Raw genomic sequence first — 115,023 nt, 5'->3', positions numbered from 1 at the left:
TGGGGGCCATAGACGGGGGGACCCTCCGGCCCCTCCAGGCGAGGCTCCGGCTGGCGGTGGCGGTGGGGGCCGGCATGGACGAGGAGGAGATCAGGGAGTACATGCTCTCCTGAGGGGCCAGCCCCCGGGGCTACGCCTTGGCTATCTCCCCCACCAGGGCCTGGGTGTAGTCCCTAAGGTCCCCGGGGGACACGGGAAAGAACGAGTGGTCGTCCCCGGCGGCGGCCCAGACCACGTCGTACTGGAACAGGTCCTGATCCATGGCGGCGGGGGGCTGGACCGGGTAGCCCAGGGGGGGCACTCCGCCGGGCTTAAAGGGGGTCATGGACACCACCTCGTCGAAGGTGGCCATCCTGAGACGCTTGACCCCCATGAGGCGGGCCATCTTCTTGAGGTCCAACCTGTTGGGGCCGCACATGAGGGCCAGCTTCAGCTCCCCCTGGTCCATCACCAGTATGCTCTTCAATATCCGCCGGGGTTCAACACCAACGGTCCGGGCGGCATCGTCCACCGTGTGGATCGTGTCCTGGGACCTCAAGATCCTCCCCTGGTAGCGAAGCTCTCTGAGACGCCCCTCCACCAGGGCCACCGGATCCAAATCTGCGGTCATAGCCCTTCCCTCCTTACGGCCATGGGGCTCTGATATACTCTTCAGGACCAAAGTTTAACATCGAATCCTGAGGGATCAACCGGGAGGTGAGTGCGCCATGGCTGAGGATCCCATGGGGGTGCGCTGGCTGGCCAGATCGCTCGGGGCCCTGGCCGCCTGGGCGGCCACCACGGAGGTGCTGGTGGCGCCGAAGCCTGGCCTGGTGGACCCCCTGGACCGGGGGGCCCATCTGGATATGGACTGGGTTACGTTCCTCCACAGCTCCTCCGCCCTGGCCCCCCTGTGGGAGGAACAGGCCATGGCGGGGCTCCTTGGTCTCCAGGGGGAGGAGGCCCTGAAGGCCATGAGGCCCGTGGGGCTCCGGATGGAGGAGGCCATGTTCAAAGCCACCGGAGGGGTCAACACCCACAAGGGGCTCATCTTCGCCCTGTCCCTATGGCTCTACGGGGCAGGTAGGTGCGCCCGGGAGGGAAGGCCTCCGGAACCTAAGGAGGTGGCATTTAGAGCCGCCGAGCCGGTGATGGGCGCGGTGGATAGGGAGCTCCGCCCCTTGAAGGAGGGGAGGCTTCCAGGGAGGGAGCTTACCCACGGGGAGAGGCTCTACCTGGAGCACGGGGTCACCGGCATAAGGGGCGAGGCGGAGGGGGGCTTCCCCACGGTGGTGAGACACATCTGCCCCACCATCAGCGGGTGGCTCTCGAGGGGGGCCACGCTGAACGACGCGTCCATCGCGGGGCTCCTGGCCGCCATGGGGACCTGCCAGGACAGCAACGTGATCCACCGGGGGGGTTACCAGCTCTGGAGGGGCCCCTACCGGGAGGCGGCCCTGCGGGCCCTCGGGGAGTTCGATCCCCTGGCGGGGGACTACTCCCCCATCCTCCGGCTGGACTTGCGGCTAAAGGAGCTGCGGGTGAGCCCCGGGGGGGCGGCGGACCTGCTGGCCTGCGGCCTCTTCGCCCTGGGGCTTAGGCGCCACCTTGTTGATAACCCAAAGATTGTGAACTATAATTTTGACTTACATAGAATTGACAGGCGGGGGGTGATGAGTTGAGCTTAGGGATGAGGGTCAAGGTGCTGCGGCGGGCCAAGGGGCTGACCCAGCAGGGGCTGGCGGACACGGTGAACGTCAGCCGGGTCTACATTCAGTCCATCGAGAGCAACCGTCGGAGGCCCTCCATGGACCTGCTGGAGAGGCTGGCGGAGGCGCTGGACGTCACGGTGGCGGACCTGGTGAAGGACTCCCCCGGGGACGGTAAGCGAATGCAGCTGGAGGAGGTGCTTGCCTCCGGCCAGGTGGAGGTGTGGTACAGGAGCAGGAAGCTCTCCCCCAGGGAGGTAAAGAGGATAAACCGGCTGGTGGAGACCATCCTAGAGGAGTGGGATGAGGAAGACCAGGAGTAGCGGGGGGTTGAGGTTCAGCTACCCCTCCCCCCCGGAGGAGATACCTCGCTGGGCCCGGGAGGAGGCCCGGCGTTGGGTTGGGAAGGACCAGTTCGACGTGCTGGTGATGGCGGAGGAGCTGAGCGGCAGGTCCCTAGAGGTCCGCTACGTGGACCTGCCGGAGGACGTGTTCGGCTTTCACGTCTGCCGGGGCTCCAGGGGAGCCATACTCATAAACGCGGGGCTTCCCCCCTTCTGGCGCCGGTTCACCCTCTTTCACGAGATCTACCACATAGTGAAACACCCCAAGGGGAAGGCCTTCTGGGAGCGGACCTTCCAGCCCCTGAGCCGGTTCGAGCGGGAGGCGGACCACTTCGCCTGGGCCGCCGTGTGGCCCGAGTGGTCCCGGGGGGACTACTCCCAGTGGGACTGCCCTTGACGCTCCCCGGGCCCTTAACGGATAGATCATGGTTTTTGATACTTAAGTTCCAGCCCCGGACATAAAGAATGAAAAAATTTAGAACCTTCAAACCCATCCAGTTGACACCCCCCATTGGCAAGTTTAAACTTATCGCCAGATGGTAACTTTATACCAAAGGTTTGCCCAGAAAATCACATAAAAAAGGTTGGGCGTCACGTGTATGCAGTGACCTTGTGAAACTCTACTCGACTTGACAAGCGGTCCCAGGGTGTTAAGTATCCTTCCATTGCCCGATAAGGCGGCGGTTGCCGCGGGGGGTCATAAAAGAGACGAAGGAGTGGGTGTCATGTCATTTGAAGACAGGCTGTCAGAGGTGGGGCTCAACCTGCGTTCCTCCATCATAAGGGAGCTCCTGAAGTTCGCCGCCTCGCCGGAGGCCATATCCTTCGGCGGCGGGGTGCCGGATCCCAACACCTTCCCCAGGCATCAGCTGGCGGAGATAGCCAAGGAGGTGGTGGAACAGGACTACTCCTACACCCTCCAGTACGGCACCACCGAGGGGGATGACCTCCTGGCCGTCCAGATAATCAAGCTCCTTAACCGCATCTACGGCATCGCGGACGTCCAGCGGGACCAGCTCCTGTTCACCACCGGATCCCAGCAGGCCCTGGACCTGATGGCCCGGATCTTCCTGGACAAGGACAGCATCTGCTTCCTGGAGTTCCCCGCCTACCTGGGGGCGGTCAGCGCCTTCAGGATGTCCTTCCCCCGCTTCGAGACCGTCCCCCTGGAGGACGACGGCATGGACGTGGGCTACCTGGAGAACCGCCTCCGGGAGCTGGACGCCAAGGGGGAGATAAAGAAGGTCAAGTTCCTCTACACGGTCCCCAACTTCCACAACCCCGCCAGCGTCACCATGAGCCTGGAGAAGCGCAAGAAGCTCATCGAGATATGCGACCGGTACGACATCCTCATCCTGGAGGACGATCCCTACGGGATGCTCCGCTTCAGCGGCGAGCGCCTGCCCTCCCTCTACAAGCTGGCGGGTCCCGACCGGGTGGTGCTCCTCAACTCCTTCAGCAAGGTGCTCACCCCCGGGCTCCGCATAGGGATGATGGTGGGCCACAGCTCCATCATAAGGCGGGCCACCATGGCCAAGCAGGCCATGGACCTCTGCTGCCCCACCCTGACCCAGCGGATAGCCGCCCGGTACCTGGAGAGGCACGACCTGGTGGAGCAGCTGAAGCCCGGCATAGAGCTCTATCGGGGCAAGAAGGATACCATGATAAGGGCCCTGAACGAGCACTTCTCGGAGATAAAGGGCGCCAAGTGGGTGGACCCCGAGGGGGGCCTCTTCGTGTGGGTCACCCTGCCCCAGGGCTTCGACACCATAGGCATGTTCGACGTGGCCAAGGCCAAGAACGTCTACTACATACCCGGCGAGGCCTTCTCCATAGAGAAGACCCCGTCCACCTCCATGAGGCTCTCCTTCTGCCTGCCGCCGGAGGAGAGGATCGTGGAGGGGGTAAGGCGCCTAAAGGACGTGATCGCCCAGTACGGTCGGGAGAAGGGGCTGATGTAACATGAAGATACTGGTCATAAACCCCGGATCCAGCAGCACCAAGGTGGCCCTCTTCGAGGACAGGGATAGGATATCCCAGGAGAACCTGTCCCACCCGGCGGAGGAGCTGGACCGGTACGAGACCCTTATGGACCAGCGGGAGCTCCGGGAGAGGGCCATAATGGACTTCCTGGCGACGAACCGGGTGTCGCTGGATCAGCTGGACGCCATAGCCGCCCGGGGGGGGATACTGCCACCACTGGAGAGCGGCACCTACCTGGCCAACCAGGCCATGGAGGACTTCCTGCTCCACCACGCCAGGGTGCAACACGCGTCCAACCTGGCGGCGGTGATAGGGCTGGACATGGCCCGGAAGGCCTCCAAGCCCATCCCGGTCTACGTTACCGATCCGGTCAGCGTGGACGAGATGGATCCGGTGGCCCGCATATCGGGCATAAAGGACCTGGAGCGCAAGTGCCTGTCCCACATATCCAACATGCGGGTGGTGGGCATCAAGGTGGCGGAGGAGGAGCTCAAGCGCCCCTTCAACGAGACCAACATGGTGATAGCCCATCTGGGGGGCGGCATCTCCGTGGCCCCCTTCGAGAGGGGACGCATGTTCGACGTGAACAACGCCAACGACGAGGGCCCCTTCAGCGTGGAGAGGTCCGGGGAGCTCCCGGTGGGCGACGTGGTCAAGGTGGCCTACTCGGGACAGTACACCAAGGACCAGCTCAAGAAGACCTTCGTGGGCAAAGGGGGGCTGGTGGCCTACCTGGGGACCAATGACCTCCGGGAGGCCTTCAAGATGGCCCAGGAGGACCCCAAGGCGTTGGAGGTCATAGAGGCCATGGCCTACCAGATAGCCCAGGAGATAGGGGCCATGTGCGTGGCCCTCAAGGGCAGGGTGGACTGCATCGTCATCACCGGCGGGATGGCCCACAGCGATCGGTTCGTCCAGATGATCCAGTCCCGGGTGGGGCGCTTCGCCCGGGTGTTCACCGTGCCGGGAGAGATGGAGATGGAGGCCCTGGCGTACGGGGCCCTGCGGGTGATGACCGGCCAGGAGGCGGCGAAGGAGTTCACCTTCTCCGCCGGGGGTTCAAACTAAGCCACTAAAAGGGCGGTGCTACGACGATGAAGATACTGGTCATAAATCCCGGTTCCACCAGCACCAAGGTGGCGGTCTTCGAGGACGATGAGCTCCTGGCCTCCAAGACCCTGAGGCACTCCTCCGAGGAGCTGGCCCCCTTCAAGCGGCTTACGGATCAGTTCGCCTTCAGGACCAAGATAATCGAGGCCTTCCTCCAGGAGGCGGGGGTACCTCCCGAGGAGCTGTCCGCCGTGGTGGGTCGCGGAGGCCTGCTGGATCCCATATCCTCCGGGGGCACCTACAAGGTCACCGATGACATGTTGGAGGACCTGATGTCCGGCAAGAACGGGGAGCACGCCTCCAACCTGGGGGCCCTCATCGCATACCAGTTCACCCGGGAGTTCGGAATCCCCTCGTTCATCGTGGACTCGGTGGTGGTGGACGAGCTGGAGCCCCTGGCCCGCTACTCCGGGCACCCCATGTTCAAGCGCAGGTCCATATTCCACGCCCTGAACCAGAAGGCCACCGCCAGGGCGGCCGCCAAGGAGCTGGGCAAGGCCTACGAGGACGTGAACCTAATCGTGGTCCACATGGGGGGTGGCATATCCGTTGGGGCCCACAAGAGGGGCCGGGTGGTCAACGTCAACAACGCCCTGGACGGGGACGGGCCCTTCACCCCCGAGAGGAGCGGCACCCTTCCCCTGACCCAGCTGATCGACCTCTGCTACAGCGGCAGGTACACCCTGGACCAGATGAAGAAGAAGATCAAGGGACAGGGAGGCATGGTGGACTACCTGGGGACCAACGACGGAATGGAGGTCTCCAAGCGGATAGACCAGGGGGACCAGGAGGCCCTGTTGGTCTACCGGGCCATGGCATACCAGACCGCCAAGTGGATCGGCAAGATGGCGGCGGTGCTCAGCGGAGAGGTGGACGGCATCGTCCTAACCGGGGGCCTGGCCTACGACAAGGACCGGATGGTGCCCTGGATAAGGGAGATGGTGGAGTTCATAGCCCCGGTCCTCGTCTTCCCCGGCGGCGACGAGGAGAGGGCCCTGGCCATGGGGGGGCTGAGGGTCCTTAGGGGAGAGGAGACCCCCAAGATCTACTCCGAGATGAGGATCAGTTAGGAGGCCCAGCGTGACCCAACTGAGGAAGAACTACGCTTTCATCGGCCTGTTCGGAAGCGGCAAGACCGAGATGGCCATAAACTGGGCCCTGTACCTCCGGAGCCAGCACCCCCAGGTGGCCATAGTGGACGGGGACATAATCTCCCCCTACTTCAGGAGCCGGGACGTGGCGGAGGAGCTGGAGGAGATGGGGCTCACCCCCGTGTACCCAAAGGGGGCGTTGAGAAATGGGGACCTTCCGGTCATCACCGGCGCCGCCAGGGGCTACCTGGAGCGACAGGAGTATAAGACGGTGATGGACGTGGGGGGCGAGGAGGGGGGCGTGGTGGTGCTCGGTTATCTGAAGCCCCACCTGGGGGACTGCGAGATATCCATGGTGGTCAACGTGGCCCGTCCCTTCTCCTCCACTGTGGCGGGGATCGAGAGGGCCCTCAATGACCTCTCCCGGGTGGCGGACCTCAAGGTGGACTACCTGATAAACAACCCCAACCTCTCCAGGGAGACCACCCCGGACCTGATCCGTCGGGGGGAGGAGGTCCTGGCGGAGGCGTCGGAGAGGTTGTCCATACCGGTGAAGTACACGGTGGTGCCGGACTTCCTGGACGTCCAGGGCCTTCGGTTCCCGGTCTTCAAGATACGCCGGTTCATGCGGATGGAAATATAGACCCTTTACGGAGGTGTGAGCGGGATGGCAAAGGCCAAGGGAAAGATCGAAATCGATCAGGAGAGGTGCAAGGGCTGCGGGCTCTGCGTGAGCGTGTGTCCCATGAAGGTCATCGAGTTCGGGGACAACTTCAACAACAAGGGCTACCACCCGGCGGAGGCGAAGCACGTGGACAAGTGCATCGGTTGCGGGTTCTGCTACAACATATGCCCCGACGTCTGCATAACCGTCTACAAGGAAGTGGAGAACGCTTAAGAGAGCTGGGTCCAAACCAAGATTGGGAGGGGAACGTAGATGGCCGAGAGAGTTTTGGTAAAGGGAACTGAAGCCATGGGAGAGGCGGCCGTTAGGGCGGGCTGCAGGCTGTTCTTCGGCTACCCCATAACGCCTCAGAACGAGCTCCCGGAGTACATGTCCAAACGGATGCCGGAGGTGAACGGCACCTTCCTCCAGACCGAGAGCGAGGTGGCCACCATAAACATGGTCTACGGGGCCGCCTGCACGGGCACCCGGGTCATGACCTCCACCTCCTCGCCGGGTTACAGCCTCATGCAGGAAGGGGTCTCCTACATGGCCTGCGCGGAGCTGCCGGCGGTGCTGGTCAACGTGGTGCGCGGAGGACCGGGGCTGGGGGACATCCAGCCCTCCCAGGGGGACTACTGGCAGGCCACCAAGGGGGGCGGACACGGGGACTACAAGCTGATAGTCCTGGCCCCCTCCACCGTCCAGGAGGCGGTGGACCTGACGGTGCTGGCCTTCGACCTGGCGGACAAGTACCGGAACCCCACCCTCATCGTGGCGGACGGGGTCATCGGCCAGATCATGGAGCCCGTTACCTTCCCGGACTTCGTTGACCTGTCCCAGCTACCCACCCACGACACCTGGGCCCTCAAGGGCAACAAGGGCCGCCAGAAGAGGGTCGTGGCCCCCTTCGACCTGGATCCCTACCGGCTGGAGCAGATGAACCTGGCGCTGGTGGCCAAGTACGAGGAGATGGAGCGGAACGAGACCCGGTGGGAGGAGTACCGGCTCGAGGACGCGGAGGTGGTTATCACCGCCTTCGGCACCGTGGCCCGGATAGCCAAGAGCGTGGTGGACCAGGCCAGGGAACAGGGCATAAAGGCGGGGCTCTTCAGGCCCATCACCATCTGGCCCTTCCCCTACAAGCGCCTGGAGGAGCTCTCCAAGGGCAAGAAGCTGATCTTCGACGCGGAGATGAACATGGGGCAGATGCTGGAGGACGTGAAGCTGGCGGTGAAGGACAACGCCCCCATAGAGTTCTTCAAGCGGATGGGCGGGGTTGTCCCCACCCCCGACGAGATCCTCGGGGCCCTAAACTCTAAGCTGGGGAGGTAAGCCGGATATGACTTTCCAGGTTGTTATGAAGAGGCCCGAGAGCCTCACCATGAGGGAGTTCACCTACTGCCCCGGTTGCACCCACGGGGTTATCCACCGGCTGGTGGCGGAGGTGCTGGACGAGCTTGACATGAGGGAGAACACCATCACCGTGGCCCCCATCGGCTGCTCGGTGTTCGCCTACGAGTTCTTCGACACCGACGGCACCATCGCCGCCCACGGCAGGGCCCCGGCGGTGGCCACGGGCATAAAGAGGGCCAGGCCGGACCTGTACGTCTTCACCTACCAGGGGGACGGGGACCTGGGCGCCATCGGCACCGCCGAGATAGTCCACGCCGCCAACCGGGGTGAGAAGATAACCACCATCTTCGTCAACAACGCCATCTACGGCATGACCGGCGGCCAGATGGCCCCCACCACCCTGCTGGGGATGAAGAGCACCACCACCCCCTACGGCAGGAAGGCGGAGAACGACGGGTACCCCCTTAGGGTCTCGGAGATCATCAAGGAGACCCGGGGCGTGGCCTACCTGGCCCGGACCAAGGTCAACACCCCCCAGGACGTCAGGAAGACCAAGGAGGCCATCCGGAAGGCCTTCCTGGCCCAGGTGAGGGGCATCGGGTTCGGAATGGTGGAGGTGCTATCCACCTGCCCCACCAACTGGGGAATGGACCCGGTCAAGTCCCTCAAGTGGCTGGAGGAGAACATGGTTCCCGAGTATCCCTTGGGAGTATTCGTGGACAAGGTGGGTGAGTAGACCATGAACACTCGTATGATCTTCGCCGGCTTCGGCGGCCAGGGCGTCATGCTCATGGGACAGATAATCTCCTATGCGGGCATGCTGGAGGGCAAGCACGTCACCTGGATGCCCTCCTACGGCCCGGAGATGAGGGGTGGAACCGCCAACTGCACGGTGGTCATAAGCGACCAGGAGGTGGCCTCCCCGGTCACCAACGACGCGGAGGTGGTGGTGGCCATGAACATCCCCTCCCTGGTCAAGTTCGAGCCCGCGGTGACCCCCAACGGGTGTCTGCTTATAAACCAGTCCGTCATAGACCGGGAGCCCCAACGAACCGACCTGGTCTCCGTCAAGGTCCCCTGCAACGAGATCGCCGAGAAGCTGGGCAACCTCAAGGTGGCCAACATGGTCATGCTGGGCGCCGTGGCGGGGGCCACCGGGGTGGTCTCCAAGGAGAGCATCGTAAAGGCCCTGGAGAAGAAGCTCTCCGCGGGCGGCAAGGCGGCCCTCATAGAGGTGAACAAGAACGCCATCGAGCGGGGCTTCGAGACCGCCAAGGCGGCGGTTGCCTCAAAGTAGTACCCCTCCAGCAACCGGGGAGGGTCCTAGAGGACCCTCCCCACTACCCCATCACCTCAACCTTGTCACCATGGAACATGTAATCCATACGGAAAATCAGTTTCTTTTTACCCCTTCAGGTACTATAATGTACATGGGATCTTGAACATGTGTCTCCAATGGGTTTAGCTGAGCTCCCTCTGTGCCCCATAAAACCCGGTAGGTCCCCCCAATTGATGACCAAAAATGAACGCAATTCCCCGGTTGGGATAATTTAATTATAAACAAAAGTTCTCGGAAGGGGTGGCATTATGGACAGTGCCCAGCTTCAGGCGCTGATGATGGACAGGATAGACAGCATGCCCAACAAGGCAAGGCGGGTGGTGGAGTACCTGCTGTCCAACATGAGGGAGGCGGCCTTCAGGTCCATAGGGGACGTGGCGGAGGACCTGAAGGTCTCCAAGGCCCAGCTGGTCCGGGTGGCCCGGATGCTGGGCTTCGAGGGCTACTCGGAGCTCAAGGACGCCCTCCAGAGGGCAATCCTGGAACAGGTGAACCCCGCCGCCATGCTGGCCAAGGTGTCCAACTCGGAGGACAGCCTGCCGGACACCATCTACAAGATGGAACACGCCAACCTGGACGACACCTGGACCCAGATGTCCGCCGCCAGCTCCGCCTCCTTCTGCCAGATGGTCACCGAGGCCAACAACATATACTGCCTCGGATGGGGCATCTCCTCCATGGTGGCGGAGTCCCTCCAGGTGCGACTTAGGGTCATGAACCTAAACTCCTTCCTCCTCAAGCGGGGCACCCTAACCCTGCACGAACAGGTCCGGGTGGCCCGGGAGGGGGACCTGCTGGTGGTGTGCGAGTTGCCCAGCTACGTGGTGGAGGTCACCGAGTCGGTGGAGATCGCCCACTCCAACGGCTGCCGAATAATATCCATCACCGACAGCCCCGCCGCACCGGTCTGCCGGTTCGCGGACCTGTCCCTCTTCGTCTCCGCCTCCTCCCCCACCTTCGGGAGCAGCATCATAGGCCCCCTCTTCCTGGTCCACGTGCTCACCTCCATCCTGGCCATAAGGATGGGGGACAGGGCAAAGAAGGCCCTGGAGGAACAGGCCCGGTTCCTCCACGACGAGCGGATCTTCCACCCGGTGTTCGGCCTCAAGTACTGACCTAGACCCAAATTAAAACCAGGGGACCGACTTGAGGCCCGTCCCCTGGTCTGCATCCCTCCCCGAACCTACAGCTCCATCTCCTCCCCGGGCTTGAGCGCCCTAACCTCCGCCAGGTCCCCCACCAGCTGGGCGAACCTACGAGGGTCCGCCTTTATGGGGGGGAACGTGTCGTAGTGCATGGGCACCACCCGCTTGGGCCTTATCATCCCCACCGCCCGGGCGGCGTCCTCGCAATCCATCACGTAGAAGCCCCCTATGGGCAGAAGGGCCAGGTCTATCCCATCCTGAGCCAGGAGAGCCATGTCGGAGGTAAGCCCCGTGTCCCCCGCGTGATAGACCTTCACGCCACAGGCCTCTATCACGAACCCGCACGCCAGCCCTCCGTAGAGCACCCGGTCCCCCTCCACCACCCCGGAGCCGTGAAGGGCCTTCACCATCCTCACGGTCCCGAAGGGCATCTGGGTCCTGCCGGCGAAGTACATCCCCATGGTGTTGACCCCCTGCCTACCCAGGATCAGGGAGAGCTCGTAGTTGCACACCACCGTGGCCCCGGTCCTCTTGGCGATGGACACCGTGTCACCCAGGTGATCCCCATGGCCGTGGGTGACGAATATCCACTGGGGCTCTATCCCCTCCGCCCCGGCACATGCGGGGTTGCCACTCAAGAACGGATCCACCAGGGCGCTGAACCCGTCCCCCTCCAAGTGAAAAGCCGCGTGTCCAAGGAACCTCACCTTAAGCACCGTAAGACACCTCCCTAATGGGGTTTAAGGGTCGTACCTACTGGGCCTCCTCCGCGGTGCTGGCTATGAAGAGCTCGTCCAGCTGGGACCTGTCCACCTGGGACGGGGCCCCGGACAGTAGGCACTGGGCCCTCTGGGTCTTGGGGAACGCCATTACCTCCCTTATGGACCTGGCGCCGCAGAGCATCATGGTGAGCCGGTCGAAGCCAAGGGCAAGCCCCCCGTGAGGCGGGGTACCGTAGGATAGGGCATCCAACAGGAAGCCGAACCGGTCCCTCAGCTGCTCCTCCTCGAAGCCAAGGGCCTTGAAGACCCGCTCCTGAACCACCGGGTGGTGGATCCTTATGGACCCTCCCCCCACCTCGCTTCCGTTGAGCACCAGGTCGTAGGCCCTGGACCGGACCGATCCGGGGTCCCTCTCCATCAGATCAAGGTCCTCCTCCTTGGGGGAAGTGAAGGGGTGGTGCACCGACACGTACCGGCCCTCCTCCTGGTCCCACTCGAAAAGGGGGAAGTCCACCACCCAGAGGAAGCGCCAGCCCTCCTCCACCAGCCCCATGGACCGGAAGACCTCGAGCCTCAATGCCCCAAGGACCTCGCAGGCGGTCCTCCAGGACCGGTCAGCCAGGATGAGGACCGCGTCCCCGTCACCCAGGTTCGACGCCTCAATTAGCCTGGCCCTGGCGGCCTCGTCCATGATCTTCACGAAGGGACCCTTTAGGGCCTCCCCGTTGCGCTGGATCACCGCCAGGCCCCGAGCCCCCAGCTCAACCGCCCTGGCCTCCAGGTTGGAGACCTCCTTCCGGGATAGCTTGGCCCCGCCGGGCAGCCTAAGCCCCTTGACCACCCCGCCGGACTCCTTGACCTCCTGGAGGGGAGACCCCTCGAAGCCCATGACCTCCGTCAGGTCCACCATGGCCTCCGGGATCCGAAGGTCCGGCTTGTCGCTACCGTAGAGGTCCATGGCCTCCCGCCAGGTGATCCTGCGGAATGGGGTGGGTATCTCCTCCCCCAGGATCTCCTTGAAGAGGCCCCTCATGTAGCCCTCCAGCAGGGAGAACACGTCCTCCTCGGTGATGAAGCTCATCTCCAGGTCCACCTGGGTAAACTCCGGCTGCCTGTCCGCCCTCAGGTCCTCGTCCCGGAAACACTTGACTATCTGGAAGTAGCGGTCACAGCCGGAGACCATCAGTATCTGCTTGAATATCTGGGGCGACTGGGGCAAGGCGAAGAACTTGCCCGGGTTCACCCGGCTGGGCACCAGGAAGTCCCTGGCCCCCTCGGGGGTGGACTTGGTGAGCATGGGAGTCTCCACCTCAAGGAACCCGTTCTGGACCAGGTAGTTCCGGGTGAACTGGGCGGCGGCGCTCCTAACCCTCAGGTTATGCTGCATCCTCTCCCGCCTCAGGTCCAGGAACCGGTATCGGAGCCGGAGGTTCTCGTCCACCCGATCCGCCTCCCCTATCTCGAAGGGCAACGGCTTGGACGGGGAGAGCACCAGTATGTCCTGGGCCACCACCTCCACCTGGCCGGTGGGCATGTCCGGGTTCTCGGTCCCCTGGGGCCTCCGCTGAACGGAGCCGCGAATGGCCATCACGTACTCGCTCCGGACCTCCTTGGCCCTGTCGTGAGCCTCCGGGGCCACCTCGGGGTTTATAACCACCTGGACGGCACCGGTGTGATCCCAGAGCTCCAGGAATATGATCCCCCCCAGGTCCCTGCGGCGGCGAAGCCATCCGTTCAGGACCACCTGGCTGCCCGCCATAGAGAGGTCCACCAGGCCGCACTTGACCGACCTCTTCCAACGCTCAGAGAAGAACTGGCTGGAAACCTCCATATCTAAACTACCCCCTAACCCGCTTGGCTATCTCCGCCGAATCCCCCAGGGGCACCTGGGTCTGCTCACCGGAGCCCATATCCTTAAGGGTGACCACCGACCTCAAGAGCTCCTCATCCCCGATTATGCAGACCCAGGGGGCGTTCCTCTGGGAGGCCAGCTTCATCTGGGCCTTGAAGGACTTGCCCGAGTAGTCCATGTCCGACCGGACCCCCAGGGCCCTCAGCCCCTTGAGGAGCGCCGAGGCGGCGAGCCGCACGTTCATCTCCGGCGAGGCGGTCACCACGAAGGCGTCGATGGAGGGCTCCTGGCCGAAGGAGCACCCCTGGCTCTCCATGGTTATCACGATCCGCTCCACCCCGGAGGCGAAGCCCACCCCGGGGACGAAGGGCCCCCCTATGGCCTCCGCCAGGTGGTCGTACCGGCCCCCGCCACATACTGCGTTCTGGGCCCCCAGGTCGCCGGAGAGGATCTCGTAGGCGGTCTTGGTGTAGTAGTCCAACCCCCTAACCAGCCGCTTGTCCAGCTTTACCACCGCCCCCGCCGCGTCCAGCCCCTTGAGCAACGCGTGGAAGTGATCCCGGCACTCGTCGCACAGGTGGTCCGTCATGGCGGGGGCATCCTCGGTGAGGGCCTTGCAGTCCGGGTTCTTGCAGTCCAGGATCCTCAAGGGGTTCCGGTGAAACCTGCCCCGGCAGGTCTCACAGAGCCCGTCCAGCTTGGCCCCCAGGAAGTCAGTCAGGGCCTTCCTGTGCACCGGCCTGCACTTGGGACAACCCACGGAGTTGAGCACCACCTCCAGGTTGGAGAGCCCCAGCCTCCGGTAGAGCTCCAGGGAGAAGCCTATGACCTCCAGGTCCACCATGGGATCCTGGGAACCCAAGGCCTCCACGTCCACCTGCCAGAACTGGCGGTAGCGCCCCTTCTGAGGACGCTCGTAGCGAAACATGGGACCCACGCTCCAGAGCTTCACCGGCTGCTGCTGGTTCCTAAGGTCGTGCTCCAGGTAGGCCCTCACCATCGACGCGGTGAGCTCCGGCCTTAAGGTTATGCTCCTACCCCCTCGGTCAGTGAAGGTGTACATCTCCTTCTCCACCACGTCGGTGGTGTCCCCTATGCCCCGACAGAAAAGCTCCGTGTGCTCGAAGATGGGAAGGTGAACCTCCCGGTAGCCGAAGTCATCCGCCACCCCCCGGAAGACGGACATGACGTACGCCCACTTCCAAGACTCGTCGGGCATCACGTCCTTGGTGCCCCTGGGAGCCCTTATGGGTTCCATCGCAATCCCCCCAAATATTTGAAAAATTATAATAAAAATGGGGCACACAGCGCCCCATCCACACAGGCTTATCCTGGTATATTACTAAAATCCTGGGCCCTATTGCAACCGCTCTAGGGGCCAATCGGGTCCGTGGCCAGCCTCCGGTCCCTTAAGGGGAAGTGGCTCGTAAGATACGCATTTAAGCCAACCCTTCCGGGGTAGATTTTACCAATTACACCCCGGGGCCAGCCATATATAATCGGCAACGGGATGAAAACTTAGGGGGTGATGAGCATGAGAGGGGGAAAACGATTTCTCCGCCTGGCATTGGCCCTGGCGCTACTGGTGGCCGTTACGGCCCCGTTGGGGGGAACCCGCGCCGCCCTGGGGGCCGAGAACCTCTTGGTCTGCAAGGCGTGTGACAAGTCCTTCTACGATATCGCCGTAAGGGTGGTGGAGGAGATGAACCTGACCCACAGCGTCACCGTCAGGAGAAGCTCCTGCCTCGGGGCCTGTTCCCAACCGCCGGTGGTGGAGTTCCGAGGTAAGGTGTACGCCTCCATGACCCCGGAGAAGCTGAGGTCCATCCTTCGCGAGGCCTATCCGTGAGGGCCGCGGGGCAAACCGGTCAAGAGAAAACCCCGAAAAGACGAAGGGAGCCCCCTGGGGGGCTCCCTATCTTTCCGGATGGCTTACGCCCAGGGCCAAGACCACGGGTCAGCGGGATTCCAGGAGGAACTTTATGGCGGTCCTCTCCTCGTCGTCGATCTCTATCCTTGCGAAGGCGGGAATGCAGATCAGGTCGATCCCGTTGGGGGCCACGTACCCCCTGGCTATGGCGATGGACTTGACCGCCTGGTTGACCGCCCCGGCCCCAACCGCCTGGACCTCCACGGAACCCGACTCCCGAAGGACCGCCGCTATGGCGCCAGCCACCGCCTTAGGCTGGGAGTTGCCGGAGACCTTAAGAACTTCCATGTGCTTCCCCTCCCTTGAGTTGATGGATATGACGACGCGCGCCGCCAGCCGAGACCAATCCAGCGATCGCAACACCCAACTGGCCGGGATGCCCCGGCCCCCATTATGCTACTATAAGCCAAAAAGGGGAAAGATGCTATAATTCTCAGCCAAACGCTCAGGTGGAAGGGAGGGCCCAATTTGAAGAGGATCGTCCTGCTGGTGTTGGCGCTCACCGTGGCCCTGTGGTCCACCCCGTCCCTGGGGGCCTCCATCCCCTTCACGCCGGAGAAGGACGAGTACTGGATCAAGATAGACAAGTCGAAGCTTAGGCTCTACCTGATGAAGGGGGAGGAGCAGGTGAAGTCCTTCCCGGTGGCCATAGGCCGTGGCAAGGGGGACGTGAAGAAGGACCGGCTGGACCTCATAACCCCCGAGGGGGTCTTCAAGGTTCGCCGGATCGTCCAGGATGCCAGGAACATGGTCTTCGACCCCTCCTGGTTCAACGAGCCCGGGGAGCCCCAGAAGGGGGTCTACGGCAGCAAGCTGATCTCCTTCTACAACCCTTGGCAGATTGCCATCCACGGCACCAACAGCCCATCCTCCATCGGGAAGAGGGTCACCCACGGTTGCATACGGATGAGGAACCGGGACATCGAGACCCTGGTGACCTACATAGGGAAGGGGACCAGGATATGGATAACCAAGGGCGATGGATCACCCTCCAAGCCCAAGGCGTCCGACGGGGACAGGGCCTCCGCCCCCTCCAAGCCATCGGTGGCGGGTCCGTCCAACCGGGCGAACGATAAGGGCGGGGCCCCGGAGGATTCGCCCCCAGCGGCCCCGCAGGTTCCCAAGGACGATTCGGTGGAGAGGGACTACCTCTAGGTGCTCCCTACTCCAGCGCACCCAGGCGGCGTAGCTCCTCCTGGGTGCGCTCTATGTCCTCCCGGGTCTGCTCTATCCACCTCTCCCTCGTCTTGGGGTCTATCTCCTCCGCCTTTGGGTCGGAGGTGAGGAACGCCAGCTTCTTCCGCTGGATCCTAAGCCACTCGGAACGCTTCTTGACGTAGGCCTCGTCGTACCTCTGGTTCAGAAGGTCCTCGTCCTCTTCCCTAACGAAGGCTCGGCTCATGGCTCACACACCCTCCCACTGGCTGATTGTCCCGGCCCCGGGGGCCTCGATTCAATAAATATACCACTCGGTGGGATTGCCCATCGGGGGATATACCATTAAACTTCATCAGTGCCCAACCGGCAAGGCACATAAAAAAGGGGAGGAGAGAGGGAAATTTGAGGACACCCATCTACGCTTTCGACCTTGACAGGTATTTCCATCCGGACAGGTTCGAGAGGATCAAGGCCTTCGCAAGCCAGAAGGAGACCCCGTGTCTCGTGATGGACATGTCAAAGGTCATCGAACGGTACCAGGAGATAGACCGTGAGATGGGCTTCGCAAAGTGCTACTACGCCGTGAAGGCAAACCCTCACGACGAGATCATCCGGGAGCTGTCCAAACGGGGCAGTTGCTTCGACGTGGCGTCCATATACGAGCTTGACCAGCTACTCCGGCTGGGTGTGGAGCCGGAGCGGATAAGCTACGGCAACACCATAAAGAAGGCCCGGGACGTGGCATACGCCTACTCCAAGGGGGTCCGGGTCTTCGCCACCGACTGCGAGTCGGACCTGCGGAAGATAGCGGAGAACGCCCCGGGATCCAAGGTCTTCTACCGGATACTCTCGGACTGTAGCGGCGCCGATTGGCCCCTGTCCAGGAAGTTCGGCACCCACCCGGACTCCATATACAGGCTCATAGGCCTCTCCACCCGGCTACCGGTGGAGCCCTACGGGCTCTCCTTCCACGTGGGGTCCCAGCAGAGGGACATCGGCCAGTGGGGGTTCCTGATCTCCACCTGCAAGTACCTGTTCGACTCCGCCAGGGAGTTCAACGTGGATCTCAAGATGATAAACCTGGGGGGGGGACTCCCCGCCCAGTACCTGGAGCCCACCGCCCCCCTTTCGCTCTACGCCTCGGAGATACTTCGCTTCCTAAAGGAGGACTTCGGGGAGAAACTGCCGGAGATATGGATCGAGCCCGGCAGGGGCATGGTGGGGGACGCGGGGGTCCTGGTCTCCGAGGTGGTCATGATCTCCAAGAAGTCCCAGACCAACCCATACAGCTGGGTCTACCTTGATGCGGGCAAGTTCGGGGGGCTCATAGAGACCTTGGACGAGGCCATAAAGTACCCCATATACGTGGACCGCCGGGGGCCGAGCCAGAAGACCATCCTGGCGGGTCCCACCTGCGACAGCGTGGACATCCTGTACGAGCACTTCAAGTACGAGCTGCCGGTGAGCCTCTCCGAGGGTGACCGGGTCTACTTCCTCTCCGCCGGGGCCTACACCGCCAGCTACTGCTCGGTCAACTTCAACGGGTTCCCCCCCATCAAGACCTACATATTCGAGGGCTAGCGGGAGATGAATCAGAAGGCTCAGCCCCTGGTGATGGTGGAGAACCTCTGCAAGGGATTCGAGGACGGTGAGGTCCTCAGGAACGTTAGCCTCACCATAAGGGAGGGGGACCTGGTGTCCATCATAGGTCCCTCGGGTTGCGGCAAGTCCACGCTCCTTCGGTGCCTGAACTGCCTGGAGATCATGGACAGCGGCCGCCTCACCGTCTGCGGCCACACCCTGGAGAGGGACGGGACCGAGAAGGGGTACGGGAAGGAGACCCTGGCCAAGGCCCACGAGATCCGCAAAGAGGTGGGCATGGTCTTCCAGTCCTTCACCCTGTTCCCCCACAAGACGGTGCTGGAGAACGTTATGCTGGCCCCCATGGTGGTGAAGAAGGAGCCCCGGGAGGCCGCCGAGGCCCGAGCGGTGGAGCTCCTACGCAAGGTGGGCCTGGGGGACCGGATCAACCGGTACCCCTCCACCCTATCGGGAGGGCAGACCCAGCGGGCCGCCATCGCCCGGGCGCTGGCCATGAGCCCCCGGGTGATGCTCTACGACGAGCCCACATCAGCCCTGGACCCGGAGCTGGTGGGGGAGGTCCTTCAGGTCATGAAGGACCTGGACGCGGAGGGGATGACCCAGATCATAGTCACCCACGAGATGCGCTTCGCCCGGGAGGCGTCGGACTACGTGGTTTTCATGGACAAGGGAGAGATCGTGGAGATAGACGATGGGGAGGTCCTCTTCACGAACCCCAGGAACGACCGCACCAGGGAGTTCCTGAGACACCTGGTGGGAGAGGGGGTCTAGCCATGCGGAAGCTCATCCTCACCATAGCCCTGCTCCTCTCCCTCGCATCCCTGGCCTTCGGGGAGGAGAGGGTGCTCCGCTGGGCGGGCGACTCCGAGGGGGGGGTCCCCTTCATGTTCAACGACCCAAATAACGTGGACCGGCTCATAGGCTTCGAGGTGGACATAATCGAGGCGGTGGCCCGAGAGATGGGCCGCAAACCGGTCTTCGTCAACAACAGCTGGGACAACCTGATACCGGGGCTCAACCGGCGGCTCTACGACGTGGCCATAAACGGCCTGGAGGTTACGCCGGAACACGAACAGGAGGTGGCCTTCTCCATCCCCTACTACCACACCTACCTGCAGATAGCGGTCCGGAGGGAGAACCGGGAAATAAGGTCCTTTGAGGACCTGAAGGACAAGACGGTGGGGACCCTAAAGCAGTCCTACGCCTACTTCATGCTCAAGGATCTGGGCTGCAGGGACATAAGGACATACATAGTGGAGCCCAACGCCTACGACGACCTGATGAACGGGCGACTGGACGCCACCCTCTTCGACGCCCCCATAGCCATGTACTCCGCCGGGTTCAACCCGGGGGTCAAGTTCGTGGGCGAGCCGGTGGGGTCCATGACCTACGCCATAGCGGTCCGGAAGGAGGACAGGGAGCTCCTCAAGGAGATAAACGCCGCCCTCATGAAGCTCCGGGACTCGGGGGAGCTGCGGCGCATATACGACAAGTGGAACCTATGGAACCCGGTGATGGCCAAGGAGTGGAACGATTTCTCCCCTCCCAAGTCGCCCCCCTACGCCTACAACGACTGGGCGGAGGCCCACAAGCCCCGGCTGTCCTTGGCGGACCGGGTGAGGCGCTACGTGAGCTTCCTCCCCACCTTCGGCCAGGCGGCGACGGTGACCCTGAAGGTGTCCATATGCGCCATGTTGCTGGCCATGGCGTTCGGGTTCGTGCTGGCCATCATGAGGGTCTTCGGCCCCCGGTGGGCCTCCACCCTGGCGCTGGGATACATCGAGGCCATCCGGGGGACCCCGGTGCTGATCCAGCTCTTCTTCATCTTCTACGGGCTACCCAACGTGGGGATCAAGCTCTCCCCCTTCATGGCGGGGGTCATCGGGCTGGGGATGAACTACGCCGCCTACGAGGCGGAGAACTACAGGGCGGGGCTCCTGGCGGTGCCAAGGGGACAGATGGAGGCGGCCCTGGCCCTCTCCATGACCCGCTGGCAGGCATTGAGGCACGTGGTGGTCCCCCAGGCGTTCCGGGTGGTGATCCCCCCGGTCACCAACGACTTTATATCCCTGCTCAAGGACTCCTCCCTGGTCTCCATAATAACCATGGTGGACCTCACCAAGGCCTACGGACAGATCGCCGCCACCTACTACGACTACTTCGGAACCGGGATCATGGTGGCCATCATATACCTGCTCCTGGGGCTCCCATTCGTGAGGCTGTCCAAGTGGGCGGAGAGGAAGTTCTCCATCCAGGATCGGGAGAAGCAACGTCACCACGAACAGATGATGAGAGGATGGAGATGACTCGAGGGGGGCCTAAGGCCCCCCTCGTCCGCTACCGCAAGGCATGATCATCTGGCCCCCCGGGACCTCACCTTCCTCCAAAGCGCTCCCACACCCTCTTCTCGAGCAAATCGGTGCTCACCACCACCCGCTCCTGAAGTCCGGTGGCAACCGGGCCGTGGGGATCGTCCGCCTTCATGGAGAGGACCACCCGATTACCCTCCACCCGGTCCACCGTCACCGTGAAGGTCACATCGTCCCCCAGCACCGCGGGAGCCAAGTTATGAACCTCGGACCTCACCCCCACGGAAACAAACCCCTCCGGGAGCTTGTGATCCAGGATCTCCACCGCCAGCTGGGTCATGGTCTCCAGAAAGGCGGCGGTGGACATGAACTCCTCCAAGGCCTTGGACCTGTTGGTCACCGTGTCGGACACGGAGACCTTCTTCACCATCCGCCTGTAAGTCCCCACCGGGAACAGCTCGTTGAAGTCCATTTTATGTCACCCCCTTGTTGTTTATTCCGATATTTTATCACATGAGATCACCAGAGGACGGTCAACCGGGCTATCCTATCACACACCTCGTCCAGGTCCACGGTGAGTAGCCTACCCTGGGATACCACCTTCCTGCCCCCCACGAAGACGTCCTCCACCGCCCCGTCCCTCAGGACCTTCACGTCACCGAAGGCCCCCACCTCCGATGAACCCACCACCCCGGAGGGAAGGCAGAAGGGGATGGGCTCCACCTCGCATTCGAACTCCTCCCGGAGGAATCGCCTCTCCTCCTCCACGCTCAGGCCGTAGTTGCTGGCCTCTCCGTCGGTGCCCAGGTAGACCGGTATGCCCCTATCGATGATGCCTCGGAAGTCAGCGGTTCCGACCCCCATCCTCCGGTTCATCCTTGGGTTGAAGACCACCGAGGCCCCCATCTCCCTCAACATCTCCTTCTCCGCCCGGTCCAGCCATATGGCGTCAGACAGCAACAGCCGCACCGGGCCCGCCCTCTCCATGAGCCTAGCCAGGACGAAGACCGGTCGCTCCCCGTAAAGGTCCAGGCATATGTCCACGTCCTGGGGATCCTCCGAGAGATGGAACTGAAGGGGGGCGGACATCTCCGCCGCCAGCTCCATCCCCTTGGCGATCCCCTCCAGGGTGTTGGCGTGGAAGCTGTGAAGGGACGGGACTACGTCAACCCCCTCAAATCCCCGGAACTCCTCCATCAGGGAGATGAGGTGTCCCTCATAGGCGGTCCCCTCGTTGTAGGACTCCTGGGAGGCCCTCTTCTCCGGGTAGGCATCGGGGGAGACCACGTCGTAGTTCATCCGGCCGAACATGATCCTGATCCCCGCGTCCAGGGCGGCCCTTATGACCTCCCGGTCCAGGCCGTTGCCCATCCGGTTGTGGCAGTAGAACGAGACCGCTACGGAGGTGATCCCGTTGAGCAGCATCCTCCCGAAGGCCCTGAGGCACCCGAGGTAGATGAGCTCCGGCGTCATGTGGACGCTGTGGGCGTATATGGTCCTCCTGCACCAGGTACCCAGGTCCCACCCCTCCTCCACCAGGTTCACGTACAGGGACTGCTCCGGGTGGGCATGCCCGTTGAAGTCCCCGGGGAGGGCCACGTAGGGTCCCAGGTACCTCTCCTCCCTACTCCCCGGTCCGGGGGATCCCACTACCCTTCCGCCCCCAAGGGCCCAAACCAGCTCATCGTTCACGAAGATGCACACCTGCTCGCTCATGAGTAAACACCTCCGGGCCGCCACCAGGGGCGCCTAAAACTTGGCTCCATTTTATGATAAACTTCAGCGGACGAAATTAAGGGGGAAGACGATCATGGACCTTTGGGACTTCAGCGGCACCCTGTGGAGGACCTTTGAAGTCATGGGGACCCTTGCCTTCGCCGCCTCCGGGGCGTTCACCGGGGTAAGGAAGGGGTTCGACATCTTCGGCGTGGTGGTGCTGGGGCTCATCACCGCCGTTGGCGGGGGGATAACCCGGGACGTGCTCTCCGGGAACCTTCCCCCCCTGGCGATCCGATACCCGGGGTACTGCGTCCTGGCCATAGTGACCTCCCTGGCGGTCTTCGGCCGCCCCATCCCGGTTCTCAAGGCGGACAGGACGGTGGCGGTGCTGGACGCCATAGGGCTCGGGGCCTTCGCCGCCGGGGGATCCATGATGGCGGTGAGCATGGGGTTCCAGAGCACCTTCACAGTGGTGGCCCTGGGGGTGATAACCGCTGTGGGGGGCGGCATACTGAGGGACGTGCTGTCCGGCACCCCCCCATTGATCTTCCGACGGGAGGTCTACGCCTCCGCCGCCATCCTGGGGAGCCTGGTCTTCATCCCCGCCAGGTCCATCATGGGGGATCACTGGGCCATGTACGTCTGCATGGGGGTTACCACCCTATGCCGCCTAATGGGCATCTTCATGGACCTGCACCTTCCATCCGGGAGGCCCAAGAGGTCATGAGGTGCGCACCGGACTGCAGGGGCTGCAGGTACATCCACCTGACCTACCAGGAGGGCCTGAGGCTGAAGGAGGAATGGCTCGGAAGGGCCCTGCCCGGGAGGACGGGGCTCATATCCCCCATAAGGACCCCGGGGCCAGACCGCCTTTGGGGGTACCGGGAGAGGGTCCGGCTCCACGCGGCGGTGGTGGATCGCCGCTGGAGGTTCGGCATGATGCGGCAGGACCGGCTGATACCCCTGGAGGACTGCCCGGTGCAGTCCCAACGGGTGAACCGGACGCTGAGGCTACTGTCGGAGTCGCTACCCCCGGAGCTTCCCTTGGCCTTCGTGGCGGTAACCTTCGCCCAGGTGGCCCTGGTCTTCAAGTCAAGGGGGGTGCCCCACCTGGATATCGAGTGGAGCAAGGTGGCCCAGGCGGGGTGCCGGGGCATATGGGGACACGCAAACCCGGTGGCGGGCAGGAGGATATTCTCCCGGGGGGAGTGGCGGCTACTTTGGGGGGAGGAGAGGTCCCTGGGGGACCTGGGTACCTTCTACGGCCCCTGGTCGTTCACCCAGCAGATCCCGGAGCTCCACCGGGACTCCATCGACGAGGCGGTGAGGTTCCTATCCCCCGGGGTGGGATTAGGGGCGGCGGACCTCTACTGCGGAGACGGGGTGTCCCTGAGGGCCCTTTCCTCCGCCGGGGCCGAGACCCTTGGGGTGGAGATATCCGGCCTGGCGCTTCGCATGGCTAAGCTCAATAGCCCATCATCGAAGCTCCTCCAGGGGACCTGTGCCCAGCGGACCCCCCAGATAGGCCTGTTCATGTCCCGCTTCCAGGAGAACCAGCGGCTGGCCTACGTCAACCCCCCAAGGTCCGGCCTGGAGGCGGAGGTGGTGGACCTGCTGGGGACCACCAAGGTCCGCCGGCTGGCGTACCTGTCCTGCTCCGCGGGGACATTAAATAGGGACCTGGACATGCTGGAGGCCCGGGGGTACCGGTGCAGGAAGATCATCCCCTACGACTTCTTCCCCTGGACGGACCACGTGGAGTGCCTGGCCCTTCTGGATGGCTGAGGGCCAGGCACCATCGTCCGCTTAAGGGGGGCGGATCAGTTCTCCAGGTAGTACTGGACGGTGGTAACCACCCGCACCCGCTTGTAGTCCGGGGAGCCCTTGTCCCTGTCCTCGATGCTGAAGTAACCCTGCTCCGCCCGCCTTATCCCCCCAAGCCGGCTCTGGGAGTCGCTGGCGAACTGCTCCGCCGCGCGCCGGGCGCTAACCGTGGCCTCCGCCACCATCTTGGGCTTTATGGAGTCCAGCTTGGTGAAGATGAACTCCGGCATCACCCCATACTCCTGGGAGAGCACCACCCCCTTGCTGACCAGATCCCCAGCCCTCTCCATGGCCACCTTGACCTTGTCCACCTGGCCGGTCCTCAAGGTCACGTAGCTCTGGGACACGTAGCGCTCCTCTATCCTCATCCCCTGATCCACCGCGAACTGGGTCTTCAGGTCCGTTATCTGGGGGGGCGCCTCGGATATCTCCTGGGGCGAGAAGCCCATGGAGGTCAGAAAGGCCTTTATCTCCCCCTTGGCCCTATCGTTGAGCCGCTGCAGGGTGCCCAGGTCGTTGGCGGACACCTTGAACATTATGGGCCACACCGCCAGGTCCGCCCGGACTTCCATCTCCGAGAACCCCTTGACCGTAACGTACCTCTCGCTGCCCTTGATCCGGTCCGCCGCCATCCCCAACACGAAGGCGGACACCACCAGGCACACCCCTAGGACCGCGGAGGCCAGCACCTTTGACCTGTCCAGCCCATCCATCTGAGACAAAGCGCACCACCCCTCTCTCAAGTGAAAAATTTCTAAGGTTAGTTTAATTGACTCCCCTGGGGTTTTCAACCGAGTCCCGGACCTCCGCCTGCCCTCTAACCGTCTCCGCCAGCTCCACCGCCTTGGCGGAGGCGGCAAAGACCGCCCGCATGAAGGCGGTCCTGACCCGGCCCTCCTCCAGCTCGTAGAGGCCCTCTATGGTGACCCCGCCGGGGGTTATCACCTGGTCCCGCAGTTCCGCCGGGTGGTCCCCCGAGTCCAGAAGGAGGCAGGAGGCCCCTATGGCGGTGTGAGCCGCCGCCTTGAGGGCTATGTCCCTGGGGAGCCCCACCTTCAGGGCCCCCAGGATCATGGCCTCCAGCACGGTGTATATGTAGGCGGGACCGCTCCCCGCCATAGCGGTCAGGACGTCCAGGTGCTGCTCGTCCACCCGGTCGAAGCTCCCCATGGACCTGAACACGTCCCGGGCCAGGTCCTCCTCCGCCTGGGAGACCCCCCTGCCGTTGGCGTAGACCGTGTAGCCCCGCCTTATCCGACAGGCGGTGTTGGTCATGGCCCTTATCACCGGAATGTGACATATCCTCTCGAGTATCCAGGTGGGCATGGCGGCCGCCAGGGAGATCAGAAGCCTGGGTCCCTCCACGGAAGATATCTCCTCCAGCACCGGCATCACCTGCTTGGGCTTCACCGACAGGATCACCAGGTCCGCCCACCCGGCCGCCTCCCGATTGGAGGGGGCCTCCTCCACACCCGCCTCGATCAGCCCGGGGGCTATGGAGCCCCTCCTCCGGGTGGCGCAGACGTCAAAGTGGGGGGACAAGGCCATGGCCACCGCCCCGCCTATGGTGCCCGCCCCAAGTATGGCCACCTTCAACCTTCTCCTGTCCATTCGAAAACCCCTCCCCAGTGAAAAAATATGAGGGGCCGCCCCGGCGGACGACCCCTCCATGCTCCACTCAACTGAGAACCGGTTTCAAGGCTGGGCTGAGGGCGCAAAGGGGAACCTGTCCGGGGGGCAAAGGACCCCCGGGCTAGGGAGCGGGTTAACGAAGCTCGCCATCCCAATGCGACTCAACATCTCACCTCCCGGCCGATATGGGCCGAAGTGTACACCAGAAGCGTCAAGGTGTCAAAGCGGTCCAGCGCACCACTCATCATCACTGATGACCTTTATTTTTATCCCCGCCGGTTTATTGACATATCCCCCCCTTGGAAGCAAAATCCTTAGGGTTAAACGCCCATAAGGAGGAGTGCGAAGTGAGAGAAGGCATACTGGCCCACGTGGGCAACACCCCGCTGGTCTTGTTGAGGAACTCGTCCACCAACCCGAAGGTCAAGATATGGGCCAAGCTGGAGATGTTGAATCCCAGCGGCTCACTGAAGGACCGGGTGGCCCTGTCCATGGTGGAGGGGGCCGAGGCCAGGGGGGAGCTCAAGCCCGGGATGACCCTGGTGGAGGCCACCAGCGGCAACACCGGCATAGCCCTCGGGATGGTGGCGGCGGTGAAGGGATACAAGCTCAAGATCTTCATGTCCGAGGCCAAGACCATCGAGCGGAGGAAGATCCTCAAGTACTGGGGGGCGGACCTGGTGCTGACCACCAAGGACGACCCGGACAGCCACATCCTGTCCGCCATGGCCTACGCCAAGGAGCATCCGGACTGCTTCTACGTTAACCAGAACGAGAACCGGGACAACGTGGAGGCCCATCGGAGGGGCACCGGGATAGAGATCATAGAGCAGCTCCACCAGCATGGGGAGAAGGTGGACGCCTTCGTGGCGGGCTTCGGCACCGGCGGCTGCCTCATGGGGGTGGCCAAGGCCTTCGTGGACAAGGGGGTATCCGCCAAGGTGTACGGGGTGGAACCCATGCCCAACACAGGGGGCATCGACGGGCTCAAGCACCGTTCCGAGGCCTACCAGCCCCTCATCGCGGACAGGAGCCTGCTGGCGGGGATCATCGACGTGAGCCGGGACGACGCCATCGCCGGCGCCAGGTCCATATCCGCCAAGGAGGGCATCATGGCGGGCATGTCCTCCGGGGCAACCCTCCACGCCGCCCAGGAGCTGGCCAAGACCATGGAGTCGGGCAACATCGTGGTCATCTTCGGCGATCGGGGGGAGAGGTACTTCAGCACCCCCATCTTCGACTACCAGGGATGAGGCCCATGAGCACAGTTGCAATCTAAGGTTAACTCAAACTGTGCCGTTCCAGAAATCTTAGGTTCCCCCCCGGTCATGGTCATGGGCCACCGGGGGGGAACGTTGTATCCTCCCAGGGACAAGTTCAAAGGGGGGATCTTCCCATGTTTAAGGGTGATGATTGGAAGCTGAAGGACGGCCTGGCCAGGATGCTGGTGGGGGGCGTCATAATGGACGTCACCACCGCAGAGCAGGCTCGGATCGCCCAGGAGGCGGGGGCCTGCGCGGTAATGGCCCTGGAGAGGGTGCCGGCGGAGATCCGCCAACAGGGTGGGGTGGCCAGGATGGCGGACCCCAGCAAGGTCAGGGAGATCCAGGAGGCGGTGTCCATCCCGGTGATGGCCAAGGCCCGGATAGGCCACTTCGCCGAGGCCCGGATTCTGGAGGCCCTTAAGGTGGACTTCATCGACGAGAGCGAGGTGCTCACCCCGGCGGACCACGAGGCCCACATAGACAAGCACCAGTTCAAGGTCCCCTTCGTGTGCGGCGCCCGGGACCTGGGGGAGGCGCTCCGGAGGATCCGGGAGGGAGCCGCCATGATAAGGACCAAGGGGGAGGCGGGCACCGGGGACGTGTCCGAGGCGGTGAGGCACGTGAAGACCGTGAACCGGGAGATAGAGGCCCTCAAGGGCATGTCGGGGCACGAACTGGACCAGCTGGCCCAGCGTCACCGGGTGCCCCGGGAGCTACTGGAGATCTGCGCGGAGATGGGACACCTCTCGGTGGTGAACTTCGCCGCCGGAGGGATAGCCACCCCCGCCGACGCGGCGCTCATGATGAACCTGGGGTGCGACGGGGTCTTCGTGGGAAGCGGCATATTCAAGAGCGAGAACCCCTTCGATAGGGCCAGGGCCATCGTCCAGGCGGTGGCCCACCACCAGGACTGGGACCTGGTGGCCCGGGTCTCCGAGGGGCTGGGGGAGGCCATGCGGGGCATATGCGTTAGCTCCATGGACCAGGGGAGCCTGCTTCAGACCCGGGGTTGGTGAGCCATGAGGGTAGGGGTGCTGGCCTTTCAGGGGGCCTTCAGGGAGCACATGGAGGCCCTAGGGAAGCTGGGAGCCGAGGCGGTGCCGGTCAGGGGCAAAGCGGACATGGAGGGGCTGTCCGGGGTGGTGATCCCCGGCGGGGAGAGCACCGTAATCGGCCGATTCCTGGTCCAGACCGGCCTTGTGGATCCCATAAGGGATAGGATCATGGCGGGCGAACTGGCCCTCATGGGCACCTGCGCGGGGGCCATCCTGGCCTGCCAGAGGGTCACCAACGATCCACCGGAGGGGCTCCTCGGGGTCTTCCCCGCTGAGGCGGAGCGGAATCACTACGGCGCCCAGGTGGACAGCTTCTGCCAACCGGTGACCCTGTGGGACGGACGCCAGATACCGGGGGTATTCATCCGGGCTCCAAGGCTGAGCCCCCAGGAGGGGGCTTCGGTGCTGGGGGTGAGCTCAGGACAACCGGTGCTGATGAGCTGGGGCAGGTGCCTCATCTGCTCCTTCCACCCGGAGCTGACCCAAAACCAGGAGGTCCACCGACTCTTCCTGGACATGGCGTCCAGGTAAACGAAGGGGCCCGGGGTCGGATACCCGGGCCCCTTCGGATCGATCTGGATCACGAGTAGCGCCTGAGACAATCCTCCAGCAGGTCCCAGAAGCGGTCCAGGTCAAGGGTTGTGGCCACCTCCGCGTTGGGCTCCCGCTTGGTGACCCCGAAGTAGTCGCAGCATGTCCTCCCGTAGGTGTGATCACCCCTCAGCTCCACGTCCACCCTCATCGGCTTGGTTACGAAGATGGAGGGGTCTATCACGTAGGCCACGGTGGTGGGATCGTGAAGGGGGGGCGCATCCCACCCGAAGACCTCCTCCTGGGTCTTGGAGAAGAACTCCATGAGATCCACGAAGAGCTTGGAGACCCGGTTGCCGATGGCCCCCATGCGGTCTATAACCTGCCGGGTGCACCGGACCTGTCGGGTGAGATCCAGTCCCATCATCACTATCGGCACCCCGGAGGAGAACACCACGTGGGCCGCCTCGGGGTCCGCGTAGATGTTGAACTCCGCCGCGGGGGTCACGTTGCCCAGCTGGTAGGATCCCCCCATCAGCACGATTCGCTTTATCTTGGACACTATCCTGGGGTCCTTGCGCATGGCCATGGCCACGTTGGTGAGCGGCCCGGTGGGCAGGATGCTCACGTCCCCGTCGGAGGCCAGTAGGGTCTCGATGATGAGGTCCACCCCGTGCCTTGGATCCCGCTGGAGATCGTGCTCCTCGAAGACCGGACCGTCCAGTCCGGTCTCCCCGTGGATGTCGTCCGCTATCACCTGCTCCCTCACCATGGGGCGGGACATGCCCGCCGCGATGGGTACCCCCTTCAGGTTCAGCACCGACGCCACGTTGAGGGCGTTCCTAACCGTCTTCTCCAGGGTCTGGTTCCCTGCCACCACCGTTATGGCCTTGATCTCCAGGGACGGGTGCGACGCGGCCATCATCATGGCCACCGCGTCGTCGTGCCCCGGGTCCATATCCAAGATCACCTTCTCCTTTGCCAAATCCATCACTCCTTTTGGGGCTCCGCTACGGCACTCATGGCGACCCGCTCCCTCTTGAGCTTCCTGTACATGGCCAGGCTCAGGATGGATGCGGTGGCTATGTAGGGTATCATGAGAATGAACTGAGAGGGGAAGCCGAAGGTCTGGAGCCGGGCCCCGATGGAGTCCGCCAGGCCGAAGATGAAGCAGCCCAGCATGCTCTTGATGGGGTCACCGCCACCGAAGAGCATGGCGGCCACCCCCATGAAGCCCCGGCCGTTGGTCATGTTCTCCGCGAAGACCCTGCTGTAGCCCAGGGAAAGGTAGGCCCCCGCCACCCCACCGATGATCCCCGAGTAGATCATCACCTCGAACTTCCGAAGGTCCACCCTTATGCCCGCGGTCTCCGCCGCCTTCGGGTTCATGCCCACGCAGCGGAGCCTCAAACCCCATATGGTGCGGTAGAGCAGGTACTGAAGGACCAACACCAGGACGAAGCCCAGGGGCTCCATTATCGAATAGTTGTTGAAGAGGCTGTTGAGCACGTCGTTGGAGGCCAGGACGGGGACGTCTATCCTCGGCATTGGGACTATGTCGGGGCTCATGAAGGACCCGGACTCGTTGAGCATCTTGTTGAGCAGTAGCTTGGTTATGGCCAGGGCGAACATGTTTATCCCCATGCCGGCCACGAAGATGTCGGACTTGTACTTTATGTGGGCCACCGCCATGAAGGCCGCCAACAGGATCCCCACCAGGACCGAGGCGCCAAGCGCCAGGAGCCAGCTTCCGGAGAAGTAGCTGACCGCCACGGCAGCAAAGGCCCCGCAGAGCATGATCCCCTCCACCCCTATGTTGAGGATGTCCGCCTGCTGGGTGATGACGCACGCCATGGCGGCGTAGATTATGGGCATGGAGGATCTTATGGTGGACCGGATCAGCGTGTAGTCCACCACCAGGGATAGGTTATCCATCAGGTCCCCCAGAGATTCGATCATGGTTCTCAACCCCTCCTAGCGGGCCTGGAGCCCATCTTGAACTTGAAGAGCCCCTCCATGGAGGCCAAAAGGATGAAGAGGGCTATGACGGTGTCAACCAGGGCCTTGGGAACCCCGGTGAACCTCTCCATGCCCAGGGCCCCCGCCTTGAGGGCCGCCAGGAAGAAGGAGAGTATGGGTATGAGCCTTATGTCGTTCCGGGCTATAAGGGACGCCAGCATGCCGTCGAAGGCGAGTCCGGGGGAGAAGTTGTCCACGAAGCAGCCGAAGACCCCCAGGACCTGGATGGCCCCCGCTATGCCCCCGAAGGCCCCGCTGGCCACCATAGCCCATAGCATGGTGGCCTTGGCGTCTATCCCCACGTGCTCCGCGTAGTGCCGGTTCTCCCCCACCGCCCGGAGCCGGTACCCCAGGGTGCTCTTGTGGACCACCCAGTAGGTGCCCACCAGGATGGCGAGGGCTATGAAGAGGCCGCTGTTGGCCATGCTGGGGGGCATAATCCGGCTAAGCATCAGGTGATCCGGCACCGGTGTGGTCTGGGGCGCCCCCAGGCCAGAGGACAGGGGGTAGTTCACCAGGTAGGAGGTGAAGAATATGGCCACGTAGTTGGCCAGGATGGTGACGCAGACCTCGTTGACCCCGTAGTGGGCCTTGAGGGCCCCGGGTATGGCGGCCCAAAGCCCCCCGGCCAGGATGGCGGCGCCGAAGCAGAGGAGCAGGTGGATCGGGGCCGGGACGGACTTCACGCTCAGCGCCACCCAGGCGGCCGCCATGGCCCCCAGGTAGAGCTCCCCCTCGACGCCCACGTTGAACACCGAAGCCTTGGAGGCAACCGCAAAGGCCAGGGCGGTCAGGAGTAGGGGAACGAACTTCTCCAGGGTCCCTCCCAGGTTGAACTTGCCCACGAAGGCCCCCTTCAGGAGCTCCACGTAGGCCTCCACCGGGCTCTGCCCCATCAGGGCTATGGCCGCCGCCCCGATCCCCAAGGCAAGGGCGGCGGTGAGCAGACCGTTCAAGTACCTACCCATTGACGGCACCTCCAGTCATGAGGAGCCCAAGCCGCTCCTCGTCCGCCTCGTCCGCGTCGATTATGCCGGTTATGCGTCCCTCGTACATGACCGCTATCCTGTCCGACAGGGACAAGATCTCCTCCAGGTCCGCGGATATGAGGACTATGGCGGTGCCCCTGTCCCTCACCTTAACCAGCTCCTTGCGGATGTTCTCTATGGAGCCTATGTCCACCCCCCGGGTGGGCTGGCAGGCCAGAAGCACCTTGGGGTTGGAGTCCACCTCCCGGGCCACCACTATCTTCTGGGCGTTGCCCCCCGAGAAGCCCGTGACCGGGGCGTCCGCCAGTGGGGGCCTCACGTCGAAGGCGGATATGAGTCTCTCGGCGAACTCCTTGAGGGCCCCCTCCACTATGGCCAGCCCCTTGGATATGGGGGGCTTGCGGAACGCCAGCCCCGCCAGGTTCTCCTTCACCGTCATGGTCCTGTTGAGCCCCCGGGTGTTCCGGTCCTCCGGGATGTGGGCAAGCCCCGCCTGGCGGACCTGGAGAGGGGTAAGGTTCTGAACCTGGACCCCGTCTATGATCACCTGGCCCCGCTCCACGGGCCTCAGGCCCGCTATAGCCTCCGCCAGCTCGCTCTGACCGTTCCCGTCCACCCCGGCGATGCCCAGGATCTCGGACCTCCTCACCTGGAAGGATACCCCCCGGATCTTGGAGTGCTCGGTGCTACTTGGAACGTATATGTCCCTTACCTCCAACGCCACATCCCCCGCCTTGGCGGATCCGGACCGCTGGACCCCAAGGAACACGTCCCGTCCCACCATCAGGCGGGCCAGCTCCGGGATCGAAGTGGCGGACTTTTCAACGGTTCCTATGTGGCGGCCCTGGCGCATCACCGTAACCCGGGACGCCACCTCCATTACCTCGTTCAGCTTGTGGGATATGAATATCACCGACTTGCCAAGGCTGGTGAGGGACCTTATCACCTGGAACAGCCCCTCCGCCTCCTGAGGGGTGAGCACCGCTGTGGGCTCGTCCAGGATGAGCACCTCCGCCCCCCGGTAGAGGGCCTTCACTATCTCCACCCGCTGGGCCTCCCCCACCGATATGTCGTTGACCTTCTTCCTCAGGTCCACCTTGAGGCCGTAGCCGTCCATTATGGCGGAGATCCTCTCCTCCGCCGCCTTGAAGTCTATCTTGCCCATGCCCACCCGGGGCTCGAAGCCGAGGATCACGTTCTCCAGGACGGTGAGCTGCTGAACGAGCATGAACTCCTGGTGAACCATACCTATCCCCCGGGATATGGCCTCGCCGGGGCTCTGGTGGGGAAACGTCTCCCCCTTCACGGTAATGACCCCCGAGTCGGGCTGGTAAACCCCGTAGAGGATCTTCATCAACGTGGACTTCCCCGCCCCGTTCTCCCCTATGAGGGCGTGGGCCTCCCCGGGCATCAGGTCGAAGAAGCCCCCGTCAACCGCCCTCACGCCCGGGAAGTCCTTGACTATGTCCTTCATCAGAACTATGGGTTCCATCGGACTTTGAGACACCCCTTAAGCCCCATGGGGGCAAGATTAAAAGGGGCGGACTTCAGCCCGCCCCTCCGCAGCGGGAGGTTAGATGCCCCGCTGGAAGCCCTTGTACTGCTCCACCTTTATCTTGCCGGACCTGATGTCCGCGGTGAGCTGCTTGATCTTGACCAGGATGTCGTTGGGGAACTTGTTGCCCAGGGCCTTCTTCATGACCGACATGTCGGTGAGGCCCACCCCGCCGTCCGCCACGCCCATCTCGATTACCGTGTTGCCCTTGAACTTGTTCTCCTTCACGTCCTTGACCAGCTTGTAGGTGGCCACGTCAACCCGCTTGATCATGGAGGTCAGGATGTGGCCCGGGTATATGCCGTCCTGGTCCATGTCGACCCCGATGGCGTAGCGCCCCTTCTCCTTGGCGGCCTCCAGGATGCCGTTGCCGGTGGTGGAGGCCACGTTCATGACGATGTCCGCCCCCTGCTCGAACTGGGCCATGGCCAGCTCCTTGCCCTTGAGGGGATCGCTGAAGCTACCCGCGAAGGAGACCAGCACCTTGACGGAGGGGTCGATGTACTTGGCCCCCTGCTTGTAGCCGGTGAGGAAGTCCTGAAGGACCGGGATGTCCATGCCGCCCACCCAGCCGATGATCTTCTTGTCGTTGACGCCGGGGATGTTGGTCTTGGTGGTGAACATGGCGGCGGCGGCGCCGGCCAGGAAGGAGCCCTCGTTCTGGGCGAAGATTATGGACATGACGTTGGGAGCCTTGACCGCCCCGTCTATGACGCCAAACTTGACATCCGGGAAGGAGGCGGCATGCTTCTTGATGAGCTCCGCTATCTGGGTGCTGGAGCCTACGATCAGATCGTACTTGGCGGAGGCCATGGAGAGCAGGTTGGCCTCCCAGTCGGCGGGGTTCTTGGACTCCAAGACCTTGAGGTCTATGCCGAAGTCCTTCTTAGCCCGCAGCAATCCCTGATGGGCCGAGTCGTTGAAGGACTTGTCCCCCAGGAACCCGGAGAGGATCAGGGCCACCTTCATGGGCTTGTTGGCCGCCATGGCGGGCAGCGCCATGACCAGCGCCAGACACGCCACCATCAGAGCGCAGATGAGTTTCCTCTTCAAACTCAACATCTCCCTTCTCTAGTCACTCAGAGCTAACCCAACACCTTCAGAACCGGACCCGGCCTACCCCAGCCGGCCACGCGCTGAGATCCTCGAGGATACCACCCCCATTCTAGAACGTCTCTCTATCCGCCGCACCCCAGCGGGGCCGAGGACCCCCTCTGGATCAGGGAACAAGGAAGGATCCGGGCCATTATCTCACCTTCCACATCCCCCATCATCCTGTCCACGATCCTGTCCACCGCCCCGTGCCCCATGGACGCTATGGGTTGGGCCACGGTGGTGAGCGATGGGACGAAGAAGCGCCCCATTGATATGCCGTCGAAGCCCACCACCGAGAGGTCCGATGGCACCGAGAGCCCCGCATCCCTTGCGGCCCCCATAACCCCCAGGGCCATCAGGTCGTTCATGGCGAATATGGCGGTGGGCCTGTCCGGCCGGGACAGCATCCCCCTGGCAGCCCGATATCCGGACTCGCAGCCGAAATCCCCATGGATCACGGACACCCATGACCGGTCCACCCGGGCCTCTTCGATCTCCTCCATGAAACCCCTTAGCCTGTCCTCGCTGGGACCCAACCCCATGGGACCGGTCACGCACCCAATCCTCCGGTGCCCCAGGTCCAGCAGGTGCCGGGCCGCCATCCGCCCCCCTCCAACGTTGTCGGACTGGATCGAGTCCACCGGGAGGTCACCTATCTTGCGATCCACCATCACCACCGGGATCTCCAGCCCCGACAGGATCCGGGCCTGCTCCTCCGGGAAGCCCAGCCCGACCATGATGATGCCCCCAACCCGGTGAAGCCCCATGGCCTCCACCGCCCGGGCCTCCCGCTCGGGGATCCCACCGGAGCTGGCCACCATGAGGGAGAACCCCCTCTCGTAGCACCGGTCCTCCACCGCCCGGGCCACCTCGGCGAAGTAGGGGTTGGTGGCGTCGGGCACCACCAGCCCAAGGAGGAATATCCCCTTGCGCCTGAGCCCCCGGGCCATCATGTTGGGTCGGTAGCCCAGGGCGTCCACCGCCCTCATCACCCGGTCCCTGGTCTCGGGGGCCACGTTCCTGGTGCCGTTGAGAACGTGGGACACGGTGGACACCGAAACGCCCGCCAGAAGCGCCACGTCCTTCATGGTCACCATGATACCAAGCCCCCCAGCCTATGGCCAAATCTTAGCGCAAAGGATTGCGCAACCCTTTGCGGGCATGTTACTTTCTCCCCGGAGGGCTTGTCAACAAACTTCTGCAACTTCATGATGTCATCCTTTATTAAGGAAGTGATCCCCATGGCTAGAATCACGGTGGTAGGGTCGTTGAACTTGGACATGGTGATGAGGGCGGAGAGGCTCCCCATGAGGGGGGAGACCCTGACCGGGGGGGTATTCTCCACCGCCGAGGGGGGCAAGGGGGGCAACCAGGCGGTGGCCTGCGCCAGGATGGGGGCCTCGGTCAGGATGGTGGGGAAGGTGGGCAACGATCCCTTCGGTGACCGGCTGGTGGAGAGCCTCCTGAGGGAGGGCATCCACGCCATGGTGGGAAGGTCCGGGGGCCACACAGGGGTTGCCCAGGTGACGGTCTTCGGGGATGACAACGCCATAATAGTGGCCCCCGGGGCGAACCTGGACCTGAAGCCCTGGGACCTCCAGGAGGACCACTTCAAGGACGCCACCTCCGCGGTGTTCCAGCTGGAGATACCGGTTGATACCGTATCCCGGGGCCTCCGCATGGCCAGGGACATGGGTTGCCTCACGTTCCTCAACCCCTCCCCCCTCAAGCCCCTGCCGGATGAGGTCATAGGCTTAGTGGACTATCTGGTGCTAAACCAGGTGGAGCTGACCCAGCTCGGGGGGACGGACGATCCGGACCTGTCCATGGGGCGTCTTCTGGGCTTGGGCGTCAAGGGGGTGGTGCTCACCATGGGCTCCCGGGGGGCAAGGTTCCTCTCCGTCGAGTCCAGCGGCTCGGTTGAGGCCTCCAGGGTGGAGGTGGTGGACTCCACCGGAGCGGGGGACGCCTTCATGGGGGCCTTTGCGGTGATGATCTCCGAGGGGCACTCCATGGAGGAGGCGGTCCGGTTCGGGGTCACCGCCGGCTCCCTGGCGTGTCTCAAGGCGGGGGCCCAGCCCTCCATGCCCACCCGGGAAGAGGTGGAGGGGGCCATGGGAAGGCTCTAACAACCCCATTCCCCACCGCATCAAGACAAGATAGGTAATTTAGCTTAAGGGCCCGTTGGGGGTTTGACCCTGTTCGCCCCCCTTCAAGGTAATATCATAGCCTCATAAAACGTATGGGGGGATGGACATGAGAGAAGGCAAATTGGGCAGGTACTTGAGGTACGCATCCCTTGCGGGGTTCCTCGGATTCATGACCTACGTGGCTTACCGGCATCAGGTGGTGGGGGGTGGCCCATCGGGGGTCCCGCCGGTGGATGCCCTGTGCCCCTTCGGGGGGCTGGAGAGCCTGTACTCATACCTCAAGCACGGGACGTTCCTCCGGCGGGTGGCCATGAGCTCCCTCTTGCTCTTCGGCACCGTGGCGGCGTCCACGCTGCTCCTGGGGAGGACCTTCTGCGGCTGGATATGTCCCTTGGGGGCCCTTGGGGAGGCAGCGGGGGCCCTGGGCAGGAGGCTTGGGTTCAAGGTGGATCAGAGGCGCATCCCCCACACGGCCAGGCACGTGAAGCTTCTGATCTTGGGGGTGGTGCTGGCGGGATCCTGGGCCACGGGCACCCTGGTGTTCAGGCCCTACGACCCATGGGTCGCCTGGGCCCACCTTGGTGGCGGCCTGGACGAGATCGCCGCCAACCCGTGGGGCTTCGCGGTCCTGGCCCTCTTGGTGATCCTGGCGGGCATGGGAATATCCCGGTTCTTCTGCCGCTACCTGTGCCCCCTTGGGGGCGGGCTTTGGATCCTGCAGAAGCTGAGCCTGACCCGGGTGGAGAGACACCCGGACAGGTGTGTGAACTGCGGAGCCTGCGACAGAGCGTGTCCCATGGGGATAACGGTGTCCACCGCCGGCAGGCTGTCCAATGGGGACTGCATATCCTGCGGTGAATGCGTGGAGTCCTGCCCCGCGAAGGGGGCGCTGGACTTCAGGGCCCTTGGGAGGAAGCTGTCCCCCCTTGCGGTGGGCATCATTGGCCTTGGGCTGTTCCTGGGGGCCTACGGGGTGGCCAAGGTATCCGGCGGCTGGCGGACCTTCTCCCCCACATCCCTGGAGGCCAAGGCGGACCCGGCGGAGGGGATATTCGGCTGGATGACCGTAGAGGAGGCGGCCTCCAAGGTGGCCCTCCCGGTGGAGGAGTTCATGAACGCCGCAGGGATCAGCCCCGACTCCCCCAGGGACGTGCCCCTCAAGAGGATGGAGGGGGTGGATGACGAGGCGGTGAAGGCCAAGGTGGGAGCTTACCTAAAGGCTCGTGAGACATCTCGTGACGCCAAGGCGCCTAACCCGGAGGAGATAAAGGGGAGCCAGACTCTGGCGGAGGTGGCGGAGATCTACCGTCTCAAGCCGGAGGAGATCCTCGAGACCGCGGGCTGGCCCGTGGAGATGGCCAAGGAGGCTGAAAATCCGCTGAAGGAGATGGCCGCCCGGGTGGGCAGCGAGGTGTCCGCCATCCGGGCAGCGGTAAGGAAGCTGAAAAGCCGCTAGACTAAATGGGGCCCCGGACAGCACCATGACGGGGCCCCTTCCGCCCAAAGGTTCGCATTCGATGGACCGAATCCCAGTTCCCAACCTAACGCCCCCAGCCTTAACGCTGAAATCCACGGGAGTTTAACCACATAAGTGGGCCGGATTTGGGTATATAATTCTGGCCGCAGTCATCTTACCGTACCGGGAGGCGTGGATATGAGGGACTTGTCGATAGCCAAGAAGCTGACGTTGCTTGGGATTGGGGTCACAGTCCTGTTGGGGCTCATGGTGGCCATGGTGGCCCTCCAGAGCCACTCCATCCTGAACGACCAGGTTAACACCCTGGGGATGGAGATGATCGCCAACAACGCCAACCAGGTGGACCAGTACTTCAGCCAGCTAAAGACGCTGACGCTGGGCATCGCCAGCGGCACCGCGGAGCTGTTGGAGACCGGACAGGCGGTCACCGACGACGACCTGGAGTCCGTCATGGCCCGGTACTTCAAAGCTTCGGCGAAGGAACTGAACGTCCTTGAGATGTACGTGGGCCTTGAGTCCACCGGCAAGGTGGGGACCGGCGGCGACTGGGTGGAGAAACCGGACTACGACGCAAGGAAGCGCCCCTGGTACATCCAGGCGGTGCAGGAGGATAAGGTCATACTTACCGCCCCATACGTGGACGCCAACACCGGCGGGCTAGTCATCACCGTGGCCACCCCGGTGAAGTCCACCTCGGGCAAGCTCCTGGGCGTGGCGGGGATCGACGTGGACCTCAAGACCCTATCCGACATGATCACCTCCTACAAGGTCTTCGGCAAGGGCTACGGCTTCCTCCTGGACCGGGAGGGCAACATGATATGTCATCCAAAGTCGGAGATGATCATGAAGGAGAACATCACCAAGCCCAGCGGCCTAATCACCCCCGAGCTGGCGGAGGCGGGGCGGAAGATGATCTCCGGCTCCCCGGGCTTCGTGGACTACTCCTTCCAGGGTGAGCTCAGGAGGACCTTCTTCTCCCCCACCAGGTCCGGCTTCGTCCTGGGCGTGGTCTTCCCCGCCTCGGACCTCAACGCCATGGTAAGGAGCCTGGCCATCCGACAGCTGCTCCTGGGGCTCGTGACCCTCATCCTGGTGGGCGCCATGCTCTACGGCCTCTCCAGGAGCGTGGTGGCCCCCGTCAAGAGGATCACCGACTCCCTCAAGAAGCTGGGACAGCTGGACCTCACCCAGGACCAGAACGACCAGTGGCTGAGGGAGGTGGGGCACCACCGCACCGAGATCGGCCTCATGGCCCAGAGCGCCCTGGTCCTCAAGGAGACCCTGAGACAGGCCATATCCGACATAGCCTCCCAGTCGGACAGGACCGCCGCCGCGGCGGAGAACCTGGCGGCCCTCTCGGAGGAGTCCGTGGCCTCCGTGGAGGAGATAAAGGCCTCGGTGGACCAGGTGGCGTCCCTCATGGAGTCCAACTCCGCCTCCCTGCAGGAGACCAACGCGGGGATCGAGGAGGTCTCCAGCGGAGCCCAGCAGGCGGCCAACTCCGCCACCGACGGGGCCGAGGCGGCCTCCAAGATGTCCCACCTGTCGGAGCAGACGGTCAGGCAGGTGGAGGAGGTGGTGAAGGCCATAACCCACGTGGGGGACGAGTCCAAGCGGACCTTCGAGAGGATCCAGAAGGTGGCGGACTCGGTGGCGTCCATATCGGGCTTCGTGGCCACCATAAGGTCCATAGCGGACCAGACGAACCTGCTGGCGCTGAACGCCGCCATCGAGGCCGCCCGGGCGGGCGAGGCGGGCCGGGGCTTCGCGGTTGTTGCGGAGGAGGTCCGGAAGCTGGCGGAGGAGTCCGCCCAGGCGGCCAAGGAGGTGGAGGACCTGATAGCCCCCCTGCAGGCCAACACGGAGGAGTCCTTGAGGGCCACGGAGCAGTCCCAGAGGTCCATGGACGACACGGTGCGCCGGGCCCACGAGGCCCAGGGGAAGCTGGCGGAGGTGCTGGGCCAGATCCGGGTCATAAACGACGCCATGCAGAACATAGCCGCCACGTCGGAGGAGCAGGCGGCGGCGGCGCAGGAGATAGCCCAGGGGATAGACAACGCCACCCAGGGTACCATAAACGTGGTGAACTCGGTGGAGATGATCCGTCACTCCAGCGAGGAGACCGCCAAGGCCAGCGAGGCGGTGGCCCAGGAGGCCCAGGCGCTGAGCCACACGGCGGAGCAGCTCAAGGCCCTGATCGCCAAGTTCAGGTACCAGTCCTCCCAGCTGCACCTGAAAGACGGTAGGTAGGGTAGAGTCAGATGACCGAGGGGGCCCCCGTAAGATCCGGGGGCCCCTGCTAGACGCCATTAACAGGTCGTACCCGGCGGACACGTTTAGCAGGTTCGTCTCCCGATCGGGGGATGCACCAGTGTAGAGCAGGCCGCCCAACTTCAGCCCCTTCCACTCTCCCCTTACTATAACGTCAACCTGCCAACGAAATTCGAACCAACTATCTGGACAGGAGGTGGATCCTGTGGTATTTATATCCTCGTTTCAGCGCCGGGGTGGCGGAATGGCAGACGCAGCGGACTCAAAATCCGCCGTGGGCGACCACGTGGGGGTTCGAGTCCCCCCCCCGGCACCAGTTTAACCAGGGGCCTCCGCGGAGCACAGGGGGTCCCTTTTTTTCTCCCAGGAAGGTTCCCCGCCGGCACGAAACAAGCCAAACTCGCACCCACGATGTTCTGCTCTCCAGAAGGTTTCATGCGGAGACCATTGAGTCCTCTCGAATAAGTCCCCTCGAACCGGATGCGTGCTTCCCATCCCATCCAGGAAGTCGAAGGCGACATCCTCTCCTCGGGCCCCGCCATGAATCGGATCCCCTACTGCCCCCACCTAAAGCCCCGGGGGAAGCATCACCAGGCTACCGACCCAAATGGGGGCCCGTTGCGCCAGATAAGCAGGAGTGGATCTTAGTCGGCCTTGCCCCCCAGGAGGCAAGTGCTCTATCCGCTTAGTTATTTCGATCACGTTAGAGTTGATTCCCGGCAGGAGCGTACAATTAGGATCCGCCAGGACACGGGCGGGATCGGAGGACCGGATCCGCAAGGGTTCCTTCGGGGTTCGAGCGGTCATAAAGGGGCGAATACCGCGATCTCTAACCCGCTGTTGTAGAATGAGATCCGTAGGCTCGATCAACCCCTCGGGAGACTCCCGGGAAGACTTCGGAGGTGCTCAAATGTTGCCCTTGACGTTGGCCCTGGCGGTGGCCATGGATCTGGCTGTAGGCGATCCCCAGTGGAGGTTCCATCCCGTGCGGCTGGTGGGCATGTTGGCCGAGAGGGTGGAGTCCGCATGCCGCTCCCTCCCGGTGAACCCCAAGGTCCAGGGGGGCATCTTCCTGGCCGTCACCCTCTTGGCCGCCGTGCTTCCCCTGATGGTGTTCCTGGAGATCCTCCAGGTGCTCCGGCTCGGCTGGCTCGGCGGGGCCATCACCATCTACTTCTGCCTGGGGGGCAAGAGCCTGGCAACGGAGGTGACCCGGGTGCTGTCCCATCTCAGGTCTCGTGATCTAGACGGTGCTGCGGAGGGACTTAAATTCATCGTGAGCCGGGACGTGGAGGGGATGGACCAGGGCTACCTGGTCCGGTCCGCCATCGAGACCCTGGCGGAGAACTTCTCCGACGCGGTGACGTCCACCCTCCTCTACGGCGCCCTGGGAGGTCCGGTGCTGGCCTGGATCCACCGGGTGGTCAACACCCTGGACGCCATGGTGGGCTACCGGGACGAGAGGTACTCGGACTTCGGAAGTGCCTCCGCCAGGCTGGACGACCTGCTCAACTTCCTCCCCTCCAGGATGTCCGCCCTTGTGGTGGCCGCTGCGGGGCAGATAATGGGGGGTAACTTCAAGGACGCCTGGGAGGGGGCCAAGGAGGATGCCCCCAAGGACGAGAGCCCCAACTCAGGATGGCCCATCAGCGCCTTCGCCCACGCACTGGGGGTAACCCTGGGGGGGCAGACCAGCTACTCCGGCCAGTGGTCCCTCAACCCTATCATGGGCAAGGGCCCATCCCCTGAGGTGGAGCACCTGGAGCGGGCGATCTCCATATACTGGGTCTCGTACATGATATCTGCCCTTGTCTCCCTGGGGATCGGAGGGCTGATGTCCCTTTGATCCACGGAGGCCTGGTCCGATGGCTCCACCTGGACCCCAAGGAAGTGCTGGATTTCTCCAGCAACGTCAACCCTTTCGGCCCCCCTAAGGGGGCAGTGAAGGCCGCTAGGGAGGCCCTGTCCTACACCCATATATACCCTGACAGGGAGCAGGCTAGGCTTCGCAGGGCCTTCGCCCGATGGCTCGGAATCGACGAATCCGCGGTCTGCTTCGGCAACGGGGCCAGCGACGTGATGGGGGCGGCCATCATGGCCTTTAGGCCCGGAAGGATCGTCACCTTCTCCCCCACCTTCGGCGAGTACCGGCAGTGGGGGGAGAGGTTGCGTGTCCCAACCCGGGAGATCCCCCTGGTGGCCCCCAACTTCGCTCCCTCCCTGGGGGACCTAGAGAGCACCTTGTCCCATGGGGACCTGCTGGTTATCTGCCAGCCCAACAACCCCACCGGAAGGGTCTGGACCCAGGAGGAGATGGAGCAGGTCCTGGAGCTCTGTTCCCGCCAAGGCGCCATCCTCATGGTGGACGAGTGCTTCGTCAACCTAACCTGGCCCCCGGCCCCCTCGGCGATCGAACACCTGCCCAGGGGCAACCTGCTGATCCTCAGGGCCTTCACCAAGGACTTCTCCGCCCCGGGACTCCGGATAGGGGCCGCACTGGGGCACCCGGACGCGGTGGCCCGGATCAGGCATTGCCTTCAGCCCTGGCCCATCAACTGCGCGGGAGAGGCCTTCGCCACCTGGTGCTGCGAGAACCCGGAACCGTTCATATCCGATTCCAGACACAGGCTGGCCAAGGAGAGGAAGTACATGATGAGGAACCTCCGGCGACTCGGCTTCCAGCCGGTGGAGGGAGACTCCAACTTCATCCTCACCAGGTGCCCGGTGCCCGCCTGGGCCCTGGCGAAGGAGCTCCTCAAAAGACGCATCCTTATCCGCACCTGCAGGTCCTTCGGCCTTGGGGATGATCACGCCAGGCTGGCGGTTAAGGACAGGAGGAGCAACAGGGCCCTGTTCAACGCCCTGGAGGATGCCCTGCGGGCCCTCATGGACAAGGACCTTGAGTATGGGATATAAACACTTAAAAATCCTAAACGGGGGGATGGGCATGGCAAGCATAGTGGTGGCCCACTACGGTATCGGCGACGGAGACTGCGGATGTTTCAAGAGGACCCGGGAGAACCTGCTCCACGTGCTGGAGCGGATGGCCCCCAAGTTCGCCGCCCTGGGAATCGAGATATCCGCCGAGCACCGGGAGATGGAGGACTCCACCGAGAACCGAACGATGCACAACCTAATCACCCTGGAGTCCCCGGGGGAGATGGACGAGACGTCCCTGGAGTCCCTGCTGGGGCTAGAGGTGGAGATGCTCCCCTGCGATGACGGGGGAAGCTGCAGGGCCATAGTGATGGAAGGGGCCAAGGAAGGGGCCAAGTTTCAGGAGGTCCCCACGGGGCTCATAATGGACGGGCTGATCCGGGCCTCCATGAAGCTCCTGGGGGGACACCACCAGTGCGGCTCCTGCGGTTGTTGCCACTAGGGGACACCCCATGCCGGACCTGATAATAACCACCAAGGGCGGGGACAGGGGTGAGACCTCCCTCTGCAACGGCCAGCGGGTGCCCAAGGATCACCCCCTGGTGGAGCTGTACGGCACCGTGGACGAGTGCCAGGCCCACGTGGGCATGGCCAGGGCCACCTGCCCCTTCGACGAGGTGGCCCAGTGGCTCTTAAAGCTTGAGGAGAACATGTCCTACGCCATGGGTAGCCTCGCCAAGTGCGATGACCTGCCGGAGCCGGACACGGCCCTCCTGGAGGAGATAGTGGACAAGGTCACCTCGGAACACCGGGGCCCCTTCCGGTTCGTCCGACCCGGCGACTCGGTGAGCGGCGCGGCCCTTCACGTGGCCCGAACGGTGGCCCGCCGGGCCGAGCGGGTGGCGGTGGGGCTCTACCGCCGGGGAGAGATCACCGAAGCCCAGTACGTGTACCTGAACAGGCTGTCGGACGCCATCTACGCCCTATCGCTATGGGTGGACGGGCTCTGCAGGGAGAGGTGCTAACTTGAGTTGAAACGGTTGAGATGTCCGGCATCCTCGTAATAAAATAATGTATAAAGGATTCGTCATTCTGAAGGAGAGCCATCGCTAAGGAGGCGGGCCAATGAAGGATCATCCCCTTTCCCCCGCTAGGAACCGGGATCTCAGGCAGATAGTCTACGACAAGATAAAGGACGCCATAGTCAACGGTCTCATACCACCCGGCGAGAAGCTGTCGGAGTTCGACTTGTCTCAGCAGCTGGAGGTATCCAGGACCCCCATAAGGGAGGCTATCCGGCAACTGGCCCAAACCGGTCTGGTCAAACTGGTACCCCGCAAGGGGGCCTTTGTGGCCCTGCCCACCCCAAAGGAGGCGGAGGACCTTTACGAGATCCGGGTCGCCCTGGAGGGGCTTGCGCTTGAGAAGATCTGTCCCTCCCCCCCAAGGGAGGAGCTGCTCCGCTACAGGGACATGTTCCTGTCCGTGGGACCCGGGTGGACTAGCCAGCAGTACCTGGAGAGGGACCGGGAGTTTCACTCCTTCATAAGCGTCCAATCGGGGAACGGCTTCCTGGAGACGGTGCTCCACAACGTCAACGACCTGATCCAGCTCTGCAGGCACTACTCGGTGGAGGGGGTCCCCCTCAAGCGCTCATCGGAAGAGCACGTGGCCCTCATAGATGCCATCCTGGAGGGCAACGTGGAGATGGCCAAGGAGAGGCTCAGGAGGCACCTCAAGAACGCGGTGGCATCCCTAACGGGATACATCATGTCGAAGGGATAGGCCATGGGGACCCTGGTCGGCATGGGACTTGCGCTCAGCGCCGCCGCCGTGTGGGCCATGGCGCCGGTGCTCTACCGGAGGGGCATCGAGAAGGTGTCCTACACGGGACTTGGGGCGCTGAGGTGCCTGGGCTACATAGTCAGCGCCGCCCTCTACGCCCTGCTGACCGGCGGTACCTCGGTCCTCACCCCCCCAAGCCTGAGCCTCTTGGGGGTCATCTGGTCCTCCTCCATCGCATGGTTGGTGGTGGGAGACCTGTGTTACTTCGGAGCACTACACAAGCTGGGGGTCTCCATAGGGGTGCCGGTCACATCCTCCTTCCCCATCGTGGCCCTGGTGATGTCCCACGTCTTCATCGGAGAGCCCCTGGGACCCTCGATCGTCCTGTCGGTCCTCCTGACGCTGGGGGGGCTGTTCCTGCTCAACAAGGCCCAGGGGACCGACTCCCCCAGGGAGCTTAGGATGGGGCTACTGCTGGCCCTGGCCACCATGGTGTGCTGGAGCGTCGGGGTGGTCACCAACAAGGTCCTCATCGGAAGGATGGACGTGGCCAAGCTGGAGCTGTGGCGATCCATAGGGGTGACCCTGGGGTCAGTGGCGGTCTTCCTCCTCAAGAATCCCCGGGAGGTCTTGGACCTTCGGGAATTGAGCTACAGGGACGTGCTGGAAATGGCGGTGGCAGGCGCCATGGGGCTCACCATAGGCAACCTGCTCTTCTCCTACAGCCTCCGTCACATATCGGTGGCGCTGGCCACCTGCCTGGCGTGTGCCAGACCGTTCCTGGCGGCCCTCTTCGCCACCGTGGTCCTGCGGGAGCCCCTGACGCTACGCAAGACCCTAGGCATAGCCCTGGTGGTGGGGGGAGTCACGGTGATGTCCCTCTAATCCCAAAAGACAGGCAGGTGTTCGACCCCATTGTCCACCCTGTTCTTCCTCTATAAGCTGGCGGGGGCGCTGGCGGTGCCCCCTGGCATCTTCGTCCTGGCGTGCCTCCTGATGGCCCTTTGCTGCCTCAGGCAGCCCCGACGATGGGGCCTCCTCCTGGCCTGTCTGGCCACCGGGATCGCCATCTACTCCGCCTCCTGCGACTGGTCCGCCCGGCTCATCACCGGCCCCCTGGAGGACATGTACGAATCCCACCCGCTTCCCACCGACGACGGGGTCATCGTCCTCTTAGGCGGCGGGGTCCGGTACGACCGAGACCTCAAACCCTACCAGCTGGGCAACTACACCTCCGTCCGGGTGCTGAAAGCCCTCCAGCTACATAGGGACACCGGCTGGCCCATAGTCTGCTGCGGAGGCAACCCAAGGTTAGACCCGGACCCGGAGGCGTCGGAGGCCAACCTCATGGCCCAGACACTCATGGACATGGGGGCCACCCAGGTCTACCGGGAAGGCCGCTCTCGCACCACCTGGGAGAACCTGGTGAACGCCCTGCCCATACTGAGGCGGCTGAACAGGCGGAATGTGGTGATCGTCACCAGCTCCTTCCACATGCCCCGGGCCATCATGACCGCCCGGGCGGTGCTGAAGGGCTTCGATGTATACCCCCATCAGGCGGGGAGGCTGACCGACAGGTCCCCCATGGACCCCATTTCCTTCCTTCCCCTATCCATGAGCGAGACCTGCCTTGGCCTCCGGGAGTGGGTGGGCATGGGGGCCTACCGGGTCATGAGCCTGCTTCGAAGGTCCGACGCCAGGTAGTCCCGGTGACGGGAGAGGTCCGCCCCGGTCCTGATGTCCCCCTCCAGCTGCCCCATCATCTGAGAGAGCTCCATGAAGCCCCCGAGGGCCGAGTCCCCCTTGATCCGGTGGGCCAGCTTGGCCGCCTCCTCCAGATCCCCCCGGTCGATGGCACCCACCAGCAGGGACGCCAGCTGGTCCACCTCCTCCAGGAAGTCCTCCCGGGCCCTGGCGGTGATCTGGTCATCCCCCCGCCCCTCCGGGTTCCAACCGGTCCACTGGGATATCACGTCCATCAGCAGGTTGGCCGAGATGGGCTTGAAGAGGGTCTCGTCCATGCCCGCCTCTAAGGCCCCCACCAGGTCCGACTCGCCGCCGGCGGTAAGGGCCAGTATGGGCTTGCCAAATCCCATCTCCCGTAGCTTCGACGCCGCCTCCACCCCCCCCATCCTGGGCATCAGCAGGTCCATGAAGACCAGGTCCGGGTCCTCCCTCATGGCCACCTCCAAGGCCTCCAGCCCGTCGGCGGCGCTGAAGACCTGGACGCCCATCTTTTCCAGCATCATGGACAGGGACTTGCGGCTCACCAGGGAGTCGTCCACCACCAGCACCTTGGGGGGCCGATCCAGGGTACTGATCCCCGGGGACCTGACGGGCTGGACCTTTATGGACATCTCAACCCCCTCAGCGCCCACGGAGGAGAAGAACTTAACCCCCTCCAGGTACCTCTCCGCCAGGTATTCCACCACCCGGCGGAGGGAGTCGGTGGCCCCCTGGGATAGGGACCAGGCCTCCACCATGACCATGGCGGATCCCTCCTCGATGGCGAGTCCCACGCTCACCTTACGGGCCATCCGGTCCACGTAGTACATGTTGAGAGCCCCCATAAGGGCCTGAAGGGCCCCGTACTTGATGAGGTACCTCCCCGGGTCATCCCCCTGGACCTCCAGCTCGAACTCCCGCCCCTCCATCCGGTTCCACCCCTGACCAAGGGATCCCAGGGACTCCAGGGCCTCGCTCAAGGGGATCATGGAGCCGAAGCGCTGGGACTCCAGCTCTATCTCGCAGAGGAACGTGTCTATCTGGGAGGCCAGCACCCGGGCGGCACCGAACGCCAGGGAGGCGCTCTGGGGGGAGTAGCTCTCCTTGAGGTCCTCCAGGGCCAGACTCATGGTCCAAAGGGGGGTCCTCAGGTAGTGGCCCCACTGCTCTATCTCCCCAAGGCGGCTCCGCCCCTTCAATACCTCCATGGAAAGGGAGAAGACGTCCCCCAGGAGCCACATGGCCATTAGATCCGAGGAGGTGTAGTTGTCATCCCGGCCAAAAACCCCTAGCCAACCGGACAGATCCCTGCCCCTGAAGGGGGCCAGCGCACCCCGGTCGAGGCAGCTCCAGCCGGGGAAGCACAGGGGGTTGCTTCCGTCCCTCACCGCCGGGGCATCGCTGGGGGACTCTATGGACTTGAGGTAAAGCCAGAGCCGGTGGGCCTCATCGGACCCGAAGTCTCTCAGGGACTTGACGACTCCATCGTTGAAGAAGAAGGCCTGGTCCTCCCCGTCGTTGAACCATACGGCGGAGGCGGTACTGCCCATTATCTCGCACATGCCCTCCAGGAAGGCCCTTATGAGGTCCCTCTCGGAGATGGCGGTCTTAACGCTGTGCATGAGGGACTTGAGCATGGAGTTGTCCAAAGACGTCACCCCCCTTATCAGCCTTCGCTGAAGCGCCGCCAAAGGCGCCTCAGCCGATCCCTTATTTTGAGCTCGCCTCCCCTGTCGGAGGGACGATAGAACCGCCGGGGCTCCGGAAGGTAAGAGGACGGAACCCACCCGGAGGGGGAGTCATGGGGATAGCGGTAGTTGGGGCTCCCGGGCAACAGGTGCTCCGGCACCTCCAGCACGTCCCCCTTGGCCACCGCCTCCCGGGCGTCCCTTATGGCCCGGTAGACCCGGTTGCTCTTGGGGGCGGCGGCTATGTACAGCGCCGCCTCCGCCAGGATCATGTCCCCCTCAGGCAGGCCAACCCGGTCGAAGGCGGACGCCGCCGCCTGGGCCACCACCAGCGCCATGGGGTCCGCCAGGCCCACCTCCTCGGCGGCAAGGATGCATATCCGCCGGGCTATGAACCGGGGATCTTCCCCGGACTCCAACATCCTGGCGAGCCAGTACACCGCCGCGTCCGGGTCGGAACCCCTGACGCTCTTTATGAAGGCGGATATGACCCCGTAATGCTGGTCCGCTTTTCTATCATATCTCTTAAACGCCCTTCCCGCAAAGGCGGCCACCTGTTCCTCCCCCATGACCCGCCCACCGGAGGCGGCCACCGCGGAGGCCACGGTCTCCAGCCTCACCAGGGCCTGTCTCAGGTCCCCCTGGGACGAGGCCGCCAGGGCGGCCAGGGCATCATCGGTGACGGACAGCCCAAGCCGCCCAAGCCCCCGGTCGAAATCCTCCAGAGCCCTTACCAGCACCTGGATCACGTGCCGGTCCTCCAGGGGCTTCAGCTCGTATACCAGCATCCGGGAGAGCAGGGTCTTGTTCACCTCAAACCAGGGGTTCTCGGTGGTGGTGCCCACCAGGACCATCTGGCCGGACTCGACGAAGGGCAACAGCACGTTCTGCTGCTGGGAGTTGAAGTGGTAGATCTCATCCACGAACGCTATGGGGGGCTCGAACCCCATGGAGGTGAGGGAGGCGGCCCTGTCCGCCAGGGCCCTGAGGTCCGACAGCTTGGAGGTGACCGCGTTGATCTCCAGGAGCTCCCGGCCGGTGGTGGTGGCCATGAGCCTCACCAAGGTGGTCTTCCCCACCCCCGGAGGCCCGTAGAGGATGCAGCTCCTCAGTGAGTTGGAGGAGATGAGCAGCCTCAACGGCCCCCCCTCCCCCAGGAGGTGCTCCTGCCCCACGTACTCATCCAGGCTTCTGGGTCTCATGCGCTCCGGCAGGGGGGTCATCAGGCTGGGTCTATCCTCCATGGGTCCACCTCACCAGGAGATCCGTCACGGGGACCGGGTCAGGCCAGTCATCCAGGACCCGCACCAACGGAAAGGTCTCCCGAAGGGCTGCCCCCAACACCTCCCCCAGCGGTCTCCCCAGGGCCCCAACCGGCATCGATGGGGACAGGGCCCACATGGAGGCATCCACCTCCAGGTCCAAGGTAACGAACCCGCCGCACCCCAGAGAGGCGGCTAGGAAGGCGTCCTCCCAGAAGCCGGGACGAGCCTCCACCAGGGCCACGGTGACGAATCGGCGTTTGAGCTCCTCCTCGCCTACGGACCTGGCGAGGGAAGAGTACTCCCAGGGCACCAGCGGGGTGGGATCTCCCAGGACCGCTAGGAGGTCCCTAAGGGTTGGAAGGGACAGATCTGCCAGGGGAAGCCACTTCTCCTCCAGCCGGTTCACCAGGATCGACCTCATGCGTGCCCTGCGGCCCCCCAGGAGATCGTATACGAAGTCGCCAACGAAGGCACACTCGTGGGGCTGGGTGCCAAGCAATCTAGCCGCATGAAGCAAGGGGGCCGGATCGGGCTTCGGGGGGTGGAAATCGTCCCTGGACAGGGTGACCTCCGGCAACGGGACCCGGGCGGCCAGGGACGCCGCCTCCATGGCCCTTCGGCAGTTTCGGGAGACCACCGCCCAGGGGATTCCCCGGGACTCCAGGTGGGCTATCAGGTCCAACGCCCCGTCCACGGGAACGCAGGAGGATGCCCCGGAGACCTCCAGGTCCTCCAGATCAGCGAGGAAGCGGCTTCGGAGCGGCTCCTCCATCCTCTCCGCCTCCTCCAGGAGCATTACCCTGCGGCCCCCGAAGTACCTATCCCTCAGGGGGGAGAAGTCCAGGGGCCCATCCACCAGGACCCCATCCCAGTCGAATATGAAGGCGGAACAATGGGCGGGATGCCAGAAGGGGGGATCTATCATCAAGGCCACACACCCCCTGTTCTACGGGACGTCCGGGCGGGAACGCAGAAAAAGGTTAACCCCGCAATGCCGTGAGGGGAAGGCCTTGACCCGCTTCCTAAAATCTTGGGGCCCCCCAAACCTTGGAATCAGACTGCCAACGAGGGCTGTCATCACCGGAACGGAGAAGGCCCCGGCGGGTGTACAAAGTGTTGGCTCAAGACACTACACCCCTTCCACGAACACCACAGGGCTACCTTGAGTAATATTTTATTTTGAAGGCGCCGGACGCGCAAGGGCGGGGGATCAGATCAGCCCCCCGAGCACCTCCTCAACCCCCTGGCGGACCGTGTCCCGGACCCAAAGACACACGTCCGGGGTCTTGAAGAGCTCCGGGTCCTCCAGCACCTCCAGCACCTCCCGAGAGTCGAAGGTGAAGATCCTGCCGTCCACATCCACCTCTAGGCGCCAGCGGACCTCCGGGTGCCCCGACAGGAGGACCATCATGGTGCTCCCCAGGTCCCCTATGGGGGGCCTGTCTATGTGGCTTAGCCGGAAGGAGGCCTCGGTGAGGGTCCCCTCCCCCACCTTGGAGTCTATACGGAAGGCCCCATCGCACAGCTCCGCCGACTGCTTCAGGAACGGGAGCCCCAGCCCCACCCTCCGGGTGGTCCTGGTGGTATAGAAGGGGTCAACCGCCCTACTGACCACCTCGGGGGACATGCCCCTTCCGTCGTCCCGCACCCTAATCCTCAGAACGTCCAAACCGCTGTCCGCGTGAAGCCCCAGCTCCACCGTCCGGGCCCCGGCGTTTACCCCGTTCTCCGCGATGTCCAGAAAGTGGTGGGAAAGGTCGTCCAGCAATCGTATCACCCCTAGGAATAGACTTTTGAATCTTTCAGCGTCCCTGCAGACCAGGAAAGGGAACCAGGTTATAATGTAGCTGCAAGGAGGGGAGGTGGAAACACCATTGAGAGGAATCTGCGTCCACGCCCACTTCTATCAACCCCCCAGGGAGGACCCTTGGCTCGAGGAGGTCCTGCTGGATCCCACTGCAGCCCCGTCCCATGATTGGAACAGCCGGATAACCGACGAGTGCTACCGGCCCAACAGGGCAGCCAGGCTGGTGGACCCCTCGGGGAAGATAGTGCACGTGGTGAACAACTACCTCCACATGAGCTTCAACATAGGCCCCACCCTTCATCGCTGGATCTTCAGGAAGGATCCCATCCTGGAATACCACATCTGCGAGGCGGACCGGACATCCGAGCGGTCCCTGGGGTGCGGGAACGCCATGGCCCAGTGCTACAACCACATGATAATGCCCCTGGCCAACCACCGGGACCGGAGGACCCAGGTCATATGGGGGATCCAGGACTTCAAGGCCCGGTTCGGGAGGGCACCGCTGGGGATGTGGCTCCCCGAGACGGCGGTGAACCTTGCCACGTTGGAGGAGTTGGCCAGGAACGGGATCCAGTTCACCATCCTGGCGCCCCACCAGTGCGCCGCGGTGCGCCCCATGGGGGACGGGGCCTGGATGGGCACCCCCGGGGGGATCGGATTGGACGTTACCAGGCCCTACAGGCAGCACCTGCCATCCGGCAGGCACCTGGACGTGATCTTCTACCACGGGGGCACCTCCCAGGCCATCGCCTTCGGAGGCCTCCTGGACAACGGGGACCGGTTCGCCCACCACCTGATGGACCTTCTGCCCCGGGACGACGAGCCCAGGCTCATCGCCATAGCCACCGATGGGGAGACCTACGGCCACCACCACCGGTTCGGCGAGATGGCCCTGGCCAGGGCCTTCCAGCTGATATCCGAGAGGCGGGAGGTCTTCATAACCAACCCCGCCGCCTTCCTTAGGGCCCACCCTCCCACCTGGGAGTGTCAGGTGGCGGAGAACACCTCCTGGTCCTGCGCCCACGGGATAGAGAGGTGGCGGAGCGACTGCGGATGCCACACCGGCGGCCAGGTGGGGTGGCACCAGAGGTGGAGGGGCCCATTAAGGGAGGCGCTGGACCACTTACGGGACCGAATCGACCAGGTCTACGAGGACCGGATCCGGGACCTGATGGACCCCTGGGAGCTGAGGGACCTCTTCGCAAAGGCCCTGCTGGACGTCCGGGACGAGCGGCACTCCCCCCTGAGGAAGCGGCAGGAGTTCCTCCGGGAGGTCCTGCCGGGGCTGAGCCCCGAACGGGGCGTGGAGGTGCTGTCCCTTCTGGAGGCCCAGAGGATGAGGATGTTCATGTACACCTCCTGCGGCTGGTTCTTCAACGACGTGGCGGGAATAGAGACCCGACAGATCCTATCCTACGCGGAGAGGGCCCTGGAGCTGACCCGGGAGGCCACCGGGGTGGACCCCTCCGGGGACTTCTACTCGATCCTGAAGACCGCGGAGGGGAACCAACGGGACCTGCCAAACGCCCTGGAGGTGCTCGAGAAGACCGTGTTCCCCAGGAGGCGAAGCCTCAAGGACATGGCCGCCTCATCCCTCCTGGCGAAAAGGTCCGGCTCCTTCTACTCCACCTTCTGCTCCACCCGCCTCCGGCAGGAGTCCTCGGGGGGCATCACCCTGAAGGTGGGGGAGGTGACCGTCACGGACCAGCGGACCGGGACCACCTGGTCCGGATCGGGGGCGGTGATCTCCACCGGCGGCCTGGATGACCGATGCTGGCTCAGCCCCTCCCAGGTGGACCAGGCAAAGTTAATAAAAGATTTTATAAGGCAGGATATAATAGCCTTCAGCGACACCCTGCGGCGTCAGTTCCCCATAGGTCCCCTGGGACCGGAGGTGTTGCCCGAGGACGAGAGGGCGGAGCTGGGGGTTATGAGGGCCCGGGAGGTGGAGGACGGCTACTTCGAAACCGCCCGGGACATACTGGAAGACAACCGGCGGCTCATATCCCAGCTGGGGGATCTGGGGCTGCCGCTTCCGCCCCTCATATCCGCCTCCGCGGACCTGGTGATGCGTCGTCAAATCGAGGAACTTTCCAAAGGGGCGGATCCCATTATGCTGGTGGGACCATCCTCCCCGCTGGGACGGATCCTCGAGGAGGCGTCGGACATGGGGCTCAAGCCCAGGCTAGATATACTTGCCCCATCGGTGGCGTCCGCCCTTCACGACCTGGTAAGGTCCGTGAGGACCGGCAACTCGGAAGAGGACAGGTTACGGGACGTCATCGAGGCCTTGAGGCGCTGCCGGGAGCTGAAGATCCCCATCAACCCCTGGCGTCTGCAGAACGAGGTCTGGCGGAAGCTGGAATCCTCAGAGGAGAGGCCAGGCCCGGGCTGGATAGAGCTAGCTAGGGAGCTGGGGTTCGCCATGCCGGGTGACTAGCAGAGTAACCCACACCACAACGGGAGGTGCGATGGAATGACCATAATGACCTACGGGGACAACATAGGCAACTCGATGCTCAAGACATTGGAGCACGACCCGGTCTTCAGGTCCGTGGCCTATTTCTCCATGGAGATAGCCATAAGGCCCGAGATACCCACATACTCCGGCGGCCTTGGGGTCCTGGCGGGGGACATAATAAAGAGCGCCGCGGACCTGGGGGTGCCCATGGCGGCGGTGACCCTGCTCTATCGCAAGGGCTACTTCATCCAACACGTGGATCAGGAGGGATATCAGCGGGAGAGCCCGGTGGAGTGGAAGCCTGAGGAGTACCTGACCCTCCTGCCCAACGAGATATCCGTCATGCTGGAGGGGAGACCCGTCAAAGTCAGGGCCTGGGTCTACGACTACGTAGGGCAGTCGGGCTACCCGCTCCCCATATACTTCCTTGACACGGACTTCGAGAGCAACGCCCCGGCGGACAGGAACCTCACCTGGCACCTCTACGGGGGGGACCAGCGATACAGGCTCTGCCAGGAGCTGATCCTGGGGGTTGGAGGGCTTCGCATGCTCCGGGACCTGGGCTACAGGAACATAAAGACCTTCCACCTCAACGAGGGACATGCGGGCTTCATAACCCTGGAGCTCCTGAGGGAGCAGGGCTACGAGGACTACGACAAGATCCGGGACAAGGTGATCTTCACTACCCACACGCCGGTCCCCGCCGGGCACGACCATTTCTCGTATGAGCTGATCGACAAGGTGATGGACCCGGTGTTCGTCCACCACATAAAGCGCATGATGGGCCCCGAGGGGGTATCCATGACCGAGCTGGGGCTCAGGTACAGCCGGTACACCAACGCGGTGTCCATAAAGCACGCGGAGGTCAGCCGCAACATGTTCAACTCCGCCAACATAGACGCGGTCACCAACGGGGTACACTCCACCACCTGGACCTGTCCGGGCTTCGCGAAGCTCTACGACCGGTACATAGCCGGCTGGAGGAACGACCCGAGCCGCCTGATCCAGGCCCTGCAGCTACCCGACGAGGAGGTCTGGAAGGCCCACCAGGCGGCCAAGATGAAGCTGCTCGCCCGGGTCCTGGAGGAGACCGGCCGGGAGCTGGATGCGGACGTGCTCACCATCGGCTTCGCCCGGCGGGCCGCAGCCTACAAGAGGGCGGACCTGCTGTTCTCGGACGTGAAGCGGCTAATCGACGTATGCTCCGGCCAGGTGCAGTTCATATTCGCCGGCAAGGCCCACCCCCACGACGAGCCCGGCAAGGCCATGATCAAGAGGATCCACCAGATGGCCAAGGAGATCGGCTCCGCGGTCCCCATAGTCTTCCTGGAGAACTACGACATGTCCCTGGCGAGCCTGCTAACCTCCGGGGTGGACCTGTGGCTCAACAACCCCCGGCGACCCAGGGAGGCCTCGGGCACCAGCGGAATGAAGTGCACCCACAACGGGGTCATGAACTTCTCCGTCCTGGACGGATGGTGGATCGAGGGCTGGGTGGAGGACGTGACCGGCTGGTCCATCGGCCCCGACCCGGAGGAGGCGGAGCTGGTGGAGTACGACGAGATGCAGGACGCGATGGACCTGTACAACAAGCTGGAGGACAAGGTAATACCCACCTACTACCAGCACAGGGAGAAGTGGATATGGATGATGAAGCACGCCATCGCCCTCAACGCCAGCTACTTCAACACCCACCGGGTGGTTAAGGAGTACTGCGAGAAGGCCTACGGCGTGGTGTTCCGGGGACTCTAAAATGGCGGAGGCTATTAAGAAACCCCGGATCCTTCACGTAACCCCCGAGATGTCCCCCCTGGTGAAGATGGGGGGCCTGGGGGACGTGGTGGGGTCCCTGCCCAGGGCGCTCAACGAATTGGGGTGCGACTGCCGAGTCCTCATCCCCAACTTCAAGGGCCTCATGGACCGGGCCAACCAGATGGGCCTCAAGGTGACCCGCTGCAAGGCCCGGATCCACGTGGCCCTCAATTGGCGAGTCTACTCCGCCGGGCTCTTGAGGACCGAGGTGGGAGGGGTCAAGACCTACATCCTGGACCAGCCGGAGCTCTTCGGGGACCTGGAGGTGTACCCCAAGGCACTCACCTGCGAGACCGCCATGCCCTTCGTGTTCCTGGGTGCCGCGGGGCTCGAGATCGGGGACGCCACCGGCTGGAGGCCCCAGGTGCTCCACCTGCACGACTGGCCCGCCTCCACCGCCGCCTCGCTGCTCAAATGGCACAGGCACTACCACCGGTGCAGCGGAAGCTACGAGACGGTGCTCACCATCCACAACCTGGCCCACCAGGGGATCGTCTCCCCCGCGGGCATGGACGGCTGGGGCTTCAACAAGAACAGCTTCTCCATCGACGGCATGGAGTTCTACGGTCACGTGAACCTCCTCAAGGGGGCCATCATGGCCAGCGACTACGTGACCACCGTGAGCCCCCGCTACTCCTGGGACATCCAGACAAAGGAGGGGGGGATGGGGCTTGATGGGGTCCTGTACGCCCACCGGGACAAGCTCAAGGGGATACTAAACGGGGTGGACTACTCGGTGTGGAATCCCGCCACCGACCGGGTCATAGCGGCCAACTACACCGTCCAGGACATCTCCGGCAAGTGGACCTGCCGGGAGGACCTGTTCAAGATGGCCGGGTGGGAGGACCGGGGAGAGGTGCTGGTCTGCTTCGTGGGCCGGCTGGTGGAGCAGAAGGGGATAGACCTCATCCTGGGGGCCATGGACAGGCTCATGCTGGAACCGGTCAAGCTGCTGATCTTGGGATCCGGACACCCCCTCTTCCAGGAGCGGGTCCTGTCCGAGGCCCGTAAGCACCCGGACAGGATATGGGCCTCCACCGCCTTCGACGAGGAGCTCTCCCACCGGATCTACGCGGGATCCGACCTGTTGCTCATGCCGTCCCTCTTCGAGCCCTGCGGACTATCCCAGCTGATCGCCATGGCCTACGGCACCATCCCGGTGGCCAGGGCCACCGGCGGCATCGCCGACACGGTGATCGACGCGGACGGGGCCCAGGACGGCACCGGGTTCCTTTTCATCGACTACTCGCCGGAGGAGATGATGAGGGCCCTACGGCGGGCCATCGGGGCCGTTACGGACATCAACAGACGGCTAAACATCATGAGGAACTGCATGACGTCCGACTTCTCCTGGAAAAGCTCCGCATCCTCCTATAGGGAGATATACATGGACCTGATGGGACGGCTAGCCTAGCCGTGGATTACTATCAAAACCGATTCTGATCGGGGGGATGGGCTTTGATATTTGGCAAATACGGCCGGGTGTTAGGGATAGTTCTGGCGGGGGGAAAGGGAGAGAGACTTATGCCCCTTACCCGCTACAGGGCGAAGCCAGCGGTACCCTTCGCAGCCAAGTACCGGATAATCGACTTCGCCCTTTCCAACATGGTCAACAGCGGGCTCTTCTCCATCTACTGCCTGGTCCAGTTCAAAAGCCAATCCCTCAACGAGCACATCGAACAGGGCTGGCAGTTCGGCAATGCACTCAGAGGCCGGGACTACTTCATAACCGCGGTCCCAGCCCAGATGTGGACCGGCGAGAGGTGGTACCAGGGAACCGCCGATGCGGTCTACCAGAACCTGCACCTCATCACCCTCTTCGACGCGGACAGGGTGTGCATCTTCGCCGCGGACCACATCTACAAGATGGACATAGAGCAGATGCTCCAGTTCCACGTGGACACCAAGGCGGACGTCACCATAGCGGCCAACACAGTCCCATCCTCGGAAGCCCACGCCTTCGGATGCATGGACACGGACCCCTCGGGCAGGGTAGTAAGCTTCGTGGAGAAGCCCAAGAATCCCCCGGAGATCCCCGGCAAGCCGGGCTTCAGCTACGTCTCCATGGGGAACTACATCTTCGAACGTCACGTGCTGGAGGAGGCCATAATCGAGGACAGCTCCATGGAGTCCAGCTCCCACGACTTTGGCAAGGACATCCTCCCCAGGATATACTCCCGCTGCCGGGTCATGGCCTACGACTTCAAGAGCAACGTGCTCCCCGGGATAGACCGCCCCTACTGGAAGGACGTGGGCACCATAAAGGCCTACCACGAGGCCCACATGGACCTGCTCCAGCACCCTTCGGACCTCACCCTCTACAACCCCCTATGGCCCATAAGGACCGTCTCCTACTCGGACCCCCCGGGCTTCACCTACCCGGACAAGGGACAGGGCTGCTCGGTGGTGGGGACCCTGAGGGCCGAGGGCAGCCGGGTACTGGGGGCCATAGTCCACCGGTCGGTGCTATCCCGGAACTGCGTGATAAACGCCGGGGCGGTTCTCGAGGAGTGCATCGTCGGACAGGGGGTGGTCATAGGGGAGAACTGCAAGCTCCGACGGGTCATCCTGGACGCTTACAACGTGATCCCTCCGAACACCGTCATAGGCTACAACCACGACGTGGACCGGGAAAGGTACCACGTGGACCCCGAATCGGGGGTGGTGGTGCTGGGCATGCCCAAGATACAGCTCCGGCGCACCCTTGGGCTCCCCCAGGACGGGGACGATCCCTTGAGCGCCCTGTGAGCCGCAACATGAATAAAATCAGGGGGGAATTCGATTGAGATCCACCAAGCCTAGATCGACGATAAAACTGCTCCTTGCGGCGATAATATGCCTCATGGCCATCACCCTGCCTTGCCAGTCCTGGGCCTCCACCGAGGGGCGCATCAGGGACTGCGCCAGGGCCGTCCGGGAGATGAGCCGGGAGAGGGACTCGGACACCATGAGGGACCTGCTGAGGTCCAGCCACGGGGTGGCCATATTCCCCTCGGTGGTGAAGGCGGGACTCGGCATCGGGGGCAAGTACGGGGAGGGGATCCTCCTCCGCCACGACCCCCACACGGACCGCTGGTACGGCCCCAGCTTCGTAAACGTGGCGGGGCTCTCCTGGGGCCTCCAGATAGGGGTCCAGTCCACTGCCCTGGTGCTGGTGATCAACAACCGCCCGGGCATAGAGGCCTTCGAGGGGGACAAGATAACCCTGGGGGCCGACGTGGCGGTGGCGGCGGGACCGGTGGGACGCAGGGCCGAGGCGGGCACCGACTCCAGCCTCAAGGCCTCCATCTACAGCTACTCCATGTCAAAGGGCCTCTTCGCCGGCCTATCCCTGGAGGGGGCGGTGATATCCACCGAGCACGACACCAACCGGGCCTACTGGGGAAGGAAGATGTCGGTGCAGGAGATCCTGTCCCATCGGGCCTCGGGCTCCAAGATGGCCCCACTTCTGAAGGTCCTGCGGGAGGTATCGAGACCCCGCTAGATCCTCCCCGACCGAAGGGGGCCCAAGGCCCCCTTCGGTCCCCTATCGCCTTATGACCCCTCCCCACTCAGCCGCCTCCGCGGGGCACACCACCTCCGTGGCGTCCACAAGACACGCCACGTCCAGGTCGGCCCCGAAGCCCAGCTCCACCAGGTACCTGGCGTGGCTGGAGCCCTCCAGGATGGCCCCCCTGACGTCCCCCGCCACGCTACGATATAGCTCCAACGCCCCCCGGGCCCTATCCGACAGCTCCACCAGGGGATCCAGCCGGATCACCCGGTCCAACAGCCCCCCGGCGCAGACCAGGTCCTCGTAGGAAGATTCCCCCTCGTGACCGGCACACACCACCGCCACGGAACCTCGATGGGACAGGACCCTGAGGGCCGCGGCGGACAGGTTCCTCATGCAGAAGGGGTATGCCCTGGCCCCCACCTCCAGGGCCCTGACCAACGCCCCGGTGCCGTTGGTGGTGCACATAACCACCCTCAATGGCGCCTCCCCGGCGGATAGGACCTCCCAGGGGGAGTTGCCCCCGTCGAACCCCTCCGGCGGCACCCCTCCCCTCTCCCCCAAAAGGGCCCAAGTATCCCCGAGGGCCCCCCTCAAGGCCCTTGCATCCTCCACCCGGGACACCAGCCGGATCTCCCGGCACCCCATCTCCAGCAGCACCGATATCTGGGTGGTGGCCCTCAACATGTCCACCACGAAGCAACCTTCAAAGATACCCTCCACACGGGAGGGCACGGGGAAGAGCTCCACCCTCAAGGACACTGGACATCACTCCAATGTGATAAAATGCGATCAAGGGACATGGACTTCACGGAAGGGGTGATCAACATGCCGAAGAAGATGCTGGTGGCAGTGGACCTTAGCAAGCTGGGTGAATCGGTGGTGCGATACGGCGTCTCGCTCTCCAAGAGGCTGGACATCGAGGCCACGTTCCTCCACGTGATCCCCTACATCTGGCGGGGCTACGAGCCCTGGCTCCCTCCGGAGATCAACCAGGAGGTCCAGGAGATCGCTCAGAAGAAGCTGAGCTACTACCTCAAGAAGGCCCAAGAGCAGGGGGGTTACCAGGAGTTGCCTCCCCACAAGGTGGAGATCCTGTTCGGCGAGCCGGGGGAGCAGATCATCGAGTACGCCAAGAAGGAGAGCATGGACCTCATCGTCCTGGGCTACAAGGGGCACAGCGCCCTGGAGAACATCATCGTGGGGAGCACCGCCAGCAAGGTGGCCCGGTACGCTCCCTGCTCTGTCCTGATCTACCGGCCGGGGCACGAGCCCATATAGGCCCCGCATGAAGGCCCCTGGGGCCCATGGGAATCCCTCCCCTGGGCCCCAGACCTGGCCTATATGATCAGCTTCCCGCCCCCCTTGGGGCCCCCCATCTTGTCCAGCTGCTGGAGCACGTTCGAGGAGGCCACCGCTATGCTGGGCTTCTTGGCCTCCTGGGCGGCGTACTCCTGGAGCTTGCGCTCGTACTCCTTGAGGCTCCTCTTGAGGGCCTCCACGTCCCCCTTGACCCACTGGAGGATCCCCTCCGCCATGGCCTTCACCATGTCCTCCGGCGGGTCCCCGTTGATTAGACCCAGCTCCTTGAGCATCCGGTGCTCCTCCCTCACCGAGTCCAGGATGTCCTGGTCGGTGACGATCCCCTTCTTGTAGAGGACCCGGAGGACTATGTTGAACTTGGTCTTGTTGTTCTCATCGTTTATGGCCAGGGAGTCAACCCGGGCCAGCAACATGGAGAGAACCTCCTCAAGGCTTATCTGCATCGGCATGGCCATACCTAAACACCCTCCTCCGTTCTTTGACGCTGGGACCAATTTTACCACCATCGGCCACCCACCGTTCCATACTAGTATAATTTAGGGTGACGCCCGGATCCATCGCTCAAATCGATTCCAATGGGGGTGAAACCATGAGCAACGTGAAATGGCAGGGCCTTAGGCTGACCGCGGTGATTAAGCAGGAGCTGAGGGCCATCGGCACCATAACCATAGGCTGCATCATAATAACCCTGGGCATAATGGGGCTCACGGTGCCCTATAAGTTGCCAGACTCGGGGCTCACCGGCCTGGCGGTGCTGGGCAAGTACGCCTTCGGCCTCTCTCCCGCCTGGGTGGTGGGGCTGGGCAACGTGGCGCTGCTCATCTGGAGCTGGAGGGAGCTGTCCCCAAGGTTCGTGATACTCACCACCTACGGGGTGGCACTGCTGACGGTGCTTCTAAAGCTGGCGGAGAGCCTGCCCCATCCGGTCATCGATGACACCATGCTGGTGGCCATACTGGCGGGGGTCATAAAGGGCATAGGGGGCGGCATCGTCTTCCGGTGCGGCGCCTCCCTGGGGGGCACCGACATCATCGTCATGGTGCTCCGGAAGAGGCTGGGGGTCGAGGTGGGCAAGTACTCCTTCTACATCAACCTGGTGATCCTCGCCCTATCCGCCCTGGTGGTGGGCATAGAGGGAGCCCTGTTCGGCCTGGTGAGCGTCTACGCCAACGGGGTGGTGACCGACAACGTGCTCAGCAGCTTCGACCGGCGTAGGCTGGTCTTTGTAGTCTCCAGGGAGCACAAGACCATAAGCCGGTTCATCATCGAGGAGATGAACCGGGGCGTCACGGAGCTCCTGGGCAAGGGGGGCTACTCGGGGGAGGATCGGCCCACCCTGATGTGCCTGCTGACCCCCAAGCAGGCCATGGACCTGAAGCGCTTCGTGGCCCAGGTGGACCCCAAGGCCTTCATGGTCATATCCGAGGCCTCGGAGGTCCTAGGCAGGGGCTTCAAGGCCTGGAAGAGCCTCTGATTCAGCCCAACGCCGCCGCGCCGATCAGGGGGGCCAGGTCCCCCAGCTGGGATATGAGCACCCTCACGCTCCCCCGGAAGGGCTCCGCAAGGTACGCCCCCATCCGGGGGAGCAGCTCCTCGAGTAGCCCCTCCGCCCGAGATGCGCCGCCGCCCAGCACCACCGCCTGGGGGTCCAGCAGATGAAAAACCGACGCCATCCCCCGGGCCAGGCCGTCCAGGAAGGACTCCACCTCGGTACGGCTAACCCCAGCCCTGAACTCCTCCCAAAGGGACCTGAAGTCCCCGCCCCCCAGGGCCTCCACCGCCCCGGTGCCGGAATGGGCCTCCAGGTGCCCCACGCCGCCGCATCCGCAACGCCCACCGTCCCGGACCACCAGATGCCCCGCCTCCCCCGCCATGCCACGGCTACCGATCAGGAGCCTGCCGCCCAGGATGATCCCGCACCCAATGCCGGTCCCCAGCGTAAAGAGGACCAGGTCCCCCATCCCCCGGGCCACCCCCCTGGCCCACTCCCCCAGGGCGTAGCAGTTGGCGTCGTTCTCCCAGAGCACCCGGACTGGGCCGCCCATCTCCCCCTCCAAGGCGGAGCGCACCTGCCGAAGCCAGACCCCGTCCAGCCCCGGCACGTTGGGGGCCTTGAGGATCCGGTCCCTCTCCCGGGACAGCATCCCCGGCACCGCCATGCGCACCTGGTCCGGAATCGATACCCCCGCATCCCCGCAGAGCCTCGAAGCCTCCCGGCGGATCAACCGCGCCAACGGGGCCACACTACCCCCCTCCGGTGTGGGATGGCTCACGTGGCCCAGAACCTGGAAGGACCCGGCATCCACCAACCCAACGGTCACCGTGTGGCCCCCAACGTCAACCGCGATGCGAAGCGAGCACTCCAAGAGGTCACCCCCCGATCAACGACAGGGCGGTGGCCACGAACCGCCTCATCTCGAAGGGGTCCTGGGCGGTGAAGGACACGTCCATCGGACCGGTCCTCCGGCTCGAGGGTATCAGGCTCACCGCATCCGCCAGGGACGGGCTGGACAGGCTTATCCTGACCAGCACATCCCCCTCCAGCCCCCCGACGGAGGGGAGCGTCCCATCGGCCACCCCCAGGAGGGACATCTTGGCCCCGTCCATAAGGGCCCCGGCACCGCCCGCCAGGGCTACGAAGGAGTCCGCCCCGAGGGAGGACTTGATCTCGCAAGTCACCGGCCTAGGCCCTTCGAATAGGGCCTCCGCCTCGTGGCACAGGAAGTCGTCCCCCGCCACCATCATGACCGGCACCCCCAGGAACGAGCACGACATGGCATCCAGCCCCAGGGGGCCCACCCTCCTGCCGTTGACCCACAGGGCGCTCACCTTACCCATCCCCTCCCTGGGGAGGGCCCCCTTCTCGGCCCCCCACATGGCGGGGTACCCCAACAGCATGGCCCCATCGCACTGGGCCAACACGTGGAGGAGGGATATCAAGGGGACCCGGCTCCTCACCACGGAACAGCGGCCCAACAGGGATCGATCGTCAATCAGATCGAAGGGGTCATGAACCATCACCTGGTGATCACCATAGGACAGCATCTCGCACAGGGGCTCCACGTAGGACCCCACCACCAGATCCGGTGATCTCACGTCCCATACCGGAAACCCCTCGGGCCTCACGGAGACGAGCAACCTCATGATCCCACCACCCACCCGGCCAGGGAGGACGGATCCGAAAGAAGCGGACGGGCCACCCCAACCAGGTGGCAGACCCGGGAGGAGAGCATGGTCTGGGCCCTCTCAGCGCTACGAACCATTCCGGTGCACTCCACCAGGCACCTATCCCCCACAGCCTCCATTATCAACTTCGAGTAGGGGTCGAACCCCTGCGGGGCATCGGGACCGCAAAGGTTACCCGACACGCCTATCAGGTCCACCCCCAGGGCCGCCAGCTCCCGGGCCACCCAGCATGACTCCTCCGGTGTAAGCCCCCGGGGATCATCGCCGGGGAAGAAGTCCGCCACCCCCAGCCTAACCGCCAGGATGGAGTCCCCCGCCCGCTCAGCCAGGGCCTCCACCACCTCAAGCAACACCCTGGCCCGGTTCCTCAGGTCCCCCCCGTAGCGATCGGTCCTGCGGTTGGTGATGGGGCTCAGGAACTGACCCAGCAGGTAGCCATGGCAGGCGTGGACCTGCACACCGCAGTAGCCCGCCTGGTGGCCCCGCTCGAACGCGGCGGCGAAAAGGGACGGCAGCTCCGATATCTCCTCCGGTGTCATCTCCCGGGGCACCACCCGGCCATCCTTGGCGGGATGGGGCACCGCCGAGGGGGCCACGCATCGGAAATCCGGCAGGTCCATAAGATCCGCCTCCGCTATGGCACTGCCCCCGTGGTTGAGCTGGACCAACGGCACCGATCCGGCTTCCCGGATCATCTCCGCCAGGGGACGGTGCAGGGGCACCATCTGGTCCGAGTGGAGCATCATCTGGCTCCGCCTCACCCTCCCCCAGGGATGTACCGCGTGATGCTCCATCACCACCAGCCCCGCCCGGGAGGACAGGATGGCCTCCACCCGCCGGAACGTGGCCTCCGTGGGGCCCCCCTCGACCGATGCGGTGGCGGACGCCACCGGCGACGCCACCAGTCGATTGGGCAGTTTGAAACCCTTTATACACACCGGATCCGTCAGCCTCAACTCAATCCCCCCCTATCTAAACCCAAAGGTCCGGAGCTAAACGTTGAACCTTATCTCTATCACGTCCCCGTCCTTAACCCTATAGTCCTTTCCCTCCAGGCGCAGACATCCCGCCTCCCGGCAGGCGGTGATGGAGAAGCCGTGAGACGCGTAGTCCTCGTAGGAGACCACCTGGGCCTTTATAAAGCCCCTGGCCAGGTCCGAGTGGATGGCCCCGGCGGCGTCCACCGCGCTGGCCCCGTCCTTCAACGTCCAGGCCCTGACCTCGTCGGGCCCGCAGGTGAAGAAGCTTATAAGCCCCAGCAGGGAGTAGGCGCCGCTTATTATGCGCTCCCGGCCAGGCTCCGATATGTTCAGGTCCCGGGTGAACTCCTGGGCCTCCTCGGGGGAGAGATCCAGCAGGTCCATCTCCAGCTGGCCGTAGGCGCAGACCAGGGGCACCTCGCTCCCCAGCTCCTCCGCCAGCTCCGCCCCGCCCTTCACGTCCTGGGGCCCCCGCTGGGTCTCGTCCAGGTTGAGAACCACCATCTGAGGCTTGGCGGAGAGGAACGCGAAACCCCTAAGGAGCCTCAGCTCATCCGCCGACAGGCCCATCTTGCCTATCGGGACCTCCGACAGCAGGGACTCCTGGCAGCGCTCCAGCAGCTCCCGCTCCACCTGCTCCTCCGGGGTCAGCTTCTTCTTGGCCCCCAAGCGGGAGAGCCGGTTCTCTATTACCCCCAGATCCCGATACACCAGCTCCAGGTTGATTATCTTGTAGTCCCTCAGGGCGTCCACCGATCCCTCCGGGTGCTCCACCGATGGGTTCGAGAAGCCCCTCACCACGTGTAGTAACGCATCCGCCTCGGCCACGAAGGACAGGAACGAGTTCCCTAGCCCCGCCCCCTTGCTGGCGTCCCTGGAAAGGCCCGCCAGGTCAACGAACTCCACCTGTGCCGGGGTCCTCTTCTTGGGGTTGTGGTGCTCCGCCAGGGCGTCGAAGCGCCGATCCGGCACGGGCACCACCGCCCGGTTGGGATCCGTCTTGCCCCCCGCGTAGGGCTTGACCTCCGCCCCCGCCCGGGTTATCACGTTGAAGATGGTGGTCTTCCCGCTCAGGGGAAGGCCTATTATTCCGCAGTGAAGCATTCGCACTCCTCCTAAGGTTACGTCTCCAGTGTCCCAATGGGGCGAAACTATTTTAGCCCAAGTGCCCCTCCATGAGCCCAGGGGTGTTAAAATGAATCGAAGGACTTGATAACGTCATCCACTTCCGCAGAGGAGGTGCACCGTTTGGCCCGAATAATGATAGCCGACGATGCGGAGTTCATGAGACTGGTCTTGAGGAAGATGTTGGAGAAGGGAGGACACGAGGTGGTCGGGGAGGCGGACAACGGCAGGGATGCGGTCTACCTCTATACCATGCTCCACCCGGACCTAGTCACCCTTGACATAACCATGCCTTTCCTGAGCGGTCTCGACGCGGCCCAGAGGATAAAGGAGAACCACCCGGACGCCCGGATCCTAATGGTCTCCGCCATGGGAACCAGGGAGAGCGTAGAGAGGGCCAATTCCATAGGGGTCAAGGGCTTCATCGTAAAGCCCTTCCAGGAGGAACAGGTCCTGACCGCCATAGACAAGGCCCTGGAGGGCTAGGCTGAGAGGATCGAACCATGGGGGGATCGGCGCTCCCAGGGGGTCCACTTCACACGCTGCTGATTAACGGGGAGGCAGTCGATGTTCCGATGGATGTCAGTCTACTGAGAGTCAAGGACGGCGGCTGGTGCGTGATAAGACGGATGCCCAGCGGGGAGGCGGCGCTACGGCTCGAGGCCCTGGGGCTGAGGCCCGGCAAGAGGATACAGAAGATCTCCGGCATGCCATTCCACGGGCCCGTCACCGTCTGCGTGGACGGCCGCCAGGTGGCCATAGGGCACGGGGTAGCGGCCCGAATATCGGTCGACACCAACCTCCAGGGGGGATCCGAGGAGGTCTGTCTATGAGTTGCCACCGGGAGCTGAAGGAGGGGGCCCCCGAGGGGCCTGCTAGGCGCCTTCTGCTGATTGGCAACCCCAACGTGGGCAAGAGCGCCATCTTCTCCCGCCTCACGGGACTCAACGCGGTCTCCTCCAACTACCCGGGCACCACCGTGGGCTTCCTGGAGGGGACCGTGGTCTGCGACGGGGAGGCCTACCGGCTCATCGACGTCCCAGGGGCCTACACCCTCAACGCCACAAACGAGGCGGAGGAGATAGCCCGGCGCATCGTGGACGAGGGGGCCCACAGGGCCATAATCGTCCTGGACGCCACCGCGCTGGAGAGAAACCTGGTGCTGGCCCTTGAGGTGCTGGAGCGGGGGATCCCCTCCATCGTGGCGCTCAACATGGTGGACGAGGCGAGACACAAGGGGATAAACATAGATGTGGGGGCCCTGGAGGCCGCCCTCGGAGTCCCGGTGGTGCCCACCGTGGCGGTCACCGGTCAGGGCATAAGGGACCTTCTTTCCCGGCTGAACGAGGCCGCCAGATCCCCCATCGAGCCCTCCTCCAAGGAGGACCGGTGGCGCAGGATAGGGGCCATCGTGACCTCCGTCCAGCGGGTGGAGCACCGGCATCACACCTGGCTGGACACCCTGGAGGACATGAGCGTGAGCCCCTTGGCGGGGGGGATCCTAGGGATCCTCATCCTGGGGCTGTGCTTCTACCTGGTGCGCCTGGTGGGGGAGGGGCTCATATCCTACGTCTTCGACCCCGCCTTCGAGCTCCTAAGGGGACCCTTGGAGGCCCTGGCGCACACCCTGGGGGAGGGACCGATCAGGGACGTCCTGATCGGCAAGCTCTTCAACGGGGCCATCGACTTCGAGCTCAGCTTCGGGCTACTCACCACCGGCCTGTACGTGGAGTTCGCCATGGTGCTCCCCTACATAATCGCCTTCTACGGGGTATTGAGCCTCTTGGAGGACGTGGGCTACCTGCCCAGGCTGGCGGTGCTCTTCGACGCCCTCCTCCACCGGATGGGGGTCCACGGCTACGCGGTGATCCCCACCCTGCTGGGGCTGGGATGCAACGTTCCGGGCATCCTGGCCACCCGGGTGCTGGAGTCCAAGCGGGAGCGGTTCATCGCCTCCACCCTCATATCCGTGGCGGTGCCCTGCACCTCCCTTCAAGCCATGATAGTGGGTGCCCTGGGGGACAGCCCCTGGCACATGGGGACCGTGTACCTGGCCCTGCTGGCCTCCTGGGTCATAATCGGCCGAATCCTCCACAAGACCCTGCCGGGCTTCAGCCCGGAGCTCATCGTGGAGATCCCCCCCTACAGGCTCCCTTCCCCATCGGCCCTGTGGGTGAAGATGCGCCTTCGGGTAATGGACTTCATCCTGGAGGCCACCCCACTAGTGCTGGGGGGCATCCTGCTAGTGAACCTGATGGAGGCCATTGGGGTAATGGACCTCCTCTCCCGGCTGCTCGGGCCCGGCCTCGGGACCCTCATGGACCTCCCAGCCGGGGCGGCGGGGCCCATCGTGATGGGCCTGTTCCGCAAGGACGTGGCGGTGGGGATGCTGATGCCCCTGAACCTGACGCTTAACCAGATGACCGTGGCGGTCACGGTGCTGGCCATGACCTTCCCCTGCATAGCCACCTTCATCGTCCTGCTCCGGGAGCTGGGCCCCAGGGACACCGCCAGGGCTCTCGCCATAATGGGGGCCTCCGCGGTGGCCATGGGCACCGCCATGAACCTGATCCTCCGGGCCCTCCCCCTATGACCTACGCCCTGAAGAGCGTCCCGGAGGACTTCCAGGTCACGGAGCTGCTTGTCCCGGGCTTCCTCTCCAGCCGGGGCCCCATCCGGGTCTACTCCCTCTGGAAGAGGGACCTGGGGACCCAGGAGGCCCTGGAGGCGTTGGCCCGGGCAAACCGCATCCCGGTCCACCGGATCCGGGCGGCGGGGAGGAAGGACAGGAGGGCGGTGACGGAGCAGTTCGTCACCTGCGACCTCTCGACGGAGCTCCGGCCCCCCCAGGACGCCAGGTTGCGTCTGACCCCCGTGGGCTTCTCCCGGGAGCACGTATCCCCCTCCCACATCCTGGGCAACCGCTTCAGCATTACCGTCCGGGAGGTGGAGGACCCGGAGGCGGTGAGGGCCAGGTTGGCCTCTCTGCCCCGGGAGGGCTTCCCCAACTACTTCGACGACCAGCGGTTCCGCAGCGTGCCAACATCGGGGGAGATGTTTGCCGAGAGGCTGGTGAAGGGACACCTGAACGGGGCGCTCAGGCTGCTCCTGACCGAGGCCCCATGGGAAGGGGCACCGGAGCATTCGGAGAGGATGTCCCAGTTGAGAGGCGCGTGGGGGGACTTCGATCGGTGCCTGTCCCTGGCTTCTACCCCCCTGGAGAGGCGGATATTGGAGTCCCTGGCCCAGGACTCCTCCAAGAGGGGCCTCAAGGGGGCTTTGAGGCTGATCCCCCGGGACACGTTGAGCATGCTCTTCTCCGCCTACCAGTCGTTCCTCTGGAACTGCACCGCCAGCCTGCTCATCCACCAAGCCTGCCCGGATGGCACCTGGGTACCATTAAGGGCCGGGAGGGTCTTCATGCCCTCCCGAAGGCCCCAGGGACACCCCCTTAAGGTCCCGACCCCGTCGTACAAGATGCCCCCCATGGACGAGAACGTGGAACGGGCCATGGACCAGGTCCTGGCGGAGCGGGGGGTCAAGCGGTCGGATTTCAACCTAAGGTTCATAAGATCCGTCCACTTCGGCTCCTTCGAAAGGCCCACCTGGGTGACCCCCGGGGACCTCAGGGCGGGGCCCATGGTGGAACACCGGCCGGGACGCTTCAAGGTGGAGCTGGAGTTCACCCTTCCAAGGGGATCCTACGCCACCATGTTAATCCGGCACCTCATGACCGGACCGGCATGACCGCCACCGTCCCCCTAGGCCCCTGGAGGCGGACGAACTCCACCTGGTAGGCCTCCCTCAGGGCCTTGAGGTCCGGCCTGCCCCGGTCCATGGAGGCGATGACCCGGCCGCCCCTCATCACCAGGACCCGGCTACACCAGCTCATGGCCAGGTTGACGTCGTGGAGCACCACCAGCCCGTACCTCCCCCTCCACCCCCGGTCAAGCAGGTCCATCACCTCCATGGCGTGCCGGGGATCCAGGGCGGCGGTGGGCTCGTCCAGCAGGAGTAGCCTTGGATCCCGGGCCATGGATCTGGCCAGGGCCACCCGGGCCGCCTCACCCCCCGACAGGTCCCACACCCTCCGGTCCGCTAGGTCCTCCAAGCCAACCTCCCTGATGACCCTATCGGCCATGGCCTCCTCCCGCCTTCCATAGGGCTTGAAGGGTCCAAGGAGCGGGTAGAGCCCCATGAGCACCGCCTGCCTCACCGTGAAGGGCTGATCGAACCGGACCGACTGGGGCATGAGGGACACCAGTTTGAACCAATCCCGCCGGTTGCGGTCCATCAACGACACCCCATCCAGGCTTATGCGGCCCTCGAAGGGGACCATTCCCCCCAAGGCCCTCATCAGGGAGCTCTTGCCGCTACCGTTGGGACCTATGATGCCGGTGATCCCCTCCCCCACCTCCACCGACACCCCGTCCACTACCGCCCGGCCACCCAGGCGAACCGTTACGTTATCAAGGACCAGCGGCACGGGAACCCCTCCATACCAAAAGGATGAAGACCGGCCCCCCCATGAGGCTGGTCAGTACCCCCACCGGGAGCTCCCCCAGGAGCCGGCAGATCAGATCGGACCACATGAGGAGCACCCCTCCCCCTAGAAACGATACGATCCCCACCGGTAGGTTGGCGGGGCCCAGGATCAATCGGGCCCCGTGGGGGGACACAAGCCCCAGGAACCCTATTATCCCGAACTGGCCCACCACCAGGGCGGCGCAGATTGAGGCCGCCGACAGGGCCACGGTCCTCACCGCCCTCTCGTTCACCCCGAGGCTGGTGGGGTCCGCCCCGGAGGCGAAGATATCCAGCTCCTTGGAGAGCAGCAGGACGGCAGCCAGGGAGGCGGAGGCACCCAGTAGGCATATGGCGGTGGAAGACCACCCCGCTCCGGAGAAGCTGCCCATGAGCCATATGACTATGGCGGAGACCTTCTCCCCCACCAGGGCCTTGATGAGGGCCAGGCCGGAGCTAAGGAGGGAGCTCACCACCACCCCCGCCATGATCATCTCCGAGGCGCTACCCCCGCGGCCTAAGAGCATCACCAGTCCCAGGGATCCCACGGCACCCACCATAGCCCCGCCGGAGGCACCAAGGCCCAGGGCGATGGACATCGCCGCCCCGAAGGCGCCGCCGGATGCCACCCCAAGGGTGTAGGGCTCCGCCAGCTGGTTCCTCAAGACCCCCTGGAACAGGACCCCGGCGCACGACAGGGAGGCCCCGGCCAGGAAGGCGCAGAGGGTCCTGGGGAGCCTAAGGTTCCAGACCACGTAGCTGCCGCCAAGCTCCGACGATGGGCCGGAGAGGATGGCGTCCGCCAGCTCCCCCCACGACATGCTCCAGTCCCCAACCGCCGCCCCCGCCAGAAGGCCCAGCAGGGCCAGGACCACCAGGCAAAGGGACAGAACCAGGCAGCGCATCCTAACGGGGTTCAACCTCTCCCTCCACCTCCAAACCCATCATCTCCGCGTATATCCCCTCCACCCTCCGGCACACCGCCTCCACCGACACCCCCCTGTGGACCGCATACCACACCGCGCCACCGGCCCCTACCCCCTCCTTCACGAAGCCCCTCTCGTAGTCCGCGAGGCCCCTGGGGGCCCCGGAGAAGTCCAGGGGCGCCCAGTAGGCCTCCACCCCTATCCGATCCGCCATGGGCAGGAAGGCGCAAGAGGGGTCCATGGCCACGTACTTGGTGGTGGCCACCGTGAGGTGACCCCGGTGTCCCAGGGCCCTCAGCACCGCCGCCACCGCCAGCATCTGGGTACCCCCCGCCAGGACCACCCGGGAGGTGGAGGGCAGGCCGGAGACGAAGCCCGCCACCGCCGCCTGCATTGGGTCCCCAAGCTCCATCACCGCCCGGAGCGGGTCCCCCTTAAGGGAGCCCAGAAAGGCCCCCGCCCGGGTGGAGGCCCGCCGCCAGAGGTCCTCCTTGAGACTTATGGGGTTCACCGGCCCGGCGGAGGAGACCATGCCCTCTACCCCCAGGGCCCTGAGCACCAGGAGGGCAGTGGTGGTGCCCCCCGGGACCGACTCGCCCAGCACGTAGGTGTCAAGCCCCCCCATGGACCGGCCCAGCTCCGCGGCCCTTTCGAAGATGTCCACCGCATCCCGGACCGCAGGCCCCTGGGTCGGATCCTGGGCGGGGGCACACCCCAGGTCCAGGTGAGGGCAGGCGGGGGGGAGGTACGACCCGCAACGGACGGTGACGAAGGGGAAACCGGCCAGCTCAAGGCACGCCCGGGTGATCAGCGCGGGGGTGGGATGCCCCTGGGGGTCCACCGGGACCGCGTCCACCACCCGGGGCCTTCCAAAGTAGACCACGTCCGCGTCCGCCGCGGCGGTGAACGGGATCACCTCCGGATTGGCCCCCGCAGCGGACAGCCCCGGGATCTTGCACAGATCGCTGGCACCTATGAACAGAAAGAACATCACACGATACCTCCCTCGTCGACGTGGTATTGTCTTAAGCTACCGGTGGCGGTAGAATCCGCTAGTCAACGCCACCGTCGAAGGATAAGACAAAAAAGGGACTTCTCAAAGCCCCTCACAAGCCAAGGGGGTTGAGTCCATGAGCTCCAAGATGGCACCCACAAGGGGCAACCTATCGAAGGTCCTAAGGGTCCTGGACCTGGCAAAGAAGGGACACGACCTGCTGGAACGCAAACGGCAGGTGCTCATGATGGAGCTGATGAGGCACATGGAGGCGGCCAAACAGGTCCAGGCGGAGATGAAGGCCCTGTTCGAGGAGGCGTACGACTCGTTAAAGCGGGCCAACGTGTCGCTTGGCATAGACACGGTGGAGGAACTGGCCAACTCGGTGCCCATTGCGGACCAGATCACCATCCGACTCAGATCCATCATGGGGGTCGACATCCCCGAGGTGGATCCCATCGACGAGACCCCATCCCCAAGTTACTCCCTCATAGGGACCTCGTGCGCCATGGACAGGGCGTACGTTAACGCCCGGCGGGTCCTGGCCCTGGTGGCCAGGCTGGCGGAGGTGGAGAACTCGGTCTACCGCCTGGCGGTCCAGATAAAGAAGACCCATCGGCGGGTCAACGCCCTGAAGAAGGTGATAATCCCCTACAACCGGGAGGCGGCCCGGTTCATATCCGATGCGCTGGAGGAGATGGATAGGGAGGACTTTGTGAGGATGAAGGCCGCCAAGGAGGGACAGGGGGGTGAACGGAGATGATATCTCTTGAGGAGACCCTGGCGGTGCTCCTGGGGGCCGACGGGGAGGCCAGGAGGATCGTGCAGGAGGCCCGGGACGAGGCGGAGAGCATGATCGCCCGGGGCCAGGAGGAGTTCATGCGCCAGAGGGACATGAGGATATCCGCCGCTAAGCAAAGGGCCGCGGCCCTGATCGATAACGCCCAGCGGGCCGCCCAGGCGGAGGCGGAGGAGATCCTGAACAACGGCAGGGCCAGGAGGGAGAGGATGCGGAAGGCCTTCGAGGAGAACGGCCGTCGGGTGGCGTCCGCCATAGCCCTCGAGGAGGCGGAGGCCCTCTTGAGCGGGAGGAGGGGGGCATGAGACTGGCCTCCAAGGGGGAGAGCATATCCTGCGGGGTCAAGGCCCGGGTTATGCTATCCAACCTCCTGGGGGACCAGGATCTGTGGGAGGTGCTCAACGCCGACGGGGTGGATGATATAGCCCAACGGCTGTCCCACCACGAGGGCTACCGGGACCACCTCTCCAAGTTGCCAATGGGGGAGGTCCACCGCCAGGACCTGGAGAGCGCCCTGAAGCACATCCCCTTGAGCGAGACCGGGGACTTCATCGGGCGCCTCACGGGACCCAGGAGGGACCTCCTGGTCCACTGGGGATGGCGGAAGGATGGGGACAACATCAAGTCGGTCCTGAGGCGGATCCTTTGGGGCCGAAGGGACCCATCCCCCGGCGTGGAGAGGATGTTCCAGGTGCCCCTCTCCAGGGTCCGGCTGGAGGTGCTTGTCTCCGCCTCCACCTTCCAGGAGGTGCTGGAGGCCCTCAAGGGCACCTGCTACCACCAGCCCCTCAGGCAACCCCTCCAAAGGCTCCAGGAGGGGGAGGTAAGGGACCTCTTCAACGCGGAGATGGCGCTGGACCTGACCACCGAGGGCAACCTCTACAAGGCCCTGGGGAGGCTCGATCGTGACGACCGCCGCCACATAGGTCCCCTCCTGGGGGAGCGGTGGGACCTCTTCAACCTGTACACCATCTACCGGGGCAGGTTCATCCTCTCCATGGGCGCCGAGGAGATCATGGGGCAACTACTTCCCCACCGGCACCGGTTGCAACTGGGGTTCCTTAGGGCCCTGGCGAAGGCGGAGAGGCCCTCCTCCTTCGCCGAAGAGCTCCAGCGGACCCCCTACGGACACGTGTTCAACCCCAAGGTGATGGGGGACGACATGGGACTGGAGCGGAACCTGAAGAGGCACCTGTTCATCAAGGCGGCGGGGATCCTGCGGCGCACCCCCCCCTCCTTCGGGTCCGTCTTCTGCTACATCTACATCCGGGAGCTGGAGGTGGAGGACTTGATAACCGCCATCGAGGACGTGAGGTACGACTACGACAGGCGGAGCGCCGCCCTGTACCTCTCGAGGCCTCTCATAGCGAGGGGGGATTCCCTGTGGCAGTGATGAGGATGCTGGCCCTCACCATCGTGGGGCCCAAGGAGGAGATGGAGCTGGTGGCCCGGGAGATGGTGCTCTCCGGGGGTTTCCAGCCCATGCCGCTGGACTACCTCATATCCGACGGGTCCATAAGGGCCAAGGTGACCACCCGGAGGGACAACCCCTACGATGAGCTGCTCACAGGACTGTCCTCCCTGTGGAGCGCCGCGGGGGAGGAGATGCCGGAGCCCTTCCCGGTCACGGTGGACCAGTCCCTCTCACTGGATCGGTTGAGGGAGGAGGTGGAGAGGGTGACCTCCACCGTCAGGGTCTGGCGGGACAGGCTGGAGGCCCTGGAGGACCGGCTGGAGCACATGGAGGCGTCACTGATACTAGCCTCCGCCCTCGAGGAGGCGGGGCGGTCCGTGGATGACGTGACCGGGACCAGGTTCCTCCGGGTGGTCATGGGCAGCGCCTCCAACGAGAACTTCAAGCGGCTCCTGGACAGCATCGAGGAGTCCCCCATAATCGCCCGGGAGATCCGCTCCCAGGGGGGGCGTACCTGGGCCATGGTGATGACCTTCCCGGAGTACGAGGGCAACATGAGGAAGCTACTTAACTCCATCTACTTCAAGGAGTACCCCCCTCTGCCCCTGGGGGTGGACCAACTGGAGGAACAGATATCCAAGGTAAGGCGGGCCATGGAGGCCCTGAAGGGGGCGTCCCGGCGGCGCTTAAGCGAGAACCGGGACTACTACGAGAGACTGTTCTCCCGGGTGTACACCATGCAACGCATATACGACCTGTGCCAGGGGCGGGGGGAGATAAGCGGCCTGTTCGTCCTCTCCGGCTGGATACCGGAGGACACCTTCCAGGATGTCAAGGACCGGGTCCAGGCCCTGGCGCCCAGGTCCATCTTCTCCGTCCAGGACATGCCCATGAGGGGGGACGCCCACTGGGCCCCGACCATGCTCAGGAACTCCAGGCTGGTCCGGGCCTTCCAGGACGTGGTGGCCCTCTACAGCGTCCCCTCCTACGGGGAGATCGACCCCTCGCTGGCGGTGGCGATAACCTTCTGCCTGTTCTTCGGGTTCATGTTCGGGGACGTGGGGCACGGCCTCATGCTGATGGCTGGCACCTGGCTCATGAGGCGACGGGGGATCATGCGGCGCTCCTTCGCCACGGTCCTCTACTACGCCGGCGCGTCATCGATCATCTTCGGCTTCCTCTACGGCAGCGCCTTCGGCGTGGAGGGGCTCCTGCCCTCCCTGTGGCTCTCCCCAATGCACGATATGGATAGGCTCATAGGCACCGCCGTTACGGTGGGCATGCTGATGGTCACCACCGGGATGGTGTTCAACATGGTGACCCAGTACCGGCGGGGGGATTTCGGGCGGCTGCTGTTCGACGGGGGCGGCTTGGCGGGGCTGGTGTTCTACTGGGTGGCCGCCACGGTGCTGTACGCCTCCTTCCGGGGGGTGGCTTTGCCGGTGCCTTCCTGGGTCATATCCTTGGGGCTCACGGGGCTCGTGGCGGTCATGGTTCTCCGGGACGTGCTGGCCCGGGTGTTGCTCAAGTCCAAGACGTCCCATCAGGAGCCCCTGTACCTTCAGGCCTTCGAAGCGCTGCACGGGATAATGTCCTTCCTGAGCAACACCGCCTCGTTCGTCCGCCTGGCGGCCTTCGCCCTCAACCACGTGGGCCTCTCCCTGGCGGTGATGATGCTGTCCGACATGGTCAAGGACCTCCCCGGGGGACTCTTCTTCCGGGGGCTGATCCTGGTGGCGGGGAACCTGCTGATCGTGGGGCTGGAGGGGCTCATCGTTTTCATCCAGACCCTAAGGCTGGAGTACTACGAGTTCTTCAGCAAGTTCTACAGGGGGGGTGGTAGGACCTTCAAGCCCATCGGATGGGACAACCCAAGGGTCAGGATCGGAGGCGGCCTCTGATCCGGGCGAGAGGACATCAAAAGGAGGGTATCTAGATGATCGGACTCATGATTACCGTATCTGCCCCAGTGGGGCTCGTGTTGGTGGGGTTGGCGCTAATCAGGCGGGTACCAAGGAACCCAAGGGGCGTGTTGCGGGCAGCGGTGGGGGTATCGGCCCTCTTGGTGCTCACCGGCGCCGCCCTGGCCCTGATGGAGGGGGGTGCCATGGCCTCCTCCGGGGCGGCCGCGGGGCCGGGGACCCAGTCCGGCCTTGGGTTCATAGGGGCCAGCCTGTCCACCGGCCTAGCCTGTCTGGGGGCGGGGCTGGCGGTTAGCGGCGTGGGGGCCGCCGCCCTTGGGCTGGTGGGGGAGAAGCCCCAGATGCTGGGCACCACCCTTATCTACCTGGGCCTGGCGGAGGGTATCGCCATCTACGGGGTCATCGTATCGCTCCTCATAATGGGCAAGATGTGACATGAGGGCGTTCCTGGTGAGCGACAACCACGACTCCCTGGTGGCCATGAGGCTGGCGGGCATCGAGGGGGTGGTGGTGCACGGCCGGGAGGCCACCGAGGAGGCCATCGACCGGGTGATCCGGGAGATGAGGGACGTGGGGATACTCCTGGTGACCGAGCTGGCCGCCAAGGCGGCGCCGGAGAAGGTGAGGCAGCTCAGGCAGAGCGGGGAGCTACCCCTGCTGGTGGAGATACCGGACCGGCACGGTACCAGGCGGGGGGAGGACTTCCTGACCCGCTACGTTCAGGAAGCCATAGGGGTGAATATGGGATGACCACCGGAGACGACAAGCTTAGCGCCCTCAAGGAGCTCCTGCTGGACCAGGCGGAGGCCCAGAGGCACCGGATCCTTCAGGAGGCCCGGGAGGAGCTGCAGGGCTGGCTAAGGGAACAGGAGGATCGTCTCGCCAAGGAGGAGGAGATGATCCTGGATGACGCCCGCCGCAGGGCAGAGGAGGTACGGTTAAGGCAAGTGATAAATGCCGAGCGGGAGGACTCCCTTGAGACGCTTAGATACCAGAACCGGCTCATCTCCGAGGCCCTGGCAATGCTCCGGGAGGAGCTGGTTAAGCTGAGGGAGCGGGACGACTACCCCATGATCCTGGCGGGGCTGGCCATGGAGGGCATCGAGTCCGCCGGGATGGAGGGGGCGTACCTGATCCGCCTATCGGCCAACGACTCCAGCCTGGGGGATCAGGTGGCCTGGCTGGTGAAGACCAACATGCCCGATGCCCGGGTCTCCTTCGACCCGGAGCCGGCCCCCATCCTGGGGGGGCTGTGGCTCGCCTCCCAGGATGGACGAAGGGAGGTCCGGCTGGACTGGCAGGCCAGGGCCCAGGAGCTATCCGAAAAGCTGGCCGAGAGGCTGCTTCAGCTTCTTTAGGGGGGAAGCGATTTGTCAGAACTCAAGATGGGGTTCGTGACCATGGTCAACGGACCGGTCATAAGGGGCTCCTCCATGGGAAGCTTCGGGATGAGGGAGATGGTCCACATAGGATCCCTGGGGCTCCTGGGGGAGGTCATAAGGCTGGAAGACGACGAGGCCCTTATCCAGGTTTACGACGATACCCAGGGGCTGAAGGTTGGAGAGCCCATCCGGGGTACCGGTAGGTCCCTGTCGATAACCCTGGGGCCGGGGCTCATCGGGGGCTTCTTCGATGGCATCGGCCGTCCCCTGGAGAGGCTGATGGAGAGCCAGGGGATATACATAACCCCCGGGGCCCAGGTGGAACAGCTGGACCTGGACGCCCGGTGGGACGTGACCGTTACCGCCCGGAGGGGACAGATGGTCTCCCCTGGGACCGTGGTGGCGGAGGTGCAGGAGACGCCCCTCATGGTCCACCGGATCATGGTGCCCCCCGGCGTTGAGGGGGAGGTGGTGGAGGTCCAGCCCTCGGGCAGCCTGCGCACCCGTGACTGGGTGGTGAAGGTGGCGGACGGGTCCGGAAGGGTGACCCCCGTCCACCTGGCACAGAGCTGGCCTGTCAGGATGCCCAGGCCATACCGGGAGCGGCTGCTTCCAAACGAGCCCCTTGTGACCGGACAGCGGGTCATCGATGGCCTATTCCCCATCGCCAAGGGGGGTACCGCCGCTATCCCCGGCGGCTTCGGCACCGGCAAGACGGTGACCCAACATCAGCTGGCCAAGTGGAGCGAGGCCCAGGTGGTGGTGTACATCGGCTGCGGCGAGCGGGGAAACGAGATGACCGACGTGCTGGAGGAGTTCCCGGTCCTGGAGGACCCCAGATCCGGTAGGCCCCTGATGGAGAGGACCATCCTGATCGCCAACACGTCCAACATGCCGGTGGCGGCCCGGGAGGCCTCCATATACACCGGCATAACCATAGCGGAGTACTTCCGGGACATGGGCTACCACGTGGCCCTCATGGCGGACTCCACCAGCCGGTGGGCGGAGGCGCTGAGGGAGATATCCGGCCGACTGGAGGAGATCCCCGCCGAGGAGGGGTTCCCCGCCTACCTGCCGAGCCGCCTGGCGGAGTTCTACGAACGGGCCGGGCGGGTCATAACCCTGGGGGGCGAGACCGGGAGCGTAACCATCATAGGGGCGGTGTCACCCCCCGGGGGGGACTTCACCGAGCCGGTGACCCGGCACACCAAGAGGTACATCCGGTGCTTCTGGGGGTTGGACAAGTCCCTGGCCAACGCCAGGCACTTCCCCGCCATCTCGTGGCTGGACTCCTACAGCGAGTACGCCCGGGAAGTGGAGGACTGGTTCGCCGCCCAGGTGGACCCCCGGTGGAAGGACCTGAGGACCCGGGCCAGCCAGATCCTGGCGGAGGATAACAAGATCCAGCAGATAATAAGGCTGGTTGGAGAGGACGTGCTCCCCGACGAGCAGAAGCTGGTGGCCTTCACCGCCTTCCTGATAAAGAACGGCTACCTCCAGCAGAGCGCCTTCGGGCCCGACGCCTACTCACCACCCTCAAAGGGCTTCGCCATCCTGGACAGGATCATATACTTCCACGACCGATGCGAGGGGCTCATAAAGAAGGGAGTCCCCCTGTCGCTCATCAAGGGGCACGAGTCGGTGGAGGCCATGGCGCACCTGCGGGAGCTGCCCGCCGACGACATAAGGGCCTTCGACGATCACAAACGGCGGCTGGACGCCCACATCGAGCGGGTGGCCCGGGAGCGGACCGCCGCCTCCACGGGGAGGTGACGGACCTTGGCTACCGCTGAATTCAAGGGTCTGAACCGGATAACCGGCCCGTTCATTTTCATGGACCCGGTGCCGGGGGTTGGCTACGGGGAGCTGGTGGAGGTGACTGGGGCGGACGGGTCCACCAGGCGCGGCCGGGTGGTGCTGGTGAGCCAGAAGGCCATCACGGTACAGGTCTTCGAGGGCACCCAGGACCTGGTCCCCTCCTCCACGTCGGTCCGGTTCCTCAAGCGACCCCTGGAGATGCCCCTGTCAAGACAGGTGCTGGGGAGGACCTTCAACGGCATCGGGGAGCCCATAGACGGCTGCGGACCCGTGTACGGCGGGAAGAGGGTGTCGGTCAACGGCCTCCCCCTCAACCCGGTGGCCCGGAGGTACCCCAGGAACTTCATCCACACCGGCATATCCGCCATAGACACCCTGACGACCCTGATAAGGGGCCAGAAGCTGCCCATCTTCTCCGGCAACGGGCTCCCCCACAACCGTCTGGCGGTCCAGATAGCAACCCAGTCCAGGATTGTGGGGGACGAGAGCTTCGCGGTGTGCTTCGCCGGCATAGGCATAAAGCACGACGACGCGGCCTTCTTCATGAGGGAGCTGTCCCAGCGGGGCAGAAACGCCAACATGGTTACGTTCCTCAACCTGGCGGACGATCCGGTCATCGAACGGATAGCCACCCCCAGGATGGCGCTGACCACCGCAGAGTACCTGGCCTTCGAGCTGGGGATGCACGTGCTGGTGATAATAACCGACATGACCAACTACTGCGAGGCCCTGAGGGAGCTAGGGGTGGCCGCCGGGGAGGTTCCCAGCCGAAAGGGGTACCCCTCGTACCTCTACAGCGACCTGGCGAGCCTCTACGAGCGGGCGGGGGTGCTCAAGGACAGGCCCGGCAGCGTTACCCAGCTGCCCATCCTTACCATGCCCAATGACGACATCACCCACCCGATCCCGGACCTAACGGGCTTCATAACCGAGGGACAGATAGTGCTCTCCCGGGAGCTTAACTCCAAGGGCATATACCCCCCCATAGACGTGCTGACCAGCCTGTCCAGGCTGATGAAGGACGGCATAGGCAAGGGGTACACCCGGGAGGACCACCCAAACCTGGCGAGCCAGCTCTTCGCATCCTACAGCCGGGTCCAGGACGTGAGGGCCCTGGCGTCGGTGGTTGGGGAGGAGGAGCTCTCCCCGGCGGACAAGCAGTCCCTAACCTTCGGCACCGCCTTCGAGGAGAGGTTCCTTCGCCAGGGACAGGAGGAGGACCGGGACATATCCGAGTCGCTGGACATAGGCTGGGAGATCCTTAAGCTTCTGCCCCGATCGGAGCTGACCCGGGTCACACTGACGGAGATAAACCAGAGGATGAAGTAGGCCCGGGGCCTAGCCTTGAGCCTCCAGCCTCGCCTCCAGCCTCACCCGGAGGGGCCGGGCGCTAGCCCTGCTTGCCAGGAGAAGCGTCCGGCCCAACGCGGTCCCCACCTCCATGGGGCTGAAGGGAACCCACAGCCTCCCCCGCACCCCCGGCGGGGGGCCGCAGAGGACCACATCTCCCCCCAGGACCTGCCCCGGCGGAAACGGTCCGGACGCCAGGTCCACCACCGCCGCCGAGGCGGAGGGGTCCGCCGCCCCCTCCAGCTGGGAGAAGGGGCTCCAGCCGTAACCCACGTAGCGGAAGGGGCCCACCGCCTCCAGGATGGATCCTTGGAGCCGGTCCAGCGAGAAACCCACCGAGTGGGGCCCCACATCCAGCCCCCAGCACACCAACGGGAACGACACCTCCACCTCCCCCTCCACGGGACCCATCCAAACCGCCCCGTCCACCCGGCGGGATGCCAGCTCCTCCGGGATCGACCGAAACCAGCCCTGTCCCAATACCAGGATCCCCCTGCCCTTCAATCCCAAAGACCGGGCCATCCCCTCCAGGAGAGGCCCCACCCACCAGGCGGAAGCGTTGGCCAGCACCAGCGCCACGAGCCCGCTGGTGCCTCGGGATAGCCCGCTGGCCACCTTGTCGGGCCTATAGTTGAGGGCCCTCACCGCCTCCCACACCCTCTCGGCTGTGGCGGCGGATATCCTCGGATCCCCGTTCAGCACCCGGCTGACGGTCCCCTTGTCCACCCCCGCCAGGGCCGCCACGTCCTTCATGGTGGCCAAGAAGAACACCCCCCTAAATCGATCGCTTCCCCTGGATTATATTTCAAGAATCCATATCGCCACATTGCGTAGTGGCGATATAATGAAGGCTCGAAACGCGGGGTCCTGGCCCCGTGGGGGGTGATTGGATGAGGAGATCCTTCGGAGCGATGATCCTGGGGTTGGCCCTGGCGGCAGTTCTGGGTTTTGGGTCCATGGCGGTGGCGTCGGAGGCCATACTGAGCTTCGGCAGCCTTGTCAGGATATCCGAGAAGGGGGAGCTGACCGTCACGGAGACCATCGTGGTCCGGGCGGAGGGAAACCTGATAAGGCGCGGCATATACAGGGACTTCCCCACCACCTACCGGGATCGGGAGGGCAGGACCGTTCGGGTCCCCTTCAAGGTGGAGAGGGTGTTCCGGGACGGCAAGCCGGAGGCCTGGCACACCGAGGGGGTCAGCAACGGCGTGAGGGTCTACATAGGGTCCAAGGACGTGATCCTGCCGCCGGGACGGTACCGCTACGACGTGACCTACAGGACCGCAAGGCAGGTGGGCTTCTTCGATCGGCACGACGAGATCTACTGGAACGTGACTGGCAACGGCTGGGCCCTCCCCATAGCCTCCGCCGCCTGCAGGATATACCTGCCCAAGGGAGGCCACTTCACCAAGCTGGACGCCTTCACTGGCCCCATGGGGAGCACCGGCAGGGACGCCAAGTTCAAGATTGACGACGACGGTAGCGCCCTCTTCTGGACCACCAAGCCCCTGGGCCCCTACGAGGGGCTCACGGTGGCGGCCGCATTTCCCAAGGGGATCGTCCGCAACGTGCCCCCTAAGGTCCTTGGGCTCACCGCCCGGCTCTGGCGGGCCTTGAGCTACGCCCTAGGGGCCCTGGCGGTGGGTTTCCTCTTCATCACCTGGTACCGGGTGGGCAGGGATCCGGAAAGGGGGACCGTAATCCCCCGCTTCTACCCCCCGGAGGGGCTCTCCCCTCCAATGGCCAGGGCCCTGATACGGATGGGGTTCGATCACAAGTGTCTGGCCTGTGCCATCGTGGACGCGGCGGTCAAGGGGTTCGTGACCATCGACCGGGCGGGCAGGAACTACCTGATAACCCTAAAGGCGGAGGACATGAGGAGCCTGCCCAGGGAACTGGCGGTGGTGCTGGCCAACCTCTTCACCATGGGGACCAAGGAGATATCCCTGGTTCAGGGGGAGCACCAGCGGCTCAGGAACGCCCTAACCGCCCTGAAGGGTCTGGCGGAGGACCAGCTGGAGGGTACCTATTACAGGTCCAACACCCTTCCCTGGCTAGGGGGGGTCCTGCTCAGCCTTCTGTCCGTGGGAGCCATCATGGCGAGCGCCCTGGACGTCCAGGAGGGGCTTGGGCTCTTCATGGGACTCTGGCTAACCGGCTGGACCGTGGGGATCATGGTGCTGGGTATGAACGTGATCGGCGCCTGGAGGGGCTTCCGCAGCTACCGGTCCTTCAGGTCCTTTTTCAAGGCCCTGTTCCTGACGTTATTCTTCCTCCCATTCCTTGCAGGGGAGCTCTTCGGCATCTACATCCTGCAATCGGTGCTCGGGCCGGTACCCACCGGGCAGATCATCCTCCTTGGGACCCTGTGCGGGGTCTTCAAGGGGCTGATGAAGGCCCCCACCCGGGAGGGACGAAGGCTGATGGACGAGCTGGAGGGGTTCAAGATGTTCCTGGCCATAACCGAGAAGGACCGGCTGGATCGGCTCAACCCGCCGGAGATGAGCCTTCAGACCTTCGAGTCGTACCTTCCCTACGCCATGGCGCTGGACGTGGAGAACCGCTGGTCCGAGAGGTTCTCCCAGATGGCCCAGGAGGCGGCCAGCAGGGGTGAGGTATCCCACGCCTACGTTCCCCTCTGGTATCATGGGAACCTGATGGACCTGGGCAGGGACTTCGGGGAGTCCCTGTCCAGTGGCCTGGCGTCCTCCATCGCATCCGCCTCCACCCCGCCTGGGTCGTCCTCGGGCTTCGGGGGTGGGGGCTCATCCGGCGGAGGGGGAGGTGGCGGCGGCGGGGGTGGATGGTAGGAGATAAAGGATCAAGGATACTGGAGAGGAGGTTGGACATGGTCCTTCTGATCGCATTGGGGGTTTTAGGGGTTCTGCTCCTGTGGTTCCTGGGAATATACAACCGCTTCGTCAAACTGAGGAACATGGTGGACGAGGCCTGGAGCGGGGTGGACGTGCAGCTCAAGAGGCGATGGGACCTGGTGGGCAACCTGGTGGAGACCGTCAAGGGCTACGCGGCCCACGAGCGGGAGATCTTCGAAGAGGTGGCCCGGCTGCGCAACCAACTCACGTCCGCCTCGTCGGTGAGCGAGCGGGCCCAGGTGGAGAACGGGCTTACCCAGACGCTGAGGACCCTTTTCGCCGTGGCAGAGGCTTATCCCCAGCTTCGGGCGTCGGAGAACTTCACGGAGCTCCAGCGAACGCTGGGGGAGCTGGAGAACGACATCCAGCTGGCCCGGCGGTACTACAACGGCACCGTCAGGGACTACAACATCATGGTGGACGCATTCCCGAGCCTCCTGGTGGCCCGGATGATGGGCTACGGCAAGAGGGACTTCTTCCAGCTGGAGGATCCGGCGGAGAGGAGCGCCCCCAGGGTGAGCTTCAGCTGAGCCTGAGCGGGGTGGGGCCTCCCCCACCCCGTCAGTCAAGGTAGGTTATCCGCCGGTTCTTCTCCTCCATGAACCTCTCCCGGAAGAGGTGCTCCACCATTAGCTCCACGTCCTCCTTGCTTACCTGCCCCTGGAAGAGGGTCTCGATGCTGGACGCCAGGGTCTTCCTGGACTTGGGCCGCCGGGACTTGTCCTGCTTCCTGAGGATCTCCTTCACCTTGCCGTACTTGGGCACCAGGTCCTCTCGGAGGGCGGGCCTCTCCTTTATGTCCTCCAGGCTTATTATCCGCTTGACCCGCTGGCCGAAGGTGGCCACGTGTCTGATCAGCGGGTCGTACCCCGCGTCCATGGAGACTATGTAGTGACAGGCGGATGGGTCCTTGTGGTTCCTGGCCAGGTAGTAGGCGATGTGGAAATCCAAGGCGTTGCGCCCCACGCCGCTTATGGTTATCCACTCCACCCGGTCGCCCATGGGCTGGATCCTCTTTATGGTCTCCGCTGGGATCTTCTTCTGGTTCTCCCCGAGAAAGATGAAGATCTTGGCGTCGTCTATGCTCTCCAGCTGGACGCCCGGCAGGTTCTCGTAGTCCACGTATATGTACTTCCTTATGTTCACCTGTCCACCCCCTTGATGAAACCCTCCACTGCCGCCACGAACTCCGCGGGCCTCTCCTCGTGGACCGAGTGGGCCGCCCCGGCCAGGACCCGGATCTGGGCGCCCCTCAACCGGCGGGCCAGATCCCTGGCCTCCTCCAGGGGGAAGAGCAGGTCCCGCTCCCCCGCCAAAACCAGGGTGGGGCACTGGATCCTCCCAAGGTCCAGCCCCCGGAAGGACGTTATGGCCTCCACCTGTCCCCGGAATGAACGGGGGGACTGCTTATACGGGTAGGCCAACAGGTAGTCCACCGCCTCATCGACCATCCCCCGGTCCTCGAAGAAGGGAGGAGATAAGATCCAGTAGAGGATGGTCCGGTAAAAGTCCGACAGGTCCCCTCCTCGGTCGTACCGGTCCGCCAGGTCCGAGAAGAGCATGGCGTTGCGCCCCGATACCCGATCCCCGGTGGCGGCCAGCACCAGGCTCCTCGCCTTCTGGGGATGCCGGATGGCCAGGTCCATGGCCACCATGCCCCCCATGGAGTGGCCCAACACGTGCACCGGTCCATAGCCCAGGTGGTCTATGAGGGCGGCGCAATCGTCCGCCATGAGGCCTATGGATATCTCCGGGTCCTCCGGCTTGGATCTGCCCACCCCCCGGTTGTCCACCAGGATGACCCGGAAGCGCTTGGAGAGCTCCGGCAACACCGACTGCCAGCTGGAGACGTCGGAGGCGAGCCCGGCGATCATGAGCAACGGTGGCCCCTCGGAGCCGTGGACCTCGTAGTGGAGCTGAACGTCCTTCAGGATGAGCATGGACGCCAGGATGAGACCGGTAATGCGAATCCCCCCTTATAAGCAATGGGCCGAATCGGGGCGGACCTGGACGGTCCGCCCCGGCGGATCACCTCTCGTAGAACGCCCGGTAGGCCGCCACCGTGGCGGTCACGTCCGCGGCGCTCATTATCTCATAGGGGGCGTGCAGGGAGATGACTGCGGGCCCCAGGTCCAGCACGTCCATGCCGTACCGGGCCAGGTACTTGGCCACCGTGCCGCCTCCACCGGTTCCCACCTTGCCAAGGCTCCCCACCTGCCAGGGCACCGAGGCTCCGTACAGCCTGGCGCGGACCCGGGCCACGAACTCCCCCCGGCTCTCGCTGGCGTCGTACTTGCCCTTCACGCCGGTGAACTTCATCATGGCGGGCCCGTCCCCCGCCACCGGCAACTGGTTATGGTCGAAGGCGTCCTTGTACATGGGGTTGTAGGCCTCGGTCACGTCGGCGCTTATGGCCTCCGACGCCGCCAGGGCCCTTTCCAGATCGAAGGGCCCCGAGGCCCCCTCCGCCTCCAGGACGTAGGAAAGGAGGAGCCGGATCAGCGCCCCCTGGGCACCCCCTACCCCCTCGCTACCTATCTCCTCCCGATCCAGGCACAGGAAGACCGCCCCCTGCTCCAGGTCCCGGGCCCCCATGAAGGCCTCGAAGGAGGTGTAGGTGCAGATCCTATCGTCCAGCCCGTAGGATATGAGGAGCGAACCGTCCACGCCCCCCAGAAACGCGTCCCCCTGAGGCACCAGGGCCAGGTCCGCGGAGACCAGATCCTCCTCGCCGAACCCGTAACGGTCCTTGAGGAGCCCCAGCACCGCCCCCTTGACGTCGCTATCCCCGGGACGATGGCCCAGGATCACGTCCAGGTCCTCCCCCTTTATGGTCTCGCTGGCCTTGCGGGCGTCCATGTTCCTGTCCAGATGGGGGGCCAGATCGGGGATCACTAGCCGGAACTGGGATCCGTCCAGCTCCACCGCCGTGCCGTCCTTGAGGTGCACCTCTCCCCTCAGCTCCAGGGGCACGTTGACCCACTGGTACTGCTTTATGCCCCCGTAGTAGTGGCAGTCCCCCATGAGGAGCCCCTTGTCCTCGTAGAGGGGCTTGGGCTTTATATCTATCCTGGGGGAGTCCCCGTGAGATGCCACGATCCTGACCCCCTCCCGAGCGGGACGCCTGCCGGGCCTGTAGGCGCCGATGGCCCGACCCTTAAGGTTTACGAAGGTGCCCCGCTGGGTCACCTGGCCATCCTGGCCGAAGCCCGCCTGGGCAAGGGCGGAGGCCAGATGCCTCACCGCCTCCCGCTCGGTCTTGCAGCGGGACATGAAGCCAAGGGCCCCCTCCAAGTGATCCTCCCCCAGTCCCTTAAGAAAATCCCAGCTCCTGTAGCCTCGCCTATCCTTCCTGTCCTCTCCCACCGGGTCATCACCTCCATGGGTTTTAAATAATTATAATACTTCTTCCTGTGCTAACATAGGGGAAGCCAGTCATGCCCTCCCCGGGAGGTGATTCAGATGCTTTGCAGTAGCTGCGGCTACAACAACTCCTCCAGCGCCAGGTTCTGCATCCTGTGCGGTTCCCCTCTGGCCGCGGAGGGGGTGAAGGACCCGGACCCCAAGGTCTGCCCAAGCTGCGGTGAGCTGAACGAGGGGCACGCCATGTTCTGCGCCTCCTGCGGCGCCGACGCATCCACCGCCCCCAGGAGATCCGCCATCGCCCAGGAACCGGAGGACCTCCCCATCCCGGAGGCCGACGATCAAGGTGAGCTACCGGAGGATCTGGGGCAGGAAGCGACCCTCCCGGAGGGCCCAAAGGCCGACGAGCCCTCCGCCGAGGAGATTGACAGGATCCTATCCGGTGCCCCGCAGGTGGAGAACTTTGAGGATGGCGACCGCCTGGAGGCGCCAGATGCCGCACCGGAACTGGATCAGGCCCTCACGGAGGCCTCATCGGCGGAGGCGATGGAGGAGATGACCCCGGCCCAGGAGGGGGCTGATGCATCCTCGGGCCCCGAGGAGGTGGATCCCCGTCAGGGGTCCGCCGCAGGGGTGATGGACAGGATAAAGGGGCTTCTTGGTGGGTTAAGGCTGCCAAGGCCTTCGATGCCCAACGTAAGGTCCCTGCTACCCGCCTCCCCCACCACGATCCTGATCCGCATCGCCGCGCTCTTGGCGCTCCTCGCCCTTGGGGTGGCCATAGGGGCCGGGGCCATATTCGTGCTGAGGTGAGGTGGATCCCCCGATCATCCCCATTCGAGGTTGACAAATGGCCGCAAAGGCCCATAATGATCTGGTGACTTTACGGGGTACTTAAAAAGGGAGCGCCGGGTCGCGCTCCTTTTTTTAGTGCTCACCGGGGAGTTCCAAATCAACCTAAAGGGAACAGAGTTTTCCGCTTGGTCCGTTTGTAACGCCGTTGAGTGCAAGCCAGTTGGCTCTTGGGGTATAGGGGACTGGGACGGCGGGAAACCCGGCCCTTTACAACTTCAGGAGGTAACACTTTGAACACCAACAAACGTTTCGATCAGTATCCCCTTCGGGATGAGCTCCTCAGCGCCCTCAGGCGCAAGGGGTTCGAGCATCCCATGCCGGTTCAGGTCAGCATGCTGGAGGACCCCACCCTGGTGGACGGGGACCTCATAGTCCAGGCCAAGACCGGCTCCGGCAAGACCTTGGCCTTCGCCCTCCCCCTTCTCAACCGAATGGAGTTCGGCGAGAGGTCCCCTAAGGTGCTGGTCCTCTCCCCCACCCGGGAGCTGGCCCTTCAGACCGCCCGGGAGTTCCAGTGGCTGGGTTACGACCTCAGGATCCGGGTGGCCTCCCTGGTGGGTGGCATGGACATGGAGAGGCAGGTCAAGGCCCTTCGAGAGGGGGCCGCGGTGGTGGTGGGCACCCCAGGGCGGGTGCTGGACCACATAAGGCGGGGAACCTTCCGGGCGGACCTGGTGGAGAGCCTGGTGCTGGATGAGGGGGACCACATGCTGGACCTGGGCTTCAAGGACGAGCTGGAGGACATCATGGCCGCCATGACCCAGGTGGAGAGAAGCTGGCTCTTCTCCGCCACCATGCCGGAGGAAGTGGTGACCCTGGCCAAGCAGTACCTGGACGCCCCCCGGAAGATCTCCCTGGTGGAGGACGCGGCCAAGCATGACGACATAGTCCAGAGGGCCTACATAATACCCGCCAGACGGCGGTTCGAGGGGCTGGCCAACGTGCTCCTTTTCGAGAGGCCCCGCCGGGGGATCGTGTTCTGCGCCACCAAGCTACAGACCCAGGAGCTGGCGGAGCGGCTATGCGACGAGGGCTTCAAGGCCTCGGCCCTTCACGGGGACATGACCCAGCGGGAGAGGAACATGGCGCTGGAGAACCTGCGCCGTGGAAGGAGCCAGATCCTTGTGGCCACCGACGTGGCAGCCCGGGGGCTGGACATAAGCGGCGTGTCCCACGTGATCCAGTTCGGCCTGCCCGGGTGCCTGGAGACCTTCATCCACCGGAGCGGCAGAACCGGCCGGGCGGGCCAGGAGGGCCGCAACCTCATCCTACTCACCGCCCGGGAGGCGGGGGAGTTCCGGGGGATGATCCGGGGCACCTCCCTGGAGGTGGAGTGGCTCCCCGCTCCCGACGCAGAGGAGCTGGAGTCCCTCACCCGGGCGGAGATCGAGCGCTGGTGCTTGGAGAACCCCGCCGAGGGGGAGGACTACATGGACTGGGCGGAGGAGATACTCCAGCGGGAGGACGCCCAGCTGATCGTGGCGGGGCTGCTCAGCCGCTCCTTCGAGGGGATCCCCAAGGGCTACTCCATCCAGGAGGACGTCCAGGCGGAGATGGCCAGGAGCCGGAGAGCCGACAGGCCAAAGGCCCGGGACCAGCGACCCCTTAGGAAGCTGGTGTCCGGCTCGGTAACCATGCGCTTCTCCTCCGGAAGGGAGGACGGATGGGAGGTGGGCCCCCTGCTGGGGGCCCTCTGCAGGGGGCTCGGAATACGGCGGGAGGACGTGGGCAACATAAAGCTTAAGGACCGTTGTGCCTTCGTGGAGCTCTCCCCCTACGCGGCATCCCAAATAGAGCGCCGGAGGGACAACCTGGCCAGGGAGGGGCTGGATGGCTTCTCCAGGTCGGAGCCCCGCCAGAACCATGGGACCCAACGGCCCAGGACCCCGTCCAGAAACCGCTACTAGGACCGGAGCTCATCATGTGATAACCTCCCGGGTAGATCCTGCCCGGGAGGTTTTTTAAATGCGCCACATGCTGAAGCTGATCCCCCTTGCGCTCCTGCTGTGCACCCTAACCAGCCCCGTCGCCCTGGGGAATGAGGTCCGTTCCAACGGGCCCGCCGGGGCCTTCCTGGAGCGATACTTCAGGCCCTGGACCCAGGAGGCCCGGGAGGAGAACTGGACTGGATGGTACCAGGAGATCCTGAACGGCCAGCACCTGGGGAGCAACCTGCGGCCCGTGGACCGGAGCACCAAGGAGGCCTGGCTAAACCGGGCCCTCTCCGCCGCGGCGGTGAACCTGAAGGGAATCTCCATCAAGGAGGCCCACCTAAGGGTCCTGCCCACCGAAGAACCGCTCTTCGAGCCCCCCGGGGGGCCTAAGACGTCGTACCCCTTCGACCGGCTACAGAACGGCACGGTCCACCCCATGGAGCCCCTGTCCATCACCCGCCGGGGTGAGGGGTGGCTACTGGTCACCACCCCCTGGGCCTCCGGCTGGGTTCGGGAGGACGCGGTGGCCATAGTGGACCCTCCTCTGATGACCCGGATCATGAGCATGCCCATGCTGGCGGTGGTGAGGGACCGGACGGTAATAACCTACACCTCCGGGATCTCCGCCCTGGAGGCCCACATAGGCGCCCTCATCCCCATGGGGGAGGACGGTGAGCCAATGGTGGTCCGCTGGGATCCCTCTGAAGGTACCGCCTCCCTGGTGCCCGCCCGGGCCCCCGAGGGGACCCTCAAGCCCTTTCCGCTCGAGCCCAGCCGGGAGCTGCTGTCCCAGATCGCCTCATCCATGCTGGGGCAACCCTACGGCTGGGGGGGCCAGAACTGGAACCGGGACTGCTCCTCCACCACCCGGGACATCTTCACCCCCTTCGGCAGCTGGATCCCAAGGAACTCCAGGGGACAGGGGGACCTGCCCGGCGTGGACCTGTCCAACCTGGGGAGGACGGCCAAGGCCAGGATCATAGTCGAACGGGGGGTACCCTTCATGACCATCCTCTACATGCGGGGGCACGTGATGCTCTACACCGGCTCCCAGGGCCTCAACCCAACGGTGCTACACAACATCTGGAGCGTGAAGCGCGGAGGGCAGGAGGAGGTAATAGGCCGCTGCGTGGTAACGGACCTGAACATCGGGGAGCCACCGCTGATAGACCGGGTCATCAAGATGGTCTTCCCCTGGTTCCCTCCGGGGGTGTGCTATACTTCTCCCTAAAAAATCCAAGGGGGGATCTGGGTTGGAGCAGCGGATAGCCCTTCTGGGGTGCGGCAACGTGGGCAAGGCCCTGATAGGGATACTGAACCGTAAGGGACGGCACCTGGAGGGGGCATACGGGGTCAGGATGAGGCTGGTGTACGTGGGGGATCCCCGAGTGGGGGCCGCGGCGGATTCCCAGGGGCTGGACCCCGGGGCGGTCCTGGAGATGCTGGACCGGGGGGCCCTGCCCGAGGCCTTCCGGGGGGACGTGTCCGAGGTGGTGAAGTCCATGGGCGCCACGGTGGTGGCGGACGCCACCCCAACGGACCTCCGGACCGGGGAGCCGGGGCTCTCCAACGCCCGCGGGGCCCTGTCGTCCGGGGCCCACTTCGTGACCACCAGCAAGGGGCCCCTGGCGGTGGCGGCCCGGGAGCTGGAGGAGATGGCCCGGGAGCGGGGGCTCAAGTTCCTCTACGAGGGGGCGGTGATGAGCGGGACCCCCCTGATAAGCCTCATAAGGAACGGCCTGGCGGGCTGCTCCATATCCAGGATAGAGGGGATCCTCAACGGCACCACCAACTACATGCTTACCCGGATGGCCCAGGGACTCAGCTACCCGGAGGCCCTCGAGGAGGCCCAGGATCTGGGGTACGCGGAGGCGGACCCCACCGCCGACGTGGAGGGCTTCGACCCGGCGGTCAAGCTATGCATCCTAGCCTGGGTGGCGTTCCGGCGGGAGATAGGGGTTGACCAGGTGGACCGCACCGGCATATCGGGGCTGACCGGGGAGCAGGTGGAGAGGGCGGCGAGATCCGGCCGGTCGGTGAAGCTGGTGGCGTCCCTGTGGACCCAAGGGGAGTCGATAATGGCCCAGGTGAAACCCCAGGAGCTGGAGGCGGACCACCCGCTCCACGGGATCGGGGGGGCGGTGAACGCCGCCACCATCTGGACCGATCACCTGGGAAAGGTCACCGTCTCGGGTCCCGGTGCGGGGCGGGACGAGACCGCCCAGGCGCTCCTCACGGACATCATCTCCATAGGCAGGGATTGATCACAAGGAAGGGGCCCGGGCTTCACCCGGGCCCCTGGACCCATTACTTGACGGGACGGACCACCACAGACCACTCGGGACCGGAGGAGACCTTGTGCTTGTCGGCGAAGCTGTCCATGTTGAGGGCCAGCGACAGGTTCATGAGGCTGTTGTAGTAGAGAAGGGGCTTCCCCTCCGGCACGTCGCCGAAGGTGTCCGCGAACGGCACCGTGCCCCTATATACCTCCTTGCCCTCCTTGAGGATCCTTACCTCGTAGAGCTTCCCCTTGGAGGGCTTGAAGCTATCGAACAGATCCGCCCCTATGTTGGTCCACACGTTGCCGTACTGGACGTCCAACACCGGTATGGTGCCCAACGCCGCCCCGTCCTTGATCTCCGCCCTCTGATAGGGGATCCGCACCGGCTGACCCTTTAGGAGGGGGCCCACTTCCTCGAAGGATATCTTGCCGGAGGCGAGCTTGGCCCCCGTGTAGGCGAAGAGATCCCGGCCGTGGAAGGTATAGGACCGCTCGGAGCCCTTCAGTCGGTGCTTGGTCTCGTCTATGGTCCTGACCTGGTCAATCCCTATGGAATCCATGATCAAGGTAACCGTGCCGTTGTCCGGGGTGACCACGTAGTGTCCCGACTTGGTCCTAACCACCACAGGCTTCCTCTCGGTGCCCACCCCGGGATCCACCACCGAGACGAAGACCGTGCCCTTGGGCCAGAACTCCAGGGTCTGGTAGAGGCGGTACGCCCCGTCCCAGATGGAGAAGGCGGGGATCTCGTGGGTAAGGTCGAACATCGGAAGATCCTGATCCACCCCGAACGCCACCCCCTTCATGGCGGACACAGCCCCGTCCTTGAGGCCGAAGTCCGTCTGGAACACCAGCGCGGTCTTGGCCTCACCGGCGCAGGCCAAGAGGGCCACCAAAAGAAACGATAGGACCAACCCCCTGATTCCCTTTCCTAACCTCATCATAGATCCCCCCTATTACATGATTTTCATCTATATCTAAGCCCTGCCGGGCCTACTTTAAAGATACGGTGACGGTCCCCTGGGCCTGGACCTTGGCGTGCATCCCCTGGGAGTCGGCGGAGACGCCGATCACCCCGAAGCTGGTGGGGCGGAAGTCCAGCCTGGCCCCCCCGTAGCTGAGCCCCGACAGGGCCCCCTGAAGGCCCTGGCTCAGCTGGTCAAGCTGATCCCCGATGGGGAAGCGGAGCACGTCCCTCAGGGCGGGGGCCACCGAATCGTTCAGGAACGCCAATGCCCCGTCGGACTCCACCTGAAGGTCCTCTATGGCCACGGTCCTGGTGGCCACGTCGTAGGAGGGGCGCCCCACGAAGTTGACCACCGAGTCGAAGGGGGATCCCTTGCTGTCGGTTCCTATCAGCTGGGCCCCCAGGACGAACCGGTCCTGGCGGCCGGTCATGCCGAACCTCTCGAGCCTAGCCACCCCACCGTCGGGCATCCGGATGTCCCGAGGGGTCCAGTTCTTGGCTATCAGGGAATTAACAAACGCATAGTGAATAGTGGCGGGGAGTATCACCCGGAAGGTGCCGTCCCCGGCGCCGCTGGACAGATTTGGCAGGGGCGCCACCGATGGACGGCCGGGGAACGCACCCCCAACCACCCTCATCCTGGCGTCCAGCCCGGCGGACATGAGGATCCCCTTGGACGTGACCTGAAGGGGGGAGGCCCAGAACCGCTCCGGCCGAGCCACCAGCCACAGGATGTCCCCCTCCCCGATGGGAACCGGCTTCGAGAGGGCCCGCCATAGCTCGTCCGCCCGGCGCCGCAGGTTCAGCTTTTCGTTCAGGATCACATCGAGCCGCCCCTTCCTCTGGGCGACCCAGTCGTTGAGGACCCGATCCGCCACGGGCTGGAAGGACACCCGGAAGCCCATCATGTTGACCGCCGGGGGCTTCCTCCAGGCTATCCGCACCTCCGGATCGGTGGCCACCCGCCAGTCCGGGGTTAGCCTCGGGCGGCTTATAACCGTGGCCACCAATTCCCCGTCCGCGTTGGCGGACACGGGGATCCCAACCCCGCTGCTGAAGGTGACGCTGAAGTAGAGGGGGACATCCATGGCCACCCGGTCCCCCATTCGCCTCACCACCGGCCTCCCCTTGCGAGTCACCACGTACCTCACGTTGCCCGACAGGGGACCCTGGGAGTAGGTCTCCCTGCCATCTATGCGAAGCGGGAGCTTGGAGTCCGCCAACTCCGCCAGCTCCCCGTAGGTGGCCTCGAATCGAACCGCAAACTGCGACAGGGTCCCAGCCTCCTCCGCCCCCTGGGCGGCGCCACATATCATCAGGCCCAGGCACAGGACCAGCAGGGCAAAAACGCTACCTACACGAAACTTACCTTTAGGTTCCACTTTTCAAGCTTCCTCCCTCTTGGCGAGGCGCCACCTTAGCGCCCCATACCTGGCGTTGCCTTCCTGGGTGGATACCGCCCTCTCTATGGCCCTCCTGGACCCCACCAGGACCGCCAACCGCTTGGCCCGGGTCAAAGCGGTGTACAGCAGGTTTCGCTTCAACATAACAAAGTGCTGGTCCAACAGGGGGACCACCACCGCCGGGTACTCGCTCCCCTGGGACTTGTGGATGGTGAGCGCATAGGCCAACGCCAGGTTGACCTCCGCCTCCCGGCGGATCTGAACCCTTCGCCCCTCGAAGTCCACCAGGAGCCCCTGGTCCACCTGTCCCTCCACCACTCCTATGTCGCCGTTGTATATCTCAAGGTCGTAGTCGTTCTTGAGCTGTATCACCTTGTCCCCCCGCCTGAATCCCCCCTCTCCCCGGCGGAGCCTCTCCCCAGAGGGGTTAAGCACCTCCTGGAGGCGCAGGCAAAGGTTCCTCGCCCCCGCCTCCCCCTTATGCATGGGGGTGAGCACCTGCACGTCCCAGGGCGACAGGCCGGTGCACCGGGGGATCTCGTAGCCCACCAGGTCCACCACCGCCTCCGCCGCCAGGGACGGATCATCCTCCTCCACAAAGGCCACGTCAAGCCCCTGCGATAGGGGTGGTAGCTCCAGGGTACCCCCTTCGAGGATCCGGTAGGAGTTCCGGATTATTAGGCTCCTCTGGGCCTGCCTAAAGATCTCCTTGAGCTCCACCTTGGGGACCGATCCGGAGGATATGAGGTCCTTGAGGACGCTGCCGGGACCTATGGAGGGGAGCTGGTTCGAGTCCCCCACCAGGACCAGGGAGGCATCCTCCCCGATGCCGCTCAGGAGGCGGTGAAACATGGGGAGGTCCACCATGGAGAACTCGTCCACGATCACCACGTCCGCCTCCAGGGGTCTGCTGCGCCCCCTTCCGAAGCGGTTGGACCTGGGGTCGTACTCCAGGGCCCGATGCAGGGTGTAGGCCTCCACCCTGGTGACCTCCGCCATCCGCTTCGCCGCCCTGCCGGTGGGGGCCGCAAGAAGCACCCGAAGGCCCATCATCTGGCATAACCTCACGGTGAACCTGAGAAGGGTGGTCTTTCCGGTCCCGGGTCCACCGGTTATGACGAAGATCCGGTGGGAGAGGGCCCCCTTCACCGCCCGGCGCTGGGGCTCCTCCAGCCTTATGCCGAACTGCCCCTCCAGGGCGGTTATCATCCCCTCCAGCTCCCAGCCCAGCCTCGCCCCCGAGGACGCGGCCATGTCGCGCACCGCCCCGGCGGAGGCGGCCTCCGCCCTGCGGAGGCCCGGCAGGTAAACGCACCTGAGCCCCCCAAGCTCCTCGGCCTCCAGCATGCCCAGGGTGCAGAGAAGCTCGAGCCTATCCTCCACCCCGGAGTCCACCGCCAGGAGCCGACGGGAGCGCTGGAGCAGCTCATCCCAGGGCAACATGGAGTGCCCCTCCTCCACCGCCCTCCTCATGGAGAAGAGGATCCCCGCATCCAGCCTCTCCGGCGCATCCCGGCATATGCCAACCCGCTGGGCTATCCTGTCGGCGGTGACGAACCCTATGCCCGCCACGTCGTAGGCCAGCTGGTAGGGGTTAGATCTGACCACCTCCGCCGCCAGGTCCCCGTAGATGCGGACTATCCGGTCCGCCAGGGCGGAGCCTATGCCGAAATCCAGCAACTGGAGCACCGCCTGACGCCTCCGGCGGTGCTCCTCCCAATGCAGGCGAACCTCCTCCACCCGCTTGGGCCCTATCCCGGGTATCTCCAGAAGGCGTTCCACCCGGTTGTCCAGCACGTCAAGGGTCTCCTCCTTGAAGTGCTCCACTATCCTCCGGGCGGTGGAGGGGCCCACCTTGGGTATCACCCCGGAGGAGAGGTAGCGAACCAGCCCCTCCAGGGAGGAGGGCATGGCCATCCGCACGTCCTCGGCACAAAACTGCCGGCCGTAGCGCCGGTGAACGGTCCAACGGCCCTCCATGACCAGCCGCTCCCCCGCCATGGGGAGCGGGAAGGCCCCCACCACGGTAACCACCTGCCCATCGGAGACCACCACCGAGGCCACCGTGTAGCCCGTAACCTGGTCCCGATAGGAGACCTCCAACACCTCCCCCTCAAGGCGCTGGAGCAACTACGCCTCCCCTCCCCGGGATCCCAAGGGGTACCTGTCCATTATGTGGATCATCACCTTGTCCACGTCCCTCATCCCCTCGGAGTTCACCCTGGCCACGTTCTCCACGCTCTCCTCGAACAGGTCCGATAGGACCCCCTGGGGCTTGAACATCTTGATCCCCTGGACCGCCCACCGGGCCGCCAGGTAGGCCTCGTAGGACCCGGTGCCCACCTTGAGGGCGCAGCTCTCCTTGGCCCCGTCGCAGAGCATCCCCGCCAGGTTGGCCAGGACCATCCCCATGGCCTCCTTGACCTCCTCAAGGCCTCCCCCCATGAGGAGACACATGCCCGCCGCAGCTCCGGCGCCAGCCGCCACCGAACAGCCGCAGACCGGGGAGAGGCGCCCCAGCCGCCTCTTTATGAAGCTGGTGGACAGGTGGCTGAGGGCCAGGGCCCGGGCCACCTGGGACCTGGAGGCCATGAGCTCCTCTCCCAGGATGGCCACCGGCAGTATGGCGGTTATGCCGTGGTTGCCGCTGCCGGCGCTGCTCATCACCGGCATCTGGACCCCCCACATCCGGCTGTCCGCTGCGGCGGTACAGTAGGCCCTTATCTTGAGCCCCACGTCCCCTCCGGCGGACACCTCCATCAGGCTCCTGCCAAGCCCCAGGGACCTGCCGTCGCCGGATAGCCCAACCCGGGCCACCGCCATGTTCATTTCCACCCCCCGGAGGAGGAAGTCCTCGTCCTCCGAGTCCAGGTGATCCACCATCCCGAAGGCCTCATCGTAGGAGGACGGCAGCTCCTCCACACTCTCCTGGGAGCTGCCCTCCGACTGGGCCTCGTAGACCGTGCGCCCGTCCAGCATCACCTTGGCTATCCTGTCGTGGCTCCCGGACACCAGGCAGACCGCCTTGTGGGTGGGGGTGAAGACCGCGGACAGCACGTAGACCCCGCTCCTGCCCGGGTCGCATACCACGCTCACCCTCTCCTCGTCCACCCACCCCCGGGCCCTCTCCACGTGGGCCTCGGTGGTGTCCTTCAGGACCTCCAGGCCGTAGGAGGACCTGCCCACTATGGCCCCCAGGGCCGCCGCCAGGGCGTTGCCCTTGGCCCCGTTAGCCCCCGGGATGCCCACCGCCATGCCGTTCTTGTAGATGCTGGTGCTCACCGTTACCCTGACCGCCGCCACGTGCTCCCGGTCGCTCAGTTCCTCACAGGCCCTGGCGACGCTCAAAGCCACCGCCCCGGGCTCGGTACACCCCAGGGCGGGACGAACCTCCCTACGGAGGAACGACTTGATTGAAATGACCAAAACGATCCGTCTCCCCTCTGTACTAGACCAGATGCCTTATCCTCCCGCCACAGACCGTGAGCCCCACCTGGATCCGCCCCACCTGGTTGGGATCCACCCTGAATGGGTCCTCCATGAGGGCCACGAAGTCCGCCGCCTTGCCAACCTCCAGCGACCCCCTCCGACGCCACCGGCCGCACACCTTGGCGGCCCCGCCGGTGTAGAGCCAGAACGCCTCGGATATGTCCAGCCTCTGATGGGGCATCCAGCCGTGCTCGGGCTCCATGTGGGAGTCCATCCGGGTCACCGCTATCCTCATCCCTTCCAGAGGATCCGAAGGGCCGTAGGGAGCATCGGACTCCCCCGCCATGGCCACCCCCCGCTCCATCATGTCCTTCCAGGCATAGCTGTTCCTGGCCCTGTGGGGACCCAGGCGGCCTAGTATTATCTTCCAATCGTTGGCCAGGAACAAGGGCTGTATGTCCGCGGTCACCCCCATCTGGGCCATCCGGGAGTAGAGGTCCGGGTCCCCCACCTGGCAGTGGAGGATCCGGGGGGGAAGCCCGGAGGCGGACCCTACCCCAACGGCCTCGAAACACTCCACCGCCTGCTCCAGGGCCCGGTCCCCTATGGCATGGCAGGCCACCTGCAGCCCCAGCCTGTCCGCCTGGGCCATGAGGGACCTCAGGTCCCGGTGATCGAAGGCAAGGAACCCCATCTCCGACGGGGCATCCGAGTAGGGCTCCCTCAGCGCCGCGGTCCTGGCCCCTATGGTGCCGTCCAGCACCAGCTTCACCGGGCCGGGATGACACCACCGGGGCTTGAAGGCCTGAAAGAGCCGCAAGGCCTCCTCCAGGTCCTCCAGGTCCCCAAGGGACGATACCCGGAATATGGGATCGATCCTCAAGGGTAGCCGGCCCTCCTTGTCCTCCCCCAGGTAGAACTCCACCATCCGCTTGAAGCTCCCGAAGACCGACAGGTCATCGCTCTGCACCCAGGTGACCCCCCGGGACAGCAGGGCCCCACAGGCCTCCTTGAGGTAGCCCCGCAGCTCCTCCTCCGAGGGCTCCGGCAGGCGGGATCGGACCCACATGAGGGCCTCCTCGCTTACCACACCGGTGGGCACCCCGGACCTATCCACCTCCACGAAGGGGCCCGCCACGGCTGGGGCATCCATCAGCCCCAGGGCCCTCAGGGCCGCGCTGTTCAGCACCCCAACGTGCCCGCAGGCCCTCTCCAGGAAGATGGGCAGGTCCCGGCTGATCAGGTCCAGGTCGTGCCGGTTGGGGAAGCGCATCTCCTCCAGCATCTCCTGGTCCCATCCCCAGCCTATGATCCACCCGGATCCCACCTCCTCCACCCGCCTCCTGCCCAGGCCTATCAGCTGGGATATGGACCTCACCATTCGCAGGTCCAGGGACGACAGGGACCGGCCGTACTCCATCAGGTGAAGATGGGTGTCCCCGAAGGCGGGGAAGACGAAGGCCCCCTTGAGGTCCAGGAGGGGGGTCCGATGGTCGCAGCGGGCTATGACCTCCTGGTCGCTCCCCACCAGTTCCACGATCCCATCCCGGGCGAACAGGGCGGTGGCCCTGCCGGGGGGAGCCAATGGGTAGACAACCGCGTTTATTATCCCTATGGTAGCCCCACGATCCATCGGAACCCTCCCCTTCGGTTCAGTGCACTCTAGATCTAGATGAGGTTACAACCCCTTGACCCACCTGACCAGGGGCCTGACGCCGAAACCGCTGGCCCCCTCCACCAGGACGCCCCGGGTCTTCTTTACCGCATCCACCCCCGCTATGTCCAGGTGGGCCCACTTGACCGAGTCGGACACGAACTCCTTGAGGAACAGGGCGGCGGTTATGGCCCCCCCGTACCTGGATCCGCAGTTGGTCATGTCCGCCACAGGGGACTTCAGCTCCTCCTTGAGCTGCTCATCGTCAATGGGGAGCCGCCAGACCCTCTCACCGCAGGAGCGGAACGCCACCTCCAGCTGGGACGACAGGAGGTCATCGGGGGTGAAGAGCCCCGCGGTGTTCTCCCCCAGGGCAACCACGCAGGCGCCGGTTAGGGTGGCCACGTCCACCACGTGGTCAACCCCCTGGGAACAGGCGTAGTGGAGCGCGTCCGCCAGGGTCAGCCGGCCCTCCGCATCGGTGTTAACCACCTCCACGGTCTTGCCCGAGTAGGTCCTTATTATGTCATCCGGCCTGTAGGAGCCCCCGTCAGGCATGTTCTCCACCGCCGCCACCACCACGTGAAGCTCCACCGGCAGGTCCAGCTCACAGGCGGCCAGGAAGGCCCCCAGCACCGTGCAGGCCCCGGACTTGTCCCCCTTCATGGTCCTCATTGAGTCCCCGGGCTTTATGTTGAGCCCCCCGCTGTCGAAGGTGAGCCCCTTCCCCACCAGGGCCACCTTGGCCTTGGGGGAGTCAACCCGGCGGACCAGGTGTATGAGCCTTGGGGGGTTGGCGGACCCGGCCCCCACCGCCAGGATGGCGTTCATGCCCATCTCCCTCATCTGGACCTCGTCCAGCACCCGGGCCTCGCAACCGCAACGCTCCGCCAGCTCCAGGGCCCTCCTGGCCAGCTCCGAAGGGGTTATCACGTTGCCCGGCTCGTTGGCCAGGTCCCGGGCGTAGTTCTGGGCGGCCCCCAGAACCGCCCCCTCCGCCATGGCCTGGTGGTCACCGGCCATCACGTGGACCCGCGAGGGGAGCTTGAACCTCTCGTCCGGGTCCTTGGCCTTGTAGCGGTCGAACCGGTAGAGCCCCAGCACCGCCCCCTCCGCCACGGAGACGCTGCGCTCCCGGTCCATGAAGGAGGAGACCACCGCCACGGACTCGCAGCCCTTGGCGGCCAGGGACCTCAACCCCTCCGCCACGGAGGTCATCACCTCCACCGATGATGCCCCACCAACGCCGGCCATGGCCACCCAGAGGCCCTCGGGGGAGAGGCCAAGGGCCCTATCCTTGGGCTTACCCTTGAGGGTCTCCGCCGAGGCCAGTGCGGAGGCGAAGGCGGGACAGCCGGGGAACGCGGGGGCCTCCCCCTCCCTCACCAGCACCAATACCCCTTTGACCCCATCGGGCAAGGTGGAACCGCTGAAGCATACGAAATCCATACCCATCTACCCCCCAAAGATTTTTGTTTTATGATACACCCGAACCCGGATGAATGTATCATAAAACTCTCCATGGCGGGGAGCTCAATGGCGGGGCCGCGCCCCCAGGGGGCGGATCGGATCATAAAATTATGGCCATGCGGACCGGCCCACCTTCCCCGTCTTCAGCCCGGACCACCTCCAACCCCACCACCCTCAGGATGGACCCTCCGGGGACCGGGCCGCTAAAAAAGTTACTAAAATTTTCCTCAGCCCCATCCAGGGGTAGCCCGCACTGTTCCAACAGTTTCAGCGCGTCCCCCAGATCCCAGGACCTGGACCTCCTAAGGCTCACCCCGCCTCATCCCTTGCGGCCGGTGATGAGGGCGCTGCCGGCGGCTCCGTCCACCAGGGGTAGCTCGTCATCGGATAGATGGGGGAACAGCCCCCGGGCCTCGGATGGCGAGAAGGAGTAGACCTTCACAACCCGTACATCCACGTCCTCGAACCCGGCAATGCGGACCTGGCGTTCCGCCTCCTCCACCGGCAGGGCGCCGGCGATGCACCCGGTCCAGGCGGAAACGCTGCGCAGAACCGCCTCCGGCAGGGGGCGCAACAGCACCACATCGGATATGGCGAGCCGCCCCCCATGCCGGAGGACCCGGAAGGCCTCCCTAAACACCCGGCCCTTGTCCGGGGACAGGTTCACCACACAGTTGGAGATAACCACGTCCACGCTCCGGTCCGGAAGGGGTATCTCCTCCATGTGCCCCTTGATGAAGATCACGTTCTCCAACCCGGCCCTCCGTCGATTCTCCTCCGCCCGGGCAAGCATCTCGTCGGTCATGTCCAGGCCGTACACCCGGCCGGAGGGCCCCACCTTCAACGCCGCCAGCATCACGTCAAGCCCCGCACCGCTACCCAGGTCCAACACCACCTCCCCGGGCTTAAGGGACCCAATGGCGATGGGGTTCCCACACCCGAAGGTGGGTACATCCATATCCCTAAGTAGCGGGGGAAGGTCCTCCGGGCGATAGTTGCCCCCGGTTATCACATCCGGCCCCCCACCAGAACAGCACCCACCGGAGGCACAGCAACACCCCCCGGCGATGGCCTCCGCGTATTTCCTCCGCACTTCATCTCTTATGTCCCCCACGATCCACTCGCCTCCTAACCTTCAATCCAAATTCAGTCTAGACCATCAAAGCGGACCCCTTACATGGCAACCCTCGGGAGATGTGCCATCCAGTACCTTGAGTAGCAACTTCAATCCACAGAAGACCATCCTGCGCTCGTCCTCCGAGAGGAGTGTGAGGGCGGATTCAAACCACTCATCCATGCTCCGCTCCACCCCACCAACCAGCTCCCAGCCTTCTTCGGAGGGTGTGAGTGTAACCCGTCTACGATCCTCCGGCGACAACTCCCGTTTGAGCAACCCCAGAGACACAAGCCGATCCACCAGGCGGCTTGCGGTGCTGCGGTCCAGAAGTAGCCTCTCCGCCAGGTCGGACACTGACAGGCCTGGACAGCTGGCCACCTCTAATAGGGCATTGCATTGGGCCAGGCTCATGCCACAGCAACGGGCCTCCTCCCGATCCAATACCCCAAGGAGGCGGAGAAGCTGCCTTAGGTCCGCCCTAAGGCGCCTTACCGCATCAACATGCCCCGGAATATCCTTTTTCAACCGGACCACACCTCCATGGCAGGCTAGCCAGCCGGGCGGCAATTTGATTGCATGATACAATCATTGCATTCACCACGCAATCCCTCACCCATCATGTCACGGAAACGTTAGAATATATTAGAGTTTACAAATCTATCGGATCCGTATATTATATTCGTTTGGGATTTGGACGGGCCCAAATACCCAACGGCTGATCCCATCGAGAGGGGGACCATCAGGTGTACGACGTGATAATGGTTGGAGCCGGCCCCGCCGGCATCCTCGCCGCCCGGGAGCTGGTCAAGGCGGGCAAGCGGGTGGCGGTGGTGGACAAGGGGAGGGACATAGGGAGCCGTCACTGCCCCCTAAAGGAGGGGAAGGTGAACCGGTGCGTCCAGTGCAACCCCTGCAACGTGGTCTGCGGCTGGGGTGGGGCAGGGGCCTACAGCGACGGCAAGCTCACCCTGACTCCCGAGTTCGGAGGCAACCTGGAGAGCTACTGCGGAAGGGAGGAGCTGGTCCGCCTCATAGGCCAGGTGGACCGGGTCTACGTGGAGCACGGGGCCAGCCAGGAGCTCTTCTCCCCGGACTCCAACCTGGCCATGAGCGTCATGGACCGAGCCAGGCGGTCCGGCCTACAGGTCATACCCGCCACCATAAGGCACATGGGGACCGACAGGTCCAAGGACATCCTCTCCAGCATAATGAGGGAGTTGGAGGGGGGGGCTGACATAATCCTCGGTAAGGCGGTCTCGGAGGTCCTGGTGGAGGACGGTCAGGTCCTGGGGATCCGCCTGTCGGACGGGACGGAGCTAAGGTCCCGGATGGTGATGCTCGCCCCCGGCAGGGAGGGGGCCCCCTGGATGGAGGAGGCGGTCCGGAGGCTGGGGCTGGAGATCGAGTCCCTGCCGGTGGATATAGGGGTGAGGGTGGAGATCCCCGCCGCCTGGGCCAAGGAGATAACCGACCAGTTCTACGAGATAAAGGCCATCTTGGACACCCCCACCTTCGACGACAAGGTGAGGACCTTCTGCATGTGTCCCAACGGGGAGGTGACCACCGAGTACCAGACCCACCACGGGATCCTCACCGTGAACGGTCACTCCAACCGGGACGAGGACAAGAAGACGGAGAACACCAACTTCGCCATCCTGGTGTCCACCCAGTTCACCAAGCCCTTCAAGGATCCCAACGGCTACGGGAGCCACATAGCCCGGCTGGCCAACATGCTGGGGGGAACCGTGCTGGTCCAGCGGCTGGGGGACCTCAAGAGGGGCCGCAGATCCACCCACGACAGGATAGCCCGGGGGCTGGTGCGGCCCACACTGAAGACCGCGGAGCCCGGGGACCTCTCCTTCGTCCTCCCCTACAGGCACCTCAAGGGGATAATGGAGATGATCGAGGCATTGGACTCCCTGATGCCGGGCATAAACGGCAACCACACCCTCCTATACGGGGTGGAGGTCAAGTTCTACAGCCTCAAGCTGGCCCTCTCCAAGGACCTGGAGACCAATATAAGGGGCCTCTACGCCGCCGGCGACGGGGCTGGGGTAACCAGGGGGGTCATCCAGGCCTCCGCCTCGGGCATCTGGGCCGCCCGGGCCATGCTGAGGAAGCTATAGCTCCATCCCATACCCAAACGACCGCGGGGGGCCTATGGCCCCCCGCCGAACCTATCCAGGCCCTAGGGCCTGCCCTCAAAGCTACCCACCTCCACCAGCAGGAAGGCCTCGGGCCCCCTCAAGTGGCGCCTCAACGCCTCCAGGGCGGAGTCGGAGGTCACCGCCCCCACCGCCTCCTCCATCCGGCGATGCCACCCGAAGTCTCGCCCCAGGTAGAGATCCCTCTCCATCCGACGGACCAGCTTGCCGTCCTGGGACCGGTCCACCTTCACTCCCTCAAGGATGAACGCCTTGGCCCGGGATACCTCCTCGGCGGTGAAGCCCCCCTCAAGGGCCCGCCTGACCTCATCGTAGAAGGACTCCCTGACCCTCTCCACGTCCCCTGGCGCCGCTATGGCCCAGAACTCCAGCCGGGCGGACTCGTCCGGGTCGAAGGCGTTCAGCGAAAGCCGCACCCCGTAGCTGGTGCCGTCCTGGTGCCTTATCCGCCGGGCCAGCCGGGAGTCCAACCAACCGCCACCGAGCACGTTGACCGCCACCAGGAGGGCCGGATAGTCCGGCGAGTCCTGGGTAAGCCTCAGCGGCGCCCAGGCGGCCACGGTGGCGTTGGGCTTGCCCGGCACCTCCACCCTCCTGCGCCCCCCCTCCACGGCCACGAAGGGGTAGGGCACCCTCTCGTAAGTGGCCCGGGGAACCCAGCCGCCGAAGAGGGAGGACATCATGCCCATGAGGGCCCCCTCCTCCACCGGCCCCACAACCGCCAGCTCCCCGTCCACCAGGCCAAAGAACCGACGGTGGAAGTCCCTGAGGTCCCTAAGCCTCACGGAATCTATGGCCCTAAGCCGCTCCGCCATGGGGACCGGACGACGAACGTCCCCCACCGGATAGGGGTTGAAGGCCCGGTCCAGCTCCTCCTCCGCCAGAACCGACGGGTCGTCCAGCTGATCCTCTATCTCGGACCTCATCTCCAGCTTGAGCACCCTGAGCTCTCCCTCATCGAACCGGGGTTCCCTAAGGCACCGGGCCACCAGGGCCAGAACCCCCTCCAGGTTCTCCACCGGGACCTTCAGATCCACCGTAACTCCCGTGGCGGATCCGGAGAAGCTAACCGAGGCCCGGAGGCGATCGAACTCCCGCTGGACCTCCTCCCGGGAGAGATCCCCCGCACCCCTGCCAAGGTACCTGGACAGGACCTCCCCAATCACAGACCTACCCTCCAGGTCCGACAGGTTGCCGAAGTTCAACCCCAGCCGACCGTAGACCCACCCACCTCGGGTCCTCTTGTTGATCACCGCCCCCTTGAGGCCCGACACCCGGAAACGGCTGGTCCTGGCCTCCAATGCCTCCGGGGAGGGACCCACCGCCTCCCCCTGCTCCTGGAGACCCCCCAGGGCCGAGAGCTCCCCCGGCTCTACATCCCTGGGGCCGTCGGTGGATATGAGGACCCGCCTATCCGACGGTTCGAAGATCCCCCAGGTCCGGTTGTCCCTCACCAGGTACCTGGAGGCCACCCGCCTCACATCCTCCACGGACACCATCTCCAGCCGGCGCCGGTGGGCGAAGAACAGCCGCCAGTCCCCCCGGGATATCCACTCGGTCAGCTCCACCGCCAGGTCGTCCGGGTTGGCGTACTTGAGGTCCATCTTCTTCATGAGCCGCTGCTTGGCCTGCTCCACGTCCCGCTGATCTATCCTGGATGGATCCTCCAGGACGGATAGCATGACCTCCGCCGCCCGGTCCGGGTTCCCGTCCATGGGGAGCTGAGCCAGGACCAGCCCCATGGACGAGTCCCTGAAGAGGAACGAACCCGCCCAGACCGCCCCCGCAAGCCCCTTCATGACCAGCTCCCGGTAGAGCCCACCGGAGGGCTCCAGGCCCATAACCTCCATGAGGACCTGAAACGCCGCCGCCTCGGGAGACGACCCGGCGGGGCCGTGATACAGGGCCCCCACCGCCCTAAACTGACCGGGTTGACGGAGCCTAACGAACCGGTCCCCGTCCTTGCCAAGCTCCTGGCTCACCCTCCGGGGCACCGGATGCGACGGCCTTGGGATGGAACCGAACCTCGCCTCCACCTCCCCAAGGACCTCCCGGTCCTCGAACGGGGAGGCGATCACCAGGACCCCGTTGTCGGGCCTAACGAAGGACCGGTAGAAACCAAGCACCTCATCCAGAGAGACCGTCTCCAGGTCCCGGCGGTTCCCTATGGTGGAGTTGCCGTAGGTGTGCCAGTCGAAGGCCACGCTGCTGAGCCGGTTCAGCAACACCGACACCGGATCGTTCTCCCCCCGGACCAGCTCGTTTATCACCACCCCCCGCTCCCTCTCCAGCTCCTCGGCGGTTATCCTGGCGGAGGTCATCCGCTCCGACTCCAGGGAGAGGGCCCACCGGAGGTTCTCCATCGTGGCCGGCAGGGTCTGGAAGTAGCAGGTCCTGTCGGTCCAGGTGGTGCCGTTAGCCCTGCCCCCCCGGGCAGCTATCTCGCTGGGTATGTCCGGATGGGACGGGGTCCCCTTGAACAGCAGGTGCTCCAACAGGTGAGCCAGTCCCCTCTGCCCGTCCCTCTCGTCGGAGGAACCAACCCGATAGACCACGTTCACCGTCACGTTGGACGCCCCGGGGTCCCGGATCAGAAGGACCTTAAGACCGTTCCCCAGCTGGTACTCGGTCACCCCACCTATGGACGGCTCCGCCTTGACCCTGGCGGCGCCGAAGGCGGGAGCCCAGGACACCAGCAGGAACCCCATCACCAACAAAGGAATCGCGTGCTTCAAGCCAACACCCCCATGATCAGATATCACCCCTGGTACCCCAAGGAATCCATCAGCACCCGGTTGAAGTGACGGGCCCCGTCCAGCCTCACCACCCGACACATCCCGGATAGGTCCTCCACCTCCCTAAGCCCATCCTCCCCGGACGCCAGGGCCCTCGCGAGCCCCACCAACACCCCGTTGGGCTCCACCTCAACCCTCTCCTCCACCCCAAAGGGCATCAGACCCACCCTAACCAGGTCATCCACCCCCACCGAACTGCCCAAGAGGCCCGACACCACCCACCGGACCACCCGATGGGGGGAGAGACCCGCCTCCATTAGCAGCAGCTCCGCCGCGGCCCTCACCGCCCCCTTGGCCAGCTGGAACTGCCTTAAGTCCCTCTGGGTGACCCTCAAAGGGGGGTCCGGGCGGAGCTCGAAGAATTGGGGACCCTTGAGCTTGCCGGACCCGTCCATGAGCCCCTCCCGGAGCAGAAACGACACCAGGGAGATGAGCCCGGAGCCGCAGATCCCCATTGGCTCCCCTCCCCCCTGGACCTCCAGTTCCATATCCCCAATGGACCCGCGGACCGCCGTGACGGCCCCCTCCCCGGCGGGGACCCCGCAGGATATGCCGTACCCCTCAAAGGCGGGCCCCGCGGCGGTGGAGGCCCCCAGGACCCGATCCCCCAGGTCAAGGACCACCTCCCCGTTGGTCCCCAGGTCCATCAGCAGGCAAGGGACCCTATCCAGATCCCTGGTACCGTAGAGGAGGGCCAGCGCGTCGGAGCCCACGAACCCCCCCATGCCCGCCAGGATCACCAACGGACAGTCCAGCCCCAGCCCCAGAGCCCGGGCACAGAGGCGCCTCACCCCGAAGTCGGAGGGAATGAAGGGGCTCTCCGCCAGCCCCGAGGGCGGAAGCCCCGCCAGCAGATCCCCCACCACCGGGTTGCAGCCGCAGTAGACCGCCACCACCTGCCGGGGCTCCACCCCCGACACACCAAGTAGCTTCTCCAACCCAACCTGGAAGGACCTTACCAGCAGGGACCGGAGCTCCTCCAGCCCCCCCTCCAGGGCCAGGGCCAGGCGGCTCACCAGATCGGAGGCCACTCGGCGCTGCAGGTTCTCCACCCTAACCCGGCCCATAACCACCCCGGATACGAGGTCCACCGCCGCCAGGTCCAGGTTGCTGCTCCCCAGGTCCGCGGCGATCCCCACCGGAACCACCCCCTGGGGGGCCACCAGGACCACCCGGCCCCCCAGGACCCATCCCATCGCGTGGGACCGTCTCATCCCCAGGAGCTCCAATGCCCCTCGAAGGGCTGGGAGGGACACCTCACGGACATGAAGACCCCCCTTGGAGGCCAGACCCCCGATGGCCCCCCTGATGTCCCTGAAGTCCCCCAGGGAACCCCTATCCAGTTCCACCTGGAAGGGCAGGGCCCGGGGCTCCACCCTAAGCTCCAATGGCACCACCCGGGCACCCCCGGGCTCGTCCAGGCGGACCTCCACGTCCCCCAGGGGCCTGGTGAGGCACGCGAACCTGCGCCCCGAGGGCAGGCGGTCCTCCCTTGGGTCCCTCGGAGGCAGGTGACCGCTCACGGACACCTGGCAACCCCCACACGTGCCCCTGCCGCCGCAGGTCCCGAGCGACAGCCCACAAGAGGCCAACACGTCCCGCAGGGACGCCCCCGGATCGAAGGGTATCACCCGGTCTCCCCCTGGCAGGCGAACCTTACAAAAGGGCACTTTACTTTCACCCCCCCCATGGGACAAACTCTCCCGAAGACCATAGGATAAGGCAAGGTGAGATCCTTGAACACCCTCTTCAGCCAGAGCTTCTCCATCCAGGACCCAGCGGCGCTGGCCCGGAGGCTCCACGTGCCCCCGTCCCGGCCACAGGTCAAGATGCTGTCCCGCCTGCGCTTCCTGGTCCGGTGGATCCTGGGCCCAGTGAGGCTGGAGCTGCCTGGGCTTGAGGGGACCTTGGGACTGGGGCTGTTGGCCACCGCCCAGTCCCAGGGAACGGAGGTAGGCGGTGGGCTGGTGATGGATCTCCTCATGGGAGGGGCGGTCATGGAGGCCCTGGCCGTACCCCTGAGGTCCCTCCAGCTGGCGGCGGATCTGCGCCTTGGGGAGAACCGGATCCTGATCCCCGGGGAGGACCTGCCCATATCCGCCCAGGTGGACCTATGGAGATCCCTAGGGGGCCCCTCCATAGGTGTAGGCTGCTCCCCGGAGGGGCAGCTGACGCCCCTTCAGTCCCTCTCTGCCCTGGCGGTAAGGGGATGCGGAACCGGGGCCCACCGGTGCGGGAGCTGCCCACTGGCCCGCTGTCCCTACAGATCCTCCAGAACCTCCAGGGGCAGGGAGGCGGTCATCAGCTCCCCCGCCTCCCCGTCGGAGTAGTAGCCCTCCTGGACCCCCATGGACCGGAAGCCCATGGAGAGGTAGAGGGCCCGGGCGGGATGGTTCCAGGACCTCACGTGAAGGCAGAGTCGGGCGCACCCCTGGGACAGGGCCAGCACCTCCAGGGCGCATATGAGCTGGGAGGCCAGGCCAAGGCGCCGGAACTCCGGATGAACCCCTAGCCTGAGGATCCATGCCTCCTCCCCCCGCATCTCCCAGGCCAGGAAGCCCCTCAGCTCACCCTTCAGGAAGGCCCCCAACACCATACCCCCCGCGTCGGACGCCACGTGATGGAGAAAGGGTCCCCTGCCCCAGGCAGGGGACCCACAGAGGGAGTCGATCCTCTCCAGCTCGGGCACGTGACCCGCCTGGCAGGGCCTTATGTCCGCTATGATCAACCCGCCTAGAGCCCCCTTATTATGGTGGCCTCCCTGGCGGGCCCAACGCCCAAGAGCGCCACCGGAACCCCGCAGTACTCCTCGATGAAGGCCACGTAGTCCCTGGCCGCCTTGGGGAGGTCGTCGAAGGACCGGCAGGCGGATATGTCCTCACCGAAGCCCTTGAGCGTCCTGTAGACCGGGGTGACCCGGCTCAGGGACCGGTGATCCAGGGGGAAGTGGGATATGCGCTGGCCGTCCAGCTGGTACTCCACCGCCACCTTTATCTCCTCCAGCCCGGACAGCACGTCCATCTTGGTCAGGGCTATGCAGTCCAGGCCGTTCACCATCACGGAGAACTTAAGGGCCACCAGGTCAAGCCAACCGCATCGCCTGGGTCTGCCGGTGGTGGCCCCGTACTCGTTGCCCACGCTCCGTAGCCGGTCCCCTATCGGGTCGGACAGCTCGGTGGGGAAGGGCCCCTCCCCCACCCGGGTGCAGTAGGCCTTGGCAACCCCTATGACCCGGTCTATCCGGTTGGGCCCCACGCCGGTGCCGGTGCAGGCCCCCCCGGAGGTGGGGCTGGAGCTGGTGACGTAAGGATAGGTGCCGAAGTCCACGTCCAGCAGGGTCCCCTGGGCCCCCTCGAAAAGGACCCCCTTCCCCTGGTCCAGGGCGTTGTTCACCTCCAGGTACGCGTCCCCAACGAAGGGGGAGAGGCTCCTACCCCACTGGAGCCCCTTCTCCAGCAGCTCGTCCAGAGCCAACGGCTTCTCCCCGTATATCCGGGTGAGCACCATGTTCTTGCTCTCCAGGTTCAGGGTAAGCTTCTCCCTCAGGACCTCCTCGTCCATCAGGTCCCCTATCCGTATGCCCACCCGGGCGAACTTGTCCACGTAGCAGGGCCCTATCCCCCGGCTGGTGGTGCCTATCCTCTGGGAGGCGCTGCGCTCCCTCTCGGACAGCACGTCCAGCATCTTGTGGTAGGGCATCACCACGTGGGCGTTGCGGCTCACCACAAGCCGGGCCCTGTCCCGCCCCTTCTCCCGGAGCTCCGACAGCTCCGCCAGCAGCTGGTCCGGATCCACCACCACGCCGCCGCCTATGACGCACACCTTGCCGGGATACAGCATCCCCGACGGCAGAAGATGGAAAACGAACTTCTCGTCCCCGGTGATCACCGTGTGCCCCGCGTTGGCACCACCCTGGTAGCGCACCACCAGGTCCACCCGGTCCGCTATGGCATCCACCACCCGGCCCTTGCCCTCATCTCCCCATTGGGCACCTATTATTACCTCAGCTCCCCGCTTCATCTCGCTTCTCCTCCTCCTGAATCCCCCATCGCCTCCGGAAGAGCAACCAGACGGACCGGTAGCTCCGCCCTGCCCGCCGCCAGGCGGGAGAGCGCTTCCAGAGTACCGGGCCTCGGATGGCCTATGGCCACAGCCCCCCCGCTCTTCAACGCCCCCTTGACGGCCGCCGCAAGGGCCCTATCCTCCCGCCCGGGGACGCTATCGATGAAGTAACCGTTCCTAAGGGACCTTATGCCCCGCCGCAGAGCCTCCTTCCGCGCCACCGACCTTGGGGAGGTGGCGCTGTCCAGGAAGAACCATCCGGGCCTCAGCTCCGCCAGGACCTTCACGAAGTCCCCCATGGTCTTGGAGTCCGACGTGGCGGCGGACCCCCGGTGGTTGTTGACCCCCACCGCTCCGGGTAGGGAGTCGAAGGCCCTGCGGACCCTGGCCCTCATGTCCTTAGCATCCATGCCCACATGGATCACCGACTCCCCACCGTCCGGGTCCGACAGGGCCTGCATGGGAAGGTGGACCAAATAGGGTATCCCATGGGCCCGGGCGATCTCCGCCACCTGGGAGGCCCGGGGCGCCCCGGGTATTATAGCCCAGGTCATGGGGATCCGGAGCGCCGCAAGGCGCCTGGCGGCGGAAAGGTCGTACCCCATATCATCCACCACGATGGCCAGCCACGGGCGCCCCCTTCCACCCGGGAGAGCGGGCCTCTCCACTGGGGGCCTCTTCAAGCCCGCCTTGGGGTGCCCTTGAGGTTCATCCCCCTTGGGCGTGCCCTCAACCCGCCCCTCCCCCGAGGGTGGCGCCTCCGGGGGGGTACCGGGAGCCTCAGCGGGAGGTTCCTCCCCCGTCAGGTCCGCCGACACCATCTTCTCGAGGGGGCCGGGCATGGGGGACCTGGAGGCGATCCCCATGGACCAGAGTCCCACCCCCAGGGCCACCAGAACCAGGGCCCACAGGCCCCACCGGGAGAGCCTCAAGGGCCTACCGACCCTTCTTGAGGACCTCCAGGGCCCGCTTCAGCTGGACGTCCTTCTTGGGATTCTCGTTTGGCTCCCCCCGGACCTTCACGTCCGGCTCGAGGCCCACCTTGTCTATCATCTTGCCCGACGGGGTGTAGTACCGGGCTATGGTTACGTACATCCCCGCCCCGTCCGGCAGGTTGAACAGGGTCTGGACCGAGCCCTTCCCGAAGCTCTTGGTCCCCACCAGCTTGGCCCGCTTGTGGTCCCGCAGGGCCCCCGCCACTATCTCCGAGGCGCTGGCGCTGCCCTCGTTTATGAGCACCACCAGGGGACCAGGGTACTTGACGCCGCCGGAGGCGTACATGGCCTCGTTTGCCCTCTCCACCCGGCCCCGGGTGCTGACCACCAGGTCACCGTCGTTCAAGAAGCAGGACGCCACGTCCACCGCCGCGTTGAGGAGCCCCCCGGGGTCGTTTCTAAGGTCCAGCACCATACCCTTGGCCCCCTTGGACCTGGCCCAGGATACCGCCTCCCGCATCTCCTGCCCGGAGGTCTGGGTGAAGTGGGCGAGCCTGACGTAGGCGTACCCCTCCTCCAGGAGGCTGTAGCGGACGGACTTAACCTTTATTATCTCCCTCACCAGGTTGAACTTGAGGATCTCGTCCTTGCCCTTCCGCCTCACCCAGACGGTGACCTTGGTGCCCGCCTGGCCCCGGAGCATGTTAACCACCTCGTCCTGGGCCATCCCCACCACGACCTTGTCGTTCACCTTCACGATCTCGTCCATGGGTTTGAGCCCTGCCCGGTGGGCCGGGGTCCCCTCCATGGGGCTTATCACCAGCACCTTGCCGTCCCGCTGCCCCACGTACATACCCACCCCACCGTACTGGCCCTCCATCTCGATGGACTCCTCTTTGAGCTGGGAGGGGTCCACGAACCGGGTGTAGGGGTCCCCCGCGGCGGAGACCATGCCCTTCATGGCCCCGTAGAACAGCTTCTGCTCCCCCGGGAGCTTGTCCGCGTCCACGTGGTAAAGCTCCATTATGGCCCTGGCCTGGCGAAGTATGGCCATGTTCCTCACCGAGAACGGGGGCTTCAGGGAGTCCGGCTGGGACCCGTCGTTGGCCACCGCCGCCATCATCCCCGTCACCGCCAGGGCGCCTATCGCCACCCCAAGGAACACGTCCCTGAATCTCTTCATGAAGCTCAGCAAACGCCGCATCCCCTTCCCAAAGACCTAAGACGGACCCGCTACTTGAGGTAGCCCATTGGGTTGACCGCCTTGCCGTTTACCCGAACCTCGAAGTGCAGGTGCGGCCCGGTGGCTATGCCGGTGCTACCCACCCGGCCTATCTGCTCGCCCCGGCTGACCTTCTCACCCTCGTTCACCTCTATCTTGGAGAGGTGGGCGTAGACGGTGGTGAGATCCCTCCCGTGGTCCAGGATTATCACCTGCCCGTACCCCCGAAGCCACCCGGCGTAGAGGACCTCGCCGCTCTCCGCCGCCCTCACCGGGTCCCCGGTGGATCCCGATATGTCCAGCCCGGTGTGCATGATCCTGGTCCTGAACACCGGGTGAACCCGGACGCCGAAGCTGCTCCGGATCTGTCCCACCAGGGGCCACGCCAGCCGCCCACCCTTGTAGTAGACCACCTCCTGAGGCGCAGTGCCCTGGGCCTTCGCCGCCTTGGCACGGGCCTCCGCCAGGCGCCGGCGCTTCTCCGCCATGAGCCTGGTTATGGTGGAGTTTATCTCCTGCTCCATCCGCTCGTACTCCCGAAGCTCCGCCAGGTGCAGGCTCTTCTCGCTCCTAACCCGTTTGAGGAGGTCGTTCCGCCGGTCGGTGGCCACCCTAAGCTTCAATTTGTTCTCCTGGAGCTCCTGGTTCTGCCTCTCCAGCAGGGCCCGCTGCTCCTTTAGCTCCCGGTGGGCCATGTCCAACCGGGCCTTCCTGTCCGAAAGCTCCGTTATGAGCCGCCGGTCCTGGTCGGCTATCTTGCCCAGCAGGTAGGAGGTGGACAGGGCGTCCATGGCCCCCGGGGCGGAGAGCAGCAGGTTGAACTCCGCCACGCCGCCGTACTTGTATATGGCCACCAGCCGGGCCCTCAAGAGGTCCTTCACGTAGTCTATCCGGGAGGAGGTGTGCTTTATCTCCTCCGTCAGCTGCCTCATCCGCTCCTTCACCTTTTCCCGGCGAAGGTTGATAACCGATATCCGCTGCTCCGTCACCGCCATCTGCTGCGCCAGGGACTCTATCTCGGAGATTACGTTCCTCTCCTTGCCCTCCATCTCCTGGACCTTCTTACGGTGATAGGAGATCTGCCCCTGGACCTGATTCAGCCGCTTCTCCTCCTGTTTGAGCCGCCTGTCCAGGTCGGAGGTGCTGCACCACCCGGGGATGCCAAGCGCCAAGAGGCAGAGGACCGACAAGGTCAGCCGGAGATGAAAGCGTCCCAACCGGCTCAACTCAGACACCCTCCGCTATAGGGGCTTCAGGGCCCGGCGGATGAACCGCTCCACCGCCATGAAGCTGGAGATGAAGCTCACCACCGCCCCGCCGGCCACCAGAACGCCGGTTAGCCGGAGAAGCAACATGGGATCGTTAAGAAACTCCAGGAAGGGGAGGAAGTCCTTGAGCCTCTCTATGGCGGCCTTGTAGGACATGGCCAGCATGCCAGACGACAGGAGGGCCCCCAGGGAACCCAGGAGGACCCCCTGGATTATGAAGGGCATGGCCACGAAGGTGGGGGTGGCACCCACCATGAGCATGATGGCTATTTCCTCCTCCTTGGAGTAGACCGCTATCCTTATGGTGTTGAATAGCACCACCCCGCTGGCGGCGATGGCCACCAACAGGACCCCCAGGGAGAACCGGCCAGCAAACCGGGAGAGCTTGGACAGCTTCTCCGCCAGCTTCCCCGCGTAGACCACGTCCTGGACCTCCTCCACGGTCAGAAGCTCCCTAGCCACCACCGGCACCGACGCCGCCTTGTCCACCCACACCTCCACGCTGGGAGGCAACGGGTTCTCCCCGAGCAGCGTCACCGCCTGAACCTGGCTCCCAAGCCGGGCCTTCAGCCTGTCCAGCGCCTTGGCGGGGGTTATGACCTCCACCGCCCTCACGTGGGGCATGGACCTGATCCGCTTGGCCACCGCCTCCAGGTCCGCCCGGGGGGTCATGTAGGCCTGGATGGAGAGCTCCCCCTC

110 protein-coding genes and 1 tRNA gene (2 of these 111 only partly in view) are annotated in these 115,023 nt (G+C 64.6%); 62 read left to right on the top strand and 49 right to left on the bottom strand.

Annotated elements, in window-relative coordinates; translation table 11 throughout:
• Positions 1-113, top strand: the final stretch of a protein-coding gene (locus TACI_RS02995; RefSeq protein ID WP_012869349.1) for an asparaginase. 844 nt of this gene lie to the left of the window's left edge; only the last 113 of its 957 coding nucleotides appear in the window; the start codon falls outside the window, past its left edge; it ends in the stop codon at positions 111-113.
• Between the two features lie 17 nt (positions 114-130).
• Here TACI_RS02995 and TACI_RS02990 read toward each other — a convergent pair whose 3' ends face one another.
• Positions 131-610 carry an aminoacyl-tRNA deacylase gene (locus TACI_RS02990; RefSeq protein WP_012869348.1) on the bottom strand — a complete coding sequence of 160 codons (480 nt, stop codon included), beginning with the start codon at positions 608-610 and terminating at the stop codon, positions 131-133.
• Positions 611-707: 97 nt separating this feature from the next.
• On the opposite strand from TACI_RS02990, the gene TACI_RS02985 reads away from it, so the two are divergent.
• The 12 genes from TACI_RS02985 to TACI_RS02930 all read left to right on the top strand — a co-directional run bounded on the left by TACI_RS02985 (position 708) and on the right by TACI_RS02930 (position 10,690).
• Positions 708-1,661, top strand: a complete 954-nt coding sequence (locus tag TACI_RS02985; protein WP_012869347.1) for a triphosphoribosyl-dephospho-CoA synthase — start codon at positions 708-710, stop codon at positions 1,659-1,661.
• On the top strand, positions 1,658-2,011 hold the full coding sequence (locus tag TACI_RS02980; protein ID WP_012869346.1) for a helix-turn-helix domain-containing protein: 354 nt from the start codon (positions 1,658-1,660) through the stop codon (positions 2,009-2,011). The genes TACI_RS02985 and TACI_RS02980 overlap by 4 nt, the downstream gene beginning before the upstream one ends.
• 7 nt (positions 2,012-2,018) lie before the next feature.
• Positions 2,019-2,429, top strand: coding sequence for an ImmA/IrrE family metallo-endopeptidase (locus TACI_RS02975; RefSeq protein WP_012869345.1), 411 nt, complete (start codon positions 2,019-2,021; stop codon positions 2,427-2,429).
• A gap of 328 nt (positions 2,430-2,757) precedes the next feature.
• The gene (locus TACI_RS02970; protein WP_012869344.1) at positions 2,758-3,993 is read left to right on the top strand and encodes an aminotransferase-like domain-containing protein; all 1,236 of its coding nucleotides are present in this window, start codon (positions 2,758-2,760) and stop codon (positions 3,991-3,993) included.
• A gap of 1 nt (position 3,994) precedes the next feature.
• Positions 3,995-5,083 carry a butyrate kinase gene (gene buk / locus TACI_RS02965; protein ID WP_012869343.1) on the top strand — a complete coding sequence of 363 codons (1,089 nt, stop codon included), beginning with the start codon at positions 3,995-3,997 and terminating at the stop codon, positions 5,081-5,083.
• A 26-nt stretch (positions 5,084-5,109) separates the two neighbouring features.
• Positions 5,110-6,195, top strand: coding sequence for a butyrate kinase (gene buk / locus TACI_RS02960; protein WP_012869342.1), 1,086 nt, complete (start codon positions 5,110-5,112; stop codon positions 6,193-6,195).
• A 10-nt stretch (positions 6,196-6,205) separates the two neighbouring features.
• The gene (locus tag TACI_RS02955; RefSeq protein ID WP_012869341.1) at positions 6,206-6,859 is read left to right on the top strand and encodes a cobyric acid synthase CobQ; all 654 of its coding nucleotides are present in this window, start codon (positions 6,206-6,208) and stop codon (positions 6,857-6,859) included.
• Positions 6,860-6,883: 24 nt separating this feature from the next.
• The gene (locus TACI_RS02950; protein ID WP_012869340.1) at positions 6,884-7,114 is read left to right on the top strand and encodes a 4Fe-4S dicluster domain-containing protein; all 231 of its coding nucleotides are present in this window, start codon (positions 6,884-6,886) and stop codon (positions 7,112-7,114) included.
• 39 nt (positions 7,115-7,153) lie between these two features.
• On the top strand, positions 7,154-8,215 hold the full coding sequence (locus TACI_RS02945; protein ID WP_012869339.1) for a 3-methyl-2-oxobutanoate dehydrogenase subunit VorB: 1,062 nt from the start codon (positions 7,154-7,156) through the stop codon (positions 8,213-8,215).
• A gap of 7 nt (positions 8,216-8,222) precedes the next feature.
• Positions 8,223-8,972: a thiamine pyrophosphate-dependent enzyme gene (locus TACI_RS02940; protein WP_012869338.1), complete on the top strand. Its 750-nt coding sequence runs from the start codon at positions 8,223-8,225 to the stop codon at positions 8,970-8,972.
• 3 nt (positions 8,973-8,975) lie between these two features.
• Positions 8,976-9,533, top strand: a complete 558-nt coding sequence (locus TACI_RS02935) for a 2-oxoacid:acceptor oxidoreductase family protein (RefSeq protein ID WP_012869337.1) — start codon at positions 8,976-8,978, stop codon at positions 9,531-9,533.
• 290 nt (positions 9,534-9,823) lie between these two features.
• The gene (locus tag TACI_RS02930) at positions 9,824-10,690 is read left to right on the top strand and encodes a MurR/RpiR family transcriptional regulator (RefSeq protein ID WP_012869336.1); all 867 of its coding nucleotides are present in this window, start codon (positions 9,824-9,826) and stop codon (positions 10,688-10,690) included.
• Between the two features lie 68 nt (positions 10,691-10,758).
• On the opposite strand, the gene TACI_RS02925 is transcribed toward TACI_RS02930, so the two are convergent.
• The 3 genes from TACI_RS02925 to hisS are packed head-to-tail and all read right to left on the bottom strand — an operon-like array spanning position 10,759 to position 14,552.
• On the bottom strand, positions 10,759-11,436 hold the full coding sequence (locus TACI_RS02925) for a metal-dependent hydrolase (RefSeq protein ID WP_012869335.1): 678 nt from the start codon (positions 11,434-11,436) through the stop codon (positions 10,759-10,761).
• A gap of 37 nt (positions 11,437-11,473) precedes the next feature.
• Complete coding sequence (gene aspS, locus TACI_RS02920; protein ID WP_012869334.1) at positions 11,474-13,273, bottom strand: aspartate--tRNA ligase; 1,800 nt, start codon at positions 13,271-13,273, stop codon at positions 11,474-11,476.
• A 7-nt stretch (positions 13,274-13,280) separates the two neighbouring features.
• Complete coding sequence (hisS, locus tag TACI_RS02915) at positions 13,281-14,552, bottom strand: histidine--tRNA ligase (RefSeq protein ID WP_012869333.1); 1,272 nt, start codon at positions 14,550-14,552, stop codon at positions 13,281-13,283.
• A 270-nt stretch (positions 14,553-14,822) separates the two neighbouring features.
• On the opposite strand from hisS, the gene TACI_RS02910 reads away from it, so the two are divergent.
• Positions 14,823-15,143 (top strand): NAD(P)H-dependent oxidoreductase subunit E, encoded by a 321-nt coding sequence (locus TACI_RS02910; protein WP_164925118.1) that lies wholly within the window; start codon positions 14,823-14,825, stop codon positions 15,141-15,143.
• Between the two features lie 108 nt (positions 15,144-15,251).
• Here TACI_RS02910 and TACI_RS02905 read toward each other — a convergent pair whose 3' ends face one another.
• Positions 15,252-15,512, bottom strand: a complete 261-nt coding sequence (locus TACI_RS02905) for a stage V sporulation protein S (RefSeq protein WP_012869331.1) — start codon at positions 15,510-15,512, stop codon at positions 15,252-15,254.
• Positions 15,513-15,692: 180 nt separating this feature from the next.
• Here TACI_RS02905 and TACI_RS02900 point away from each other — a divergent pair, with 180 nt between their 5' ends.
• Positions 15,693-16,379, top strand: coding sequence for a L,D-transpeptidase (locus tag TACI_RS02900; protein WP_012869330.1), 687 nt, complete (start codon positions 15,693-15,695; stop codon positions 16,377-16,379).
• Positions 16,380-16,386: 7 nt separating this feature from the next.
• On the opposite strand, the gene TACI_RS02895 is transcribed toward TACI_RS02900, so the two are convergent.
• Entirely contained in the window at positions 16,387-16,626 is a 240-nt protein-coding gene (locus TACI_RS02895; RefSeq protein WP_012869329.1) for a hypothetical protein, read from the bottom strand.
• A gap of 158 nt (positions 16,627-16,784) precedes the next feature.
• Here TACI_RS02895 and TACI_RS02890 point away from each other — a divergent pair, with 158 nt between their 5' ends.
• The 3 genes from TACI_RS02890 to TACI_RS02880 are packed head-to-tail and all read left to right on the top strand — an operon-like array spanning position 16,785 to position 20,290.
• Positions 16,785-17,963 (top strand): type III PLP-dependent enzyme, encoded by a 1,179-nt coding sequence (locus TACI_RS02890; protein ID WP_012869328.1) that lies wholly within the window; start codon positions 16,785-16,787, stop codon positions 17,961-17,963.
• Positions 17,964-17,969: 6 nt separating this feature from the next.
• Complete coding sequence (locus TACI_RS02885; protein ID WP_012869327.1) at positions 17,970-18,755, top strand: amino acid ABC transporter ATP-binding protein; 786 nt, start codon at positions 17,970-17,972, stop codon at positions 18,753-18,755.
• Between the two features lie 2 nt (positions 18,756-18,757).
• The gene (locus TACI_RS02880) at positions 18,758-20,290 is read left to right on the top strand and encodes an ABC transporter substrate-binding protein/permease (RefSeq protein ID WP_012869326.1); all 1,533 of its coding nucleotides are present in this window, start codon (positions 18,758-18,760) and stop codon (positions 20,288-20,290) included.
• Positions 20,291-20,357: 67 nt separating this feature from the next.
• Here the strand turns inward: TACI_RS02880 and TACI_RS02875 are convergent, their stop codons facing one another.
• Positions 20,358-20,765: a thioesterase family protein gene (locus tag TACI_RS02875; protein WP_012869325.1), complete on the bottom strand. Its 408-nt coding sequence runs from the start codon at positions 20,763-20,765 to the stop codon at positions 20,358-20,360.
• 47 nt (positions 20,766-20,812) lie between these two features.
• The gene (locus tag TACI_RS02870; protein WP_012869324.1) at positions 20,813-22,009 is read right to left on the bottom strand and encodes an amidohydrolase family protein; all 1,197 of its coding nucleotides are present in this window, start codon (positions 22,007-22,009) and stop codon (positions 20,813-20,815) included.
• A gap of 94 nt (positions 22,010-22,103) precedes the next feature.
• On the opposite strand from TACI_RS02870, the gene TACI_RS02865 reads away from it, so the two are divergent.
• Together TACI_RS02865 and TACI_RS02860 are read left to right on the top strand one after the other, a co-directional pair.
• Entirely contained in the window at positions 22,104-22,739 is a 636-nt protein-coding gene (locus TACI_RS02865) for a trimeric intracellular cation channel family protein (RefSeq protein ID WP_012869323.1), read from the top strand.
• On the top strand, positions 22,736-23,797 hold the full coding sequence (locus TACI_RS02860; protein ID WP_012869322.1) for a class I SAM-dependent RNA methyltransferase: 1,062 nt from the start codon (positions 22,736-22,738) through the stop codon (positions 23,795-23,797). Before TACI_RS02865 ends, TACI_RS02860 begins: the two co-directional genes overlap by 4 nt.
• 35 nt (positions 23,798-23,832) lie before the next feature.
• Here the strand turns inward: TACI_RS02860 and TACI_RS02855 are convergent, their stop codons facing one another.
• Together TACI_RS02855 and proC are read right to left on the bottom strand one after the other, a co-directional pair.
• Positions 23,833-24,549 (bottom strand): SIMPL domain-containing protein, encoded by a 717-nt coding sequence (locus TACI_RS02855; RefSeq protein WP_164925340.1) that lies wholly within the window; start codon positions 24,547-24,549, stop codon positions 23,833-23,835.
• Between the two features lie 52 nt (positions 24,550-24,601).
• Entirely contained in the window at positions 24,602-25,447 is an 846-nt protein-coding gene (gene proC, locus TACI_RS02850; RefSeq protein ID WP_012869320.1) for a pyrroline-5-carboxylate reductase, read from the bottom strand.
• A 368-nt stretch (positions 25,448-25,815) separates the two neighbouring features.
• On the opposite strand from proC, the gene TACI_RS02845 reads away from it, so the two are divergent.
• The 3 genes from TACI_RS02845 to pdxT all read left to right on the top strand — a co-directional run bounded on the left by TACI_RS02845 (position 25,816) and on the right by pdxT (position 28,319).
• Positions 25,816-26,721 (top strand): PLP-dependent cysteine synthase family protein, encoded by a 906-nt coding sequence (locus TACI_RS02845; protein WP_012869319.1) that lies wholly within the window; start codon positions 25,816-25,818, stop codon positions 26,719-26,721.
• A 143-nt stretch (positions 26,722-26,864) separates the two neighbouring features.
• Positions 26,865-27,749: a pyridoxal 5'-phosphate synthase lyase subunit PdxS gene (gene pdxS, locus TACI_RS02840; RefSeq protein WP_012869318.1), complete on the top strand. Its 885-nt coding sequence runs from the start codon at positions 26,865-26,867 to the stop codon at positions 27,747-27,749.
• Positions 27,750-27,752: 3 nt separating this feature from the next.
• A complete protein-coding gene (gene pdxT, locus TACI_RS02835; RefSeq protein WP_012869317.1) occupies positions 27,753-28,319 on the top strand; it encodes a pyridoxal 5'-phosphate synthase glutaminase subunit PdxT in 567 nt (188 codons plus the stop codon).
• A 49-nt stretch (positions 28,320-28,368) separates the two neighbouring features.
• On the opposite strand, the gene TACI_RS02830 is transcribed toward pdxT, so the two are convergent.
• From TACI_RS02830 to TACI_RS02805, 6 genes are all read right to left on the bottom strand, one after another.
• The gene (locus tag TACI_RS02830; protein WP_164925117.1) at positions 28,369-29,310 is read right to left on the bottom strand and encodes a nucleoside hydrolase; all 942 of its coding nucleotides are present in this window, start codon (positions 29,308-29,310) and stop codon (positions 28,369-28,371) included.
• Positions 29,310-30,278, bottom strand: coding sequence for an ABC transporter permease (locus TACI_RS02825; protein WP_012869315.1), 969 nt, complete (start codon positions 30,276-30,278; stop codon positions 29,310-29,312). The genes TACI_RS02830 and TACI_RS02825 overlap by 1 nt, the downstream gene beginning before the upstream one ends.
• A gap of 5 nt (positions 30,279-30,283) precedes the next feature.
• Positions 30,284-31,306 (bottom strand): ABC transporter permease, encoded by a 1,023-nt coding sequence (locus TACI_RS02820; protein WP_012869314.1) that lies wholly within the window; start codon positions 31,304-31,306, stop codon positions 30,284-30,286.
• On the bottom strand, positions 31,299-32,819 hold the full coding sequence (locus TACI_RS02815) for an ABC transporter ATP-binding protein (RefSeq protein WP_012869313.1): 1,521 nt from the start codon (positions 32,817-32,819) through the stop codon (positions 31,299-31,301). The genes TACI_RS02820 and TACI_RS02815 overlap by 8 nt, the downstream gene beginning before the upstream one ends.
• Positions 32,820-32,900: 81 nt before the next feature.
• Entirely contained in the window at positions 32,901-33,944 is a 1,044-nt protein-coding gene (locus TACI_RS02810) for a BMP family lipoprotein (RefSeq protein ID WP_165442273.1), read from the bottom strand.
• Positions 33,945-34,060: 116 nt separating this feature from the next.
• Positions 34,061-35,074: a LacI family DNA-binding transcriptional regulator gene (locus tag TACI_RS02805; protein ID WP_012869311.1), complete on the bottom strand. Its 1,014-nt coding sequence runs from the start codon at positions 35,072-35,074 to the stop codon at positions 34,061-34,063.
• A gap of 111 nt (positions 35,075-35,185) precedes the next feature.
• Here TACI_RS02805 and TACI_RS02800 point away from each other — a divergent pair, with 111 nt between their 5' ends.
• The 11 genes from TACI_RS02800 to TACI_RS02750 all read left to right on the top strand — a co-directional run bounded on the left by TACI_RS02800 (position 35,186) and on the right by TACI_RS02750 (position 46,241).
• Complete coding sequence (locus TACI_RS02800) at positions 35,186-36,106, top strand: ribokinase (RefSeq protein ID WP_333645282.1); 921 nt, start codon at positions 35,186-35,188, stop codon at positions 36,104-36,106.
• Positions 36,107-36,233: 127 nt separating this feature from the next.
• The gene (locus TACI_RS02795; RefSeq protein ID WP_164925116.1) at positions 36,234-37,583 is read left to right on the top strand and encodes a 4Fe-4S binding protein; all 1,350 of its coding nucleotides are present in this window, start codon (positions 36,234-36,236) and stop codon (positions 37,581-37,583) included.
• Positions 37,584-37,781: 198 nt separating this feature from the next.
• Positions 37,782-39,854 carry a methyl-accepting chemotaxis protein gene (locus TACI_RS02790; protein ID WP_012869308.1) on the top strand — a complete coding sequence of 691 codons (2,073 nt, stop codon included), beginning with the start codon at positions 37,782-37,784 and terminating at the stop codon, positions 39,852-39,854.
• A 251-nt stretch (positions 39,855-40,105) separates the two neighbouring features.
• Positions 40,106-40,191: transfer RNA gene (locus tag TACI_RS02785), tRNA-Leu, on the top strand.
• Positions 40,192-40,722: 531 nt separating this feature from the next.
• On the top strand, positions 40,723-41,721 hold the full coding sequence (cbiB, locus tag TACI_RS02780) for an adenosylcobinamide-phosphate synthase CbiB (RefSeq protein WP_242601142.1): 999 nt from the start codon (positions 40,723-40,725) through the stop codon (positions 41,719-41,721).
• On the top strand, positions 41,718-42,791 hold the full coding sequence (locus TACI_RS02775) for a pyridoxal phosphate-dependent aminotransferase (RefSeq protein WP_012869306.1): 1,074 nt from the start codon (positions 41,718-41,720) through the stop codon (positions 42,789-42,791). The genes cbiB and TACI_RS02775 overlap by 4 nt, the downstream gene beginning before the upstream one ends.
• A gap of 31 nt (positions 42,792-42,822) precedes the next feature.
• Entirely contained in the window at positions 42,823-43,254 is a 432-nt protein-coding gene (locus tag TACI_RS02770) for a DUF2703 domain-containing protein (protein ID WP_242601141.1), read from the top strand.
• 10 nt (positions 43,255-43,264) lie between these two features.
• The gene (locus tag TACI_RS02765; protein ID WP_012869304.1) at positions 43,265-43,777 is read left to right on the top strand and encodes a cob(I)yrinic acid a,c-diamide adenosyltransferase; all 513 of its coding nucleotides are present in this window, start codon (positions 43,265-43,267) and stop codon (positions 43,775-43,777) included.
• Positions 43,778-43,877: 100 nt separating this feature from the next.
• Positions 43,878-44,537 carry a GntR family transcriptional regulator gene (locus tag TACI_RS02760; protein ID WP_012869303.1) on the top strand — a complete coding sequence of 220 codons (660 nt, stop codon included), beginning with the start codon at positions 43,878-43,880 and terminating at the stop codon, positions 44,535-44,537.
• A gap of 3 nt (positions 44,538-44,540) precedes the next feature.
• Positions 44,541-45,422 (top strand): DMT family transporter, encoded by an 882-nt coding sequence (locus TACI_RS02755; protein ID WP_012869302.1) that lies wholly within the window; start codon positions 44,541-44,543, stop codon positions 45,420-45,422.
• Between the two features lie 30 nt (positions 45,423-45,452).
• Positions 45,453-46,241 carry a YdcF family protein gene (locus TACI_RS02750; protein ID WP_012869301.1) on the top strand — a complete coding sequence of 263 codons (789 nt, stop codon included), beginning with the start codon at positions 45,453-45,455 and terminating at the stop codon, positions 46,239-46,241.
• On the opposite strand, the gene TACI_RS02745 is transcribed toward TACI_RS02750, so the two are convergent.
• The 4 genes from TACI_RS02745 to TACI_RS02730 all read right to left on the bottom strand — a co-directional run bounded on the left by TACI_RS02745 (position 46,199) and on the right by TACI_RS02730 (position 50,992).
• The gene (locus TACI_RS02745) at positions 46,199-47,920 is read right to left on the bottom strand and encodes an Hpt domain-containing response regulator (protein ID WP_416340838.1); all 1,722 of its coding nucleotides are present in this window, start codon (positions 47,918-47,920) and stop codon (positions 46,199-46,201) included. The two genes, TACI_RS02750 and TACI_RS02745, sit on opposite strands and share 43 nt — an antisense overlap.
• A gap of 8 nt (positions 47,921-47,928) precedes the next feature.
• Positions 47,929-49,194, bottom strand: coding sequence for a replication-associated recombination protein A (locus TACI_RS02740; protein ID WP_012869299.1), 1,266 nt, complete (start codon positions 49,192-49,194; stop codon positions 47,929-47,931).
• Complete coding sequence (locus TACI_RS02735) at positions 49,184-50,140, bottom strand: HAD family hydrolase (protein WP_164925335.1); 957 nt, start codon at positions 50,138-50,140, stop codon at positions 49,184-49,186. Before TACI_RS02735 ends, TACI_RS02740 begins: the two co-directional genes overlap by 11 nt.
• Positions 50,141-50,425: 285 nt before the next feature.
• Entirely contained in the window at positions 50,426-50,992 is a 567-nt protein-coding gene (locus TACI_RS02730) for an ATP-binding protein (RefSeq protein ID WP_416340837.1), read from the bottom strand.
• A gap of 97 nt (positions 50,993-51,089) precedes the next feature.
• On the opposite strand from TACI_RS02730, the gene TACI_RS02725 reads away from it, so the two are divergent.
• The 5 genes from TACI_RS02725 to TACI_RS02705 are packed head-to-tail and all read left to right on the top strand — an operon-like array spanning position 51,090 to position 58,779.
• Positions 51,090-53,462: a DUF3536 domain-containing protein gene (locus TACI_RS02725; RefSeq protein WP_012869296.1), complete on the top strand. Its 2,373-nt coding sequence runs from the start codon at positions 51,090-51,092 to the stop codon at positions 53,460-53,462.
• A 36-nt stretch (positions 53,463-53,498) separates the two neighbouring features.
• Positions 53,499-55,235 (top strand): alpha-glucan family phosphorylase, encoded by a 1,737-nt coding sequence (gene glgP, locus TACI_RS02720; protein ID WP_012869295.1) that lies wholly within the window; start codon positions 53,499-53,501, stop codon positions 55,233-55,235.
• 1 nt (position 55,236) lies between these two features.
• On the top strand, positions 55,237-56,709 hold the full coding sequence (locus TACI_RS02715; RefSeq protein ID WP_012869294.1) for a glycogen synthase: 1,473 nt from the start codon (positions 55,237-55,239) through the stop codon (positions 56,707-56,709).
• Between the two features lie 44 nt (positions 56,710-56,753).
• Complete coding sequence (glgC, locus tag TACI_RS02710) at positions 56,754-58,043, top strand: glucose-1-phosphate adenylyltransferase (RefSeq protein WP_012869293.1); 1,290 nt, start codon at positions 56,754-56,756, stop codon at positions 58,041-58,043.
• 34 nt (positions 58,044-58,077) lie between these two features.
• Positions 58,078-58,779, top strand: a complete 702-nt coding sequence (locus TACI_RS02705; protein WP_012869292.1) for a lipid-binding SYLF domain-containing protein — start codon at positions 58,078-58,080, stop codon at positions 58,777-58,779.
• Between the two features lie 42 nt (positions 58,780-58,821).
• Here the strand turns inward: TACI_RS02705 and TACI_RS02700 are convergent, their stop codons facing one another.
• Entirely contained in the window at positions 58,822-59,550 is a 729-nt protein-coding gene (locus TACI_RS02700) for a 2-phosphosulfolactate phosphatase (RefSeq protein ID WP_164925115.1), read from the bottom strand.
• Between the two features lie 39 nt (positions 59,551-59,589).
• Between TACI_RS02700 and TACI_RS02695 the strand changes: the two genes are divergently transcribed.
• Positions 59,590-60,069: a universal stress protein gene (locus TACI_RS02695; protein ID WP_012869290.1), complete on the top strand. Its 480-nt coding sequence runs from the start codon at positions 59,590-59,592 to the stop codon at positions 60,067-60,069.
• Positions 60,070-60,128: 59 nt separating this feature from the next.
• Here the strand turns inward: TACI_RS02695 and TACI_RS02690 are convergent, their stop codons facing one another.
• Positions 60,129-60,566, bottom strand: a complete 438-nt coding sequence (locus TACI_RS02690) for a hypothetical protein (RefSeq protein ID WP_012869289.1) — start codon at positions 60,564-60,566, stop codon at positions 60,129-60,131.
• Positions 60,567-60,700: 134 nt separating this feature from the next.
• Between TACI_RS02690 and TACI_RS02685 the strand changes: the two genes are divergently transcribed.
• Entirely contained in the window at positions 60,701-61,585 is an 885-nt protein-coding gene (locus TACI_RS02685; protein WP_012869288.1) for a YitT family protein, read from the top strand.
• Position 61,586: 1 nt separating this feature from the next.
• On the opposite strand, the gene TACI_RS02680 is transcribed toward TACI_RS02685, so the two are convergent.
• The 4 genes from TACI_RS02680 to ychF are packed head-to-tail and all read right to left on the bottom strand — an operon-like array spanning position 61,587 to position 65,381.
• Positions 61,587-62,477 carry an ROK family protein gene (locus tag TACI_RS02680; RefSeq protein WP_012869287.1) on the bottom strand — a complete coding sequence of 297 codons (891 nt, stop codon included), beginning with the start codon at positions 62,475-62,477 and terminating at the stop codon, positions 61,587-61,589.
• A gap of 4 nt (positions 62,478-62,481) precedes the next feature.
• Positions 62,482-63,255, bottom strand: coding sequence for a M55 family metallopeptidase (locus TACI_RS02675; RefSeq protein WP_012869286.1), 774 nt, complete (start codon positions 63,253-63,255; stop codon positions 62,482-62,484).
• Entirely contained in the window at positions 63,252-64,253 is a 1,002-nt protein-coding gene (locus TACI_RS02670; RefSeq protein WP_012869285.1) for an oxidoreductase, read from the bottom strand. Before TACI_RS02670 ends, TACI_RS02675 begins: the two co-directional genes overlap by 4 nt.
• Positions 64,254-64,289: 36 nt before the next feature.
• Positions 64,290-65,381 (bottom strand): redox-regulated ATPase YchF, encoded by a 1,092-nt coding sequence (gene ychF / locus TACI_RS02665; protein WP_012869284.1) that lies wholly within the window; start codon positions 65,379-65,381, stop codon positions 64,290-64,292.
• Positions 65,382-65,525: 144 nt separating this feature from the next.
• Between ychF and TACI_RS02660 the strand changes: the two genes are divergently transcribed.
• From TACI_RS02660 to truD, 4 genes are all read left to right on the top strand, one after another.
• On the top strand, positions 65,526-65,888 hold the full coding sequence (locus TACI_RS02660; RefSeq protein WP_012869283.1) for a response regulator: 363 nt from the start codon (positions 65,526-65,528) through the stop codon (positions 65,886-65,888).
• Positions 65,889-65,977: 89 nt separating this feature from the next.
• Positions 65,978-66,235: a FeoA family protein gene (locus TACI_RS02655; protein ID WP_012869282.1), complete on the top strand. Its 258-nt coding sequence runs from the start codon at positions 65,978-65,980 to the stop codon at positions 66,233-66,235.
• Entirely contained in the window at positions 66,232-67,995 is a 1,764-nt protein-coding gene (locus TACI_RS02650; protein ID WP_012869281.1) for a ferrous iron transporter B, read from the top strand. Before TACI_RS02655 ends, TACI_RS02650 begins: the two co-directional genes overlap by 4 nt.
• Entirely contained in the window at positions 67,992-69,149 is a 1,158-nt protein-coding gene (truD, locus tag TACI_RS02645; protein ID WP_012869280.1) for a tRNA pseudouridine(13) synthase TruD, read from the top strand. Before TACI_RS02650 ends, truD begins: the two co-directional genes overlap by 4 nt.
• Here the strand turns inward: truD and TACI_RS02640 are convergent.
• Genes TACI_RS02640 through cobT form a run of 3 tightly spaced genes read right to left on the bottom strand, consistent with a single transcriptional unit; the run spans position 69,130 to position 71,843 of the window.
• Positions 69,130-69,888, bottom strand: coding sequence for an ABC transporter ATP-binding protein (locus TACI_RS02640; RefSeq protein ID WP_012869279.1), 759 nt, complete (start codon positions 69,886-69,888; stop codon positions 69,130-69,132). The two genes, truD and TACI_RS02640, sit on opposite strands and share 20 nt — an antisense overlap.
• Positions 69,872-70,846: a FecCD family ABC transporter permease gene (locus TACI_RS02635; protein ID WP_012869278.1), complete on the bottom strand. Its 975-nt coding sequence runs from the start codon at positions 70,844-70,846 to the stop codon at positions 69,872-69,874. Before TACI_RS02635 ends, TACI_RS02640 begins: the two co-directional genes overlap by 17 nt.
• On the bottom strand, positions 70,833-71,843 hold the full coding sequence (gene cobT, locus TACI_RS02630; protein WP_012869277.1) for a nicotinate mononucleotide-dependent phosphoribosyltransferase CobT: 1,011 nt from the start codon (positions 71,841-71,843) through the stop codon (positions 70,833-70,835). The genes TACI_RS02635 and cobT overlap by 14 nt, the downstream gene beginning before the upstream one ends.
• Positions 71,844-71,982: 139 nt before the next feature.
• Between cobT and TACI_RS02625 the strand changes: the two genes are divergently transcribed.
• From TACI_RS02625 to TACI_RS02585, 9 genes are read left to right on the top strand one after another with little or no spacing between them, the layout of a single operon-like run.
• Complete coding sequence (locus tag TACI_RS02625) at positions 71,983-72,609, top strand: V-type ATP synthase subunit D (RefSeq protein WP_012869276.1); 627 nt, start codon at positions 71,983-71,985, stop codon at positions 72,607-72,609.
• Positions 72,606-72,950 carry an ATP synthase F0 subunit B gene (locus TACI_RS02620; protein WP_012869275.1) on the top strand — a complete coding sequence of 115 codons (345 nt, stop codon included), beginning with the start codon at positions 72,606-72,608 and terminating at the stop codon, positions 72,948-72,950. Before TACI_RS02625 ends, TACI_RS02620 begins: the two co-directional genes overlap by 4 nt.
• A complete protein-coding gene (locus TACI_RS02615; protein WP_012869274.1) occupies positions 72,947-74,038 on the top strand; it encodes a V-type ATPase subunit in 1,092 nt (363 codons plus the stop codon). The genes TACI_RS02620 and TACI_RS02615 overlap by 4 nt, the downstream gene beginning before the upstream one ends.
• The gene (locus TACI_RS02610; RefSeq protein ID WP_242601180.1) at positions 74,038-75,960 is read left to right on the top strand and encodes a V-type ATP synthase subunit I; all 1,923 of its coding nucleotides are present in this window, start codon (positions 74,038-74,040) and stop codon (positions 75,958-75,960) included. Before TACI_RS02615 ends, TACI_RS02610 begins: the two co-directional genes overlap by 1 nt.
• Before the next feature lie 35 nt (positions 75,961-75,995).
• Entirely contained in the window at positions 75,996-76,415 is a 420-nt protein-coding gene (locus TACI_RS02605; protein WP_012869272.1) for an ATP synthase subunit C, read from the top strand.
• A gap of 1 nt (position 76,416) precedes the next feature.
• Positions 76,417-76,731 (top strand): V-type ATP synthase subunit F, encoded by a 315-nt coding sequence (locus TACI_RS02600; RefSeq protein WP_164925114.1) that lies wholly within the window; start codon positions 76,417-76,419, stop codon positions 76,729-76,731.
• Positions 76,728-77,339 carry a V-type ATP synthase subunit E gene (locus TACI_RS02595; protein WP_012869270.1) on the top strand — a complete coding sequence of 204 codons (612 nt, stop codon included), beginning with the start codon at positions 76,728-76,730 and terminating at the stop codon, positions 77,337-77,339. Before TACI_RS02600 ends, TACI_RS02595 begins: the two co-directional genes overlap by 4 nt.
• 27 nt (positions 77,340-77,366) lie before the next feature.
• Positions 77,367-79,136, top strand: a complete 1,770-nt coding sequence (locus TACI_RS02590; RefSeq protein WP_164925330.1) for a V-type ATP synthase subunit A — start codon at positions 77,367-77,369, stop codon at positions 79,134-79,136.
• Positions 79,137-79,142: 6 nt separating this feature from the next.
• A complete protein-coding gene (locus tag TACI_RS02585; RefSeq protein WP_012869268.1) occupies positions 79,143-80,510 on the top strand; it encodes a V-type ATP synthase subunit B in 1,368 nt (455 codons plus the stop codon).
• A 9-nt stretch (positions 80,511-80,519) separates the two neighbouring features.
• Here the strand turns inward: TACI_RS02585 and TACI_RS09405 are convergent, their stop codons facing one another.
• On the bottom strand, positions 80,520-81,284 hold the full coding sequence (locus TACI_RS09405; protein WP_164925329.1) for a LacI family DNA-binding transcriptional regulator: 765 nt from the start codon (positions 81,282-81,284) through the stop codon (positions 80,520-80,522).
• Positions 81,285-81,421: 137 nt separating this feature from the next.
• Here TACI_RS09405 and TACI_RS02575 point away from each other — a divergent pair, with 137 nt between their 5' ends.
• Complete coding sequence (locus TACI_RS02575; protein WP_012869266.1) at positions 81,422-83,341, top strand: DUF2207 domain-containing protein; 1,920 nt, start codon at positions 81,422-81,424, stop codon at positions 83,339-83,341.
• Between the two features lie 38 nt (positions 83,342-83,379).
• Positions 83,380-83,934 (top strand): LemA family protein, encoded by a 555-nt coding sequence (locus tag TACI_RS02570; protein ID WP_012869265.1) that lies wholly within the window; start codon positions 83,380-83,382, stop codon positions 83,932-83,934.
• Positions 83,935-83,965: 31 nt separating this feature from the next.
• Here the strand turns inward: TACI_RS02570 and TACI_RS02565 are convergent, their stop codons facing one another.
• The 3 genes from TACI_RS02565 to TACI_RS02555 form a co-directional block, all read right to left on the bottom strand.
• The gene (locus TACI_RS02565) at positions 83,966-84,550 is read right to left on the bottom strand and encodes a PIN domain-containing protein (protein ID WP_012869264.1); all 585 of its coding nucleotides are present in this window, start codon (positions 84,548-84,550) and stop codon (positions 83,966-83,968) included.
• Entirely contained in the window at positions 84,547-85,344 is a 798-nt protein-coding gene (locus tag TACI_RS02560) for an alpha/beta fold hydrolase (RefSeq protein WP_012869263.1), read from the bottom strand. Before TACI_RS02560 ends, TACI_RS02565 begins: the two co-directional genes overlap by 4 nt.
• An 88-nt stretch (positions 85,345-85,432) precedes the next feature.
• Positions 85,433-86,770 (bottom strand): zinc-binding metallopeptidase family protein, encoded by a 1,338-nt coding sequence (locus tag TACI_RS02555; protein WP_012869262.1) that lies wholly within the window; start codon positions 86,768-86,770, stop codon positions 85,433-85,435.
• 96 nt (positions 86,771-86,866) lie between these two features.
• On the opposite strand from TACI_RS02555, the gene TACI_RS02550 reads away from it, so the two are divergent.
• From TACI_RS02550 to TACI_RS02535, 4 genes are all read left to right on the top strand, one after another.
• A complete protein-coding gene (locus TACI_RS02550; protein ID WP_012869261.1) occupies positions 86,867-87,580 on the top strand; it encodes a zinc ribbon domain-containing protein in 714 nt (237 codons plus the stop codon).
• Between the two features lie 272 nt (positions 87,581-87,852).
• Positions 87,853-89,529 (top strand): DEAD/DEAH box helicase, encoded by a 1,677-nt coding sequence (locus TACI_RS02545; RefSeq protein ID WP_012869260.1) that lies wholly within the window; start codon positions 87,853-87,855, stop codon positions 89,527-89,529.
• A gap of 58 nt (positions 89,530-89,587) precedes the next feature.
• Positions 89,588-90,787 carry a C40 family peptidase gene (locus TACI_RS02540; protein ID WP_012869259.1) on the top strand — a complete coding sequence of 400 codons (1,200 nt, stop codon included), beginning with the start codon at positions 89,588-89,590 and terminating at the stop codon, positions 90,785-90,787.
• Positions 90,788-90,809: 22 nt separating this feature from the next.
• The gene (locus TACI_RS02535) at positions 90,810-91,820 is read left to right on the top strand and encodes a homoserine dehydrogenase (protein ID WP_012869258.1); all 1,011 of its coding nucleotides are present in this window, start codon (positions 90,810-90,812) and stop codon (positions 91,818-91,820) included.
• A 43-nt stretch (positions 91,821-91,863) separates the two neighbouring features.
• Here the strand turns inward: TACI_RS02535 and TACI_RS02530 are convergent, their stop codons facing one another.
• The 8 genes from TACI_RS02530 to TACI_RS02495 form a co-directional block, all read right to left on the bottom strand.
• Entirely contained in the window at positions 91,864-92,778 is a 915-nt protein-coding gene (locus TACI_RS02530; protein WP_164925113.1) for an SAM hydrolase/SAM-dependent halogenase family protein, read from the bottom strand.
• 52 nt (positions 92,779-92,830) lie between these two features.
• Positions 92,831-94,186, bottom strand: coding sequence for a DUF4403 family protein (locus TACI_RS02525; RefSeq protein ID WP_012869256.1), 1,356 nt, complete (start codon positions 94,184-94,186; stop codon positions 92,831-92,833).
• Between the two features lie 3 nt (positions 94,187-94,189).
• Complete coding sequence (gene recD2, locus TACI_RS02520) at positions 94,190-96,337, bottom strand: SF1B family DNA helicase RecD2 (RefSeq protein ID WP_012869255.1); 2,148 nt, start codon at positions 96,335-96,337, stop codon at positions 94,190-94,192.
• A complete protein-coding gene (locus TACI_RS02515; RefSeq protein WP_012869254.1) occupies positions 96,338-97,633 on the bottom strand; it encodes an L-cysteine desulfidase family protein in 1,296 nt (431 codons plus the stop codon).
• A 22-nt stretch (positions 97,634-97,655) separates the two neighbouring features.
• Entirely contained in the window at positions 97,656-99,269 is a 1,614-nt protein-coding gene (locus TACI_RS02510; protein WP_012869253.1) for an amidohydrolase, read from the bottom strand.
• 45 nt (positions 99,270-99,314) lie between these two features.
• The gene (locus TACI_RS09400) at positions 99,315-100,739 is read right to left on the bottom strand and encodes a leucyl aminopeptidase family protein (RefSeq protein WP_012869252.1); all 1,425 of its coding nucleotides are present in this window, start codon (positions 100,737-100,739) and stop codon (positions 99,315-99,317) included.
• A gap of 340 nt (positions 100,740-101,079) precedes the next feature.
• Positions 101,080-101,874: an arsenite methyltransferase gene (gene arsM, locus TACI_RS02500; protein ID WP_012869251.1), complete on the bottom strand. Its 795-nt coding sequence runs from the start codon at positions 101,872-101,874 to the stop codon at positions 101,080-101,082.
• A gap of 45 nt (positions 101,875-101,919) precedes the next feature.
• On the bottom strand, positions 101,920-102,402 hold the full coding sequence (locus tag TACI_RS02495; protein WP_012869250.1) for a MarR family winged helix-turn-helix transcriptional regulator: 483 nt from the start codon (positions 102,400-102,402) through the stop codon (positions 101,920-101,922).
• 218 nt (positions 102,403-102,620) lie between these two features.
• On the opposite strand from TACI_RS02495, the gene TACI_RS02490 reads away from it, so the two are divergent.
• Positions 102,621-104,003 carry an NAD(P)/FAD-dependent oxidoreductase gene (locus tag TACI_RS02490; RefSeq protein WP_012869249.1) on the top strand — a complete coding sequence of 461 codons (1,383 nt, stop codon included), beginning with the start codon at positions 102,621-102,623 and terminating at the stop codon, positions 104,001-104,003.
• Positions 104,004-104,065: 62 nt separating this feature from the next.
• Here TACI_RS02490 and TACI_RS02485 read toward each other — a convergent pair whose 3' ends face one another.
• Positions 104,066-106,777, bottom strand: coding sequence for a M16 family metallopeptidase (locus TACI_RS02485; RefSeq protein ID WP_012869248.1), 2,712 nt, complete (start codon positions 106,775-106,777; stop codon positions 104,066-104,068).
• A 23-nt stretch (positions 106,778-106,800) separates the two neighbouring features.
• Positions 106,801-108,507, bottom strand: a complete 1,707-nt coding sequence (locus TACI_RS02480) for an ASKHA domain-containing protein (RefSeq protein WP_164925112.1) — start codon at positions 108,505-108,507, stop codon at positions 106,801-106,803.
• 57 nt (positions 108,508-108,564) lie between these two features.
• On the opposite strand from TACI_RS02480, the gene TACI_RS02475 reads away from it, so the two are divergent.
• Positions 108,565-109,167, top strand: a complete 603-nt coding sequence (locus TACI_RS02475; protein WP_164925111.1) for a hypothetical protein — start codon at positions 108,565-108,567, stop codon at positions 109,165-109,167.
• Here the strand turns inward: TACI_RS02475 and TACI_RS02470 are convergent.
• The 6 genes in view from TACI_RS02470 to TACI_RS02445 are tightly spaced (at most 50 nt apart) and all read right to left on the bottom strand, a layout consistent with a single transcriptional unit that may run on beyond the window.
• Positions 109,098-109,565: a GNAT family N-acetyltransferase gene (locus TACI_RS02470; RefSeq protein ID WP_012869245.1), complete on the bottom strand. Its 468-nt coding sequence runs from the start codon at positions 109,563-109,565 to the stop codon at positions 109,098-109,100. The two genes, TACI_RS02475 and TACI_RS02470, sit on opposite strands and share 70 nt — an antisense overlap.
• A 5-nt stretch (positions 109,566-109,570) precedes the next feature.
• Complete coding sequence (locus tag TACI_RS02465; RefSeq protein ID WP_012869244.1) at positions 109,571-110,857, bottom strand: adenylosuccinate synthase; 1,287 nt, start codon at positions 110,855-110,857, stop codon at positions 109,571-109,573.
• Positions 110,854-111,831, bottom strand: coding sequence for a divergent polysaccharide deacetylase family protein (locus tag TACI_RS02460; RefSeq protein ID WP_012869243.1), 978 nt, complete (start codon positions 111,829-111,831; stop codon positions 110,854-110,856). The genes TACI_RS02465 and TACI_RS02460 overlap by 4 nt, the downstream gene beginning before the upstream one ends.
• A gap of 4 nt (positions 111,832-111,835) precedes the next feature.
• Positions 111,836-113,017, bottom strand: a complete 1,182-nt coding sequence (locus TACI_RS02455) for a S41 family peptidase (protein WP_242601140.1) — start codon at positions 113,015-113,017, stop codon at positions 111,836-111,838.
• Between the two features lie 50 nt (positions 113,018-113,067).
• Positions 113,068-114,291, bottom strand: coding sequence for a murein hydrolase activator EnvC family protein (locus tag TACI_RS02450; RefSeq protein WP_423218557.1), 1,224 nt, complete (start codon positions 114,289-114,291; stop codon positions 113,068-113,070).
• 6 nt (positions 114,292-114,297) lie between these two features.
• Positions 114,298-115,023, bottom strand: the 3' portion of a protein-coding gene (locus tag TACI_RS02445; protein WP_012869240.1) for a cell division protein FtsX. 159 nt of this gene lie beyond the right edge of the window; 726 of the gene's 885 nt are visible here — the last part of the coding sequence; its start codon lies off the right edge, out of view; its stop codon occupies positions 114,298-114,300.

Source organism: Thermanaerovibrio acidaminovorans DSM 6589, from assembly GCF_000024905.1.
GTDB lineage: Bacteria > Synergistota > Synergistia > Synergistales > Synergistaceae > Thermanaerovibrio > Thermanaerovibrio acidaminovorans.
This window is presented reverse-complemented; position numbering and strand designations above follow the sequence as displayed.

What these genes read in the sequence shown, in the direction of transcription:
- TACI_RS02990 (WP_012869348.1), bottom strand. Translation starts at nt 610, where the DNA reads ATGACCGCAGATTTGGATCCGGTGGCCCTGGTGGAGGGGCGTCTCAGA.
- TACI_RS02985 (WP_012869347.1), top strand. Translation starts at nt 708, where the DNA reads ATGGCTGAGGATCCCATGGGGGTGCGCTGGCTGGCCAGATCGCTCGGG.
- TACI_RS02970 (WP_012869344.1), top strand. Translation starts at nt 2,758, where the DNA reads ATGTCATTTGAAGACAGGCTGTCAGAGGTGGGGCTCAACCTGCGTTCC.
- buk (WP_012869343.1), top strand. Translation starts at nt 3,995, where the DNA reads ATGAAGATACTGGTCATAAACCCCGGATCCAGCAGCACCAAGGTGGCC.
- buk (WP_012869342.1), top strand. Translation starts at nt 5,110, where the DNA reads ATGAAGATACTGGTCATAAATCCCGGTTCCACCAGCACCAAGGTGGCG.
- TACI_RS02950 (WP_012869340.1), top strand. Translation starts at nt 6,884, where the DNA reads ATGGCAAAGGCCAAGGGAAAGATCGAAATCGATCAGGAGAGGTGCAAG.
- TACI_RS02945 (WP_012869339.1), top strand. Translation starts at nt 7,154, where the DNA reads ATGGCCGAGAGAGTTTTGGTAAAGGGAACTGAAGCCATGGGAGAGGCG.
- TACI_RS02940 (WP_012869338.1), top strand. Translation starts at nt 8,223, where the DNA reads ATGACTTTCCAGGTTGTTATGAAGAGGCCCGAGAGCCTCACCATGAGG.
- TACI_RS02935 (WP_012869337.1), top strand. Translation starts at nt 8,976, where the DNA reads ATGAACACTCGTATGATCTTCGCCGGCTTCGGCGGCCAGGGCGTCATG.
- TACI_RS02930 (WP_012869336.1), top strand. Translation starts at nt 9,824, where the DNA reads ATGGACAGTGCCCAGCTTCAGGCGCTGATGATGGACAGGATAGACAGC.
- aspS (WP_012869334.1), bottom strand. Translation starts at nt 13,273, where the DNA reads ATGGAGGTTTCCAGCCAGTTCTTCTCTGAGCGTTGGAAGAGGTCGGTC.
- hisS (WP_012869333.1), bottom strand. Translation starts at nt 14,552, where the DNA reads ATGGAACCCATAAGGGCTCCCAGGGGCACCAAGGACGTGATGCCCGAC.
- TACI_RS02910 (WP_164925118.1), top strand. Translation starts at nt 14,823, where the DNA reads ATGAGCATGAGAGGGGGAAAACGATTTCTCCGCCTGGCATTGGCCCTG.
- TACI_RS02905 (WP_012869331.1), bottom strand. Translation starts at nt 15,512, where the DNA reads ATGGAAGTTCTTAAGGTCTCCGGCAACTCCCAGCCTAAGGCGGTGGCT.
- TACI_RS02895 (WP_012869329.1), bottom strand. Translation starts at nt 16,626, where the DNA reads ATGAGCCGAGCCTTCGTTAGGGAAGAGGACGAGGACCTTCTGAACCAG.
- TACI_RS02885 (WP_012869327.1), top strand. Translation starts at nt 17,970, where the DNA reads ATGAATCAGAAGGCTCAGCCCCTGGTGATGGTGGAGAACCTCTGCAAG.
- TACI_RS02880 (WP_012869326.1), top strand. Translation starts at nt 18,758, where the DNA reads ATGCGGAAGCTCATCCTCACCATAGCCCTGCTCCTCTCCCTCGCATCC.
- TACI_RS02875 (WP_012869325.1), bottom strand. Translation starts at nt 20,765, where the DNA reads ATGGACTTCAACGAGCTGTTCCCGGTGGGGACTTACAGGCGGATGGTG.
- TACI_RS02870 (WP_012869324.1), bottom strand. Translation starts at nt 22,009, where the DNA reads ATGAGCGAGCAGGTGTGCATCTTCGTGAACGATGAGCTGGTTTGGGCC.
- TACI_RS02865 (WP_012869323.1), top strand. Translation starts at nt 22,104, where the DNA reads ATGGACCTTTGGGACTTCAGCGGCACCCTGTGGAGGACCTTTGAAGTC.
- TACI_RS02860 (WP_012869322.1), top strand. Translation starts at nt 22,736, where the DNA reads ATGAGGTGCGCACCGGACTGCAGGGGCTGCAGGTACATCCACCTGACC.
- TACI_RS02855 (WP_164925340.1), bottom strand. Translation starts at nt 24,549, where the DNA reads ATGGATGGGCTGGACAGGTCAAAGGTGCTGGCCTCCGCGGTCCTAGGG.
- proC (WP_012869320.1), bottom strand. Translation starts at nt 25,447, where the DNA reads ATGGACAGGAGAAGGTTGAAGGTGGCCATACTTGGGGCGGGCACCATA.
- pdxS (WP_012869318.1), top strand. Translation starts at nt 26,865, where the DNA reads ATGTTTAAGGGTGATGATTGGAAGCTGAAGGACGGCCTGGCCAGGATG.
- pdxT (WP_012869317.1), top strand. Translation starts at nt 27,753, where the DNA reads ATGAGGGTAGGGGTGCTGGCCTTTCAGGGGGCCTTCAGGGAGCACATG.
- TACI_RS02830 (WP_164925117.1), bottom strand. Translation starts at nt 29,310, where the DNA reads ATGGATTTGGCAAAGGAGAAGGTGATCTTGGATATGGACCCGGGGCAC.
- TACI_RS02825 (WP_012869315.1), bottom strand. Translation starts at nt 30,278, where the DNA reads ATGATCGAATCTCTGGGGGACCTGATGGATAACCTATCCCTGGTGGTG.
- TACI_RS02820 (WP_012869314.1), bottom strand. Translation starts at nt 31,306, where the DNA reads ATGGGTAGGTACTTGAACGGTCTGCTCACCGCCGCCCTTGCCTTGGGG.
- TACI_RS02815 (WP_012869313.1), bottom strand. Translation starts at nt 32,819, where the DNA reads ATGGAACCCATAGTTCTGATGAAGGACATAGTCAAGGACTTCCCGGGC.
- TACI_RS02810 (WP_165442273.1), bottom strand. Translation starts at nt 33,944, where the DNA reads ATGTTGAGTTTGAAGAGGAAACTCATCTGCGCTCTGATGGTGGCGTGT.
- TACI_RS02805 (WP_012869311.1), bottom strand. Translation starts at nt 35,074, where the DNA reads ATGGTGACCATGAAGGACGTGGCGCTTCTGGCGGGCGTTTCGGTGTCC.
- TACI_RS02800 (WP_333645282.1), top strand. Translation starts at nt 35,186, where the DNA reads ATGATGTCATCCTTTATTAAGGAAGTGATCCCCATGGCTAGAATCACG.
- TACI_RS02795 (WP_164925116.1), top strand. Translation starts at nt 36,234, where the DNA reads ATGAGAGAAGGCAAATTGGGCAGGTACTTGAGGTACGCATCCCTTGCG.
- TACI_RS02790 (WP_012869308.1), top strand. Translation starts at nt 37,782, where the DNA reads ATGAGGGACTTGTCGATAGCCAAGAAGCTGACGTTGCTTGGGATTGGG.
- cbiB (WP_242601142.1), top strand. Translation starts at nt 40,723, where the DNA reads ATGAGATCCGTAGGCTCGATCAACCCCTCGGGAGACTCCCGGGAAGAC.
- TACI_RS02770 (WP_242601141.1), top strand. Translation starts at nt 42,823, where the DNA reads ATGGCAAGCATAGTGGTGGCCCACTACGGTATCGGCGACGGAGACTGC.
- TACI_RS02765 (WP_012869304.1), top strand. Translation starts at nt 43,265, where the DNA reads ATGCCGGACCTGATAATAACCACCAAGGGCGGGGACAGGGGTGAGACC.
- TACI_RS02760 (WP_012869303.1), top strand. Translation starts at nt 43,878, where the DNA reads ATGAAGGATCATCCCCTTTCCCCCGCTAGGAACCGGGATCTCAGGCAG.
- TACI_RS02755 (WP_012869302.1), top strand. Translation starts at nt 44,541, where the DNA reads ATGGGGACCCTGGTCGGCATGGGACTTGCGCTCAGCGCCGCCGCCGTG.
- TACI_RS02740 (WP_012869299.1), bottom strand. Translation starts at nt 49,194, where the DNA reads ATGGAGGATAGACCCAGCCTGATGACCCCCCTGCCGGAGCGCATGAGA.
- TACI_RS02735 (WP_164925335.1), bottom strand. Translation starts at nt 50,140, where the DNA reads ATGATAGATCCCCCCTTCTGGCATCCCGCCCATTGTTCCGCCTTCATA.
- glgP (WP_012869295.1), top strand. Translation starts at nt 53,499, where the DNA reads ATGACCATAATGACCTACGGGGACAACATAGGCAACTCGATGCTCAAG.
- TACI_RS02715 (WP_012869294.1), top strand. Translation starts at nt 55,237, where the DNA reads ATGGCGGAGGCTATTAAGAAACCCCGGATCCTTCACGTAACCCCCGAG.
- TACI_RS02695 (WP_012869290.1), top strand. Translation starts at nt 59,590, where the DNA reads ATGGACTTCACGGAAGGGGTGATCAACATGCCGAAGAAGATGCTGGTG.
- TACI_RS02690 (WP_012869289.1), bottom strand. Translation starts at nt 60,566, where the DNA reads ATGGCCATGCCGATGCAGATAAGCCTTGAGGAGGTTCTCTCCATGTTG.
- TACI_RS02685 (WP_012869288.1), top strand. Translation starts at nt 60,701, where the DNA reads ATGAGCAACGTGAAATGGCAGGGCCTTAGGCTGACCGCGGTGATTAAG.
- TACI_RS02675 (WP_012869286.1), bottom strand. Translation starts at nt 63,255, where the DNA reads ATGAGGTTGCTCGTCTCCGTGAGGCCCGAGGGGTTTCCGGTATGGGAC.
- ychF (WP_012869284.1), bottom strand. Translation starts at nt 65,381, where the DNA reads ATGCTTCACTGCGGAATAATAGGCCTTCCCCTGAGCGGGAAGACCACC.
- TACI_RS02655 (WP_012869282.1), top strand. Translation starts at nt 65,978, where the DNA reads ATGGATGTCAGTCTACTGAGAGTCAAGGACGGCGGCTGGTGCGTGATA.
- TACI_RS02650 (WP_012869281.1), top strand. Translation starts at nt 66,232, where the DNA reads ATGAGTTGCCACCGGGAGCTGAAGGAGGGGGCCCCCGAGGGGCCTGCT.
- truD (WP_012869280.1), top strand. Translation starts at nt 67,992, where the DNA reads ATGACCTACGCCCTGAAGAGCGTCCCGGAGGACTTCCAGGTCACGGAG.
- cobT (WP_012869277.1), bottom strand. Translation starts at nt 71,843, where the DNA reads ATGTTCTTTCTGTTCATAGGTGCCAGCGATCTGTGCAAGATCCCGGGG.
- TACI_RS02625 (WP_012869276.1), top strand. Translation starts at nt 71,983, where the DNA reads ATGAGCTCCAAGATGGCACCCACAAGGGGCAACCTATCGAAGGTCCTA.
- TACI_RS02620 (WP_012869275.1), top strand. Translation starts at nt 72,606, where the DNA reads ATGATATCTCTTGAGGAGACCCTGGCGGTGCTCCTGGGGGCCGACGGG.
- TACI_RS02615 (WP_012869274.1), top strand. Translation starts at nt 72,947, where the DNA reads ATGAGACTGGCCTCCAAGGGGGAGAGCATATCCTGCGGGGTCAAGGCC.
- TACI_RS02610 (WP_242601180.1), top strand. Translation starts at nt 74,038, where the DNA reads ATGAGGATGCTGGCCCTCACCATCGTGGGGCCCAAGGAGGAGATGGAG.
- TACI_RS02605 (WP_012869272.1), top strand. Translation starts at nt 75,996, where the DNA reads ATGATCGGACTCATGATTACCGTATCTGCCCCAGTGGGGCTCGTGTTG.
- TACI_RS02600 (WP_164925114.1), top strand. Translation starts at nt 76,417, where the DNA reads ATGAGGGCGTTCCTGGTGAGCGACAACCACGACTCCCTGGTGGCCATG.
- TACI_RS02595 (WP_012869270.1), top strand. Translation starts at nt 76,728, where the DNA reads ATGACCACCGGAGACGACAAGCTTAGCGCCCTCAAGGAGCTCCTGCTG.
- TACI_RS02590 (WP_164925330.1), top strand. Translation starts at nt 77,367, where the DNA reads ATGGGGTTCGTGACCATGGTCAACGGACCGGTCATAAGGGGCTCCTCC.
- TACI_RS09405 (WP_164925329.1), bottom strand. Translation starts at nt 81,284, where the DNA reads ATGAAGGACGTGGCGGCCCTGGCGGGGGTGGACAAGGGGACCGTCAGC.
- TACI_RS02575 (WP_012869266.1), top strand. Translation starts at nt 81,422, where the DNA reads ATGAGGAGATCCTTCGGAGCGATGATCCTGGGGTTGGCCCTGGCGGCA.
- TACI_RS02570 (WP_012869265.1), top strand. Translation starts at nt 83,380, where the DNA reads ATGGTCCTTCTGATCGCATTGGGGGTTTTAGGGGTTCTGCTCCTGTGG.
- TACI_RS02560 (WP_012869263.1), bottom strand. Translation starts at nt 85,344, where the DNA reads ATGCTCATCCTGAAGGACGTTCAGCTCCACTACGAGGTCCACGGCTCC.
- TACI_RS02550 (WP_012869261.1), top strand. Translation starts at nt 86,867, where the DNA reads ATGCTTTGCAGTAGCTGCGGCTACAACAACTCCTCCAGCGCCAGGTTC.
- TACI_RS02540 (WP_012869259.1), top strand. Translation starts at nt 89,588, where the DNA reads ATGCGCCACATGCTGAAGCTGATCCCCCTTGCGCTCCTGCTGTGCACC.
- TACI_RS02530 (WP_164925113.1), bottom strand. Translation starts at nt 92,778, where the DNA reads ATGAGGTTAGGAAAGGGAATCAGGGGGTTGGTCCTATCGTTTCTTTTG.
- TACI_RS02510 (WP_012869253.1), bottom strand. Translation starts at nt 99,269, where the DNA reads ATGGATCGTGGGGCTACCATAGGGATAATAAACGCGGTTGTCTACCCA.
- TACI_RS09400 (WP_012869252.1), bottom strand. Translation starts at nt 100,739, where the DNA reads ATGGATTTCGTATGCTTCAGCGGTTCCACCTTGCCCGATGGGGTCAAA.
- TACI_RS02465 (WP_012869244.1), bottom strand. Translation starts at nt 110,857, where the DNA reads ATGAAGCGGGGAGCTGAGGTAATAATAGGTGCCCAATGGGGAGATGAG.
- TACI_RS02455 (WP_242601140.1), bottom strand. Translation starts at nt 113,017, where the DNA reads ATGAAGAGATTCAGGGACGTGTTCCTTGGGGTGGCGATAGGCGCCCTG.